Source organism: Agrobacterium sp. Azo12 (assembly GCF_029193765.2).
Classification (GTDB): domain Bacteria; phylum Pseudomonadota; class Alphaproteobacteria; order Rhizobiales; family Rhizobiaceae; genus Agrobacterium.
Genome location: NZ_JARFYO020000001.1, coordinates 2,444,377 through 2,558,866, shown reverse-complemented (window position 1 = coordinate 2,558,866; position 114,490 = coordinate 2,444,377). Strand labels below are relative to the sequence as shown.

Below are 114,490 nucleotides of genomic sequence, written 5' to 3'. Positions count from 1 at the left end.
ACATGGCCGGTGCTCGCGGCCTGTGGCGCGCGACCGGAATGAAGGACGGCGATTTCGGCAAGCCAATCATTGCCGTGGTCAACTCGTTTACGCAGTTCGTGCCGGGTCACGTACACCTGAAGGATCTCGGCCAGCTCGTGGCGCGCGAAATTGAAGCGGCTGGCGGTGTTGCCAAGGAATTCAACACCATTGCCGTGGATGACGGTATCGCCATGGGCCACGATGGTATGCTGTATTCGCTGCCATCGCGCGAAATCATTGCTGATTCCGTTGAATACATGGTCAATGCACACTGTGCCGACGCGATGGTGTGCATTTCCAACTGCGACAAGATCACCCCCGGCATGTTGAATGCCGCCATGCGCCTCAACATTCCTGTTGTGTTTGTGTCCGGCGGTCCGATGGAAGCGGGCAAGGTCGTTCTACACGGCAAGACCGTTGCGCTTGATCTGGTCGATGCCATGGTTGCTGCAGCGGATGACAAGATCTCGGATGAAGAAGTCAGCGCGATCGAACGTGCCGCCTGTCCGACATGCGGTTCGTGCTCCGGCATGTTCACGGCCAACTCCATGAACTGTCTGACCGAGGCACTTGGCCTGTCACTGCCTGGTAACGGCTCGACGCTTGCCACGCACTCCGACCGCAAGCGCCTGTTCGTTGAGGCTGGTCATCTGATCGTTGACATCACCCGCCGTTATTACGAGCAGGACGATACATCCGTTCTGCCGCGCACCATTGCCAGCAAGCAGGCGTTTGAAAACGCCATGTCCCTGGACATTGCCATGGGTGGTTCCACCAATACGGTTCTGCACATTCTGGCAGCTGCCTATGAAGGCGGCGTCGATTTCACCATGGAAGACATTGACCGTCTGTCGCGCAAGGTTCCTTGCCTGTCCAAGGTGGCGCCTGCCAAGCAGGACGTGCACATGGAAGACGTTCACCGCGCTGGCGGCATCATGCGTATTCTCGGTGAGCTGGACCGTGGTGGTCTGATCAACCGTGATTGCCCGACCGTCCATGAGGCAACGCTGGGCGACGCAATCGATCGTTGGGATATTACCCGAACCAACAGCGAAACCGTTCGACAGTTCTTCAAGGCGGCTCCCGGTGGCGTTCCGACACAGGTGGCTTTCAGCCAGTCCTCGCGCTGGGATGAGCTGGATACCGATGGCGAAACCGGCATCATCCGCAATGTCGAACATCCATTCTCCAAGGATGGCGGTCTGGCCGTTCTGTTCGGTAACATTGCGCTGAAAGGCTGCATCGTCAAAACCGCCGGTGTGGATGAATCCATCCTGAAATTCACCGGTCCGGCCGTTGTATTCGAAAGCCAGGATGCTGCGGTAAAGGGCATTCTCAACAATGAAGTCAAGGCTGGCGACGTTGTTGTCATCCGTTACGAAGGTCCAAAGGGCGGTCCTGGCATGCAGGAAATGCTCTATCCAACCAGCTACCTGAAGTCCAAGGGCCTCGGAAAGGCATGCGCGCTGATCACCGATGGTCGCTTCTCCGGTGGCACCTCTGGCCTGTCCATTGGCCATGCTTCGCCAGAAGCCGGCCAGGGTGGTGCAATCGGGTTGGTGCGTCAGGGCGACACCATTGCCATCGATATTCCGGGCCGCACCATCAATCTGGTGATCTCGGAGTCGGAACTGGCAGAACGTCGCGCCGAGCAGGACAAGCTGGGCTGGAAGCCGGCCGCACCGCGCAAGCGCAATGTCACCACGGCGCTGAAGGCCTATGCCGCCTTCGCATCCAGCGCCGACAAGGGTGCCGTGCGCATTCTGCCGGAATAAAATCTGGTTCCTTCGTCAAGTTTTAAACGCCGCTCTGGACACTCCGGAGCGGCGTTTTTCATTCGGTGCAGGGAGGTGGACACCATGAGATATTGCAGTGTGATGTGATAAAATATCCTGTCACGTTTCAGTGACATGCTGTGGTGCCTCTTTTACAGCGATTTTGGCGACATAGATAAAGACCATGAAAAGAAGAACCGCTCTTGCATTGATCGCATCGCTCCCATTGGCACACAGCGTGCGGGCACAGTCCTCTGGCGAGACGTCGTCTCCCTTGGCCACTCCTGCCACAGCGGCCCGTCTGGCCCCTGTCCTTCGCCAGGCACAGGAGCTTGCAACGTTAAAAACCGTTCTGGTCAGCGTTGATGGAAAACGGGTAGCCGAACGTGCCTATAACGGCAACGCCCTCAACGGTTCTGTTAACATCAAGTCGGCATCCAAATCTGTTGTCTCGGCGCTGGTCGGCATTGCGATTGATCGCAAGGTGCTGGAAAGTGCCGATCAGCCGATTGCCAGTGTGTTGCGCAGTGAGTTTCCGCAAAACCCCGATCCAAGGCTGGAGCAAGTGACGATTGGCAATCTGCTGTCCATGCAGTCCGGTCTGGCGCGTATGTCTGGCCCCAATTACGGCCGGTGGGTTGCCAGCCGCAACTGGGTAAGAACTGCGCTTGGGTCCGGGTTCGATGGTGAACCCGGCGGTGGCATGTTGTACTCCACCGGGTCCACGCATCTTCTGTCTGCAATTCTGACCAAGGCCTCGGGTAAGAACACGCTGGCGCTGGCGCGAGAGTGGTTCCGGCCGCTTGATGATTTCAGGATCGGCGCCTGGGACCGCGATCCGCAGGGCATCTATCTCGGTGGAAACCAGATGGCGATGACGGCGCGTTCGCTGCTGGCCTTTGGTGAGCTGTACCGTAATGGCGGTGTGACACCATCCGGTGACAGGCTGATTTCGCAGGGGTGGATCGATCAGTCCTGGACGCAGCGGACCAATTCCGTGTTCAATGGCGATGGCTACGGTTACTGCTGGTTCATGCGCGATATGGCGGGTGAAAAGACAATCTATGCCTGGGGTTTTGGTGGGCAGATGTTATATATCGTACCGTCACGAAAGCTCAGTGTCGTCATGACCTCTCGCGAGGATGCGCCATCTGCCCGAACCGGCTACCGCGACCAGTTGCACGGTCTTATGGAAAGTATCATCCAGGCCGTATAGCGTGTGAAAATCACGCTGTCTGCGCCTGCCTTATTTTCCATGTTTCCGCCTATTTTCGTTTTTAATTTCAGGCATTAAAACCACTTTGAAACAGCATCAAGGGAATCAAATGGACCGTATGTTCAAACGCGCCTGTCTGACGGCAACTGCGCTTATTATGCTGGCTCCCGCCACACTTCATGCGCAAGACACCAAGACGGTGCCCTCCAGTCATACGCAAATGCAGCTTTCCTTTGCGCCGCTGGTCAAGCAGACCGCAGGCGCGGTGGTCAATGTCTATGCCGAGCGCATGGTGCAGCGGCGGGCCTCGCCCTTTGCCGGCGACCCATTCTTTGAACAGTTTTTTGGCCAGCAATTGCCAAACCGCAGTGAAAAGCAGTCTTCGCTCGGTTCTGGCGTCATCCTTGCCGGAAATGGCCTTGTCGTGACCAACAACCACGTCATTGAAGGTGCTGACGAGATCAAGGTTGCGCTGGCCGATGGCCGCGAGTTTGCCTCTAAGATCCTCCTGAAAGACGACCGGCTTGATCTGGCAGTTTTGAAGATTGACTCGAAAGAACAGTTCCCGGCCTTGTCCCTTGGTAATTCGGATGCGGTTGAGGTGGGTGATCTGGTTCTGGCCATTGGTAACCCGTTTGGCGTCGGACAGACGGTGACCAGCGGTATCGTCTCGGCGCTGGCGCGCAATCAGGTCGTACAGGGCGATTTCGGTTTCTTCATCCAGACGGATGCCTCTATCAATCCGGGTAATTCCGGTGGTGCGCTGATGAACATGAATGGCGAACTGATCGGCATCAACACCGCGATCTTCTCGCGTGGTGGCGGCTCCAACGGTATCGGTTTTGCCATTCCGGCCAACCTCGTGCGGGTATTCCTGGCGTCCGCTGAAAAGGGCGACGAGAGCTTCCAGCGTCCTTATGTCGGCGCGACCTTTGATCCGGTAACATCAGATGTGGCTGAGGCGCTTGGTCTCGACCGTGCCCGTGGTGCGCTGGTGGTTGGCGTGGTGAAGGATGGTCCGGCAGAAAAGGCCGGCATTGAGCCGGGGCAGGTGGTGATTGCGGTCGATGGTATTGCTGTCGAACATCCTGACGCACTGGGGTATCGCCTGACGACAGCCGGCATTGGCAAGTCTGCCAAGCTGACCGTTATCGACAAGGGCAAGAGCCGCGACATTGAAATCGCGCTTGATACCGCACCGGAAACAAAGCCGCGCGATGAGCGTATCATTGAAGGCCGCAATCCGTTTGCTGGCGCAAAGATTGCCAATCTTTCGCCCAAGCTGGCGGATGAGCTGCGCATGCCAACCCAGACGACCGGTGTGGTCGTGACGGATGTGGCCCGCGGTTCGCCGGCGTCCCGCGTCGGTTTCCGTCCAAAGGATGTTGTGCTGGTCATCAACGGCAATGACATCACCTCCACCAAGACGCTTGCCGACGCGATGGATCAAAACCCCGGTTTCTGGCGCGTTGAGGTCATGCGTGATGGCCAGCGTATCCGGCAGTTCCTGCGGTAAAGAAATGCCTCTCCGCTTATCAAACGGTGACGAATTTATGGTCGTCACCACCCGGATACATTCGGCCAAGCGGAGAGGGGATTTTGCCCTGGTGGGGCTTAAGATGATAATTTGTTGTTGAGTAACTGGCGGCTTCGGCCGCCGTCCTTATGAATGCAGTCTCGGAGGTGCGGGTGTCGCTTTTTGATCGGGAAATGCCACGACCGCTTGCAGAAGCCTTGCGTCCGAACACGCTTTCAGAAGTTGTCGGGCAGGATCACCTGTTGGCAGATGACGGTCCGATAGGCCGCATGGCCAAGTCAGGTGTGCTGTCATCCTTCATTTTGTGGGGGCCTCCCGGCGTTGGTAAAACCACCATTGCCAGAATTGTTGCCGCCGATGCGCAGGCGCAATTCGTGCAGCTGTCTGCTGTCATGTCCGGCGTTGCGGATTTGCGCAAGGTGTTCGAGGAAGCCAAGAAAGAACGCACGCTCGGTCGGCAAACCATTCTGTTCATCGATGAGCTTCATCGCTTCAATCGCTCAACACAGGATGCGCTGTTGCCGCATGTTGAGAGCGGCCTGATCATTCTGGTGGGCGCCACCACAGAAAACCCAAGTTTTAGCCTGGTGGGCGCGTTGCTGTCGCGTGCCCGTGTCTTCACCCTCAATCCGCTCGGTAAGGAGGCGTTGTCGCGTCTGCTTGAGCGGGCCGAAGCGCATATCGGCAAACCGCTGCCGCTTGATGATGAGGCCAAGGAAAGCCTTTTCGATCTGGCTGATGGTGATGGTCGTTATTTTATCGGCATGGTCGAGGAGGTTCTGCGGGCTGGTGCGGGGCAACCACTGTCGCGCAGCGATCTGGCTTCCCTTCTGCAAAAGAGAATGCCGCTCTACGACAAGGCCAATGACGGTCACTACAATCTGTTGAGCTGCTTCCATAAAAGCCTGCGTGGCAGCGATGTGAATGCGGCGCTCTATTGGGCCGCACGCATGATCGAGGGTGGTGAAGACCCGAATGTATTGTTCCGGCGGCTGGCCTGTGCGGCGTCTGAAGATGTCGGTCTGGCGGATCCGCAAGCGTTGCAGCAGGTGATTACCGCATGGGAAGCCTTTGAGCGTATCGGCTGGCCCGAAGCACGGCTGTTCATGGCACAAGCTATCGTTTATGTCGCGACCGCTCCCAAATCCAATGCCGCGTACCGCGCCTTTGATGCGGCAACGGCGCTTGCCCGGCAGACCGGGTCTGTGCCTCCGCCCAAAAACATCCTCAATGCCCCGACAAAGCTGATGAAGGAGCTGGGGTATCATGAGGGGTATAAATACGACCATGACTACCCGGATGCTTTTAGCGGCCAGTCATTCTTTCCGGCAGAACTGAGCGATAAAAATCTTGAGTTCTATCAGCCCAATGAGCGCGGCTTTGAGCGAGAGCTTTCAAAGCGGGTGCAGTTCTGGAGCAGGCGCAAAAGTCAGAAGCCTGAATAATGCTCAAACCGGGCCTTTACCGATAATGTCACTCACGACGCATGTCGTTTGAATAGTGCTATCGCCCGGGTTTACTTATTTGGCCGGGACTGGGCAACTCATGTCGCCTTCTTCGCATGACAGATAGCCGTTGAGGTCTTTGATCCGATTTTGCGTCAGTCCGTCCAGACATGAATTCTGAACGAATGGATAGACAGTTCCCTGTGCGACCATGGAGCTTGAAAAGCTGCATTCGCCATCTCGAAAAGCAATCCAGGCACGCTGTGCTGTCACGAGCAGCTTTGTCGTGTCCGCATCATCTTTCAGCCTGGTTTGTATCTGCTTGTAGAGTTTGTTGAGCTCTCCATCTGACTTTTCGAAGGCTTTCTGTGCGCACACATTCATCGCCGTCTGATCCGTCAGGTCGCCACAATTTTGATCCGCGTAGGCAGGTGTGACGATCAAACCGATATATGCGGCTGCCAGAATAAATTTCATGCCGACCTCCCGATGTGTTAGCGTTTCACGTTGCAGAATAGAGGCTTTTGTACACGCCGCAATGCCTTGTGATGGTGATGGTTGTCATCTCGTGAAGCTTGCTCCCATCGACATCTGGCGAGTGGTGAGTGAGGTGGGACGTCGGGTAAACCGGCCTCCAAGATGCGCTTTATCCTACGTCCCACCCAGCGCCACCGGAGTGAGCAGCGTGATTAACGAACAATGGTGCGTTCGACGCGACATGTCTGGACAGGCTAAATTTATGAAGAGCGGCTCTTCCGGCAGCTTTTTGTGCTGGGCAGATCACTTAGCCGCAGGCAGATCATCAGGAAGCCTTGCGCTGTACCTGCTGGGGTATGGCAGGCAGCATTTTGACCGAGGATTCTGCCAGAGCGGCATGGCCTTCCATGTCGACGATCAGGTGCCAGTGCGCGCTTTCGGGAATGGCAATGCGAACAGGTGATTTCTTGGCGACACCGCCGAGATACTTGAAATCAAGCAGTTCGGTAAACCGCTGATAGTTCACAGCGGTCATCAGCCGGACATTGTTGACGCCGTTAAGGCTCACTTCAATTGTCGAACCCGCGCGGAGTTCTTTCAGGTCGTAATGGGTAAAGCGGAAGCTTGGCTTTGCCATTTTATTACTCGTGTCTGCTTGCAATCGTTACGTCCTGTCATCGTAAGCGCGGATCGTTAACGAGGTCTTTAGATGCCAGGACAGGTCAGGCTTTTGTGCCGGCCTGGCACAGAAACAAACCACTAATCGTGGGTTACTGGTCGCTTAGAGAACCAATTACCTGGTTTTGACGTCGGTAAAAATCACCTGTCATAATTTGCATTTTTGTGCGTTGCGGTATTAATATTTACAGTTGCTTGCATTCTGCAGTGTTTATTTTTGTGTTTGTTTGGCTGCAGCGCATTACTTATGTCTAATTTAAATTTATTCATAATAAATGTTTCCGGATGATCACTTATCTATCGAAATATATTCAAGTGGTCCGACATATGAAAAACACAACGATATCCATGCGCTTTTATATGCTTGTCGCTTTGTTTCTTACGCTGCTGGCGGCTGCTTTAACATTTAGCCTGTTTGAAAGTTACCGCGGAATGGAGCGGGAGCGGAAGGCAGGACTTGAATCCCTGAACCACACCGCTATCGCTATTCTTGAGCAATACTACAAAATGGAGCAGAGCGGCGCTCTGACCCGTGAAGCCGCTCAGGAACAGGCCAAGGCAACGATTGCCACAATGCGCTACGGCAAGGGCAGTGGTTACTTCTGGATCAATGACATGGTGCCGACCATGGTTATGCACCCTATCAAGCCTGAAATGAATGGCAAGAACCTGACCGGTGACAAGGACCCGAATGGCAAGTTCCTGTTCGTGGAATTCGTTAAAACCGTTCAGGCCAGCGGGCAGGGCTTTGTCGACTATTACTGGCCAAAGCCGGGTTCGCCTGATCCTGTCGAGAAGTTCTCACATGTGGCCGGCTTTACGCCATGGGGCTGGGTTATCGGCACCGGCGTTTACGTTGATGACCTTGCTGCGATCTTCTGGAAGGAAGCCCAGCTTTATATTGCCATCTGCGTCATCGGCTCAGCCGCCATCACTGCTGGCGCCTATTTCATCGTCCGCAGTGTGACTGGACCAATCGCGCGCGTTCGTGACGTGATGACAAGCATTGCCGATGGCAATGGCGCTGTCGACGTACCGTTCCTGGATCGCACCAATGAGATTGGCTCCATGGCCAAAACCTTGCTGGTGCTGCGCGATTCCGTCAATGAACGTAGCGCCTTGCAGCAACGAGAAGTGGCCCAGCAAAAGCAGATAGAAGAAGCACGGCAGGGCAATGAGTTGGCGCTGCGCTCGGTGTCGGAGAAACAGGCCTATGCCATGGACGCCCTCGGTACTGCGCTGGAGCGTCTTTCCAATGGTGATCTGACTGTGCATGTCGGCGATATCGGTGTCGAATATGCGAAGCTACGCGCTGATTTCAACAAGGCGTCCAGTGCACTGCATCAGGTCATTTCTTCGATTTCGCGCACCAGCCACGTGGTCAGTGACAGTGCAAGCGACATCAATGAGGCAACGGGCAACCTGTCGCGTCGTACCGAACAGCAGGCGGCCGCACTGGAAGAAACCGCTGCGGCGCTGGATGAAATCACCGCCACCGTTCGCACTGCATCGGACCGTGCCAATGAAGCGCGCACCATGGTGGGTGAGACCAAGCTGAGTGCTGGTCGCTCAGGTGATATTGTTCGCAATGCCGTTGATGCTATGGGCCGCATCGAGGACTCGTCGCGCCAGATCAACCAGATCATCAGCGTTATCGACGAGATTGCCTTCCAGACCAATCTGCTGGCGCTGAATGCCGGTGTCGAAGCCGCACGTGCCGGTGAGGCCGGTCGTGGTTTTGCGGTGGTGGCCCAGGAAGTGCGTGAACTTGCGCAGCGTTCCGCAAATGCTGCCAAGGAAATCAAGACGCTGATCAACAGCTCTGCCAATGAAGTTGAAAACGGCGTGTCGCTGGTGCGTTCCACCGGTGAGGCGTTGGTAGAGATCGTCAAACTGGTCAACCGGGTGGATGAACATGTCAACACCATTGCCACTGCTGCCCGCGAACAGGCAACCGGCCTGCATGAGATCAACACGTCCGTCAACCACATGGACCAGATGACCCAGCAGAATGCGGCAATGGTGGAGGAGACCACGGCTGCAAGCCAGACGTTGGCCAATGAAAGCCGTGAATTGCGCTCGCTGCTATCAGGTTTCGTGCTTGAGCAGGAGCGTTATGGCGCAACGTCGCGCGCCGCCTGACACTGGTTTCGACACAGCAAAAAGGCGGCTTTTGCCGCCTTTTTTGTTTGTCCTAAATTATGCCGGGTGGATTTACGGTCGGGGTCGAAAGGTTTCGTTTACCTCGTTTCGTTAATATTTTAGCGATTGCCGCATTGTGCGGCCGCAGAAGTGGTTATCGTATGGCGTTTATTTCCCTTCCGCGCCGCCCAGTGGCGTTGCTCATGATATCGACGGTATTGACGGCCTGCTCGGCAGAGGGTCTGGTGCCGCCTGCGTCGATTGACGGCACCACGCGTGTGGGTGCGATTCAGCCATCCCGTGAACCTGCGCGGCAGGCTTATCCCGCCAATGGTGTCGCCTCTGCCGGTTCGGCCATGCACATGAATGACGGCACGTATCGTGAGCCGCAGTTGATGTCGGCGCCAACGCAGCAGCCTTTGCCGCGCATCGATAGCGAAGAGGCCATGGGTGTCTCCTCGGCGTCGAATGGAAATCCCGCCAATGGATCGCTTGGCGTGCTGAGCGCGTCGCAGGATGGCGTTAACATGGATGCGATGCTCGGCGTAGAGCCGGTTACAGGTCTTGCCGAAGAACAGCAAAACCAGATTGGCGATAATCAGCTGGCCGAAGGCATGACCAACCAGCTGGTTGTGGACGGCATTGGCACCGACAATCCGGTGCAGACCAGCGGTTCTGTCCTGCCTGCCGGCTGGGGCATGCCATCGCGGGCAGCGGCGTCTCCACGTCCGCAATCATCTGGTCAGCCGGTGCAGGACGTGGCGATATTGATGCCGCAAAACCCGGCGCAGTCAAACCGTTCTTCCGCACCTCCCGCCATGATGCCGCAGTCGGAAGTGGCCTGCCGGTCGGAGCTTCGTCGTCTGGGTGTGTCCTTCCGCGATGTGGCACGTATTGCCGACGGCCCGACCTGTGGTATCGATTACCCGCTGGAGCTCAATGGTCTCGCCAGCGGTGTGGCGATCAAACCTGCTGTCAAGCTCAACTGCCAGGTGACACTTGCCTTTGCCAAATGGGTGAAGTTCGAACTCGTGCCGTCGTCGCGTTTCCGCTACATGTCCGGTGTCGGGCGCATTACGCCGATGGGCGGTTACTCCTGCCGCAAGATGAATTCGCGTGCCAGCAATCCGTGGTCTGAACATGCCAAGGGCAATGCCATCGATATCGGCACAATCACGCTGAAGAACGGCAAGGAAATCGATGTTCGCAAAAAGGGCTTCTTTGCCTTCCGCGAAAAGGGTCTGTTGAAAGCTGTCCGCAGCGACAGCTGCAAATATTTCTCGACGGTGCTTGGGCCTGGTAGTGACAAGGACCACTGGAACCATTTCCACTTTGATCTGCGCACCCGCAAATCCGGTTATCGCCACTGCGACTAACGTAATGCGGTACAGAAGTTTGCTGCGATCTTGCGATAACGACATGCTTTCGAGGTTATAAAAAAAATGCCGGCGCTGAGGCCGGCATCATGATGAGGCAGTGACGCGGGGTGTCGCTGCCGCTGAAATGATAAAACCAATAATCCGTGACGACATTCAAAACACATTCGCCACCGAATATATTTTCGTACTGAAACCTTGTAGTCGTACCGCAAGCCTGATCAGTGTGCTTGCGACGGGTGTTCTATACGGTAAGAGCATCACATATTGATGACAGTCCTTGCCCCGTTTCCTTGAAAACAAGTTTTTCAAAATTCCAGATATCAGGAGAGTACCGTGCCGCCTGTCACCGAGATTGCCATGTTTGCCGCAGCCCTCGCCACGGCAGGAGTTGTTGCCGGTTTGCTGGCCGGTTTGTTCGGCATTGGCGGCGGTGCGGTTCTGGTGCCGGTGTTTTACCATGTGTTTGGCCTGCTGGATGTGCCGGAGGCGGTGCGCATGCATCTGTCACTGGGAACGTCGCTGGCCATCATCGTTCCGACATCCATTCGCTCATTCATGACGCATAAGCAGAAAGGTGCCGTTGATACCGCGCTGCTGAAAGGCTGGATTATCGCGGTGCCGCTTGGCACGCTGATTGCCTCTGCCATCGCTGCCTATGCGTCCAGTGTCGCGCTTCGACTGATCTTTGCCTGTATCGCATTGGTGCTTGCCTTCCGCATGATTGCCAACCGTTCAAGCTGGCATCTGGGCAATGACCTGCCGCCAAACCCGGCAAAGTTTCTGGTTGGCACATCAATCGGCATTCTCTCAGGCCTGATGGGTGTTGGTGGCGGTGTGCTCAACAACACCTTCATGACGCTCTATGGTCGCTCCATCCATCAGGCCGTTGCCACATCTTCTGGTGTCGGTGTGCTGATTTCGCTGCCGGGTCTTGCCGGTTACATCTGGGCGGGGTGGGGTGCTGCCGGTCTGCCGCCTCTATCGACCGGTTACATCAACTGGATTGCGGTGGCATTGCTGATCCCGATCACGCTGATTGTTGCACCCTATGGTGCGCGGCTGGCACATGCGCTGAGCAAAAAGCAGCTGGAACGCGCGTTCGGCGTGTTTCTGGTCGTTGTCGCGGCACAGTTTTTCTACAGCGTGTATGGTTGAGATGATCGCTATGCGATGATTTCGTGTCAGGGTGGTTTTGCGCGATGCGAAGCCCTATATGGCAATCGACAATCTATTCTGCGAAAGAATCATCATGAATGCCATTGTTTCGATCCGGAACCTGACGAAAACCTATGCCAATGGGTTTCAGGCGCTGAAGGGCGTCAATCTCGACATCATTGAAGGTGAAATCCTGGCGCTGCTTGGGCCGAATGGTGCCGGCAAAACGACGCTGATTTCCATTATTTGCGGCCTTGTGAACCCCGGCGATGGCCAGGTTCTGGTGGCGGGCCATGACGTGGTGCGCGAGTTTCGCAAGACCCGCGAACTGATTGGGCTCGTGCCACAGGAACTGACAACCGACCAGTTTGAAACGGTCTGGAACACGGTTAGCTTCTCACGGGGTTTGCACGGCAAGAAAAGCAATCCGGAGCTGATTGAAAGCATCCTGAAATCGCTGTCGCTCTGGGAAAAACGCAACAACATGCTGCGTGAACTCTCCGGTGGCATGAAGCGTCGCGTGCTGATTGCCAAGGCGCTGGCGCATGAACCCAAGGTGCTGTTCCTGGATGAACCGACGGCAGGTGTCGACGTGGCGCTGCGCCGTGACATGTGGCGGGTGGTGGAAAAGCTGCGTGCCAATGGCGTCACCATCATTTTGACCACCCACTATATTGAAGAGGCCGAAGAAATTGCCGACCGGGTTGGTGTCATCAATGGCGGTGAGTTGTTGCTGGTGGAAGAAAAGACGGCACTTATGCGCAAGCTTGGCCGAAAGCAGCTATCGCTTGAACTGACGACGCCGATAACACTCATTCCCGACAGTCTTGGTTCGTTCAATCTGCTGCTGTCTGCCGATGGCTCCTGCCTGACCTATGAATATGACGGCAATGGCGAGCAGGGGCGTATTGCCGGCCTGCTGTCGATGCTGTCGGCCGAAAACATCCAGTTTCGCGATATCTCAACACGGCAAAGCTCTCTGGAAGATATATTCGTGGCACTTTTGGAGGACGCGAAATGAATTTTGAAGCGGTCAAATCCATCTATCTGTTTGAAATGGCGCGGACGCGCCGCACGCTTCTGCAAAGTGTCGTGTCTCCAGTCATTTCGACATCCCTTTATTTCATCGTTTTCGGAACGGCGATCGGTTCGCGGATTCAAGAGGTTGGTGGCGTTTCCTACGGTGCCTTCATCACGCCAGGCCTGATCATGCTGACGTTGTTGACCCAGTGTATTGGCAACGGTTCCTTTGGTATCTATTTCCCGAAATTCACCGGCACGGTCTATGAGATCCTCTCGGCTCCGGTGTCGATGGTGGAAATTCTGCTCGGTTATGTGGGGGCGGCGGCCACCAAGGGGTTGATGATCGGGACGATCATTCTGATCACCGCATCATTCTTTGTGGACATATCGATTGCCCATCCCGGCATGATGGTGCTGTTCTTTGTGCTGACGGCGGTCAGTTTCAGCCTGTTCGGTTTCATCATTGGCATATGGGCCACCAACTTCGAACAGCTGAACCTTATTCCGATGCTGGTGGTGCCGCCGCTGACATTCCTCGGTGGCAGTTTCTATTCCATCGATATGCTGCCGCCATTCTGGCAGACGGTCAGCCACTTCAATCCTGTGCTTTATCTCATCAGCGGTTTCCGCTGGAGTTTTTATGAGATTGCCGATGTGAACCCTGTCATCAGCCTTGTGATGATCACGCTGTTCCTGTCGGCCTGCCTTGCGGTTGTCGGCTGGATTTTCCACACCGGCTACAAGCTGCGTAACTGACAGCCCGGTTCTGCGGTTTACCAGTCTCTAAGCCGCAGCTCATCGGTCTGCATTTGCAGGGAGCCGAGGGTAGACAGGAAGCTCATGCCCAGCAGGCTTTGGTCAAGTTGACCATCGCCTGCCACAAGGGCCGGAATGTTGGAGCGGGAAATCGGACCGATCGACAGTTCAGAAAGCATGGCATGGGCGGCAGTGGTGCGCCCATTCGCCGTCATGACGGTGACGGTATAATTCAGATTTTCCGGGTGCAGGCCAATCTTGCGGGCATCACTGGCTGACAGCACGACCGAGCTTGCGCCGGTGTCCACCAGCATATGTACCGCGATGCCGTTGACCTGCGTATTGGCTTCAAAATGGCCATTCATCGATTTGTGCAGAATGATTTCCTGTCCGCCTTCGCTGGTGGTTACCACAACGGCGCGGCCCGGCATCAGGCCGGCCAGCAGGCGTTCGCCAAACCGGCGGAAATCATCGCGGTAAAGATAACCGGACACCAGTGCGAGAATGATGGCCAGCCAGATGGCGATCTGGCGCAGTACAAGCGGCAGGTTGCCGCGGCTGGCATTGAGAACGCCGACCGACAGAAGTCCGGCTATCGGCAGCAAATAGAGCAGGCGGCCGAACTGGTCGTTTTCAATTCCTAAGGTTTGGCCGGTGTCATTGTTGAGAATAAGCAGTGCAAGACCGATGCCCAGTACGACGAGAACAACCACCAAACGGCTCATGCAAATCGGCCTTTCACATATTCCATAAATGCTCACTCACAATATTTGTGTTTCAGTGTGTCAGGGCAAGGGTGCATAGCCAGACAATGACCGAGATTTGTTGTGTCGCGCCAATGGTGTCACCGGTATGGCCGTTGATCTTTTTCACCACGAAGCCATTAAAAATTGTGATGGCACCGGCCACGACAGCAAATGCCAGCAGAAGTGCAAATGCGGAGACGAAGGGCAACGAGAGAGCTGATGCAATCGCCACTCCCGATATCACAGCGGTGTTGCGGGCAGTGCTGTCCGGCTGACCGGCCGATGATGCAAGCCCTTGCTGCCGCGCAGAGGGTGTTGCCGTCCAATGCCAGACCATCAGGCCGCGGCTGAGTGCTGCAGCGCCCAGAAAGACCGCAGCGGCACCGACGGGTGTCAGCGTGTCACCAAGTGTCGTCAGTGAGGCCGCCCGCAATCCAAAGGAAAAGAACAGCGCAACGGAACCGTAGGTGCCAAGGCGGCTGTCTTTCATGATCTCGATGATACGGTCGCCGGTGCGGCCGCTGCCGAGACCATCGGCCGTATCGGCAAAACCATCCTCATGCAGAGCGCCTGTTGAAAAAACCATAACTGCCAGTGTTATCAGGCTGGCGAGAAGCGGTTTGGCGTCCAGCGACAGCAAGATCAAAAACACCAGAGCGGCGGGCAGGGCAATCAGCAGACCTGCAAAGGCAAAGGTGCGAGACAGGCGGACCATCTTGCCGTCATAACCGTCAAAGAAGTGCTGCGGCACCGGAAAGCGTCCGAGAAAACCAACGGCTCTTGCCAGATCGGTTATGAACGCGTTGATGTCCATGATGCAGTTCCTGTCTTGACGGAATTCAAAAGGGGCGATTTCCGGTTGTTCCTGAAACATTCCCCGACTATGAGAGGGGCAACAAAGACTGATTTGCCGGAAAATTACAAGTTTCCGGAATGAACGAGGAAGATTGATATCATGAGCATGAGCGGCCTGCCTTTCGACGATTTTCGTACGCTGCTGCGCGATCTGCCCGGTCCCTCGACCCATGCGCTGGTTGACGCCAAGGAGCGTAATGCCAAGCTGACCAAACCGGCGGGTTCTCTCGGTCGGCTGGAAGAAATTGCCATGTGGCTTGCCGCATGGACGGGACGGGCACCGTCCGTCACCCGTCCGCTGGTGGCAATCTTTGCCGGCAACCACGGCGTTACCAAACATGGTGTCACGCCTTATCCTTCTTCCGTGACCCAGCAGATGGTCGAGAATTTTGCAGCCGGTGGTGCGGCAATCAACCAAATCTGTGTCAGCAATGACCTGGGCTTGAAGATCTTTGATCTGGCGCTGGATTATCCTACCGGTGACATTACCTCTGAAGCGGCTCTTTCCGAGCGTGACTGCGCGGCCACCATGGCCTTTGGCATGGAAGCGATTGCCGGTGGCACCGACTTGCTGTGCATTGGTGAAATGGGCATTGGCAACACCACGATTGCGGCAGCTATCAACCTGGCGCTTTACGGCGGCACGGCTGAAGACTGGACCGGTCCCGGCACCGGGTCTGAAGGTGATGTCATGGCGCGCAAGATTGCTGCCGTCAAAGCCGCCGTCGAATTCCACAAGGACCATCTGTCTGACCCGCTTGAAATCATGCGCCGTCTTGGCGGTCGTGAAATTGCGGCGATGGCTGGTGCCATTCTGGCGGCACGCATGGAAAAGATCCCCGTGCTGATCGATGGTTATGTCGCGACAGCGTCTGCGGCCCTTCTCAAGGCCATGAACCCGTCCGCACTCGACCACTGCCTGATTGGCCATGTGTCGGGTGAACCCGGCCATCTGGCTGCCGTTGAAAAGCTGGGCAAGACACCGCTTCTGGCACTTGGCATGCGGCTGGGTGAGGGTACCGGCGCTGCACTTGCTGCCGGTATCGTCAAGGCCGCTGCAGCCTGCCACTCCGGCATGGCAACATTTGATGCCGCTGGCGTTTCCAACCGCAGCTGAAGTGAAGACCGCTGAATGACAAAAACACAATCAACCGACAAGCCGGCAGCTTTCGTGAAGGAAAAGGGTATCAGGCATTTGTTTGCTGCCCTGCGCTACTCCGTTCAGGGGCTTCAACGCCTGTGGCAGGAAGCTGCATTCCGCCACGAGGTTATTCTGCTGTTTGCAGGTCTGGTGCTGTTTGCAGTGATTGGTGCACCCTTCGTGCACTATCTGATTTTTGTCATACTGATGTTGCTGATGGTGGCTTTTGAGGCCATCAATACCGCGATCGAAGAACTGGTTGACCGTATTTCGCCGGAGATTTCATCGGTCGGTCGCCACGCAAAGGACCTCGGTTCACTTGCGGTCTTCTGCCTTATCCTGATCAATGCCGGATTTGTCATTTACGCGCTGGTCGTCAACCTGTTTCCGGGCTGACGATCTTAGGCGAATGAGCGTTTGCGCGGCTGGACTGCCTGCGTGTCTTCGACGGCTGGCAGGCTCTGCAGCACGCGTTTGGCCGGAAGAATGGCGATGACTTCAGTGCCTTCGCGCAGTTTCGATTTCAGAATGAACTGGCCATCATGTTTGGCCAGAATGGCCTGCACGATCGGCAAGCCAAGACCGGTGCCCTGTTCGGCACTTTTAATGGCAATCGATCCCTGACCGAATGCTGACAGCACGACCGGGATTTCTTCCTCGGGAATACCGGGGCCATTGTCCTTGATGGAAATGTATTGGCCGCCACCGGCGGTCCAGCCGACCTTCATCATGATTTCACCGCCCTGCGGGGTAAACTTCACGGCGTTGGACATCAGGTTCAGAACCACCTGACGGATAGCCTTTTCATCGGCCCAGACCAGCGGCAGGCTGCTTTCGAACTGCTGGGCAATGGAAATGTTCTTGGCGCGGGCCCGAAGCTGGATCATGCCGATGCAATCTTCTGCCAGATCCAGCAGCGACATGGTTTCTTCATGCAGGTCGTAACGACCGGCTTCGATGCGCGACAGGTCGAGTATTTCATTGATCAGGTCGAGCAGATGTTTGCCGGACCGATGAATGTCGCCCGAATATTCCTTGTAGAGCGGGTTGTTGAGTGGCCCCAGAACCTCCGTTGCCATCACTTCGGAGAAACCGAGAATGGCGTTGAGCGGTGTGCGCAGCTCATGCGACATGGAGGCCAGGAAGCGCGACTTGGCAAGGTTTGCCTCTTCAGCGCGGCGGCGGGCCTCGTCTGACATGGACTTTGCCACTTCAAGCTCGGCAATCAGATCGTCCTTTTCCGATTGGAACGACAAAAGCTTGATGTTGGACTTGGCAAGCCGGTCAGTGAGGTAATGGAAAAACAGCATGGCAACGATGAACATCGCAGCAACGCTGATGCCTGTGACCGAGCGCGATGTGGCCGCCACGATAATCAGTGCTGTCAAAACCGGCAGGAATGTCATCATTGCCGCACGCGGCAGCATGGCATTCGACATGGAGATGATTGCCAGCGCAATCAGCAGGGTCGCGCCCTTGAAGAACAGGAAATAGGCGGGTTGCACCGCAGGCGGTGCTTCATAGGCGGCGATGTAGGCCCAGACGCAGCCGGTAATAATCTGGATTGCCAAGAAGATATTGTGCCACCGGGTGGTGGAAATGGCCGTCAGTTCCTGCTTGTTGGCCCGTTTGGCCGCAATCAGCGACACGGCGTGAATGCCAAGCGCACAGATGGCCCAGGCCACAAGATTGGCTTCGCGTGTTAAATACACGCCCAAACCTGTGACCAACACAATGAAAAGCGGCATGATCGTTGCGCCGTGCAGTGCTGTGCTTATATGCATTTCCAGCATGTCACGGTCAAAGGTGTGGTTTCCGCCCTGACCATATTGCAAGCGTTCGCGTGTCAACTTCACTGCCTTCGCCACCGCCTTGTTACGGTGCGTTTTGGAGCGGTCGACAATGTTCTTGTCTGTTGATGTGCTGACGCTTTTACTCATTGATACAACAGGAATGACACGAATGGCTGAAACACTAACTGCGAAATCTTAAGAAGATGCTGCTGTGAAACTATTTGTTTGCCATTTGTGAAAAGGATTTGTTGGCATATGAGACAAAACAAGGGCAGGCGGTTGGCTTTTTTGCGCGACGGAATTGTGCTGATTGCCATTTTTCTGCTGGGAATTCTGATTGCTGCCAAGCTGGACAGCGACAACATGCAGCGGCATGCTGGAGCCTATTATGTCATTGACGGTGATACGCTGGCGCTGAACGGAAAACGTTTCCGTCTGCTGGGTATCGATGCGCCCGAGCTTGATCAGCAATGCCAGCGCAATGGTTCTGACTGGCCGTGCGGGCAGGCCGCCAAACAGGCGCTGGCCGGGCTTGTTTCTGTCGGACTGGAATGCCGTGGCAACGACATGGATCGATATCAGCGTTTGCTCGTCCGGTGTTTCCTGGATGGTCAGGATGTGGCGGCTGAAATGGTGCGCCAAGGACTGGCTGTGCGGACAGAATATTTCCTGTTTACGGACGAGGAGCGGGAAGCGAAGGCCAGTGGGCTTGGCCTGTGGGCAGGGGCGTTTGAAGCGCCGGCCAATTGGCGCAAGTTGCGCAAGACGGCGGAAATGGACGTACCATTGTCAGGTTTCCTTGCGGCGGTTCGCCATCTGCTTGGCTGGGAGTGAGTGTGAGTGCCTGACATCAGGGACAAGGATCTGGATATCTTAAGGGCCGAGATTGGCGCCTGTCGTATCTGTCGCGACACGCCGGCGCGCGGTGAGGCCTATCGCTTGCCGCATGAGCCGCGTCCGGTGGCGGTGATTTCCTCCAAGGCGCGTATCCTGATTGCCGGTCAGGCGCCGGGGCTTCGGGTTCATGAAAGCGGACTGCCATTCAATGACGCGTCGGGTGATCGGCTGCGCAACTGGCTGTCTGTCGACCGCGACCAGTTTTACAATCGTGACCTGTTCACCATCGTGCCTATGGGGTTCTGTTTTCCCGGTTACGATGCCAAGGGTAGCGACCTGCCACCGCGCAAGGAATGTGCACCGTTCTGGCGTCAGCGGGTGATGGATGCCATGCCACAGATAGAGCTGGTTCTGGCGATTGGCGGTTATGCGCAGGCCTGGCACATGGGCAAAACGCGCAATGGCAATGTCACGGAAACGGTACGCGACTGGCGCACGACATTTTTCAGGAATGAGGGCATTCGTATGCTGCCAATGCCGCATCCAAGCTGGCGCAATACAGCCTGGATACGGAAAAATCCATGGTTTGAAGAGGACCTGTTGCCAGTTTTGCGACAGTCTGTTGAAATGCTAATTAAGTGAAAAATTTTTCTGTTTTTTTCTTTTGAATCGTGTATCTAAAGGAAAATAATTCAGGAGGAATGGAATTGGATCGATTAGACCGCAAAATCCTGCGCATACTTCAGGAGGATTCAACCCTGGCTGTTGCTGACCTTGCCAAGAAGGTCGGCCTTTCCACGACGCCCTGTTGGCGGCGTATCCAGAAGATGGAAGAAGATGGTGTCATTCGCCGTCGCGTCGCTCTTCTGGACCCGGCCAAAGTCAACACCAAGGTTACGGTTTTTGTCTCCATTCGCACGGCATCCCACTCCATTGAGTGGCTGAAGCGTTTCTCGGAAGTGGTTTCCGAATTCCCTGAGGTTGTCGAATTCTACCGCATGAGCGGTGACGTGGATTACCTGCTGCGCGTGGTGGTGCCTGACATCGGTGCTTACGATGCTTTCTACAAGCGCATGATTGCCAAGATCGAAATCCGCGACGTGTCGTCTGCCTTCGCCATGGAGCAGATCAAGTACACGACTGAACTGCCGCTGGATTACATGCTGCTCGACAACACCAAGTCGTCGGGTGAAGAATAAGACTACTTCAGACGGGCGAGCAGTTTTTCGCCCGTCAATTGTTTGACGGCATCCTTGCCAACCCATCTTTCCGTTTTGTTTTTGCTGTCTGCCAGAACCTGCGCCAATGCCAGTGCGGGGGTGTGGCAATTGGTGCTGCGTTTGCCGATATTGCGCAGCGCCCAGTTCACTGCCTTGCACACAAAATTCCTGTCGTCATTTGCGTATGTCTTGATGAGCGGCAAAAATCCGAGCATGGTTTCGTCCGGTTCTTTTTTTAGGGGAACCGTTGCGCCGGCAATCATCGCAAAGGCGGTGCGCCGGACAAATTCCCTGTCGTCGGCGCTGAATGTGTCGATCAGGTCTTTCCAGAATGACGTCTGCGTGAAGAGATCGGCAGCGGCATCGACAATTTCCCAGGAGTTGAAATCGCCCGCCCAGGCCAGACATTCGTTCTGTGTCAACAAGGTTGGGTCGGCGGTATAGATCGCCATCAACCGCGCTTCACGAATGTCACTATTCCATAATTGCAAGGCGCGCTGGTGGTTGTTGCCGACCTGCCGGGCCAGCTTTTGCAGGTCGGGATTGCTGATGCCGAGCGCGGTATCGGTGATAATGGCAAACCGGCGCATGCCATCAATGGCATCTTGCGATGTCATGGTTTGAAGGTGGTAAATGATGTCTTGTGCGGATGCGTTTTTGTCGAGCATTGCCGTTCATCCTGATGCCGCATATCGGCTGTTACAGCATCATGCCGTTTTTCAGGACATCATGCCATGCGACATGTCGTGACAGGCCCGCAAATCACGAAACATAGGCAAAGAAAAAGGCGCGATTTTCGCCGCGCCTTTTGGAAGTTTAAGCCTTGAGCTTTGCCACCACCAGATGGCCCGGTGTCGGGTTGCCATCCTGCATGCGCACATTGATGTCGGTGACTTCGAGAATTTCGAAACCAGTCGCCTCGAGACGTTCCTTCACGTAGCTTTCTGCATGGGCAAAACGCTGGTGCGGACCAACCATGTAGGTCCGTCCGGCCAGAACATCGTCTGGCAGCGTTTCAGACGAGAACACAAAGATACCGCCAGGAGCCAAGTTTTCGGCCGCACCGAAAAACAGCGGCTCAAGCGCACCAAGGTACGGCAGCACATCGGTGGCGGTTATCAGGTCGAAAGCGTCATCGTCATTGTCCTCAAGGAAATCCTCGACTTCCGCTACGTAAAGCGTTTCGTAGATTTCCTTTTCATGAGCGATTTCAACCATGTTCTCGGAAATGTCGATGCCGGTGCTGTCTTCCACCATGTCCCGCAGGGCGGCACCCGTCAGGCCGGTGCCACAGCCGAGATCAAGCAGGCGCTTGAATGGGCCAAGGTTGAGAGACTGCAGGCGCTGGCGCACAATCATCGGAACCGCATAACCCAACTGCTCGACCAGAATGTCTTCAAAGGCTTCGGCGTGCTGGTCAAACAGTGTTTCGACATAGGCATCGGGAGCCTTTGGCGGTGTCTCACCACGACCAAGTGAAGCAAGGCGAACAGCCGCACCACCATGATCTTCCGGATCAAGGCCCAGAACTTCCTGGTAGGCTGCTACGGCAGCATCGATCTCGCCAGCCTTCTCATGAGCCAATGCGCGGTTATAGGCTTCGGCAAGGGCCTCTTCGTCGATCTTCTGTTGTTTTCCGGTCATTGCAGTACCCTTGGCTGAATTTTTGGTGTTCAGCCTTGCTGTAAGCTGCCCGCCGGGCACGCGCAATGTTTATCTCGAAAAGCCGTTATTCAGTGGAGAATGAACTCGCCCTTCAGTGCGCGCCATTCGCTGGCCGAAATCAGCTGCCGATGCACATATTTTACCGAATGCAGGGGACCATCGAGCTTTTCCCGCCAGAACTTCAGAAAGCCGTTCATTTCCGGAAAGTCCGGTGCCAGATCGTAATGCTGCCAGACATAGGTCTGGAGCAAAGCGGGGTGATCGGGCATGCGGTAGAAGATCTGGGCAGTGGTGAGGCCGTAACCTTTTAGCATCATTTCCATGTCTGTGTTCATGATACCTGTTCCCGTTTTTTTGGCGGTGCTGAACTTGTGTTCAACATCACCATGGGAGCATGACATGGTTAACCGAATGTTGAAATTGTATTTATCTGGCTAAAAAGAAATTATTTTTCAGTGTGTTAGCAGCTGTCATCGTGGAGTGCTGCTAACAGCTTCAGCGCTTCAGGTGGCGCGTCAGGCGGGCTTCAAGCCATGCCCAGACGTGACGCAGTGTCTCGACGATCGTCAGGTAGAAAATCGCGGCCCACAGATAAGTCTGGTAATCGAAGGTGCGGGAAAAGGCGTAACGTGTCTGGCCCATCAGATCGAACACGGTCACGACGGAGACAACAGCCGAACCCTTGATCAGCAGAATGATTTCATTGCCATAGGGGCGCAGGGCAACAATGAGTGCCTGCGGCATGGTAATCTTGCGGAAGATGATGGATTTCGGCAGGCCAAGCGCAAAGGCGCCTTCGCGCTGGCCGATCGGCACGCTGGCAATGGCACCGCGCAGGATTTCAGCCTGATAGGCCGCTGTGTTGAGCGTCATGGAGAGCAGGCCGCAATACCAGGCTTCCCGGAAGAACCACCACAGGCCAATGCTTTCCAGTTCCGTGCGGAATGTGCCAAGGCCGTAATAGATCAGGAACAGCTGCGCCAGCAGCGGTGTGCCCCGAAACACGTAGACATAGGCATAGGCCGGTGCCGCCAAGAACGGGTTTTTTGACATGCGCGCAAAGGCAATCGGCAGCGACAGGATAGCGCCGAGAATGATCGAAACCGTGACGAGAATGATCGTTGTTCTCAGTCCGTCGAGATAACGCGGTCCGTAACGTTCAACCTTGGCCCAGTCCCAACCGTTGATGATGGTGTAGACGAGGCCAAGAGCCACAAGGCACCAGATGCCAATGATGACGTAACCGCTGGCGCGGGCCAGTGTCATCGGCTTTTTTTCGGCAGGCGGCGCAGGGCGGGCTGCAATCAGATGTTCGGCATGGCTCATCGTTTGGCCTCCGATTTGCGTGACCAGCGATCAATGTAACCGAGACCAATCGACGACAGCATGGCGAGAACCAGAAACAGCAGGCAGGCAAGCCCGTAGAAGAAGAAGGCTTCCTTGCTGACGCGGGCCGCAACGCCGGTCTGGCGCAGGATGTCGGTCAGGCCGATGATCGATACGTAGGAGGTGTCCTTCAACAGGATCATCCACAGGTTCGTCATGCCGGGCAGGGCAATTCTGACCAGTTGCGGCAGTACGATCAGCAGCATGGTGCGGCTGCGTCGGAGACCTAGGGAATCGCCCGCTTCATACTGGCCTTTGGGTATGGCCTTGAAAGCCGATAACAGCACTTCGGAGGAATAGGACGAAAACACCACGGCCAGTGCAATCATGCCCGCCACAAAGGCGTTGATTTCAATCGGTCCGCTGAAACCAAGCGAACCGGCCACCGATTGCAGCAGCATCTGTATGCCGTAATACACGATGAACAGCGTCAAAAGCTCAGGCAGGCCGCGGAAGATCGTGGTGTAGATACCGGCAGCGATCCGCAGCGACTTTTCGCTGGACTGGGCTGCAAGTGCGATCATGAAGCCGATGATCAAACCGACCGGCAAAGTTGCCAGTGCCAGTGTGATGGTGACCTTGACGCCAAAGGCAACTTCGTCACCCCAGCCTGTCGGGCCACAGGAAATGATGCTGGACTGATCCAGAAACGAGAAGACACCAACAGGGCCGCAGAATGGATCAAATAGATGCGTAATGTAGGCCCAAAAAGAGCCTACCGCGGAAAACAATCCGCTCATGCCAACTTCCCCTGCGGTCTTTGCCGCTTTTTTTGAATCTATCCATGTTTTTCAAACAAAAATGGCGGAAGGGCAAGCCATCCGCCATCAACTTTCAACAGATCAGCACTGATTATTCGCCGTAAACGTCGAAATCGAAGTACTTGTCGTTGATTTCCTTGTATTTGCCGTTCGCACGGATGGCGGCGATAGCGCCAGACAGCTTGTCAGCAAGCGCAGTGTCGCCCTTGCGCACAGCAATACCGGCACCATTACCATTGATTTCAGGATCGACCTTCAGTGGTGTCAGGATCTTGCAGCAAGCGCCAGCGTCAGACTTGACCCATTCCGACAGAACGACGATGTCGTCGATAACACCATCAATACGGCCGTTGGTGATGTCGAGCTTGTATTCGTCAGCGGTTGGGTAGAGCTTGAGGTCAGAATCAGCCAGATGCTTTTCGGCGTAGTTAGCATGGGTTGTGGAACCCTGCGCGCCGAGGCTCTTGCCCTTGAGGTCTTCAAGCGTCTTGATTGGCGAATCCTTCGGAACCGCAATGGCGGGCGGTGTGTTGTAGTACTTCTTGGAGAAGTCGACCTTTTCCAAACGCTCAGGTGTAATCGACATGGACGCGACGATTGCATCGAACTTCTTGGCCTGCAGGGCCGGAATAATGCCATCCCAGTCGTTCGTTACGAAGGTGCATTCGGTTTTCATCTCTTCGCAGAGCGCCTTGGCGATATCGATATCGAAACCGGTCAGCGTGCCGTCCGCTTCAAGGTTGTTGAAGGGAGGGTAAGCGCCTTCCGTGCCGATAACGAGCTTGTCTTGCGCAAGGGCTGCGCCGGAAAACAAAGATACTGCCGCGATGGAAGCGGCGGCAAGAAGACGTGTAGAAATACGCATTGCGATCCTCTCTTTTGGTTTTCACTGGCGGGCTGTTGTTTTTTTCCGTGCCAGTGTCTGTTGCGTGGGGTCATTGCACCTCGCTGGCCGGATACTCATACCGTTGCAAATAAAATGCAACCTCAATTCCACGATCTGTCAAACAGCTTCGGCATGGTTGTTGTTCGTTCATTCTGCGTACAGGCTTCTCCGTCCATGATTGGAACAATGTCATGGTTGGCGCGTTGCGCTGACCGGGCACAAAAAAGCCCTGAATGACGCAGATGACAACGAAGCATTCAGGCACATGAGGAAACACGATGCTGAATAAAACCATGTTGAGGGCCGGGGTTGTTCTTCCCCTTATGTCCATTGTCATGACGGCTCAACCAGCCGGCGCCATGACCTTGAGGCCCACCGTTTCTTTCCAAGCTGAGAGCCGGGATGTTATTCGCGTACAGGTCAGCGTTGAAAGCGCGCGCCAGCAATTGCAGGCAGCGCAGCAGGCACTGGCTGATGCCCAGGCAAGCGGTGGGGACACTTCTGGTGCACAGGCGGCCGTAGGGGCCGCGCAGGCTGAGCTTGATGCAGCGCTCGCCGCGCAGAATGCAGCGCCACCACCAGCACCGGAACCCGCACCACCTGCGCCGGAGCCAGCACCGCCGCCGCCACCAGCCGCTGAGGCACCACCTCCGCCACCGGCGCCAGAACCTGCGCCGCCTGCGGCTGAGCCAGCACCGGCACCAGAGGCTGCTCCTCCTGCCGCCGAACAGGCACCTGAGCCGAAGCGCCGACCAAAACGTGAGCCAGCCGCCGAAGCACCGGCACCTGAACCGAAGGAAGCTCCAGTACCGCAGGAATCACCAGCGCCTGAGAAAGCTCCGGTGCCGGAGCAGCAGGGAGACCCACAACCGGGCCGCCAGCCGGGTGATGATCAGTCCAAGCAGCGCCCACGCCCGAACCGTGAAAAACCTGCTCCACGTCCCGCCGCTGAAGAGCCAGCACCTGTGCCAACACCGGCACCTGCGCCAGATGCTGCGGCACCTGCACCGGACGCTGCTGCACCTGCACCCACCCCGGCACCCGCACCAGATGCGCCGCCAGCCCCTGACGCACCGCCACCACCACAGGACGGTGCTGCAAGTGGCCAGGCCCCAGCCGGTGAAGCCGTGCCGGATCAGGTCGCTGCTCCGCAGGAAGAAGCTCCTTCCATGACCAAGGAACAACTGGACCAGGCCAAGGCCATTGCTGCGGACCCGTCCAAGACCGATGAAACGGTTATTCTGCCGGTCGACAAGGGTGCTGCCGTTCTCGACAGCGACAAGGAAGCGGAACGTTCTGGCGACAGAAAGTCTCGTGACGAACGTCGCAAGGAGCGTGAGCAGGCCGGTGAAGTGAAGGTTCCGACCTCGGACGCCGAAGCACAGGCTATGCGGCCCGATGGCAAGGCACCACCGCCACCGGTCAAGATGGAAGCTGCAACGGCCCAGCAGGGTGAGCGCATTGCCCGTCCACCACGTTTTGAACGTCCGGAAGGCGTGCGTGAGTGGCAGCCACGCGATGGTGGCCGTCGTAACAACAATGATGATGGCGCCCGTATCATCCTGCAGCTAGGTGACCGCATCATCGTGCGTGGCGACGATACCAGCCGCTTCGTACGTGAAGGTGAAGAGCCGTATTACGAGCGTCTGCCAGGTGGCCGTATCCGCGAAACTGTGGAGCGTAACGACGGCACGCAGGTTGTGACGATCCGTAACCGTTACGGCGACATCATCCAGCGTTCGCGCATCGATAATCGTGGCCGTGAATATGTGCTGTTCTACGCACCGGAACTGATGGAGCGTCCTGACCGCGAATATGCTTATCGCGATCCGGGCCTTGATCTGCCACCGATGCGTCTGCGCATTCCGGTTCAGGACTACATCATCGACACGACAAGCGATCCGGACCGTGACTATTACGCGTTCCTCGAACAGCCGCCGGTCGAACCTGTAGAGCGCGTCTACTCGCTGGACGAGGTGAAGTACTCTGCGCGTATTCGTGACAAGGTACGTCGTATCGACCTCGATACGGTGACCTTTGCAACGGGCAGTGCCGATATTCCGATGAACCAGGCACGCACACTTCGCAAGGTGGCAGACGCGATCAACAAGACGCTGGACCAGAACCCGGCCGAAACCTTCCTCATTGAAGGTCATACGGATGCCGTCGGTTCTGACGAAAGCAACCTGATCCTGTCGGACCGTCGCGCTGAATCGGTCGCCAATATCCTGACCGACGTTTACGGCATTCCGCCGGAAAACCTGGCAACGCAGGGCTATGGCGAACGTTACCTGAAGGTACGCACACTTTCTGCAGAACAGCAGAACCGCCGTGTTACCATCCGCCGCGTCACGCCGCTGGTTCGTCCGGTCGCACAGAACTGATATGTTTCTGATGACAATAAAAAGCCCGGCTCCGAAAGGAACCGGGCTTTTTTCATGCCTGAAATGTCGAACAAATCAGCCGTTGAGGGCAACCGCGATTTCAGCGGCCAGGCGTGCATTGTTGCGCACCAGGGCAATGTTGGTCTTGAGGCTGCGGCCGCTGGTCAGACGGAAGATGTTGTCCAGCAGGTAAGGCGTTACGGCCTTGCCAGTAATTTCCTCACGCTCTGCATTGGCAATGGCGCGGCTGATGTAGATTTCCATCTCTTCGCGCGGAATTTCATCTTCTTCCGGAACCGGGTTGGCGATCAGCATACCGCCGCCGATGCCAAGCTGTTCGCGGGTCGTCTGGAAGTTGGCAATCGCGGCCGGGCTGTTCAGTGTCAGCGGGCTTTGCAGGCCGGACGAACGCGACCAGAAGGCCGGGAATTCTGTGGCTTCATAGGTCACGACGGGAACGCCGCCGGTTTCCAGAACTTCCAGCGTCTTTGGAATGTCGAGAATGGCCTTGGCGCCAGCGCAAATGACGATCACGCCGGTCTTGGCAAGCTCGGTCAGGTCAGCAGAGATGTCGAAGCTTTCTTCGGCGCCGCGGTGTACGCCACCAATGCCACCGGTTGCGAAGACCTTGATGCCAGCGCGTGCGGCGGCAATCATGGTGGCGGCAACGGTGGTCGCACCGGTGCGGCGCTCGGCAATCGCAAAGGCGATATCGGCGCGCGAAACTTTCATGGCACCAGTGGTCTGGGCGAGGGTTTCCAGCTGGTGCTTTTCAAGGCCGATATGCAAAACGCCATCGATAACAGCAATGGTGGCCGGTACGGCACCTTCCTGGCGGATCAGTTCTTCCACGCCCTGCGCCATTTCAATGTTGCCAGGGTAAGGCATGCCATGGGTGATGATGGTCGATTCAAGGGCAACGATTGGTGCGCCGCGCTGTTTGGCAGCAGCAACTTCTTCGGAATAGACAATCGGAAGGAGAGGGGAGATTGGCTTTGTCATCGGGTATTTCCAATTTCTGTTATCAATGTCTCATGACAGGGTTTGTGCTTCGGGCACAAGACGTAACATCAGGTCAATGTTGTCTTGTGACATTTCATGCGATGTGGCGAAGGGTGAAAGGACGGTAATGGCTGCCGCTGCCGTGCCCCAACGCAGGCTTTCGCCTATGTTCTGGCCCTGAAGATGGCCTGCCAGAAAACCGGATGCAAGGGCATCACCAGCCCCTGTGACATCACGTACCTCTTTCAGGACTGGTGGCTGCAGCGATGCAGTGTTTTCGCCGACAAAGGCAATCACTTCATTGGAGCCGCGCGTTACCACGCCACCCCTCACACCGGCTGCGCGCAGCTGGGCTGGCCAGTCGGCAGATTTTTCCGGGCTGTGGGCGGTAATGGTGCGGGCTTCGGCCTCGTTCATGAAGAGAATGTCGATATTCTCAAGCGCGCCTTGCAACTTGACGACCTTGGCTGGCGAAATCGCAATGGCAGCCAGAAGCTTGCCCTGTTCCTTCGCCGCTTTGCCGAGTGCCGCGAGTGTATCCTTCGGCAGATTGGCGTCGCACAGAATGGCGTCGGTTGCCTCAATTGCATCCCTGACAGCCCGCACGCGCAGGCGGCGGGGCGAAAACAGGTCATAGAGGTCCATGTCGGCCAGCGCGATGATCAGATTGCCGTCGCGCTCAAGGATCGCGGTGTAGCTGGGTGTCTTGCGGTCCAGAAAGACAAAAGGCGTGTCTTCGACATCAGCTTCAATGGCCGCTGCCGCGACCGCTTCGCCGGTGGAATCGCCGCCGCGCGGCGAGATGATGCGAACGTCAAAACCGAGGCGGGAAAGGTTGCGGGCAGCATTAAAACCGCCACCGCCTGCCTCTTCCATCCAGCGTCCGGGGTTGCTGGCAGCCGGTGAGGTTTCACCTGTAATCAGACCTCGGCGATCTATGTGGGCACCACCGAGTACGAGTATTTTTTTCATCGTCCGTTCCCGTATTCCACCGGTCTGATGCAGAGGTGCGATTCGACCCTTTTGCGGTTTGACCTGTGGTTTTTCATCTTTTTTGCAGTGGCTTCCACGAAGAAAAACAAAAATAGAACAAACCACTTATCCATTATTGTTTTCAATATGATGATCTGCTCTTGTCGAATGAGAACAAACAAGGTACAAAATCTTCACGGAACGCTTCATTGCCTGTGGGGCTTCAATAACCTAAAGGTGGATCAGATGGCACAAAATTCTTTGCGTCTTGTAGAGGATAAATCGGTGGATAAAAGCAAGGCACTGGAAGCGGCGCTCTCCCAGATCGAACGTTCGTTCGGCAAGGGATCGATCATGAAGCTCGGCTCCAATGAAAACGTCGTTGAAATTGAAACGGTTTCGACGGGATCTCTTAGTTTGGATATTGCCCTTGGGATTGGTGGACTTCCCAAAGGTCGTATCATTGAAATTTACGGCCCTGAAAGCTCGGGTAAGACCACGCTTGCGCTGCAGACAATTGCAGAAGCCCAGAAAAAGGGTGGCATTTGCGCCTTCGTGGATGCGGAACACGCGCTTGATCCGGTCTATGCCCGCAAGCTTGGCGTGGATCTGCAGAACCTGCTGATCTCTCAGCCTGATACAGGTGAGCAGGCACTTGAAATCACCGATACGCTGGTTCGCTCCGGCGCGGTGGATGTTCTGGTTATCGACTCCGTTGCGGCCCTGACGCCGCGTGCGGAAATTGAAGGTGAAATGGGCGACAGCCTGCCGGGTCTTCAGGCTCGTCTGATGAGCCAGGCGCTGCGCAAGCTAACCGCATCGATCTCCCGTTCGAACTGCATGGTTATCTTCATCAACCAGATCCGTATGAAGATCGGTGTGATGTTCGGTTCGCCGGAAACGACAACCGGCGGTAACGCGCTGAAGTTCTATGCCTCTGTTCGTCTCGACATTCGCCGTATCGGCGCCGTCAAGGAGCGTGAAGAAGTTGTTGGCAACCAGACACGCGTCAAGGTCGTCAAGAACAAGATGGCACCTCCGTTCAAGCAGGTCGAATTCGATATCATGTATGGCGAAGGCGTTTCCAAGACCGGTGAGCTGGTCGATCTGGGCGTCAAGGCTGGCATCGTTGAGAAGTCGGGTGCCTGGTTCTCCTATAACAGCCAGCGGCTGGGGCAGGGGCGTGAAAACGCAAAAACCTTCCTGCGTGAAAACCCGGCGCTTGCCAATGAAATTGAGCTGTCACTCCGCCAGAATGCTGGTCTGATTGCAGACCGCTTCCTGCAGAATGGCGGTCCGGAAGGCTCTGAAGACGGCGACGGCCCGGACGCCTGATCGAACGGGTCGCTGTCTCTCATTTGAAACGGCGCTGTATGAATGGAAACAAAAGGCCGCGTGACACCGTTCATGCGGCCTTTTTTGTGCCATGGTTGCGGCCCGAATGGCTGGACAGGGCCAGACGTGAACGATAAAAGCCAGTGGTTTTGATGGTTAGCCGTATTGCAAACGGCAATGAAGGACTCAGTATGAGCGGTGTGTGGGCATGAGCGGCGTAAATGAAATCCGGTCGACCTTTCTCGACTACTTCAAGAAAAATGGTCATGAAATCGTAGCCTCCAGCCCTCTGGTGCCGCGCAATGACCCGACCCTCATGTTTACCAATGCGGGCATGGTTCAGTTCAAGAACGTGTTCACCGGTCTGGAAAGCCGTCCATACTCCACGGCTGCATCGTCGCAGAAATGCGTACGCGCCGGCGGCAAGCACAACGATCTCGACAATGTCGGTTACACCGCCCGTCACCACACATTCTTCGAAATGCTGGGTAACTTCTCTTTTGGTGACTACTTCAAGGAAGAGGCGATCACTCACGCCTGGAACCTGATCACCAAGGAATACGGCATCGACAAGAACCGTCTTCTGGTAACTGTCTACCACACTGACGACGAAGCCTTTAACCTATGGAAGAAGATTGCTGGTTTCTCGGATGATCGCATCATCCGTATTCCAACCAGCGACAACTTCTGGGCCATGGGTGACACCGGTCCTTGCGGTCCATGTTCGGAAATTTTCTATGACCACGGCGATCATATCTGGGGTGGCCCTCCAGGCTCTGCCGATGAAGATGGCGACCGTTTCATCGAGATCTGGAACCTCGTTTTCATGCAGTATGAGCAGGTGACGAAGGAAGAGCGCATCAACCTGCCGCGTCCATCGATCGATACTGGCATGGGTCTTGAGCGTATTTCCGCGCTGCTGCAGGGCAAACATGACAACTACGACACGGACCTGTTCCGTGCACTGATCTCCGCTTCGGTTGAAGCAACCGGTGTTGCTGCTGAAGGCGAAAAGCGCGCCAGCCACCGTGTTATTGCTGACCACCTGCGTTCATCCGCCTTCCTGATTGCTGACGGTGTTCTGCCGTCCAATGAAGGTCGTGGTTACGTGCTGCGCCGTATCATGCGTCGCGCCATGCGCCATGCGGAACTGCTGGGTTCGAAAGAACCATTGATCTGGAAGCTGCTGCCAACGCTCGTTCAGCAGATGGGCCGTGCTTATCCGGAACTGGTACGTGCAGAACCGCTGATCTCTGAGACGCTGAAGCTGGAAGAAACCCGTTTCCGCAAGACGCTGGAGCGTGGCCTTTCGCTGCTGTCCGACGCAACGTCGACACTGCACAAGGGCGACATGCTGGACGGCGAAACAGCATTCAAGCTTTACGACACCTACGGATTCCCGCTCGACCTGACGCAGGACGCTTTGCGTGCGCGTGAAATCGGCGTCGATATTTCCGGCTTTACCGACGCCATGGAGCGCCAGAAGGCCGAGGCACGTTCGCACTGGGCCGGTTCCGGCGACAAGGCAACGGAAACCGTGTGGTTTGAACTGAAGGAAAAGCTCGGCGCGTCCGAATTCCTCGGTTACGACACCGAAACGGCAGAAGGCGTAGTTCAGGCCATCGTCAAGGACGGCAAGGCTGTTGATGCCGCTGCTGCAGGCGAAACCGTGCAGGTTGTCGTCAACCAGACCCCCTTCTACGGCGAGTCCGGTGGTCAGATGGGCGATACCGGTATCATCTCATCTGACAATGGCGCATTTGTTGTGTCCGATACCCAGAAGAAGGGCGAAGGCCTGTTCGTTCACATCGGTATGGTTGAAAAGGGTGGTCTCAAGGTCGGTGACGCTGTTCAGTTGACGGTTGATCATGACCGCCGCTCGCGTCTGCGCGCAAACCACTCGGCAACCCACCTGCTGCATGAGGCGCTGCGCGAAATCCTCGGTACGCATGTTGCCCAGAAGGGATCGCTGGTTGCGCCTGAGCGTCTGCGCTTCGACGTATCTCATCCTAAGCCAATGACGGCAGAGGAATTGAAGATCGTTGAGCAGATGGCCAACGAAATCATTCTGCAGAATGCGCCTGTTACCACGCGTCTGATGAGCGTTGACGATGCGATTGCCGAAGGTGCCATGGCGCTGTTCGGTGAAAAATATGGTGACGAAGTGCGCGTTGTGTCGATGGGCACTGGCATTCACGGCGCCAAGGCCAACCGTCCGTACTCGGTAGAACTTTGCGGCGGTACGCATGTGTCAGCAACCGGTGAAATCGGTCTGGTGCGCGTGTTGGGCGAAAGCGCGGTTGGTGCTGGCGTTCGTCGTGTTGAAGCTGTCACCGGCCAGGGCGCTCTGGCCTACCTCGCCGAGCAGGACGAACGTGTGAAGGCGTTGGCTTCTTCGCTGAAGGTTCAGCCGGGCGAAGTGTTGTCGCGCGTTGAAAGCCTGCTGGATGAGCGCAAGAAGCTTGAAAAGGAACTGACGGATGCCCGTCGCAAGCTGGCCATGGGCGGCGGTTCCGCTGACGGCGCTGCAAGCGATGTGCAGGAGATTGGCGGCGTAAAGCTGCTGGCCAAGTCGCTGTCCGGTATTGAAGCCAAGGACCTCAAGGGCCTTGCTGATGATGCCAAGGCAGGCATTGGTTCCGGCGTTGTGCTGCTGATTGCCGTCTCCGAAGATGGTAAGGCAAGTGCTGTGGTGTCTGTGACGGAAGACCTGACATCGCGCTTCAGCGCCGTTGATCTGGTGCGCGTTGCTTCTGCCGCTCTCGGTGGCAAGGGTGGCGGTGGCCGTCCTGACATGGCGCAGGCCGGTGGCCCTGATGGTGCCAAGGCATCTGAAGCCATTGAGGCTGTTGCGGCGGCACTCGCTGGCTGAGACTCGAACATCCAATAAAAAAGGCGGGTTTGACCCGCCTTTTTTATTTTCTGATCGCTGTCCGCTAAGCCATGTCAGCCGGTGGGCTGCAAATCTTTCGAGGCTTCCTCATCCAGTTGCAAGGCACGCTTGAATGCCGGGCGTTCGCTGATGTGGCTGAGATATTCCACAAAATGTGGACGTTTTTCGACCGTGCCGACCTGCATGCCCCAGCCGATATGGGAGGCGACATAAACGTCGGCGGCTGTAAACTGATCGCCAGCCACAAAGCGGTTTTCGCTGACAGCCAGTTCCAGTGTGTTCATGACATCTGCATAAGCGCCGCAGCCAACCATGCGGTATTTGTCTGGCGGCACTTCAACACCGAGCGCCTTGAAGCAACCTGCCATTTCCAGTGGACCTGCCGTGAAGAACAGCCAGCGGTAATAGAGGCCGCGCTGTTTGGTGGGTGGTGCAAGATTTGCGCCGGGAAAAGCATCGGCAAGATAGGCGCAGATCGCCGCGCATTCAGTGACGATGGTGTCACCGTGCTTGATGGCTGGCACCTTGCCCATCGGGTTTATCGCCTTGTAGGCGTGTGATTTCATGTCGGTACTGAAGGCCAGAATTTCGGTGCGGTAGGGCACGCCAACCTCTTCCAGCATCCAGCGGGCAATGCGACCGCGAGACATGGGGTTGGTATAAAATGTCAGGTCACTCATAACGTCTCCTCCATTTTGGCAAATTCTGCGCCTGACCTGTGATGTAATCAAGACATTGCGCGTGCTGCCAAAAGAAAACCCGGCGCGAAGGCCGGGTTTCCGAAGTTCTCTTCAGGTTTGGCTGTCTCAGGCAGCCATAGCCTTCTGAAGGTTTTCGTCGATCTTGTCGAGGAAGGCAGTGGTGGACAGCCATGGCTGATCAGGACCGATCAGCAGTGCCAGGTCCTTGGTCATGAAGCCGGCTTCAACGGTGTCAACGCAAACGGTTTCCAGCGTGGCAGCGAACTTTGCCAGATCGGCATTGTCGTCCAGCTTGGCACGGTGTGCGAGACCACGTGTCCATGCGAAGATCGAAGCGATCGAGTTCGTGGAGGTTTCCTGGCCCTTCTGGTGCTGGCGGTAGTGGCGGGTAACCGTACCGTGTGCAGCTTCAGCTTCAACCGTGCGGCCATCTGGCGACAGCAGAACGGAGGTCATCAGACCAAGCGAACCGAAGCCCTGTGCAACGGTGTCGGACTGTACGTCGCCGTCGTAGTTCTTGCATGCCCAGACGTAGCCGCCGGACCACTTGAGAGCGGAAGCAACCATGTCGTCGATCAGGCGGTGTTCGTAGATGATGCCGACTTCGTCGAACTTCGCCTTGAACTCGGCCTGGTAAACTTCTTCAAAGATGTCCTTGAAGCGACCGTCATAAGCCTTGAGAATGGTGTTCTTGGTGGACAGGTAAACTGGCCACTTGCGCATCAGGCCGTAGTTCATTGATGCGCGTGCGAACTCGCGGATCGACTCATCCAGGTTGTACATGGCCAGAGCAACGCCGGCGCCTGGTGCGTCGAACACGTCTTTTTCGATAACCTGGCCGTCTTCACCAACGAACTTGATCGTCAGCTTGCCCTTGCCAGGAAATTTGAAGTCAGTTGCCTTGTACTGGTCGCCGAATGCGTGACGGCCAACAACGATTGGCTTCGTCCAGCCTGGAACCAGACGTGGAACGTTTTTGCAGATGATTGGCTCGCGGAAGATAACGCCGCCGAGAATGTTACGGATCGTGCCGTTCGGGCTCTTCCACATCTGCTTGAGGCTAAATTCCTCAACGCGGGCTTCATCTGGAGTAATGGTTGCGCACTTGATGCCAACGCCGTGCTTCTTGATGGCGTGAGCCGCATCAACAGTCACCTGGTCATTGGTCGCGTCACGGTTTTCGACCGAAAGGTCATAATATTCGATGTCGAGATCGAGGTAAGGCAGGATCAACTTGTCCTTGATAAGCTGCCAGATGATACGGGTCATTTCGTCGCCGTCGAGATCGACAACCGGATTTGCAACCTTGATCTTTGCCATGAATTCCTCGCCATGAATGAGGCGGAACAAGTCCGCGGTATCGGAAAAATATCCGGTGCGGCTATAGCATCGCATGCGCCGTCCGCAAAGGCTTGGAGCATGTTTTTCTGCATGGCTGCCCAAATGAAGTTGGGTGGGTGACAAATGACAGGATGGGAATACAGTCTGGCGAATCATTCCTTCATCGTCGATTTGCGACCGGACACTTTTATGCGCACTTTTTTCATTGCCACCCTCGTTTTTCTAGCCTCAAGCTGCGCATTCGCCGCAGATGCGACGGCGCCCGTGCGTCAGGTGATGGATATCACCGTCAAGAACTGGTCCGGTGAGCAGGAGGAATGGAAATACATTTTTGACGAGGACATGCTGAACAGCCTGTTCAGCAAGAGATTCGTCGAAACCTACCATCAGGCGGCAAAGAAGCCGGCCTATGACACCGAAAACAACGAGCCGGGCGATCCCTTTGGCTACGACGTGGTGACCAGTTCACAGGATGGCTGTCCAATACAGGAACTGGCGATCGCACCCGCTCAGCCAAAGGATGGCGGCGTCAATGACGTCAAGGTCAGTTTCAAGCTGTGGTCCTGCATGGACGAAAACGACATGAAGAACATGGTCAACGAAGTGCATTTTGATGTCATCGAAGAAAACGGCAAACCTGTCATTGATGACATTCACCGGGTTGGCGACGACGGCACGGATTCCCTGGTTGTCGAGATGGATGGCATCATCAAGGGTGAATAGTGCCGGTCTTCAATTGGCCTTTTTCCGCTGCACACTTTGATTTGCGCTGCATTTTGTGCCAGTGAAGCGCCCGTGTAATCTGGAAGAAGAATATGGCTGGTACCAATAGCGAGCTGGAACTTGTGGCAGAAGGCCCGGCAATCATCCTCGTTGAACCGCAACTGGGCGAAAACATCGGCATGGTTGCCCGTGCCATGGCCAATTTCGGCTTGGCGGAACTGCGTCTGGTCAACCCGCGGGATGGCTGGCCAAGCGAGAAGGCCCGTGCTGCGGCCTCCAAGGCAGACCATGTGATTGACGGCACGCGGGTGTTTGCGACGCTGGAAGAAGCGATTGCCGACCTGAATTTCGTTTATGCCACCACTGCCCGTGAACGTTACGGCTTCAAGCCGGTGCGCGCACCTGTTGATGCCGTTGCGACGCTGCGCGGTAAATTCGTCGGCGGCGAAAAGACCGGCATTTTGTTTGGTCGTGAGCGCTGGGGCCTGACCAATGAAGAAGTGGCGCTTGCCGACGAGATCGTGACCTTCCCGGTCAATCCAGCCTTTGCATCGCTGAACATCGCGCAAGCGGTGCTGCTGATGTCCTATGAGTGGATGAAATCGGGCATGGAAGACGTGTCTTCGACGCTTTTCCAGCCGATCGAGCAGCGACCTGCGACAAAAGAAGAGCTGCATGGCCTTTATGAACAGGTGGAAGAAGCGCTGGATGCTCGCGGTTATTTCCGCCCCGAAGGCAAAAGGCAGCGCATGACTGAAAATCTTCGTGCCGTTTTGTCCAGACGGGCGCTGACCTCGCAGGAGATCAGTGTTCTGCGTGGCGTGTTCGGTACCTTTGACCGTTACACGCGCAACTCGCCGCGTGGAGCTTTTTATCAGCCTCCCAACAACAATGCCGGCGGCAAGGGCGTTTCGGAAGATGACAGCACAGACGCATGAGCTGAAACCAATTCTGGTTTTTGATTCCGGAATTGGTGGCCTGACGGTTTTGCGCGAAGTTCGCGTTCTGATACCGGAACGCGAATTCATCTATATTGCCGATGATGCCGGTTTTCCCTATGGCGGCTGGGAAGAAGAGGCTCTGAAAGAGCGCATTCTGGCGCTGTTTGCCCGGCTGCTGGTCGAACACGATCCCGAGGTCTGCGTCATTGCCTGCAACACCGCGTTTACGCTGGCCGGTGCGGCATTGCGTGAAGCATTTCCTGCCATGACCTTTGTCGGTACCGTACCGGCGATCAAGCCTGCAGCAGAGCGCACACGCTCCGGCCTCGTATCGGTTCTTGCCACGCCCGGCACGGTCAAACGTGCTTACACGCGTGACCTCATCCAGTCCTTCGCCACCCAGTGCCATGTGCGGCTGGTCGGTTCTGAAAATCTGGCCCGCATGGCGGAAAGCTGGATCCGGGGTGAACCGGTATCGGATGAGGCGGTGATGGCTGAGATCGCACCGTGTTTTGTCGAGCAGGAGGAGCGCAAGACCGATATCGTCGTGCTGGCCTGCACCCATTACCCGTTCATGTCCAATCTGTTTCGTCGCTTAGCACCTTGGCCAGTGGACTGGCTGGACCCGGCAGAAGCCATTGCACGACGGGCACGCCATCTGGTGCCGCTGGTTCAGGGTGCCGAACATCCCGATGGTTTTGATGTGGCGATTTTCACCTCGGGCAATCCGGATTTTGCCACCCGTCGCCTGATGCAGGGCTTTGGTCTGCGCGCCCAATAAACGGCGCTTGAACTTCGGTTAAAATGGTGGCTTGGTGGCGTTTCTCTGGAGCGAGGATTTGCCATGCCGTTTGAAAACTGGATTGCGTTTGCTGCTGCGTCAATTGTCATGCTGGCCATTCCCGGGCCAACCATTCTTCTCGTCATTTCCTATGCGCTTGGCCATGGCCGCAAGGCCGGTACGGCAACGGTTGCCGGTGTGGCGCTGGGTGATTTTACGGCGATGACCGCCTCCATGCTGGGGCTTGGTGCCTTGCTGGCGACGTCTGCTGCACTGTTTACGGTGCTGAAATGGATCGGGGCCGCGTATCTGATCTATCTCGGCATCAAGCTGTGGCGTGCGCCTGTTATTGGTGGCGATGCCTCACAGGGCGATGTGACGGGTCGGGAAAGGCCTAGGCGCATCTTCCTGCACACCTATATCGTCACGGCGCTCAACCCGAAAAGCATCGTGTTTTTTGTGGCGTTTCTGCCGCAGTTTCTGGTGCCGACGCTGCCATGGCTGCCGCAAATGGTGATCTTTGAAACGACGTTCCTGGTGCTCGCCATCATCAATGCGGCACTCTACGGGCTGTTGGCCTCTGCTGCGCGCAACACCATTCGCAAACCATCAGTGCAAAGGGTGGTCAATAGAACAGGCGGAAGCCTGCTGATTGGCGCCGGCTTGCTGACGCTGGGTTGGAAGCGGGCGGCAAATATCTGAAATTCAATTTAAATAAAAAAGAACAGGCGGTGTTATTGCCGCCTGTTCTTTTTGTTTCCTGTCGCGATCGATCAGAATACGGCGAGATATTTCAGAAGCGAAATAATACCGATAATGATGACGATAACCTGGACGATCTGCTTCGCGCTGCCAGCAATTGGCAAGCGAGCGACCAGCCATAGAATCAGCACGATAACAAGAAACGTGATCAAAATGCTGATGAGGGTGGATGTAACCATTGGTCCCAGCTCCTTTAATTTTCCAACGGTTCTTGACCGTTGCGTATCAAATGCGTTCATCACCACATTGGTTCCATTGCGGACAATACAATTGAAAAAAATCCTATCGGCCGGCGGAGACAACACATGACCCAGGTAAAAGTGAAAACAAGGCCCACGGGCGCAACGGCCGTTCTGGCAAGAATGGGCCAGCCGGACCTGACAACGCCAACCGGCGGCACGCTTGGCGTCACCACCAGCGCTTCCGATCCGGGCTTCAATCCGATTGATCTGCTTTATTCATCGCTGGCGGCCTGCATGGTGCTGAGCGCGCGCATCGCAGCCAGCAAGCTCGGCATCCTCGACAGGTTTGAGAACGTGACGGCTGAAGTAACCGGCGAGAAGGCAAAAACGGAACCGTCCCGCATCGAGACCTTCCATATCGCGCTTGATATCAAGGGTAATTTTAACGACGACGAGCGTCAGGCCATCGGCCATATGGCGGAAGATATCTGCACCGTCAGCAACACGCTGCGTGGTGCTGTGTCCTTTGACCTAACGGTTAAAGCGTAATCGTCTCTGCTTATGATTTTGGTGCGTGAGCGGCCTTTTGCCATTTGCGCACCAGACGGTCTCTCTTGAGGCGCGACAGTTTCTGCAGCCAGAAAATACCATCAAGCTGATCGATTTCATGCTGGATGCAGATGGCATGAAATCCCTCTGCCTCTTCTTCGTGAAATGCCCCGGTGATATCCTGATAACGTACGCGAACGGCCGCTGGGCGTTCCACTTCCTCCGTATAGCCGGGCATCGAAACGCTGCCCTCAGTGTGACGCATGGTGTGTGCGGACTGCGAGAGGATTTCCGGGTTGATGTAGTTTCGGACGCCGTCCTGTGGGGACAGTTCCAGCACAAACACCCGCTGAAATACACCAATATGGGCAGCCGTGATGCCGACGCCGGGTGCGGCGCGCATGGTATCCAGCAAGTCGGTGCACAGCGTTTTTACCGCATCGTCAAACACCGTCACCGGCTGGCAAGGTGTAGAAAGCCCGCTATGCGGGTAGGGCAGAATGGGCCTGATTGCCACTGTACGCTCCGGTTTTGCGCCTGATAAAACCCAGAAGGCGTCAGGCTTGCGGTGTCATGTTTTCGATGTCATGCGAGGTTCCAGAGGCGCATAGGCGACCTCGGTCAGTTCCTTACCAACAGCTGATAATTCCACAAAGGTTCTTTGTGTCCGGTCATCACGTTTTGTCACGGCAAGGAAGCGGCCAGACATGGCGGTGATTTCCCGTAACACCAGCGCATGGGCAATGCCGAGCTTTTTCGACAGGCTGCGGCTGTCGGAACCGATGCCGAGGTGAATAGCGCACAGAAGTGCGGCCCCGGTGGTGTCCAAACCATCCGGGGCCGTTTCCATGACCTTTTCCACCATCGCCATGAAGCGTTCGGCGGAAGTATCTTCAGACATTATGCAGCCTCGGTATCAGCCTCGATGCGCAGACGAACCGACACCAGAACCGACTTGGAGGTTGGGGTGAAGCTGCCTTCGCCGTAGCTGTGCAGTGGCACAAGCACGTTCAGTTCCGGGTAATAACCGGCAATGCTGCCTTCCGGAATATTGTAAGGTACAAGGCGGAAGTTTTCGGCAATTCGCTCAATGCCATCGCCATATTCTCCGACAACATCAACGCGCTGCTTGGCCTTCGCGCCCAGCTTTTCCATGTCCTTTGGGTTCATGAACACGACCTGGCGTTCACCGTAAACGCCACGGTAACGGTCATCCATGCCGTAGATCGTGGTGTTGTACTGGTCATGGCTGCGGAATGTCTGCAGCACGAAGATGCCTTCTTCGCCAAGCGCCTGCTGGTGCTCGGTTTTTGCCGGCAATTCGCCGGTAAAGAAGGTTGCCTTCTTGGCTGGTGTGTTCCACTCGCGCTCTGCGGCGGCGTTGCGCAGGTGGAACCCACGCGGCACGCGCACGCGCTCATTGTAGTTCTCAAAGCCCGGCAGGACACGCTCTATCATGTCACGGATCAGGTCGTAATCCTCGGCCATGGCGCGCCAGTTGACATGGGCGTTGCCAAGCGTTGCTTCGGCAATCCCGGCAACGATTGCAATTTCCGACTTCAGCTCGGGAGAGGCTGGTGTGTTGATGCCGCCGGAGCCGTGAACCATGCTCATGGAATCTTCTACGGTGATGATCTGCGAGACGCCCTTGGAGTTGCGGTCGATTTCTGTGCGGCCAAGGCATGGCAGAACGTAGGAGACCTGACCCGGTACAAGATGCGAATGGTTGAGTTTGGTGGCGATGTTGACCGTCAGCCGTTGCTTTTCAAACGCCTTGATGATCAGCGGGCTGTCCGGTGTGGCGCGCAGGAAGTTGCCGCCCAGCGCGATGAAGGTTTCAGCAGTCCCGTCCAGCATGGCGCTAATGGCTTCAACCGTGTTGTGACCGCGATTGCGCGGCATTGGCACGCCCAGTTCCTTTTCAAGCGCGTCGAGCAGGGCCGGTGGTGCCTTTTCGTCGATACCAACGGTGCGGTCGCCCTGCACGTTGGAGTGGCCACGTACCGGGCAAAGGCCCGCACCTGGACGACCGATATTGCCGCGCAGCAGCATAAAATTGGTGATTTCGCGGATGGTGATGACAGAATGTTTGTGCTGGGTAATGCCCATCGCCCAGGTGGCGATAACGGCATTCGACGTCATATAGATGTCTGCGGCTTCTTCGATCTGCTCGCGTGTCAGGCCAGACTGGTCGAGAATGGCATCCCAGCTGGTGGCATCCACGGCGGCACGGTAGGCGTCAAACTCGACGGCGTGTTCGTTGATGAAGTCGTAATCGATAATGGCAGGCTGGCCAGCGGCGCGTGCTGCGTCATCGGCGGCAAAAATCACCTTGCTCATGCCGCGAACGGCAGCCATGTCGCCTCCCTGGCGTGGCTGGTAATAGTTGGTCGCGATCTTGGCGCTGCCACCGGTGATCATCTCAACCTTGTCCTGCGGGTCGGTAAAGCGCTCAAGGCCCTTTTCGCGGATCGGGTTGAAGACAACGATGCGGGCACCGCGCAGGGCTGCGCGGCGCAGGTCACCCAGCATACGCGGGTGGTTGGTGCCGGGGTTCTGGCCAATGCAGAAAATCGCATCGGCATGTTCGAAGTCTTCCAGCAGAACTGTGCCCTTGCCAACGCCGACGGAAGCCTTCAGGCCAACGCCGCTGGCCTCATGGCACATGTTGGAACAGTCAGGGAAATTGTTGGTGCCGTAGAGACGGACCATCAGCTGATACAGGAACGCTGCTTCGTTGGAGGCGCGGCCGGATGTGTAGAATTCGGCGCGGTTGGCGTCCGGAAGGCTTTTCAGCACCGAGCCGATTTCGGCAAAGGCGTCGTCCCAGGATACGGCAACATATTTGTCGGTGGCGCGGTCATAACGCATCGGGTTGGTGAGGCGGCCTTGCAGCTCAAGATCGTAATCGCTCCAGCCACGCAGTTCAGTGACGGTGTGTTTGGCGAAGAAGTCTGGCGGTACGCGCTTTTCAGTTGCTTCCCACGCTACGGCCTTCACGCCGTTTTCGCAGAATTCGAAGGAGGAACCGTGCTCCGGGTCACCCCAGGCGCAGCCTGGACAGTCAAAGCCATCGGGCTGATTGGCTTTGAGAAGGGTACGGGCGCCGGATATTGGTGCGCCGGATTCCAGCAGTCTCTTGCCAACACTTTTCAACGCGCCCCAGCCGCCAGCTGCGGAGGATGCCTTGCCGATGAAATCCATCTTGCCCATGAACGTGGTCTTTCCCAAAAAATATTCTTTAGCTCTTTGTTTTTTTCGCATGTCGTTATCGCAAAACCGCTGAACACTTTTGCGCGACATGCTTCAGCGCAATTCCTGCGCCTTCTGGTCGCATTGCCTCATTAGCAATGTCTTGTTGTATTCGCCAGATTCCCCCATGTGTACCATATGTCAACTTGTATCTTAGTCTGAGTTTTTCAACTCTTGGTCATTGGCGTCGCGATTTCGTCGCAGGAATCTGTTTAAAGCGGTTGTTTATGACCGCATGATATTGTCTCTCCGATCAAAATTTTCCTTGGCATCCATCTTGCCTGATCGTTGACAATGCGGTTTTAAGAGCCATTCTCCAGCCAGCCCGTAATTCGGGACATTCACGTAAAACAGGGGGCGCCAATGACTGATGTTGACGACGATCGTCACGAGCCTCTGGATGTGACACCTTCCAATAAAGCCTCTGACATTTATTCGGATGACGGCTCTATCCGCTCCGACTTTTTGACCATGGTTGGTGCAGCAATCGCCGATCGGGACCTGCTGTTCCTGCGTAAAAATGTCGCAAGGCTGCACGAGTCCGAATTGGGCGATCTGCTCGAATCAATCCTGCCGGAACAGCGCCATGCGCTGGTGCGGTTGCTGGGTGATGACTTCGACATGACCGCCTTGACGGAGGTCGACGAGGCCATTCGTCTGGATATCGTCGAGCAGATGCCGAATGAGCAGATTGCTGCCGGTATCGGTGAACTGGATTCTGATGACGCGGTCTACATTCTGGAAGACCTTGACCACGCAGACCGGGAAGAAATTCTCGCCAAGCTGCCGTTCACCGAGCGTGTCAGGCTTCGCCGTGCGCTGGATTATCCGGAAAGCTCTGCCGGTCGTCGTATGCAGACCGAGTTCGTGGCCGTGCCGCCATTCTGGACGGTTGGCCAGACCATCGACTACATGCGCGAGGAAGAAGAACTTCCCGAAAGCTTCACCCAGATTTTCGTGATCGACCCGACTTTCAAGCTGGTTGGCGCGCTTGATCTCGACAAACTGCTGCGGTCCAAGCGGCAGGTGAAGGTCGAAACGATCATGCATGAAACCAACCACCCGATTGCGGCGGAGATGGACCAGGAAGAGGCCGCGCAGCTGTTTGAACAGTATGACCTTCTGTCCGCTGCCGTGGTGGATGAGAACGGCCGTCTGGTCGGTGTGCTGACCATCGATGACGTGGTTGACGTTATCCAGGAAGAGGCGGAAGAAGACTTGCTGCGCCTTGGTGGTGTCGGTGACGAAGAACTGTCGGACTCCGTTGCCAGCACGTCCCGCTCACGTATGCCGTGGCTTGCCGTCAACCTGTTTACCGCATCGATGGCGGCATCGGTCATCGGCCTGTTTGACGCGACCATTGAAGAGATCGTGGCGCTTGCCATTCTAATGCCGATCGTGGCGGGCATGGGCGGCAATGCCGGTTCGCAGACCATGACGGTCTCGGTGCGGGCGCTTGCCACCAAGAACCTCGATATTCACAATGCCAGACGTATTATCCGTCGTGAGGCGGGCGTTGGTATTCTCAATGGCCTGCTGTTTGGCTGTACCATCGGTACATTGGCAGCCCTTTGGTTCCACGATATCCAAATCGGTGGCATTCTGGCAGCGGCCATGATGATCAACATGTTTGCGGCGGCACTGGCCGGAATTCTCATTCCGATCGTGCTGGACCGATTTGGCGCCGACCCGGCGGTGTCTTCTGCGGTGTTTGTGACGGCAGTGACCGATACGGTGGGCTTCTTCTCGTTTCTCGGTCTTGCGACCTGGTGGTTCGGCATACATTAGCGACGATCACGTGCAGGAATTGTTTGCACAATTACGGGTTTCAAGTCATTGTTTTTGCACGGGCTGGTATTCTTGTGCTGAAGGCGAGACGTGGCGATTATGTTAGGTGAGGATCAATTGTAAAATTGACTTTTACGTGAAGGTCAATATACTCAATTGCCTGACATGAAGCGGATCGGCACGTGAATAAATATTATAGCATCACAGAGCTTACACGGGAATTTGGTGTTTCGACAAGAACGCTGCGTTTTTACGAAGACGAGGGGCTCATTCATCCTGAACGTCGTGGTCGCACCAGATTGTTCAGAATGGCCGACCGCAGGCTTATTCAGGAAATTCTCAGAGGCCGTCGTATCGGCTTCACCATCGCAGAAATTCGCGAGATCATTCAGGTCTACAAAGAGCCGCCGGGCGAGTCCGGCCAACTCGAGATGCTGATGAAAAAGGTCGATGAGAAGCGCAATGAACTGCGCCAGAAGCGCAAGGACATTGAAGAGACGCTGGCGGAACTCGACAATGTCGAAGAAGCCTGTCTGACCCGACTTGCGGAAATTGGTGTCGGCACCTGACCGTTTCGAAATTCGGATAGTGTGAAGCCGCTGTTTGTCACAGCGGCTTTTTTATTGCTGTACTTCCTGGGCGCACATAAATGAGATGTCGCCCATCTTTACCTGTTCCTGCTCGTTGACCTTGTTGGCCATCATATTGTCGAAGATACCTTCGGCCTGTAGCTTTTCCAGCTTGCAGCCACAGAAGCTTTCACAAATCTCAGTGCCGTTTTCGCTGTTGACGCATGAGCGCATGCAGAGGTTCTTGTATTGCTCTACCATGTCGACCGGTGGGGGCGGTGCAATCAGCGATGCGAGATAAACAATACCAACCAGAATGGGCTGGTGGATCAGGTAAAAGGCAAGGCTGTGTTTGCCGGCAAGGGCCAGCGGATTGCGCGGATGACTTGGGGTGCGAAAACGATCAAGCCAGCCACCGGGCAGGGCGATTTTTGCAGCGCTGAGGCCGAGCAGAAACGGCGCAAGCCACGGCAGCAGCGGCACATAGTCATTGGAGCGTGGCATGACCGGCGAAAGACCGACCCATAGCAGCCATGGCGTGCTGAAAATATCCGCCGTCAGATAAAACGGTGCGGCAAGTGCCGCCGCGGCAACGATCAGCGTGACGACGACAGGCAGTCGCAGGAACAACAGGCCAACAAGGCTTGCGGCGGCGATATTATGCAATATGCCGAAAAAGATCATGCCATCAGGCGTCGCAATGGCCGTTGCAACGGTGATTACCACGGCAGCAGCAGCGATCATGGCAAAGCGTTTGCGGAAAGACGGCCAGTTTATGCCCTTGGAATGGGCGAGATACAGGCTGAAACCGGCCAGAAACAGGAAGCTGCTGGCAATACCGCGCGCATAGATCTTCCAGAGGCCCTGGGTTGCGGTGCCCGGCTCGAGATAACCGAACAGCTCCAGATCCCAGGTGAAGTGGTAGGATGCCATGGCAATCAGGGCAATGCCGCGCAATGTATCGAGTGCGCCGATCCGGCCTTTCGGGGCGGGTGGCGTTGTCCCGGTGATCGCTTCGGTCATTCTCTCATCCCTGATTTTGTCGTTCTGCAAAGATTATCGCAACGCCTTCAAAGTGAGGCAATTTCAAGGCTGTTCATCTTCCATGATCGCCAGACGTGCTTCGGAGAAAAATTGACGGCGCGTCAGCACCACGATGATGAAGAGCGTGCCACCAATGAACACGTAAGGACCGATGAACCAGCCGAGGTAACCGATCGACAGGAAAATGGTGCGCAGGCCGTCATTGAAGTTCTTGGCGGCGATGATGTTCATGCGGATGACGTTTTCGGCTGCCTGTTCTGCTGCGCGCCGGTCACCCAGACTGTCCTCGACCATCGGAATGGCGCCAAACAGAATAGTGCAGTAGTTGAACAGGCGGTAGGACCAGCCAAATTTGAAAAAGGCATAACCGAAGATGGTCGTCAGTCCGATGACCTTCAGTTCAAAGGCCGTGCGTCCGGCATAATGCACAAAGGGCATGTCCTTGAACACGGATTCAACCTGATCTGTCGCGCCCAGAAGCGCAAAACAGCCACCAATCGCAAAGATCGAGGTCGAAGCAAAAAAGGCGGTGCCATTCTGCAGGCCTGCCATGATCTGCGTGTCGATCATTTTCAGGTCACGGCGCAGCGAATTGTAGATCCATTTGCGGCGGCGCTCGGCCATGGCCTGGTTGAGGCTGAGGCGCGCAAAACGCGGCTTGCCTGATGTCAGCCAGGCGTAACTGCTCCAGGAGAGGATAAAGATTACAAAAGCCGTATAGTCGATAATTGTCATGATGTTGTGAGACCGCCAATCGAATCCGTGCCGCTTCAGACCGGGCGATAATGGCCGCATGCGGTCCGTCAGGCAATGTGTTGACATCATCTATCTCAACGGTCTGAAAAAACGGTGTCTATTTTGTCGGTGAGATGGTTCGCGATAAAAATGCAAAAAACGACAAAGTTTTTTCGAATGTGAGTCGCTTGCTAACTCTCCGGTAAGAATGTCTGGTTAATTGTAGTCGTGCAGACGGCGAGACCGTCAGTCCGGCTCCGGAAAAGGTATTGCGTACCGGTCGCCGTTGCCTCTGTTCGAGGTGTTTTCAGGAGGCGTGCAAGCTTGATGGCTCGCGCGCTTTTTGATTTTTATCTACTCCCAGATGTCATTGACACGCGCCCGGCCTGATCCTAGATTCTGGTTGTCCGGACCTTTTGCTGCTGGCGTTGAGTTTCCTTGCGGTTTGTAATGGTGCAAACCGGGGAAATGACAGCAGGCAGACAAACCGGCGTGTTGAGCATGATTGACCGGGGGACGCCTCCTATCTACGAATCGTCCCTTTTCATGGCTTGATACAATGGCCCTGCGCCTACGCGCATTGGGGTCCGGACATAATTTCATACATGACAGAGCGGATTTTCATGTCGCACCAAAATCGAACGGTTCTTGTGCTGGGTGGTGCGCGTTCCGGCAAATCTTCCTTCTCCGAAAAACTGGTTCTAGCAAGCGGCCTCGACGCCCATTATGTGGCGACCGGGCGTGCCTGGGACGATGAAATGCGAGAGCGCATTCGTGAACACCAATCCCGGCGTGGCGCTGTCTGGACCAGCCATGAGGAGCCTGTTGATCTGGTGGGTCTGCTGCAAAAGATCGATGATCCCAAACGGATCATTCTCATTGATTGCCTGACATTGTGGGTCACAAACCTGATGATGGACAATAGGGATATGCCCGCCGAATTCGAGGCTCTTTGCCGTCATCTTTCCGTCGCCAAGGCGCAGCTGGTGTTTGTGTCCAATGAAGTCGGACTTGGCATCGTGCCTGACAATCGCATGGCGCGAGAGTTTCGTGACCATGCTGGCCGCCTGCATCAAAATGTGGCCGAAGTTGCCAACGAAGTTTATTTCATCGCGGCTGGATTACCCCTTAAAATGAAGGGGTAAGGTCGGGTTCCTCATATTTTGAATCGGGTACTTAAGTTTTTGATTCAATGCGTCTGTTCGTTTTCCAGTTCTTCGAGAAGACAGTCGCTTTCAAAGGCTATATGTCGACGCGTTGCTTCAAAAAAACCACGCAGCATGTAGCCGACCGCCTCCATGTTGACCGGATTGCCCGAGCCGACCTTCAGCAGGGCATCAGTCAGTTCTTCGGCAAAACATTCATCCTCGAAATGCTCAAAGCGCAGACGTTCCAGCGTTTCAGAACGAGCGCGCTGGCCGGTGCGGTGTTCGATCCAGGGAAACAGCACGGTTTCCTCATAATGGTGAGCGCCGCGGATGACGGGTCCAAGCGCCTTGGCGGCATAGATGCATTTTTGCCGGTTGACGTTGGAGGGCAGGGAATCTGCGATCTCTTCCAGTTCCCGGCACAGTGCCAGCTGTTCCGTATGCGCCCGGCGCAGCCAGTCCAGTTTGGGGAAATCCTTTTCCGACCGCGAAAGCGGGGTGATGGTTTCCTGTTCAGGTCGCCCTGAAAGATTACCTTTCTGTGCCATGGTCATGACCTCGTTCTTGCCCTTCAAGCGCAAGACTGGCTGCGCTGCCACGCCTGTCGTGCGGCATGATGTCCCGAAGGACGCATCCAGTTGCGAAAATGCCGCTATTTCCAGTTCGTTTCTATTTCTCCCACAGTCTGCCGCGTCTGCCTTGATTTGGATCAAGGTAAGTTTGGCCCGCGAATGGCACTTCTCCACACGACGCGACATGCCGCACGACTCTGCACAGGGCAGATGTCTGGCCGCGTCGGATCAGCCAGGACGTTGGGGGAAACCAACAATGAACTACACTTTGGAATTCGTGATAGTGGCTCTGGGAGCCTTTATTGCGTTGCTAGGGGCGGCATTCGCCCATGATAATCAGTTTGCATCCCACATGTGGGTGCTGTTTTTCGTGCTGCTCATCGGCGCGATCGTGTTGTTGCGACGCACATCCTTTGCGCCGATCGATGCTGCCGCCAAGCAGCGTCAGCAGTCGGAGTATTTCGATGAAGTCATCAAATACGGTGTCATTGCCACCGTGTTCTGGGGCGTTGTCGGTTTCCTCGTCGGTCTGATCGTTGCGCTTCAGCTGGCATTTCCCGACCTGAACATTGAGCCATGGTTCAATTTCGGTCGTGTACGCCCGCTGCACACCTCGGCGGTCATCTTTGCCTTTGGTGGTAACGCGCTTATCGCGACGTCTTTCCATGTGGTTCAGCGCACATCGCGTGCACGCCTGTTCGGCGGTAACCTCGGCTGGTTCGTTTTCTGGGGCTACAACCTGTTCATCGTCATGGCCGCGACCGGCTACCTTCTCGGCATTACGCAGGGCAAGGAATATGCCGAGCCGGAATGGTACGTCGATATCTGGCTGACAATTGTCTGGGTCTGTTATCTCATTGCGTTTCTGGGCACGATCCTGAAGCGCAAGGAACCCCACATTTACGTGGCCAACTGGTTCTACCTCGGCTTCATTGTCACCATTGCCATGTTGCATATCGTCAACAATCTGGCGGTGCCGGTGTCGTTCCTCGGCGTGAAGAGCTACTCGGCCTTCTCGGGCGTGCAGGATGCTTTGACACAGTGGTGGTACGGCCATAACGCCGTGGGCTTCTTCCTGACCGCCGGCTTCCTGGGCATGATGTATTATTACATTCCCAAACAGGTTAACCGTCCGGTCTATTCCTACCGCCTGTCGATCATCCACTTCTGGGCCCTGATCTTCATGTATATCTGGGCTGGCCCGCACCACCTGCACTATACGGCGCTGCCGGACTGGGCGCAGACACTGGGCATGGTGTTCTCGGTCATGCTGTGGATGCCTTCGTGGGGTGGCATGATCAACGGTCTGATGACGCTTTCGGGCGCATGGGACAAGATCCGTACCGACCCGGTCGTTCGCATGATGGTTATGGCGGTTGCCTTCTACGGCATGGCAACATTTGAAGGTCCGGTTATGTCGATCAAGGCCGTCAACTCGCTCAGCCACTATACCGACTGGACCATTGGTCACGTTCACTCCGGCGCGCTTGGCTGGAACGGCATGATCACCTTCGGCGCTCTCTACTACATGGTGCCAAAGCTGTGGAACCGCGATCGTCTGTATAGCCTGCAACTGGTCAACTGGCACTTCTGGCTGGCCACACTGGGTATCGTTGTCTACGCGGCTGCCATGTGGGTTGCCGGTATCCAGCAGGCTCTGATGTGGCGCGAATATGATGCGCAGGGCTTCCTGGTTTACTCGTTCGCAGAATCTGTGGCGGCCATGTTCCCATACTACGTGCTGCGTGCCGGTGGCGGTCTGCTGTTCCTCAGCGGTGCAATCATCATGGCCTACAACATTACCAGAACCATTCTCGGCCATCAGCGCCAAGAGGGTGTTCGCCAGGATGCCGCGCCTGCGCTGCAACCGGCTGAGTAAGGAGTTTGACGATGTCTATTCTTGATAAACACGGCGTCATCGAGCGTAATGCAACATTGCTTCTGGTGGGATCGCTCGTTGTGGTCTCCATCGGCGGTATCGTTGAAATCGCACCGCTTTTCTACCTCGAAAACACCATTGAAAAGGTGGAGGGCATGCGGCCTTACTCGCCGCTCGAGCTGGCCGGACGCAACATCTACATTCGTGAAGGGTGCTACACCTGCCACAGCCAGATGATCCGTCCGTTCCGTGACGAGGTCGAGCGTTACGGTCACTACAGCCTTGCCGCTGAATCGATGTACGACCATCCGTTCCAGTGGGGTTCCAAGCGCACAGGGCCAGATCTCGCCCGCGTCGGTGACCGTTATTCAAACGAATGGCATGTGCAGCATCTGGTCGAGCCACGCTCTGTGGTGCCGGAATCGGTGATGCCCAGCTATTCCTTCCTGAAGGAAACACCGCTCAAGATCACCGACGTTTCAATGGAGCTCAAGGCCAACCGTGCCGTGGGCGTTCCATACAGTGACGAGATGATCGAAAACGCCGCTGCCGATCTTGCCGCACAGGCAGATCCGAATGCGGATACTTCAGGTATCGAAGCGCGCTATCCCAAGGCAAAGCTCGGTGACTTCGACGGCGACCCGGCCAAGCTGACGGAAATGGATGCTCTGGTTGCCTATCTGCAAATGCTCGGCACGCTGGTCGATTTCTCGACCTACGACGATGCCGCTGGCTACCGCTAAGGAGAGATGACATGGAAACCTACACAGCCATGCGTCACTTCGCGGACAGTTGGGGCTTGCTGGCCATGACACTGTTCTTTCTTGCGGTCGTCCTCTTCACATTGCGTCCCGGCGGCGGAAAGCAGGCCAAAGACGCAGCCAATATTCCTCTCAAGGAGGACTAGGATATGTCGGAAAAACACATTGACGAAATAAGTGGCGTGGAAACCACCGGCCACGAATGGGATGGTATTCGTGAGTTGAACAACCCCATGCCACGCTGGTGGGTATGGTGCTTTTACCTGACGATCATCTGGGCAATCGGTTACACGATTGCCTATCCGGCATGGCCTTTGTTGACCGAAAACACCAAGGGCCTGCTTGGCTGGAGCAGCCGCGCTGACTTTGCCGGTGAAATGGTGGAAGCCAAGACGGCACAGAGCATCTATCTCGACAAGATTGCCGCATCGTCGCTGGCCGACATTCAGGCCGACAATGAGTTGCTGCAGTTTGCCGTTGCCGGTGGTTCTGCCGCGTTCAAGGTTAACTGCATCCAGTGCCATGGTTCGGGTGCTTCGGGTGGCGCAGGCTTCCCCAACCTCAACGATGACGACTGGCTTTGGGGCGGTAGCGCTGACGACATCTACACAACGATTACCCATGGTATTCGTTTTGCCGATGATGACGATACACGCCTGTCGGAAATGCCGGCCTATGCCGACATGCTGCAATCACAGGAAATCAAGCAGGTTGCAGCTTATGTCGTCAGCCTGACCGGCACACCGCGTGATGCCAGCATGGTTGAACCGGGCAAGCAGATCTTTGCCGATAACTGTGCTTCGTGTCACGGCGAAGATGCCAAGGGCAACCGCGAGTTTGGCGCGCCAAACCTTGCCGATGCCATCTGGCTGAAGGTTGAGGGTGAAGACGGCATCGCCGCACAGGTCCGCGCACCAAAGCATGGCGTTATGCCTGCCTGGGGCGAGCGCCTTGGCGATGCCACCGTCAAGCAGCTGGCACTTTTCGTGCACTCGTTGGGTGGTGGTGAATAACCACCCGACCTGACAATGACAAAAGGGCCGCTTTCGCGGCCCTTTTTTAGTTCGCGGTCCAGACGGCCAGTTCGTAACCGTCCAAATCCCTAAAATGGAAACGGCGACCGCCGGGAAATTCAAAAATATACTCGACAATGGTGCCGCCAGCTTTTTTGACAGCTTCCAGCGTTGGTTCCAGATTATCGGCGTAGAGAATGACCAGTGCGCCACCGTCCGCCTTGACCGGTGCCGTTGTGGTAAAACCGCCCGTCATGTTGCCATCGGAAAACTCGCAATATTGCGGGCCGTAATCCTTGAACTGCCAGCCGAATACCGTGCCATAAAAGGCCTTGGACGCTTCGATGTCACTGACGTTGAATTCGACGTAATTGATGGTGTTGTTTTTACCGGCCACGGCAGGTCTCCAATCAGGTTGTTTCCAGCATTTTTTTAAGCGTTATCAGGTCGTTGTAGACGAGTTTCGCATCGTTTTTAAAGTCGTCATCACTCATGCCCGGCAGCTGCAGGACGGTAAAGGCTATTTCGCAGCCGTCGCCGTTTGGCGTGACCCTGAGGGCATTATAGACTTCCAGGCCATCCGGCATGGTGACGACATGGTCGATAACGCCGAGGTCATTTGGTTTTGCGAATCGCACCGTGACATTGCCGAGCGGCCCCGAAGCGATCCAATCGTCACCCTGCGGCGTAAGGCCGCTGGCCAGGCCCGCGGCCCATAATGGCATTTTTGAATGATCGGACGCGAACGCATAAACGGCCGTCCATGGGCGATTAATCGTCAAATGCACGATCTTTGCGGTCATACTATCGGTCATTGCGGTCTCCGTACTGCGGGGCGACGTTCAAACCTGCCACATGCGCCACTTTGTCCATGCTTGACTTAAGTCAAGGATGAAACGGCTGCGAAATGAGAAAAGGCAAATACAGAAATCTGGATATTGCCCCATGAACCTCTACAACGCCGAGCAGGATAGCAGTCGGCCCTCGAATGTCGAACAGCTTGACGCTTTACCTGTCAATTCCGCCAAAATTCGTCAGCCACTGTATGAAGCCCGCAAGAAGATCTTTCCGAAGCGGGTTGAGGGGCAATTTCGCCGTTTCAAATGGATCGTGATGCTGATCACGCTCGGCATCTATTATCTGACGCCATGGATCCGCTGGGACCGTGGTGCCTATGCACCGGATCAGGCTGTTCTGATCGATATTGCCAACCGCCGGTTCTATTTCTTCTTTATCGAAATATGGCCGCAAGAATTCTTTTATGTTGCCGGCCTGCTGGTCATGGCCGGTTTCGGGCTGTTCCTCATCACGTCGGCCGTTGGCCGTGCATGGTGCGGTTATACCTGTCCCCAGACCGTCTGGGTCGACCTCTTTCTGGTGGTCGAGCGGGCGGTCGAAGGTGACAGAAATGCCCGCATGAAGCTGGATGCCGCGCCGTGGAGCTTCGACAAGATCCGCAAGCGCCTGCTCAAACATTCGATCTGGCTTGTCATCGGTGTTGCGACCGGTGGTGCCTGGATTTTCTATTTTGCCGATGCACCAACGCTTGCCATGGAGTTCATGACGGGCCAAGCCGCCATGGTAGCTTATTCGACCGTCGCTACGCTGACTGCCACCACCTATATTTTCGGTGGCCTGATGCGCGAGCAGGTCTGCACCTACATGTGCCCGTGGCCACGTATTCAGGCTGCAATGCTCGACGAACATTCGCTTGTGGTGACCTATAATGACTGGCGCGGCGAACCACGTTCACGCCATTCAAAAAAGCTGATTGCCGCCGGGGAACCGGTGGGAGATTGCGTGGACTGCAATGCCTGCGTTGCCGTCTGTCCCATGGGCATCGATATCAGGGACGGGCAGCAGCTGGAATGCATCACCTGCGCATTGTGCATAGATGCCTGTGACGGCGTCATGGACAAGATTGGCAAGCCTCGCGGGCTGATCGCCTATGCCACACTCAGCGAATATGAAGCCAATATGGAGCTGGCAACCGGCAACAGCACGCATCCGATCAAGCCATCGAATATTCGGGATCAGGATGGCAAGTTCGTGGATGCCATCAGGCACTTCAACTGGCGTATCATCTTCCGGCTGCGGACCCTTCTTTACATGGGCATCTGGTCGGCTGTCGGCCTGGCCATGCTGTTTGCGCTGGCGACCCGTGATCGCCTGTCGGTCAACGTGCTGCATGACAGAAACCCGCAATATGTGCTGGAATCGGATGGCTCGATCCGTAACGGCTACACGGTCCGTTTGTTGAACATGGTGCCGCAGCCACGCCAGATCACGCTATCGATCGAAGGCGTGCCGGAAGCGGTCATGAAGATCAACGGTGTGCAGGATGCGCCATCGCGCTCGTTTACAGTGATGGTCGAGCCGGACGAAGTCACGACGCTGAAAGTGTTTGTGACGCTGCCGGGCAAGGCAATCACCTCGACCTCAGAAGATTTCGATTTCATTGCGGTCGACAATGAAATTCACGAAACTGCCCATTACAAGGCCGTCTTTATTGCTCCGGGAGCTAAGAAATGAGTGCTGAACAACAAAAACAACAGGGTTTCGTTTTTACCGGCTGGCATATGCTTGCAATCATGGTTCTGTTTTTCGGAACCATCATCTCGGTCAACATCACCATGGCCTGGAATGCGGTGACCAGCTGGAGCGGCCTGGTGGTGCCCAATACCTATGTGGCGAGCCAGCAGTTCAACGGCAAGGCGGCGGCTGCCAAGGCGCGTGCTGCCTCCGGTATCATCGGCAAGCTTGAGGTCAAGAACGATATTGCCCGCTACGAGATTTCGCATCCCGAACGCGGCGCTATCGATACCGATAGCGTGACCTTGCATTTCCGCCGTCCGGTTGGTGAAAAACAGAATTTCGACATGGAACTGCAAAAGGCCGAAACCGGTGTATTCTCGGGCCAGCATGACATTCCCGGTGGTCACTGGATCGTTGAGGCGATTGCCATGAAAGACGGCAAGGTCATCGTACATGAGGGTACACGCATTGCTGTAACGGGAGACGTGCAATGAGCTGCTGTGCACCGGGTACAGAAAGCGCGCTGGAGCAGGCCGGTTTCAACCGCACCCTGCCTTCATCGGAAGAGTTGTTCCTGGCAAGCCGGGACCTGGGGCAGGGGCTGCGCCAGACCGATCTCGGCGTTCCCGGTGTTTATTGCGGTGCCTGTATCACGACCGTCGAAGGCGCTTTGAGAAAGCTGCCGCAGGTTGAGAAGGCACGCGTCAACCTGTCTTCAAAGCGTGTTTCCATCGTCTGGAAGGAAGAAATTGACGGCGTGAAGACCGATCCGGTCATTCTTGCGCAGGCGGTGGCCTCGACCGGATATGAAACGCATCTGTTCACATCGTTGCAGGACAGCTCTGATGAGTTGCGCAACCAGTTGATCCGTGCGGTTGGCCTTTGCGGTTTCGCCGCCGTCAACATCATGCTGTTGTCTATTTCTGTCTGGTCGGGCGCCGATGCCTCGACCCGTGACATGTTCCACTGGATTTCGGGTCTGATTGCGGCCCCGGCGCTGATCTATGGTGGCCGTTTTTTCTACCAGTCGGCCTTTAATGCCTTGAAACATGGCCGCACCAATATGGACGTGCCGATTGCTCTGGCCATCACGCTTTCCTATTCGGTGTCGGTCTGGGAAACCATTCACAGCGGCCCACACGCCTGGTTTGATGCCACCGTGTCGCTGCTGTTCTTCCTGCTGATTGGCCGCACGCTGGATCACGTCATGCGAGACCGTGCGCGTTCGGCCGTTGCCGGGCTTGCACGGCTATCACCGCGTGGTGCCACGGTGCTGATGGAAGACGGTTCGCGGGAATATCTTCCAGTGACCGATATCGTGCCCGGCCATCACATTGCCATTGCTGCTGGCGACCGGGTGCCGGTTGACGGCCGTATCCTCAGCGGTACCAGCGATCTCGATGTGTCTATCGTCAATGGCGAAAGCGCCCCTTTGACAGTCCGTCAGGGTGACGCGGTTCAGGCCGGTACACTTAATCTGACCGGTGCACTGGTAATCGAGGCAACCGCGCTGGCAAGGGATTCGTTCCTGTCGGAAATCATCGGCCTGATGGAAGCTGCCGAAGGTGGTCGGGCGCGTTATCGCCGTCTGGCTGACCGGGCTGCCCAATATTATTCGCCGGTGGTGCATTTGCTGGCGCTGACGGCCTTTATCGGCTGGGGTGTGTTCGGCGGGGACTGGAAACAGGCCATGCTGATTGCCATTGCCGTTCTGATCATCACATGCCCTTGTGCGCTTGGTCTTGCCGTACCTGTCGTGCAAGTGGTTGCGGCTGGTCGGCTGTTCAAGCACGGCATCATGGTCAAGGATGGTTCGGCGATGGAGCGCCTTGCCGAAGCGGATACGGTTTTGTTCGACAAGACCGGTACGCTGACACTTGGTCGGCCACAGCTGGTCAATGCCAGTGAGATTGCACCTTCGCTGATGAAGACCGCCGCCGGCATTGCCGTCAATTCGCGGCACCCGCTGTCGCAGGCTTTAGCCCGTTCGGTGGATGGCCCATTGCCGGTGTTTGCCGGCGGTCGTGAAATTCCCGGTGCCGGTGTTGAGGTGGAAACCCCTGATGGTCTTTATCGTCTCGGCAGCAGGCGTTTTGCGCTGCCTGACACGGCAGGTGATTCGAACAGTGACTTTGCCTCGTCTGAAGTGGTGCTGTCGCTTAATGGCCGTGAACTGGCGCAGTTCCGCTTTGAAGATACGGTTCGTCCTGGCGCGGCGGAAGCCGTTTCGAGACTGCTTGGCGACCACATGAAAAGCGAAATCGTCTCAGGCGATCGTCCGGCAGCGGTTGAGACACTGGCGCGGCGGATCGGCATCACGCAGTGGAATGCCGGACTTGCTCCAGCCGAGAAAGCCGCCCGCTGCACCGAGCTTGCCGAACAGGGCCGGAAGGTGCTGATGGTGGGCGATGGCATCAACGATGCCCCGGCACTTGCCGCAGCCCATGTGTCGATTGCGCCGGCAACGGCGGCGGATATTGGCCGTCAGGCCGCAGATTTCGTGTTCATGCAGGACAATCTGAGTGCGGTGCCGTTTGCGGTCGAGGCATCACGCAAGGCCGGACGGCTGATCCGCGAGAACTTTGCACTGGCCATCGGCTACAACATCATTGCCGTGCCAATTGCGCTTGCCGGTTACGCCACGCCGATGATTGCCGCCATTGCCATGTCGACGTCGTCGATTATCGTGGTAGCCAACGCATTACGTCTTAACAGCCTTGCAAATACTGCACAGGCCGATATTGCCAGCAGCAATCGCAATATCAAAACGGACGATGCTAACGGCGTGGAAAAAGGAGCGCGTTTCGCATGAACATGCTTTCGTTTCTTATTCCAGTTGCCTTGTTTCTCGGCGGTTTGGGACTTTTTGCTTTTCTCTGGTCGCTGAAAAGCGGCCAGTATGAAGACATGGATGGGGCCGGCTGGCGGGCGCTGGATGACGGAGACGACCACCCTGCGAAGTAAAATTTGCCTGCCTTATTTGAAGGCAAAGATGATTTTCGTCATCAAAATATAATCGTTTCGTTCATGTCCAGCCTTGCCGTTTTCCATTTACAGTGCCACAACATGCGCCATTGAACGAAAGATGGAGGCACATCCGTGGAACAGGCAGAAATCGGTTTGATCGGTCTCGGTGTCATGGGCTCTAACCTTGCCCTGAACATTGCAGAAAAGGGCAACAAGATTGCCGTATTCAACCGCACCCCGGAGGCAACACGAAAATTTTACGCTGAAGCCGGTGAATTGCAGGGCCAGATCATTCCTTGCGAAACAATCGAGGAATTCGTCGCTGCTATTCGTCCGCCGCGTCCGATCATCATCATGATCAAGGCCGGTGACCCGGTTGACCAGCAGATGGAAATCCTGAAGCCGCATCTGGCTAATGGCGACATCATGATCGATGCCGGTAACGCCAATTTCCGCGATACGATTCGCCGCTTCGACACCCTGAAAGACACTGACCTGACCTTTATCGGCATGGGCGTGTCCGGTGGTGAAGAAGGCGCACGTCATGGTCCTTCGATCATGGTTGGTGGCACGGAAGACAGCTGGAAGCGCGTTGAGAAGGTTCTGACCTCGATCTCCGCCAAGTACAATGATGATCCGTGCGTTGCATGGCTCGGCAATGATGGCGCAGGCCACTTCGTCAAGACCATACACAATGGCATTGAATATGCCGACATGCAGATGATTGCCGAAATCTACGGCATCCTGCGCGACGGCCTCAAGATGAGTGCAGCTGAAATCGCTGACGTGTTCGCGACCTGGAACAAGGGCCGCCTGAACTCCTACCTCATCGAAATCACTGAAAAAGTGCTGCGCGCAGCAGACCCGATCACCGGCACGCCGATGGTAGACCTTATCCTCGATAAGGCTGGCCAGAAGGGTACTGGCAAGTGGTCGGTTATCGAAGCGCAGAACATGGGTGTTGCTGCAACGGCTATCGAAGCTGCTGTTGCTGCGCGTATCCTGTCTTCGCAGAAGGACGAGCGCGTTGCAGCAGAGAAGATTTTCGGCCTGCCGGACGTTCTGCCAGCACCTGCTGACAAAAAGGCGTTTATTGCTGATCTGGAAAGCGCGCTTCTGGCCGCCAAGATCGGTGCTTACGCGCAGGGCTTTGCCATCATGTCTGCGGCGTCCAAGGAGTTCAACTGGAACCTGCCAATGCCAACCATCGCCCGTATCTGGCGCGCAGGTTGCATCATTCGTTCGCAGTTCCTTGATGAAATCACATCGGCTTTCACCAAGGATCCGGATGTTGCAAACCTCATCGTGACACCTGCCTTCGCGCAGATGGTCAAGGACACCGATAAGTCGCTGCGTTCGGTTGTTTCCTACGCCACCCTGTCGGGTCTGCCGGTTCCGGCACTGGCATCGGCGCTTGGTTACTTCGACGCTTATCGCCGCGGCCGTGGCAGCGCAAACCTCATCCAGGCACAGCGCGACTTCTTCGGCGCACATGGCTTTGAGCGTACCGACGGCGTGGATAAGCCACACGGCCCATGGGGCAGCGGTGCTGACATATTCTAATATGATTTCTCCTGGGGGCGATTATCGCTTCCGGGAGAATGACCTGTTGGAAAGTCGACTTTAGATACAAAAATGGCCCGCTTGTCGGGCCATTTTTATTGCGATTTTGGAGATGTTGAACTGTCGCGGTTTCAGTCTGGGAAAGCGCGCGACCAAACCGGTTTGCTGAGACTTTGCAGCTGGGCCGGTGGATTGCCGCCAATGCTGGCCAGAACCGCTTTGGCAAGCTCGCGGCCCGCCTCACGCACATCTTCATTGATGGTGTAGATTTCCGGGCGGATCCAGTTCAGGAACTCCGCGGATTGTTTTGAAATCATGTCGAAGTCGACACCGAGCTTTTTGCCGGCTGCTTCAAAGCCGGCAATCAGCGCAATGGTGGAGCTGCCGCTGATCGAGATGAAACCATCCGGCGGGGTGGCTGAGCGCATCAGCTGTTCGCCGTGATTGCGGGTTTCCTCAAGATTGGTTTCGATGGTCACATGATCCAGCGGTACTTCGCTGATGCCGAAGTCCTTGATTGCCCGGTCAAATCCAGCCCGCGCATGATCGTGGAAGGACAGTTTTTTCGGCGGCAACAGGATGGAGATGCGTTTGCGACCCTTTTCGACCAGCTTCTTGACGGCTTCGTAAGCGAACGCCTCGTTGTCGAAGTCGTGGTAGGGGTGGACGATATTCATGTCCGTTCTGCCGTGGGTGGAAAAGGGCATCTTGCGGTCGGTCAGCAAGCGCACGCGCTCATCCTTCGGCTCGATACGCGAAATGATCACGCCATCGGCAGAGCCGGTGTCGAGAATGTAGCGGATCGGTCCCATCGGGTCCTTGCTGTGGGAATGCGGCATGACCACAAGATGATATTGTGTTCCGGCCAGTACTTCGGAAATGCCGAACACCATCTGGCTGGTGAAGCCCATCAGCTCTTCTTCGATGCTCAGCACCAGAGCGATAACGTTGGTTTTGCCGGTTCTGAGGCGAACGCCGGCGCGGTTTGGCTGGTAGCCGATCTGATCGGCAATAAGACGGACACGTTCCTTGGTATCGGCGCCAATATCCGGCGCATCTTTCAGCGCTCGCGACACCGTGGTTATACCCAGCCCGGTCATCTGGGCGATGGTTTTGAGAGTGGGTCTCTCATTTGGCGCCAGTGTGATAGCTGCCGGTGGTGTCACGCTTTCGTTCATTTGGAATCAGTGGCCGTATAGGTATTGAATGAGAGTGAAAGCCATGAAGCCGGTTCCAGTAGAGAACGCGGAGCAAGGCGCGACGTATTTCCATGCCTGTCATCACGCACTGCCGAACCTCATTTCAGACGTATGGCATTCGGGCAAACCGAAAATCATCCGATTTTCCGGTCCGCGACGCTAAGTAAAACAGGTTAGTTTGTTCCCGAAAAATTCGGCTTTGCCGAAGCCGCCCATATTTCGCAGGGCCAGTTGCAAATACTGTATAATATTTTTTTCAATTTGAAAATATAAACAGCCGCCTAACCGATATGATCGTCCGCCGTTGCTGTTGATTTGCAACACATATTCGCTCGTGGACGCGGCGGCTGGCGGAACCCGTCCTTGCTGTTTGCATTTTTATCTGTAACGTTTCCGCCCGGTTGGCCAACGATGAGGAGGACGTCGTAGGATGGCTTTGATGTCCATAACTGTTGTTAGTCACCTGGCACCGGGCCATCCGTTGATGATTCTAGTACAGGACTTCCCATGACTTCGCACGAATCCGCAAACATGATCGATCTTTCCGGCGAGTGGTCTCTGACCTCCGCTGATGGCGCCCACAAGACGATCATGAGCTTGCCGGGAGACGTCCATTCTGCACTGCTTGCGGCCGATCTCATTCCTGACCCGTATCGTGGCCGCAATGAAAATGACGTGCAATGGGTGGCGCAGCAGGACTGGATTGTGGAGCGTCGTTTTACCATCAATGAGGTGGATGCATCCTGGTATCTGGATATCGATAATCTCGATACGGTGGCCGTGGTGTTTTTGAATGATGCGCCGGTGCTGAGTGCCGACAATTGTTTCCGCCGGTATCGACCGGATGTCTCAAAGGCACTGCAGCAGGGTGAAAATGTCATTCGTATTCATTTCCATTCCAGCATCCGGGCAGGTGAGGAACGGCAGGCCAAACAGCCGTTTTACGTGCCGTATCACACTGGCAATTCGCCGATTGCCAATGGCAACATGCTGCGCAAACCGCAATCGCATTTCGGCTGGGACTGGAACCTCGCCATTGCACCTTTGGGTTGCTACGGCACGATTGCGCTGAAAAAGCTGGACAGCGCGCGCGTCGAACATGTCGTGACGCACCAGTTGCATGTCGACAGCGGCGTTGAGGTGCATGTGGCGGTAACATTGTTTGCGGCAGAACCGGTCATCGTGCCGCTGCATCTGTCACTGGGTGATGACAGATTGCGTCTGGATATTGGCGTTTCAGCTGGCGAGACCGTGGTGCGGCATGTGTTCCATGTCGAAAACCCCAAGCTGTGGTGGCCAGCGGGCAGTGGAGAACAGGCGCTTTACGAGTTGAAGGTTGAACTGCCCGACGAGACTATTGTCAGGCAAATTGGTTTGCGCACAGTGGAATTGCTGACCGACAAGGATGACGCGGGCAGCCGGTTTGCCTTCCGCATCAATGGCCGTGAGATTTTCTGCCGAGGCGCCAACTGGATACCGGCCGACGCGTTGTTTTCGCTGACGTCGCAGGACAAGACAGAAGATTTGTTGTGCTCGGCCGTTGAGGCCAACATGAACATGATCCGTGTCTGGGGCGGCGGATTTTACGAGGCGGACTGGTTCTATGATCTGTGCGACCGGCTTGGACTTATGGTGTGGCAGGACTTCATGTTCTCCTGCAACCTTTACCCATGCACCGACGATTTCCTCGAAAATGTCGACAAGGAAGTCGATTATCAGGTGCGCCGCCTGTCATCACATCCCTCCATTGTTTTGTGGTGTGGCGACAATGAGCTGGTCGGCGCGCTGACATGGTTCAAGGAGCCGCTGGAAAACCGCGACCGGTATCTGGTGGCCTATGACCGTCTGAACCGCACTATCGAGACCGCCTTGAAGAAAGCTGCGCCAGAGGCAATCTGGTGGCCATCCAGCCCGGCATCGGGATATCTCGATTATGGCGATGCATGGCATGCCGATGGTTCGGGCGACATGCATTACTGGTCAGTATGGCACGAGAACAAATCCTTCGACAATTATCGGTCGATCCGTCCGCGCTTCTGCTCGGAATTCGGTTTCCAGTCCTATACGTCGATGAATGTCATCCGCAGTTACGCCGATGACAAGGACATGAATATCTCGTCGCCTGTCATTGAGCATCACCAGAAGAATGTCGGTGGCAATGAGCGGATTGCCGGCACCATGTTCCGTTATTTCCGCTTCCCAGGGAGTTTCGACAACTTCGTTTATCTCAGCCAGGTGCAGCAGGCGCTTGCCATCAAGACCGCCGTTGAATTCTGGCGTTCGCTGAAACCTCACTGCATGGGGACATTGTACTGGCAGCTGAATGACACATGGCCGGTCGCCTCATGGTCGAGCCTTGATTATGGTGGTAGCTGGAAGGCGCTGCACTATCTGGCCCGACGGTTTTTCCAGCCTGTATCGGTGGCTGCCATTCCTGGAGATGATGGCCAGACACTTGCGTTCTCGATGGTCAATGACACCACGGAGAATGTTGCTATCGACATGAATGTCTATGTTGTGGGACTGGATGGCGAACGCATTCCACTGCGCTCTGCCAATGGTGAATGCGGCACTAATGCTGCCGCGACACTGCTTGAGGTGAAACTGTCCGATATTCCGGCCGATGCCATTCTGGTCTGGGATTTCATTGCCTCCAACGGCATGACGGGCGAGGGACATCATGTGCCTGATACTTACAAGATGCTGGATTTCAGATCGGCCGGGCTGGAAATTGAAACGGCGACATTGGCCAGTGGTCAGGTGGAAATCAGCGTGAGGGCCAGTGGTCTTGCGTTGTTCGTGATGCTGGAAAGCGATGTACCGGGCCGTTATTCGGACAATGTGTTTGATCTCTCCGCCGGCGAAGTGCGAAAGATCATCTTCACACCAACCCGGAAAAGCGACGATAATTCTACCCCGCAATTCCGTATTTATGATCTCTATTCCAGCTACGGATGAAAGCATTTTTTCGCCACAGGTTGAAATGAAAACGGCCTGTCACTAGTCTGCACTTGGTGAACCGGTGCCCGTTTGTATCGGTTCATTTTCATGACGCCACCGACCATTTTCCGGACGGGGGCGATTACCGAACATTTGAGGAGGAGAGGCGCATGGCCTGGCAACCGGCTGAAAACCGTTATGCAACCATGAAATACAATCATTGCGGCAAGACCGGATTGAAATTACCGGCCATTTCGCTCGGCCTGTGGCATAATTTCGGTAACGATACCCCACATTCGACCAAGCAGGATATCTGCCGCACGGCGTTTGATCTGGGCATTACCCATTTCGACCTGGCCAACAATTACGGCCCGCCTCCCGGCAGCGCCGAAACGGCATTTGGTGAAATCCTAAAAACTGATTTTGCCGGTTACCGTGATGAACTGATCATCTCGTCCAAGGCCGGTTACAACATGTGGCCAGGCCCTTACGGCGAGTGGGGCAGCCGCAAATATCTGATTTCGTCCTGCGACCAGAGCCTGAAGCGCATGGGTCTCGACTATGTGGATATTTTCTATTCCCACCGTTTTGACCCGGATACACCGCTTGAGGAAACCTGTGGTGCGCTTGATCATATCGTGCGCTCCGGCCGCGCGCTTTATGTCGGCATCTCGTCCTACAATTCCAAGCGTACCCGCGAAGCGGCTGCGATCCTGAAGGATCTCGGCACGCCATGCATCATTCACCAGCCGAGCTATTCTATGCTCAACCGCTGGATTGAAGAGGATGGTCTGGTCGATACGCTGGAAGAGCTGGGCATTGGCTCCATCGTGTTCTCGCCGCTGGCGCAGGGCATGCTGACCACCAAATATCTCGGTGGCATTCCAGACAGCAGCCGTGCGGCGCAGGGCAAGTCGTTGAACCCAAAGTTCCTCAACGACAAGAATGTCGAGAATATCCGTGCGCTCAATTCGCTGGCTGAAAAGCGTGGCCAGACACTGGCGCAAATGGCCATTGCCTGGGTTCTGCGCAACGGCCGCATCACCTCGGCACTGATTGGCGCCAGCAAGCCGGAACAGGTTATCGATTGCGTCAAGGCGCTCGACAAACCGGATTTCACGGCGGAAGAACTGGCGTTCATCGATGCCCACGCCAAGGAAGCAGATATCAACCTTTGGGCCAAATCTGCTGAGTTGAAGAAATAAGTCATAGGCACGCCCGGGCCTTGAAATCCGGGCGTTTTCACATCAATCAGTGCTTGAGGAATGGTTCTCAAGTGTTAATAACCATTACTAAAATGTAATTTAAAATTCAGTTTTCATTCATCCTTGGGGTCTTAGGTTCGAACCATCGAAACGCTGAGGAAACCCCAATGAAAAAACTTTTTGCAACGCTTCTTGCTGCTACCGTTCTGGCCGCTCCTTTGGCCGCAGAGGCACAGAGCCGTTACGACAATGGCCCCCGTCATGACCGTGGCCGCAATGAGCGCGTTGTCATTGAACGGCACGTCGAAAAGAAGGTCATCGTCAAGAAGCGCAACTGGAAGCGTGGCGAGCGGCTCTCGTCTGCACAGCGCAACCATTACATCGACCAGCGCGAATACCGCCGTTACAAGTTGCGCGAGCCAAAGAGAAACGAGCGTTGGGTACGGGTTGATAACCAGTTCCTTCTGGTCAATGCATTGACCGGCCTGATCGTTGGTCTGTCGGCTGCGCGCTGATATTCGACAGAAATCTGACAGTTTTGGATCCCCGATGCGCCTGCGTCGGGGATTTTGTTATTCCTGCATTGCACAAATAATCGAAACGCGATGATATGCGCGCAGCACGTGTTCATACAAATGTCGCCAATGGGTATTCTATCTTGGCAGTTAATTGATCTCTCCCTTTTTAAATTTAGGAGATGCCGTGTTTTCTGCTGATTCTGCGATTACGCAGTCTGTCGACCATCTGGTGTTACCGGTTTCCGGCCTGGAGTCGACGCGCGACCGTTTGGTGTCGCTTGGTTTTACCGTTGCTGCGGATGCCCGACATCCGTTCGGCACCGAAAATGCCTGTGTGTTTTTCTCTGATGGTACCTATCTTGAGCCGCTGGCGATCGGCGACAAGGCGGTCTACAAATCCTCTATTGATGCGACCAACAGTTTTACCCGGCGCGACCAGCTGTTTCGCGCCGCCCGTGGTGCAGAAGGTTTCAGCGCCATTGTTGCCAAGACCTCCGATGCGGTGAGTGACCACGCCCGGTTTGAGGCGCGCCACATGTCGGCTGGCAGCATGCTGCAATTTTCACGACCGATGAAAAAGCCTGACGGCACGACGGGTGAGGGACGTTTCCTGCTGTCTTTTGCCGCCGAGGCGCGCATGCGGGCATTTTTCCTGTTTTCCTGCCAGCGGTTGGTGGCCTTGCCGGTCGATCGTTCCGCCCTTGAAAAACATGCCAATGGTGTGGCCGGCATTGGTACGATCATTTTGTCGGCCAAACGGCCAGCAGATTACGCTGACCTGATCACCGCGGTTTTTGGCAAACCTCCACAGCTGCTTGCTGACGGCGTGACGTTTGAAACGCGCAATGCTCGTATCACCATTCTTACCACCGAAGTGGCACAGGCGCTGCCGGGACTGCAAGATGTTGTCATTCCCCATGAATTATACGGTGCCGGTATCGTCTACACAGTTGCCGATCTTGCCGTGACAGAGGCGCTTCTTGCTGCTAATGGCGTGGCATCTACACGTACGGGCGGCCGCATAACGGTAGCGCCTGCTTCTGGACAAGGCGCATTTTTTGCGTTCGAGGAGTAATGTCTGTCATGAAAAATAATCTGGACGTGGTTGCTGGTGAAGGCGCGGGACAGGTGGCGTTTTGCAACACCAAACAGTTCTCGCTGATTGCCGGTCCGTGCCAAATGGAAAGCCGCGATCATGCCTTCATGATCGCTGGCACGCTGAAAGAACTGTGCGCCAAGCTCGGTCTCGGTCTTGTCTACAAGTCGTCCTTCGACAAGGCCAACCGGACATCGCTGTCTGGCAAGCGCGGCATTGGCCTTGATAAGGCACTCGACGTGTTTGCCGACCTGAAAAAGGAATTCGGGTTTCCTGTTTTGACCGATATCCACACCGAAGAACAATGCGCCATCGTGGCACCTGTTGTCGATGTGCTGCAGATACCTGCTTTCCTCAGCCGCCAGACGGACCTGCTGGTGGCGGCCGCCAAGACCGGCCGTGTCGTCAACGTCAAGAAGGGCCAGTTCCTGGCGCCTTGGGACATGAAGAATGTTCTGTCCAAGCTGAATGAAAGCGGCAACCCCAATGTGATGTTGTGTGAACGCGGTGCGTCGTTCGGTTACAACACGCTGGTGTCAGACATGCGCTCGCTGCCAATCATGGCATCGCTTGGCGCACCTGTTATCTTTGATGCGACTCACTCCGTGCAGCAGCCGGGCGGGCAGGGTGGCTCCACCGGTGGCCAGCGTGAATTCGTGGAAACACTGGCGCGTGCGGCGATTGCCGTTGGCGTTGCCGGCGTGTTCATCGAAACCCATGAAGACCCAGATAACGCGCCATCCGACGGCCCGAACATGGTGCATCTGAAGGATATGCCACGTCTGCTGGAAAAGCTTCTGGCCTTCGATGCTATCGCAAAGGCCTGATATGCCCAGCTTTTGCTGCACTTTAACTTAAAATTGAGCTTAATTGCGTGGCGGCGTCCCTCAACGGGATTGCCGTCATTGTAATTTCTTGCCCATCCGCTAAGACAGGCTCAGAACGACTGTTCCATTCCCAAGGGAGAGACCATGACCGCTATTACCGATATCATTGCACGTGAAATTCTCGACAGCCGTGGTAACCCGACCGTTGAGGTCGATGTTTACCTCGAAGACGGCTCCATGGGCCGCGCTGCTGTTCCGTCGGGCGCCTCGACAGGTGCACACGAAGCTGTAGAACTGCGTGATGGCGGCAAGCGTTACCTGGGCAAGGGTGTTGAAAAGGCTGTTGATGCAGTCAATGGCGAAATCTTTGATGCTATTGGTGGTTTCGACGCCGAAAACCAGATCCAGATCGACCAGATGATGATCGCTCTCGATGGCACGCCGAACAAGTCGCGCCTCGGCGCCAACGCCATTCTCGGCGTTTCGCTGGCGATTGCCAAGGCTGCTGCCGAATCGTCCGGCCTGCCGCTGTACCGTTATGTTGGTGGCCCGAACGCTCATGTTCTGCCGGTGCCAATGATGAACATCATCAATGGCGGCGCACATGCCGACAACCCGATCGACTTCCAGGAATTCATGATTCTGCCAGTTGGCGCCGACAACATTCGTGATTCTGTCCGTATGGGCGCAGAAATCTTCCACGTTCTGAAAAAGGAACTGGCAGCACAGGGCCACAACACCAACGTTGGTGACGAAGGCGGTTTCGCACCGGGCCTCAAGAGCGCGCCTGAAGCTCTCGATTTCATCATGAAGTCGGTTGAAAAGGCTGGCTATACGCCGGGCGACGACGTTTTCCTTGGTCTTGACTGCGCATCGACCGAATTCTTCAAGAACGGCAAATACGAGATGGAAGGCGAAGGCCGCACGCTCGAGCCGGAAGCCATGGCTGATTATCTCGCTGAACTGGCTGCCAAATATCCGATCATCTCGATCGAAGATGGCATGGCCGAAGACGACTGGGATGGCTGGAAATACCTCACCGACAAGATCGGCTCCAAGGTTCAGCTGGTTGGCGACGATCTGTTCGTGACCAACTCTGCGCGTCTGCGTGACGGTATCAAGATGGGCGTTGCCAACTCGATCCTCGTCAAGGTCAACCAGATCGGTTCGCTGTCCGAGACGCTCGACGCTGTCGAGACTGCACACAAGGCCGGTTACACGGCTGTGATGTCTCACCGCTCCGGTGAAACCGAAGATTCGACCATTGCCGATCTCGCAGTTGCCACCAACTGCGGTCAGATCAAGACCGGTTCGCTGTCGCGCTCCGACCGTCTTGCCAAGTACAACCAGTTGATCCGCATTGAAGAAATGCTCGGCCCACAGGCGTCCTACGCAGGTCGTTCGATCCTGCGCGGTTAATATCTGCGTCTGGTGACATGATTTTTAAAAAGCCTGTGCCTTCTGGTGCGGGCTTTTTTGTTCCCGTCTGGCTTGAAAATATCAGGCCAAACTCGGCTCTATGGTCAACGGATGGTTAAGCAATCCGCGTTACTGTTGCGAAAAGGTAATGCGTTTCAAGGCTTTTTCCGGAATGTGGACACGACATCACAAGAAAAGAAAATTCGGGCGTTTCGTCGTGCCCGCTATCACAGTCGCTTTTCTCTCTTATTTTGGCTACCACTGCATCCACGGTGAATATGGACTGATTGCGACCGAGCGTTTTGAACGCCAGCGCCTGGCCAGAAGCGGTGAGCTTTCACGCCTGACCGAAACCCGTGTTGCCCTTGAACGTCAGGTTGAAGCATTGAGCGATGGTTCGCTCGAGCGGGACATGATTGACGAAATTGCGCGCTACCAACTGAATGTGTCCCGCAGCGACGAAATTGTCATCCTGAATGGATATTTTTGATTAACTCAATTCAAGTTAATCAACTTTTTCTGTTGAAAATCAGCTATTTAATTTGAATACGAGCCATGCATTTATGGCATTGCTGTGGCGCGCTTTCTTGCATATTGTACGCGCCACATGAACAAGCAACCGGCAACTCAGGGAGGGATCAATGGCGCCACGTAAAACCGCGTCCGTATCCGGCCGTAAGACGACGGCGAAAGCCGCCGCAAAGGACTTCACCGGAAAAAATGCAGCCGAATTCGGCAAAGACGAAGAGCTTCATGCCTACAAGGAAATGTTGCTGATTCGCCGTTTCGAAGAAAAGGCTGGCCAGCTTTACGGTATGGGCTTCATCGGCGGCTTCTGTCACCTTTACATCGGTCAGGAAGCTGTCGTTGTCGGCATGCAGATGTCCCAGCAGGAAGGCGACCAGGTTATCACCGCTTACCGTGACCACGGCCACATGCTGGCAGCTGGCATGAGTGCCCGTGGTGTTATGGCCGAACTCACCGGCCGTCGTGGTGGTCTGTCCAAGGGTAAGGGCGGCTCCATGCACATGTTCTCCAAGGAAAAGCATTTCTACGGTGGTCATGGTATCGTTGGTGCGCAGGTTTCGCTCGGCACTGGCCTTGCATTTGCAAACCACTACCGCGGCAATGGCAATGTTTCCGTGACCTATTTCGGTGACGGCGCTGCCAACCAGGGTCAGGTTTACGAGAGCTTCAACATGGCAGCTCTGTGGAAACTCCCGATCGTCTACATCGTGGAAAACAACCGTTACGCCATGGGTACATCGACTGCCCGTGCAACGGCACAGTCCAACTACTCGCTGCGCGGTGAATCCTTCGGTATTCCTGGTATCCAGGTTGACGGCATGGATGTTCGCGCCGTGAAGGCTGCCGCTGACGAAGCGCTTGAACATTGCCGTTCCGGCAAGGGTCCGATCATTCTTGAAATGCTGACCTACCGTTATCGTGGTCACTCGATGTCTGACCCTGCAAAGTATCGCTCCAAGGAAGAAGTGCAGAAGATGCGCTCCGAGCAGGATCCGATCGAACAGGTCAAGGCACGCCTCCTTGAAAAGGGTTGGGCAAGCGAAGACGAACTCAAGGCTATCGACAAGGATGTCCGTGACGTCGTTGCCGACAGTGCCGACTTCGCCCAGAACGATCCGGAGCCGGATGTATCCGAGCTCTACACCGATATTCTGCTCTGATCCGGGGAGAAAGAATCCATGCCTATTGAAATTCTTATGCCTGCACTTTCCCCGACCATGGAGGAAGGCACGCTTTCCAAGTGGCTCAAGAAAGAAGGCGACAAGGTTACCTCCGGTGACGTGATCGCTGAAATCGAGACCGACAAGGCAACCATGGAAGTGGAAGCTGTTGACGAAGGTGTTATCGGCAAGATCCTGATCGATGCCGGCACTGAAAACGTCAAGGTCAACACGGCCATTGCAGTTCTGCTGCAGGATGGCGAAAGCGCTGACGCCATTTCTTCTTCAGCACCGAAGAAGGAAGAGCCGAAGGCTGAGGCTGCTGCCTCTGACGCTGCTGGCGGCAAGGCACGCGAAGCAAGCGAAGAGCCATCCGCTTCCAAGGAAGCTGCCAAGGTTCCTGCTGCTCCAAAGATCGAAGTTGCTGCTGATCCGGATATTCCGGCTGGTACAGAATTTGTGTCCACCACTGTTCGCGAAGCTCTTCGTGACGCGATGGCTGAAGAAATGCGCTCTGACGAAAAAGTCTTCGTCATGGGTGAAGAAGTTGCCGAATACCAGGGTGCCTACAAGATCACCCAGGGTCTTCTGCAGGAGTTTGGTGCAAAGCGCGTTATCGATACGCCAATCACCGAACACGGCTTTGCCGGTATCGGCGTCGGCGCTGCGATGACTGGCCTGAAGCCAATCGTCGAGTTCATGACCTTCAACTTCGCGATGCAGGCCATTGACCAGATCGTCAACTCTGCTGCCAAGACGCTCTATATGTCTGGTGGTCAGATGGGCGCGCCAATGGTGTTCCGTGGTCCGTCGGGCGCTGCTGCGCGCGTTGGTGCACAGCACTCGCAGTGCTATGCCGCCTGGTACAGCCACATTCCGGGCCTCAAGGTCGTCATGCCGTACACGGCTGCTGACGCCAAGGGTCTGCTCAAGGCTGCTATCCGCGATCCGAACCCGGTCATCTTCCTTGAAAACGAAATCCTGTACGGTCAGAGCTTTGATGTTCCGAAGCTGGATGATTTCGTGCTGCCAATCGGCAAGGCACGCATTCACCGCCAGGGCAAGGATGCGACCATCGTTTCCTTCGGTATCGGCATGACCTATGCGGTCAAGGCTGTTGCCGAACTCGAAAAGCTCGGCATCGACGTTGAACTGATCGACCTGCGCACCATCCGTCCGATGGACCTTCCTGCCGTTATCGAGTCCGTCAAGAAGACCGGTCGTCTGGTTACCGTTGAAGAAGGCTTCCCGCAGTCATCGGTTGGTGACTTCATTGCAAACCAGGTTCAGCGCGCTGCATTTGACTATCTGGATGCGCCGATCCTGTCGATTACCGGCAAGGATGTTCCAATGCCTTACGCGGCCAATCTCGAGAAGCTGGCTCTGCCGAACGTGGATGAAGTCGTACAGGCCGTCAAAACCGTCTGCTACAAATAAGGGGAGGGCGTTTCGATGCCTATCAACATTACAATGCCTGCCCTGTCTCCCACGATGGAAGAGGGTAATCTCGCCAAGTGGCTGGTCAAGGAAGGCGACAAGGTTGCTCCCGGCGACGTGATTGCCGAAATCGAAACCGACAAGGCAACCATGGAAGTGGAATCTGTCGATGAAGGCGTTGTTGCCAAGATCGTGGTTCCAGCTGGAACCGATGCGGTCAAGGTCAACGCACTGATCGCCATTCTTGCCGAAGAAGGTGAAGATGTAGCGGCTGCGGCCAAGGGTGGCGATGCTGCCCCGGCCAAGGCTGAGGCAAAGGCAGAAGCACCGAAGGAAGAAAAATCCGAGGCTGCACCTGCTACTGCCGCTAACGCTGCACCTGCTGCGGCACCGGCACCTGCTGCCAAGGCTGGACAGTCTGGCGAACGCGTTTTTGCGTCGCCACTGGCACGCCGTCTGGCCAAGGAAGCTGGTCTTGATCTGTCTGCGGTTTCCGGTTCCGGTCCACGTGGCCGTATCGTGAAGTCTGACATTGAAAAGACTGTTGCGTCCGGTGGTGCAAAGGCTGCTCCGGCAACCACTGCTGCTGCCGCTGCTGCTGCCGCTGCTTCGGCACCTACCGCTGCAAAGGGCATGAGCGAAGAGGCCGTTCTCAAGCTGTTCGAGCAGGGTTCTTACGAACTTGTGCCACATGACGGCATGCGCAAGACCATTGCTAAGCGCCTGCAGGAATCCAAGCAGACCATTCCGCATTTCTACGTTTCCGTGGATTGCGAACTGGATGCCCTGATGGCACTGCGCGCACAGCTCAACGCTGCTTCCCCTGAAAAGGATGGCAAGCCAGCCTACAAGCTGTCGGTCAATGACATGGTCATCAAGGCGCTTGCCCTTGCCCTGCGTGACGTTCCGGATGCCAACGTATCCTGGACCGAAACCAACATAGTCAAGCACAAGCATGCTGATGTTGGCGTTGCCGTGTCGATCCCCGGTGGTCTGATCACCCCGATCGTTCGTCAGGCTGAGCTTAAGTCGCTGTCTGCCATCTCCAACGAGATGAAGGATCTCGGCAAGCGCGCCAAGGAGCGCAAGCTGAAGCCTGAAGAATATCAGGGCGGTACGACTGCCGTGTCCAACATGGGCATGATGGGCGTGAAGAGCTTCTCGGCTGTTGTGAACCCACCACATGCCACCATTCTGGCTGTTGGTGCCGGTGAACAGCGTGCGGTTGTCAAGAATGGTGAGATCAAGATCGCCAATGTCATGACGGTCACATTGTCCACTGACCACCGTTGCGTTGATGGCGCGCTGGGTGCTGAACTTCTCGGCGCTTTCAAACGCTACATCGAAAACCCGATGGGCATGCTGGTTTAAGAAAAGAGCAGAGCCGAAAACCGCATATGGTTTTCGGCTCGCTGTATTCAGGAGCTGCACGTGACGAAGACTGTTCTTTGCTATGGCGATAGTCTGACATGGGGTTATGACGCGGCCAATATGGGGCGTCATGCGATTGATGATCGTTGGCCGACTGTCTTGCAAAAGGCATTGGGTAATGACGTTGTTGTCATCGCGGAAGGCCTGAACGGCCGTACCACTGTTTATGACGATAACCTGTCTGACTTTGATCGCAATGGTGCACGCACCTTGCCAACGCTGTTGCACAGCCATGGTCCGCTTGACCTCGTTATCATCATGCTTGGCACCAACGATTTGAAACGTGGCCTTGCCGGCGGCGGTTTTGCCGTTGCTGCGACAAGCGGCGTTAAAAGGCTTGTCAGCCTGGTGCGCCGTCACGAATGGCATTTCGGCTCGGATGAGCAACCGGAAATTCTAATCGTTGCACCGCCACTGATCTGCGAAACCGCAAATTCCTATTTTGCGGCAATGTATGCGGGTGCAGTTGAGGAATCCAAGATGCTGGCCTCGCTTTACCGCGATTTGGCGGACGAGAAGGAATGCGGCTTCTTTGACGCCGGTTCGGTCTCTGTTGCCACACCAATTGATGGCGTGCATCTGGACGCAGAAAATACCCGTGCGCTTGGTCGCGGCCTGGAGCCGGTCGTGCGCATGATGCTTGGATTGTAATGCAATTTGACAGGTTTTGATCAGGATCAAGGAGCGAATGCAGCGGGCGTCTAGCCTGACCGTATCAACCGCAAGACGGAGGTTACGGCATGTCGAACACACCGCACCAACTGCCCGAGGAATTTGCTGAATATGTCAGCCTCATTCGCCATCTGCGCGAGCGTGACGGACACTTTCACAGGATCAGCGCCGCTTACGAGGCGCTGAACCAGAAAATTCACCGGGCGGAGACAGATATCGAGCCATGCGATGATTTTCATATGGCCGATATGCGCAAGCGCAGAATGGTCCTGAAAGACGAAATATACGGGATGCTGACAGCGGCCGAGCCAATACCGGAAGATTTCGGACAATAGGCTTCAAGCCCAGGCTTTGCTCCCGACAAAAGGGTGGAATGCGAATGCCTCGCGCCACCTCAAAAATGAAACAAGGAGTGATAGCCTAAATGTCGAACGCCTATGACGTCATCATTATCGGTTCCGGTCCCGGCGGTTATGTCACTGCCATTCGTGCTGCCCAGCTTGGTTTGAAGACGGCCATTGTCGAGCGCGAGCATCTGGGGGGCATCTGCCTTAACTGGGGCTGCATTCCAACCAAGGCACTGCTGCGCTCTGCCGAAGTGCTTGATAATGCCAACCACGCCAAGAATTACGGTCTGAAGCTGGACGGCACCATCACCGCCGACGTGAAGGAAGTTGTTGCACGTTCGCGTGGCGTTTCCGCTCGTCTCAACGGCGGCGTTGCCTACCTGATGAAGAAGAACAAGATCGACGTGATCTGGGGCGAGGCAAAGCTGACCAAACCAAACGAGATCGTTGTCGGCAAGACGGCCAAGCCTGCCGTTCAGCCACAAAACCCTGTTCCAAAGGGCGTTCTGGGTGAGGGCACCTACACAGCCAAGCACATCATCGTTGCCACAGGTGCACGTCCGCGTGCGCTGCCAGGCATCGAGCCGGATGGCAAGCTGATCTGGACCTATTTCGAAGCGATGAAGCCTGACTTCATGCCGAAGTCGATTGTCGTGATGGGCTCCGGCGCCATCGGCATCGAATTTGCGTCCTTCTACCGCTCCATGGGCGTTGACGTGACCGTTGTCGAACTGATGGCCAATGTCATGCCTGTCGAAGATGCGGAAATCTCCGCCTTTGCCCGCAAGCAGCTTGAAAAGCGCGGCCTGAAGATCATCACCGAAGCCAAGGTTTCCAAGGTCGAAAAGGGTGCAAACTCGATTACGGCGCATGTTGAAACCAAGGATGGCAAGGTTCAGCAGATCACGGCTGATCGCCTGATCTCGGCTGTTGGCGTGCAGGGCAACATCGAAAATCTCGGTCTGGAAGCGCTTGGTGTCAAAACGGATCGCGGTTGCGTGGTCATTGACGGTTACGGCAAGACCAACGTGCCGGGTCTCTACGCGATTGGCGACGTTGCCGGTCCTCCAATGCTCGCCCACAAGGCCGAGCATGAAGGCGTGATCTGCATTGAAAAGATTGCCGGTCTGCCGAATGTTCACCCGATGGACAAGAGCAAGATTCCAGGCTGCACATACTGCAACCCGCAGGTCGCTTCGGTCGGTCTGACGGAAGCAAAGGCGAAAGAACAGGGCCGCGAAATCCGCGTGGGCCGTTACTCCTTCGCTGCCAACGGCAAGGCAATCGCGCTGGGTGAAGACCAGGGCATGATCAAGACCATCTTCGACAAGAAGACCGGTGAGCTGATCGGCGCGCACATGGTTGGTGCAGAAGTGACCGAACTGATCCAGGGCTTCGTGGTGGCGATGAACCTTGAAACCACAGAAGAAGAACTGATGCACACGATCTTCCCACATCCGACCCTGTCGGAAATGATGAAGGAAAGCGTTCTGGACGCCTATGGTCGCGTTCTGAATGCTTGATTGAAATCTGCCGCTCCCTATCTGGAGTAAACCCTTTTGGGGAGCGGAACTTTAACGGAGTAGATCATGGAAAGTGTTGGCTGGATTGGTGCAATTATCATTGGCGGTCTGGGCGGATGGCTCGCAGGCAAGCTGATGGATATTCGCTTCGGCGTTTTCATGAATATTATTCTGGGTATCGTCGGTTCTGTTGTGGCTGTTGCCGTGCTGCGCCAGTTCGATGTTTTCGTGCAGGATAGCCGTCTGGGCTATTTCATCACCGCGTTTCTTGGTGCCAGCCTGTTGCTGTTTGTTGCCAAAATCGTCCGGCGGTAAATCAAGACAGGACAGGTTGTTTCACGGCAACGTGTCCTGAGACCCATTATTTTAGGCCCTTCCAGAAAATCCCCTTACAGTTTTTCTGGAATTGTTCTAATGAGCCGTAAAACTCGGTGAAAGCAGGTTTTCATGGTCACCATTCTCGACAGGACTTCGCAGGAAGAAAAGCGTGTTCGCCACCCGGAAAAGGCTCACAAGCCCGATACCGAGGTTGCGCGCAAACCTGAGTGGATTCGCGTCAAGGCGCCGACCTCGAAAGGGTATCAGGAAACCCGCGAACTGGTTCGTTCCCACAAGCTGGTGACCGTGTGCGAAGAAGCAGGCTGTCCCAACATTGGCGAGTGCTGGAGCAAGAAACACGCGACATTCATGATCATGGGTGAAATCTGCACCCGTGCCTGTGCTTTCTGTAACGTGTCGACCGGCAAGCCGAATGCACTTGATCAGAACGAGCCTGAGAACATCGGCAAGGCCGTCAAGCAGATGGGTCTGTCTCACGTCGTTATCACCTCTGTGGACCGTGACGATCTGGCTGATGGTGGCGCTGAACACTTTGAAAAGGTGATCTGGGCCATTCGTGCGGCATCGCCTGGCACAACCATCGAAATCCTGACACCAGACTTCCTGAAGAAGCCAGGCGCGCTGGAGCGTGTTGTTGCGGCCAAGCCTGACGTGTTCAACCACAATATGGAAACCGTACCGGGCAATTACCTGACGGTTCGTCCGGGTGCGCGTTACTTCCATTCGGTACGTTTGTTGCAGCGGGTGAAGGAACTGGATCCGACCATGTTCACCAAGTCCGGCATCATGGTTGGCCTTGGCGAAGAGCGTAACGAAGTGCTGCAGCTTATGGACGACCTGCGCTCTGCTGATGTGGATTTCATTACCATTGGCCAGTATCTGCAGCCGACCCGCAAGCACCACAAGGTCGAAAAGTTCGTCACGCCGGAAGAGTTCAAGTCCTATGAGACTGTGGCGTACACCAAGGGGTTCCTGATGGTGTCGTCCAGCCCTCTGACCCGTTCTTCGCACCATGCCGGTGATGACTTTGCGCGTCTGCGCGCCGCACGTGAGAAGAAGCTTCTCGTTGCTGCCGAATGATCCGGACAACGGCCTGATCATGACAATAAAAAAGCGCCTCAAGGGCGCTTTTTTTATGGGGTGCATTTCCGCTTGTCAGTTGGCTGCCACATCACAGGCGGCAGCCTTTTGCGTCATGCTGTGGTTTCTTCTTTCGCGGTGGACTCGCCACGCTTGCGCTTGCGAAGTGTCGGCTTGTTCTCGCGCGCTTCACATTTGGCAACATCGATAAGATAGGCCAAAACAGGCATGCCATTCATCGATGCCAGTTGCTTTGCGGATTCAAGAAGGTTGATGATATTTGAAAAATCGTCCATCGGCTCACTCGGCAGGTCAAACCTGAATTGTTGTTACGGCAAGTATTCTTCGGATGTCCGATACAGAAACAAGTTGGGAAGGCTTGCCTCGTTTGCACCCAAAAGATGTACTCATTGTGGCAAATCAATAGCAATCCTGTAGGCAGGGTTGCAATAGTCAATTTCGGGAAGCTGCATTGAGGTCAGGGGTATGATGCAGAAAATTGATGAAGCGCAAAAGGCGGCAGGTCTCATTCGGCAGGCAGACCGCATCATGGTGGTTGGCTGCTCAGGTGGCGGAAAAACAACGCTTTCTCTCAAGCTGGCTGCGAAATTCTGTCTGGAATATCAGTCAATCGATCGTGACATCAGGTGGTTACCCGGTTGGCAGCAGCGGGACAGGGTTGAGCAGCACGCATTGCTCGAAGAGCTGATTGCGCGGGATCGCTGGGTGATGGATGGCAGCAATCCCTCGACCTTTGACATTCGTTTGCCACGCACCGACATCGTCATCTGGGTGCGCATGTCGCGCTTTGTATGCCTGACCGGCGTTGCCCGCCGCGTGGCACGTTATTATGGCACAGTCAGGCCTGCTATGGCGGAGGGCTGCCCGGAACCTTTGCCGGACCGGGAGTTCCTGGAATATATCTGGAACTTCGAGAAGAAATACGCGCCGGCTTTCTTGCGCAATTTTGAACGGTACGGCCCCGATGTGCCGATCTTTCAGGTGAAATCACGCCGCGACATGCAAAGGCTTCTTGATATTCTGATGCTCGCAGATTAACTGCGGACTATGCCGCAGTTTGAAACCAGTCGCCCCGTCAAGCATTCGCCAGAACGCATGTATGCTTTGGTTGCCGACGTTGAGCGATACCCCGAATTCCTGCCTTTGTGTGAAGGACTGACCGTGCGTTCCCGCAAGGAACGGGACGGCAAGGCGTTGCTGATTGCGGATATGACGGTTGGTTACAAGGCGATCCGCGAAACCTTCACCACACAGGTTCTGCTGAATGGCAATGATCTGGCCATCGATGTGAAGTATCTCGACGGACCGTTTAGATATCTCGACAATCGCTGGCGCTTCGAGCCAATGGACGATGGCGGTTGCTCGGTTCACTTCTTCATCGATTACGAATTCAAAAGCCGCATCTTGAGTGCCGTCATGGGCACGATGTTCGATCGGGCCTTCCGGATGTTTGCAGAAGCCTTCGAGGCGCGGGCCGACAAGATTTACGGCACCTGATTATTTTGCTCCGGACACGTCCAGCAGCATTTCCAGTGCCGTTTTGACGGTGGCGAGACGCACCTGATCACGACCAATGTCGCCGTAGCGCATTTCGCGGTGCAGGATCGCGCCGTTGCGGCTCATCGCCGCCAGATGCACAAGACCAACTGGCTTGGTGTCAGAACCACCGCCCGGACCGGCAATGCCGGTGACCGCCACGGCGTGGCTGCCCCTTGAGCGCAGCAGCGCACCCTGGACCATCTGCAATGCGGTCTCTTTCGAAACCGCACCGAATGTTTCAAGCGTTTTGACCTGTACGCCTAGCATGTCGGCCTTGGCCTCGTTGGTGTAGGTGACAAAACCCCGGTCGACCACAGCGGATGAACCGGCGATTTCGGTCAGTGCACCGGCAATCAGGCCGCCGGTGCAGCTTTCCGCGGTCGAGACCATCTCACCACGGGCCGTGCCTTGCGAGATCATCTTTTGCGCCAGTGCTGCGATATCGTCCGGGAAGATGCTCATGCCTGGCGGCCTTGGTAGACTACGGTCGCAGTGGCGATGGCGGCAATGCCTTCCTTGCGGCCGACAAAGCCGATCTTTTCATTGGTGGTGGCTTTGACCGAGCAACGGTCGAGTGTGATGCCGAGAATTTCCGACAACATTTCGCGCATGGCCTGACGGTGCGGGCCGATCTTTGGTTCTTCGGCAATCAGCGACACATCGGCATTCATGATGGTGCCGCCATTGCCGCGCACGACGTTTGCGGCATGTTCCAGAAAAATGCGCGATGCGGCACCCTTCCACTGCGGATCGGATGGCGGGAAGTGGTCGCCAATGTCACCGGCGCCGCAGGTTGCCAGCAGGGCATCGGTCAGCGCGTGCAGGGCAACGTCAGCATCCGAGTGTCCCATGAGCTTCTGGTCATGGGGAATGAACACGCCGCACAGGGTCACGCCATCACCTGGCTCAAGCTGATGAACATCATAGCCGTTACCTGTGCGTACATCCGGCAGTGCCTGGGTGAGTTTTTCATCGGCCATGGTGATATCCCGTTTCAAAGTCAGTTTTACATTGTCGACCAGCCCTTCGACGAGCTTAACCGGCAGCCCCGCCCATTCGGCAATCGAGGCATCGTCGGTAAAGTCATCCCGTCCGGAAGAGGCGGCCTGTTCGTGGGCGTGCGTAATTGCCTGATAGGCAAAAGCCTGCGGTGTCTGGGCGGCGTAAAGGCCAGCGCGCGGTACGGTCTCTTCGCTGTAACCGGCGGCCGAGCCACGCTTCAGCGTATCGGTGACAGCAAGCACGGGCAGGGCGCTTTGGGCACCTTGCGACAGCGTGTTGGCCACGCGGTCCAGAAGATCGTGATCGATGAAGGGCCGCACGGCGTCATGGATCATGACGTGGCTAAGGTCATCCGGCGCCATGGCTTTCAGGCCAGCGAGGACGGATTGCTGGCGGGTTGCGCCACCAAGCACGGTGCGAATGCGGTCGCCTGCATCGAGGCGTTGCAGCACGGGGGCAATCAGGTCCTTGTCGTCTGGATGAATGACCACGGTGATGGCAGGGGATTTTGCCCAGGCCAAGAAAACCTCAAGCGTGTGCTCAATGACGGGCTTTCCTCCAATCAACCGGTATTGTTTCGGTCCATCCTGCGGGGAGCCTGCCCGTTCGCCACGGCCAGCGGCAACAATAATGACGCCGGTTTTCATGCTGTCTGTCTCACTTCTCTCATCAATTGATCCAAGATGCTGTCTGCTCGTAAAGGAGTTGACTTGAGCGGTCCAGAGTCCCAAACAACAAAAGGCTTTTGCAGCCTTGGCGTTGCTTGGTCAAAGGCTTGAGAGTAAATCGATCATTTGCCCGGTTTTCAAGATCACGCGCGTCGTTATCACGCCTCTGCAATCCCTGATCTTTATAAAAGCAGCACATTGCCGTGTGAAAGTGCTTGGCAACTGCGCAATATATGTCTAAAAATAATGCAAAGCATAATTCTGCACGAAAGATCATCAATTGCCCATCCCGGAGTTGTCAGCGCCTTTTAATATCGGCTCCGTAACCGTTCGTAACCGGGCTGTCCTTGCGCCTATGTCGGGGGTAACTGATCTGCCGTTCCGGCAGATCGCCTGGCGTTTCGGTGCCGGGCTGGTGGTAACGGAAATGGTTGCAAGCCGCGAGCTGGTGGCCAACCGTGGTGAATCCTGGGCGCGGCTGAGAAACGCAGGCATGACGCCGCACATGGTGCAGCTGGCCGGACGTGAGGCGCACTGGATGGCCGAGGCTGCCAAGATCGTTGAAGCCAATGGCGCAGATATCGTCGATATCAATATGGGCTGTCCAGCCAAGAAGGTGACGGGCGGTTATTCCGGCTCTGCGCTGATGCGTGACCCTGACCATGCGCTGACGCTGATCGAGGCGACAGTCAATGCCGTCAAGGTTCCAGTAACATTGAAGATGCGTCTTGGCTGGGATGAGAACTCCCTCAATGCGCCAGAGATCGCACGGCGTGCACAGGATGCGGGCGTGCAGCTGATTACCATTCATGGCCGCACCCGCATGCAGTTTTACGAGGGACGGGCCGACTGGGATGCCATTCGCGCCGTTCGTGATGCCATTTCCGTACCGTTGATTGCCAATGGCGATGTTGAGACGGTTGAAGATGCCAAGGAAATTTTGCGCCGCTCGGGTGCCGATGCGGTGATGGCGGGACGTGGCGCACAGGGCCAGCCGTGGTTGCCAGCCGTGCTTGCCGGACATGACGGCCCTGCGCGACAGGATATCGCAGCCCTCGCCGTTGAACATTATGAAATGATGCTTGAGTTTTATGGGCTTGAGGCAGGCTTGCGCCACGCGCGCAAACACCTTGGCTGGTATCTGGAAAGGTTCGCGCCGCACATGGCGGGACAGGACAAGGCAACGATCATGACATCGAAAAATGCAGCGCAGGTCACGCAGATGGTGCGTGCTGCTCTGGAAGAAGGCGCAGCATTGTTTGCTGCAAGGAAGGCCGCATGACTGTTCCGACACATGATCCGGCAGCCAGCAATGCGCTTGCCATGGCTGTTCTCAACGCGGTGCAAAACCCGGTGGTTCTGGTTGATGCCGAAGGTTTCATCGCCTTTGCCAACTGGGAAGCGGAAGCGTTTTTTGGCGCCAGTGCCGCACATCTGGCACGTTACCGTATCTCGACCTTCATTCCGTTCGGCAGTCCGCTGCTGGCGCTGATCGAGCAGGTGCGCGAACGTCGCGCGCCGGTCAATGAATACCGTGTGGACCTGAGCTCGCCGCGGCTTGGTCAGGAAAAGCTGGTTGACCTTTACGTCGCACCGGTTGTCAGCGAACCCGGCTCGGTGGTTGTGGTGTTTCAGGAACGTTCGATGGCCGACAAGATCGACCGTCAGCTGACCCATCGCGCCGCTGCCCGTTCGGTGTCCGGCCTTGCCTCGATGCTGGCCCACGAAATCAAGAACCCGCTTTCGGGCATTCGTGGTGCAGCACAGCTTCTCGAGACGTCAGTGGCAGATGATGACCGTGCGCTGACACGACTGATCTGCGACGAGACCGATCGTATCGTGTCGCTGGTTGACCGTATGGAAGTGTTTTCCGACGAGCGTCCCGTAGACCGCGTTCCCGTCAACATCCACTCGGTGTTGGATCATGTGAAGGCGGTTGCCAAGGCCGGCTTTGCCCGCAACATCAAGATCAGCGAAAATTACGATCCGTCCTTGCCGCCGGTTTATGCCAACCGCGACCAGCTCGTGCAGATATTCCTCAATCTGGTCAAGAACGCCTCCGAGGCGATTGGCAACCAGCAGGATGGCGAAATTGTTCTGACCACCGCTTATCGCCCGGGCATCCGGCTTTCGGTTGCCGGAACGCGTGAGCGTATTTCGCTGCCGCTTGAGTTTTGTGTGGTGGATAATGGTCCCGGCGTTCCGTCGGACCTTCTGCCCTATCTTTTTGACCCGTTCATTACCACCAAGACCAATGGCTCCGGCCTTGGTCTGGCGCTGGTGGCCAAGCTGATTGGTGCCCATGGCGGCATTATCGAATGCGACAGCCAGAACCATCGCACGACATTCCGTGTTCTCATGCCCGTTTCACCGGAAATAGCGCAGGAAGAGCGTACAATTCCGAACCCGACAGGAAATACCCCATGACAGCGACGATCCTTGTGGCCGACGATGACGCGGCCATCCGCACTGTGCTTAATCAGGCTCTCAGCCGAGCCGGTTATGACGTGCGTATTACTTCCAATGCCGCCACATTGTGGCGCTGGATTTCTGCAGGTGAGGGGGACCTGGTTATCACCGACGTGATAATGCCTGACGAAAACGCATTTGACCTGCTGCCACGCATCAAGAAGGCTCGTCCCGAACTGCCCGTGCTCGTCATGAGTGCGCAGAACACCTTCATGACGGCCATCAAGGCGTCGGAAAAGGGTGCCTATGATTATCTGCCAAAGCCATTCGACCTGACTGAGCTGATTGCCATCATTGGTCGCGCCTTGGCTGAGCCGAAGCGCAAGCCTGCCAAGCTGGATGATGACATGCAGGACGGCATGCCGCTGGTCGGCCGCTCAGCTGCCATGCAGGAAATTTACCGCGTGCTGGCACGTCTGATGCAGACCGACCTGACGCTGATGATCACCGGCGAATCCGGTACCGGCAAGGAACTGGTGGCACGGGCGCTGCATGATTATGGCAAGCGTCGCAACGGTCCCTTCGTGGCAATCAACATGGCGGCCATTCCGCGTGACCTGATTGAATCCGAACTGTTCGGTCATGAAAAGGGTGCCTTTACCGGCGCACAGAACCGCTCCACCGGCCGTTTTGAACAGGCCGAAGGCGGTACACTGTTCCTCGATGAAATTGGCGATATGCCGATGGATGCACAGACCCGACTGTTGCGCGTGCTGCAGCAGGGCGAATACACCACCGTTGGCGGTCGTACACCGATCCGCACCGATGTCCGCATTGTTGCTGCCACCAACAAGGATCTGAAACAGTCCATCAATCAGGGCCTGTTCCGTGAAGACCTTTATTACCGCCTCAACGTGGTGCCTCTGCGCCTGCCGCCGCTGCGTGACCGTGCAGAAGACATTGCCGATCTGGTTCGCCACTTCATCCAGCAGGGTGAAAAGGAAGGACTTGAAGGCAAGCGATTCGAAACCGAAGCGCTGGAACTGATGAAGGCCTATGCCTGGCCTGGCAACGTGCGCGAGCTGGAAAACCTTATTCGTCGTTTGATGGCTCTTTATCCGCAGGAAGTCATCACCAAGGAGATCATCGATTCGGAATTGAATTCCGATGTGCCTGAACGTCCGATGGACAAGATGAATGTCCGCACCGGTACGCTGACAATCTCGCAGGCCGTGGAAGAAAATATGCGCGAGTATTTCTCCGGTTTTGGCGACGATTTGCCGCCTGCCGGCCTCTATGACCGTGTCCTGCGCGAGATGGAATATCCGCTTATTCTCGCGGCTTTAACGGCCACGCGGGGCAACCAGATCAAGGCAGCCGATCTTCTCGGTCTCAACCGCAACACGTTGCGCAAGAAAATCCGTGAGCTGGGTGTCTCGGTGTATCGTAGCTCGCGTACGACCTGAGATATTGACAGACGCGAAATTCTCGTTGCATTTTCGCCACATTGTGTTGCTTGAAAAACACGCGGGACAATTTCATGAGAGTGATTCCGCTGTCAGGCTGCCATTGGACAAGTGGCTGCAATCAGGAGAATTGAATGCGAACACCTGCCGCCGACTACGCTGCGGACAGTGACGTGAGTGATGCAAGTGTGAAAGACCGGCGCATATCTTTTGCGTTGCCCGGTCTTTTGCTGGCTGGCGCTGCGCTTTCGTGCGCCATCTTCTCCCTGTTTATTCTCGTTGGCCTGACCCCCATTTCGCCAACATCCAACGTTGTGATTGGCCTTGGTGTCATCAACGGGTTGTTCGTGCTTGGCCTGATGTATCTGATCGGCCGTGAAGTCAGCCGTCTGCTGAAAGCCCGCCGGGTGGGACGCGCTGCTGCGCGTCTTCATATCCGCATCGTTGTGCTGTTTTCGATTGTGGCGATTACACCGGCGGTTCTGGTGGCGATTTTCGCCAGTATCACGCTCAATGCCGGCCTTGATCGCTGGTTCTCTATCAGAACCCAGTCGATCGTGGAATCCTCCAGCAATGTGGCGCAGGCCTATATGATGGAAAATGCCTCCTATGTTCAGGGGCAGACGCTTTCCATGGCCAATGACCTCGAGCGCAACCGCGCTCTTTTCTATCTCGACCGTACCGGTTTTGTGGATCTGCTGACACGGCAGGCCAAGGGCCGTGGCCTGCTTGGTGCGTTTTTGGTGCGTGAAGATGGCGATGCCATCGTGCAGGCCAATATCGAAACGGAAAAACCACTGCCGGCCATTCCGCAGGACGCGCTGGAAAAGGCCGCTGCCGGTCAACCGACCCTTATTCCGCCTGGCATTACCAACCTGGTTGGCGCCATCATCAAGCTCGACAGCATCGGTGGCACGTTCCTTTATACCGTGCGTGCGGTTGACCCCAAGGTCATGGTCGCCATGCGGTTGATGGATGAAAACCGCGATGAATACAAAGCCATGGAGGCGGGCCGTGCCTCGTTGCAGGTGGCCTTTGCCATTCTCTATCTCGGTTTTGCGCTGATCGTCCTTCTGGCCGCCATCTGGACCGCTATTGCGGTGGCCGACCGTATCGTGCGGCCGATCCGCCTGTTGATTGGTGCGGCCGACAGTGTGGCAACCGGCAACATGAATGTGCTGGTGCCGGTGCGCGCCGTTGACGGTGACGTTGGCAGGTTGTCGCGCACCTTCAACAAGATGATTTCGGAAATCCGCACCCAGCAGCGCGAAATTCTCGAAGCCAAGGACGATATCGATGCGCGCCGGCGCTTTATCGAAGCCGTGCTGTCAGGTGTGACAGCCGCCGTTATCGGTGTGGATGAGGACCGGCAGATCACCATTGCCAATCCATCGGCCGAGGATTTCCTGGCCATGCCATCCGACAAGCTGATGGGTGTGAAGTTGGGTGATGCAGCGCCTGAGATCGATCAGGTGGTGACTGAGGCTGCCGTGTGGTCGCGTGGTGAGTTCCACAAGCAGATCAACATCATGCGGCGTGGCAAGGAACGGGCACTCAACGTAAAGGTAACGCGCGAAGCGGCCCGTGACGCCTATGTCATTACGCTTGATGACATTACCGATCTGGTGATTGCGCAGCGCTCTACCGCTTGGTCGGATGTGGCGCGCCGTATTGCCCATGAAATCAAAAACCCGCTGACGCCGATCCAGCTGTCTGCCGAGCGCATCAAGCGCCGCTTCGGCAAGCAGATTGCCGATGAGGATCGGCAGGTGTTTGACCAGTGTACCGACACGATCGTGCGCCAGGTGGGCGATATCGGCCGCATGGTCGACGAGTTCTCGGCGTTCGCACGCATGCCAAAGCCAACCAAGGAAAAGTCCGATCTACGCGATATTCTGAAGGATGCGGCATTCCTGCGGGAAATTGGCGCAAGCCACGTGAAGATCAGCACCGAACTGGGTGAAGATGCCCAGAACGGGTTGTTTGATGCACGTATGCTGGGGCAGGCTTTTGGCAATCTGATCAAGAATGCCGTTGAGGCAATCGACGCTATTGACGTTGATGGCGGCGAGCGTCGTGAAGGCCGAGTTCTGGTGCGCAGCCAGTTCGATACGGATCACTTCGTGGTTGACGTCATCGACAATGGCCGTGGCCTGCCGGCTGAAAATCGGCACCGCATTCTGGAGCCCTATATGACGATGCGGGACAAGGGCACCGGCCTTGGTCTGGCAATCGTCAAAAAGATTATTGAAGAGCATGGCGGGCAGATCGAACTGCATGATGCACCCGCCGATTTCGACCATGGCCATGGTGCCATGATTAGAGTGATTCTGCCGCATCTTGATGCGACCGAAGCAGCAAGTGACAAGGAAGTGGCCTATGGCGTCTGATATTCTGGTCGTGGATGACGAAGCTGACATTCGCGAGATTGTTGCGGGTATTCTGTCCGATGAAGGGCATGAAACACGTATGGCGCATGACGCCGACAGCGCGCTTGCAGCGATTTCGGAACGCGTGCCGCGGCTGGTGTTTCTGGATATTTGGATGCAGGGCAGCCGTCTTGACGGTCTGGCATTGCTGGATGAAATCAAAAGCCGCCACCCGGACCTGCCGGTGGTGATGATTTCCGGTCACGGTAATATCGAAACGGCCGTCAACGCAATCAAGCGCGGTGCGTTTGACTTCATTGAAAAGCCGTTCAAGACCGACCGCCTTATTCTGATTGCTGAACGTGCGCTGGAAAACTCCAAGCTGAAGCGTGAAGTGCAAGAACTGAAAAAGCGCACCGGTGATTCGGCGGAACTGATCGGTGCGTCGCTTGCCGTATCGCAACTGCGCCAGACCATTGATCGTACAGCACCGACCAATAGCCGTATCATGATCCTTGGGCCTTCCGGTTCCGGCAAGGAGCTTGTGGCGCGCATGATCCACAAGAAGTCCAGCCGTGCTTCCGGCCCGTTCGTGGCGCTGAATGCCGCGACGATTACGCCGGACCGCATGGAGATTGCGCTGTTTGGCACCGAAGGTCAGCCGGGACAGCCGCGCAAGATCGGTGCGATGGAAGAGGCGCATCGCGGTATTCTCTACCTTGATGAGGTCGGGGAAATGCCACGCGAAACACAGAACAAGATCCTGCGCGTGCTGATCGATCAGCAGTTTGAACGTGTGGGTGGCGGCAAGCGGGTGAAGGTGGATATCCGCATCATCTCGTCGACAGCCTATAATCTTGAAAGCCTGATTGCCGAAGGGCGTTTCCGCGAAGATCTCTATCACCGTCTGGCGGTGGTGCCGGTCAAGGTCCCTGCCTTGTCGGAACGCCGAGAGGATATTCCTTATCTGGTCGACATGTTCATTCGCCAGATTTCCGAGCAGGCCGGTATTCGCTCACGCAAGATTGGCGATGATGCGATGGCCGTGCTGCAGAGCCATGACTGGCCCGGCAATATTCGCCAGCTGCGTAACAATATCGAGCGGTTGATGATCCTGGCGCGTCCTGAAGGTGGTGATCCGACGATTACTGCCGACATGCTGCCGTCCGATATTGGCGACATGCTACCGAAGATTTCCGCGCAGGGTGATCAGCACATCATGACGCTGCCACTGCGTGAAGCGCGTGAAATGTTCGAGCGGGATTATCTGGTGGCGCAGATCAACCGGTTCGGTGGCAATATTTCCCGCACGGCAGAATTTGTCGGAATGGAGCGTTCCGCACTGCATCGCAAATTGAAATCACTCGGCGTATAAGCATCGGGAAGGCACGCGATCTGCGTGTCGATTCGGCGGGTGAAGAGGTATCATGAAGGTCATCATTTGTGGTGCGGGGCAGGTTGGCTACGGCATTGCCGAGCAGCTGTCGCGGGAAGACAATGAAGTCTCCGTCATTGATACATCCGCCGCGCTGATTACTGCCATTACCGAGACGCTCGACGTGCGTGGTTATGTCGGGCACGGCGCGCATCCTGACATGCTGGCCAAGGCCGGTGCCGATCAGGCCGACATGATCATTGCCGTGACGTTGCACGACGAAATCAACATCGTTGCCTGTGAGGTCGCACATGCACTGTTCAGCGTGCCGACCAAGATTGCCCGTATCCGTGACCAGAGCTATCTGCAGCCGGAATATGCCGACCTGTTCAGCCGCGAAAACATGTCGATCGACGTGACGATTTCGCCGGAGGTTGAGGTCGGTAAAATGGTGCTGCGGCGCATCGCCTTTCCCGGCGCCAATGACGTTGTGCGTTTTGCCGACGACAATATTTCCATGCTGGCAATCGAGTGCATGGAAGACTGCCCTGTCATCAACACGCCTCTGCACCAGCTGAGCAGCCTGTTTCCGGATCTGATTGCCACTGTGACCGGCATCTACCGTAAAGGCCTGCTGATCGTGCCACGCTCCTCCGATCAGTTGCGCACCGGTGACTTGGCCTATGTGATCTGTCAGCGCCAGCATGCGCGCCGCACGCTTGGTCTGTTTGGCCATGATGAGCAGGAGGCGCGGCGCATCATCATCGCCGGTGCCGGTAATATCGGCCATTACGTGGCCAGCAAGATCGAGGAATTGCAGCCCAATACCAGGGTCAAGATCATCGAATTTGATCGTGAGAAGGCAGTCACTGCGTCCGACCTGTTGTCCAAAACCATTGTTCTCAATGGTTCTGTGGTCGATCAGAAGATATTGCTGCAGGCCGATATTCAGGATGCAGACCTGATCGTAACGCTGACCAACAATGACCAAACGAATATTCTTGGTGCGGTCATGGCAAAGCAGCTTGGCTGCAAGTCAAACCTCGTTTTGTTGAACAGCACGTCTTTCCATGATGTGACGAAATCACTTGGCATTGATGCCTTCATCAATCCGCGTGCCGTGACCATTTCGCGTGTGTTGCAGCATGTGCGCAAGGGGCGCATTCGCTCGGTCTATTCGGTGCAGAAGGGCTCTGGCGAGGTCATTGAGGCCGAAGCACTGGAAACGTCACCATTGGTTGGGCAGATGTTGCGTGACCTCGATTTGCCTGACGGTATCCGTATTGGTGCCATCTATCGTGAAGGCAAGGTGCTGCGACCAGACGGCTCGATGAAAATCAAGGCCAGGGACCGGGTTGTGCTATTTGCCGCCGCAGATGCGGTGCGTGATGTGGAACAATTGTTCCGGGTGTCAATACAGTATTTTTAGGCTGGTTTTTCTTTGCGGAATTGGTGCATCATATGTTGCTGGCGAACCATTCCGTACGCTTTCGACATTGCGCAAAATTGCGCGATTTGGTACCAGAGTCGCGGACGAGGGTTATGAGGGGGTGAACCCACTCAACCAGCGGTTATTGATTGATTATTTTCCGGTGTTTTTGCCGGCAAGAAAGAAAGAAGCGGCGCCATGGCGGAACGTTCTCAGAATTTGCAAGATCTCTTCCTTAATACCGTTCGCAAACAAAAGATTTCGCTGACGATTTTCCTTATCAATGGTGTGAAGCTGACGGGTGTTGTCACGTCGTTTGACAATTTCTGCGTTCTTCTTCGTCGTGATGGCCATTCGCAGCTTGTTTACAAGCACGCGATTTCGACCATCATGCCCGGTCAGCCGATGCAGATGTTTGAAACCGAAGAGGGTGCTGCCTAAATATAGGCTGACCTCGCGGTTAGAGCGTTAAAAACATAGCGATCCAAAAGGGCAAGGGAACGTTTAGGCGTATTTCCCGTTTGCCCTTTAGGCGTTTTCTAGACAGGATATAAGACCATTTCGACACGCGACACATCAAGTGAATCCATTATTCCCGAACTGGAAAAGCATCGGGACGATATGCGCGCGGTGGTGCTGGTGCCGGTTCTCAAACCGGGACGTGAGTCAAAAGACCCTTCGATAATCGTGGCTCCAGTACGCTCCAGCGATGCGAAGCTGGAAGAGGCAAAGGGTCTGGCGCTCGCCATTGATCTTGAAGTTGTTGCCGGTCTGGTCGTCTCCGTGAACCAGCCGCGCCCGGCTACACTGTTTGGCACTGGCAAGATCGAAGAAATCAACCACCTGCTGAATGAGCATGATGCCGGCCTGGTCATCGTCGACCATCCTCTGACACCCGTGCAGCAGCGCAATCTTGAAAAACACTGGAATGCCAAGGTCATTGACCGCACCGGTCTCATTCTGGAAATCTTCGGACGTCGTGCATCCACCAAGGAAGGTACGCTACAGGTTGATCTTGCCCATCTGAACTACCAGAAGGGCCGTCTGGTCCGCAGCTGGACCCACTTGGAGCGTCAGCGCGGTGGTGCCGGTTTCATGGGTGGTCCAGGTGAAACCCAGATCGAAGCCGACCGTCGTCTGTTGCAGGATCGTATCGTCAAGCTGGAACGTGAGTTGGAGCAGGTTGTTCGCACACGCCAGCTGCACCGTTCAAAGCGCCGCAAGGTGCCGCATCCGATCGTCGCGCTGGTGGGTTACACCAATGCCGGCAAGTCGACGCTGTTTAACCGCATTACCGGTGCCGGCGTGCTGGCCGAGGACATGCTGTTTGCCACGCTTGACCCGACGCTGCGTCGAATGAAGCTGCCGCATGGCCGCACCGTCATTCTGTCCGATACGGTTGGGTTCATTTCCGACCTGCCAACCCACCTTGTCGCGGCGTTCCGCGCGACGCTGGAAGAGGTGCTGGAAGCCGATCTCATCCTGCATGTGCGGGACATGTCGGACCCCGACAATGCCGCGCAGTCGGCTGACGTGCTGCGTATTCTCGCCGATCTCGGGATCGATGAGAAGGAAATGTCCGAACGCGTTGTCGAGGTGTGGAACAAGGTCGACAGGCTAGAAACCGAGGCCCATGACGCCATCATGCAGCGCGTGCAAGGGCGTGACAACATCAAGGCCGTATCGGCTGTGACGGGTGAGGGCGTTAATGCCCTGATGGACGAGATTTCGGTGCGTCTGTCCGGCGTGTTGACCGAAACGACGGTCATCCTGCCGGTCGACAAGCTACATCTGCTGTCGTGGGTTTATGACAATGCAATTGTCGATGAGCGTGAGGACCGTGAAGATGGTTCCGTCGCGCTTGATGTGCGCATGTCGGAAGCGCAGACCGCGCAGCTGGAACGCAAGCTTGGCAAGATAGCGATAAGCGAGCCTGAGGACTGGGAGCGGTAATCACCGCTTCCAACACACATTCACATGATAAACTTGCAAACAGGCTTAATGAAGTGTCTGCGACCGGTGGCGTGCTCGCTATGGAAGTAGTTTTATCTTAAAACAAACAGTTAGCGCTCAATGTTGATATATCAGAACCGCTGTTGGGGTATATTTTCGCCTCCAGGGTGTGTGGCTGATATTGTCAAATCCCGGTTGTTTTTTCTATTTTTTTACTTTTTTGCGCAACGAGGTTTTATCGGTTGTGGTTTGGGAGGGCCTTTCTGATAATAGGCATACTGTACCGATGAGTTTTTGAATGACTGAACCTCTTGATACGCAAACCGTCCTGCTGCTGCACCAGATGTCGTTTTTTGTCGGTGCGCTGTGTTTCCTTTACGTGCGCTCACGCTCGTCTGGCAATATTGGTCTCGGTCTTCTGTCGATCGGTTTTTTCCTCAGCGCCCTTGCTTCAACCTTTGTGATCTTTGGCCGCAAGACGCCCGAGCAGATCTACTTGTGGTCGGTGGTGGCGTTTATGGCGGGTGCGATTGGTTATGCAGTCTTCGTCGTGGGCGTGTGCCGGGTCAGCAGCCAACGCAAAAGCAACCGGCAGTGGCTGGTCATGCTGGTTCCCATCATAGGTACAGGTTTTCTGGTTGGTGCCGCTTGGTATATGGTCGCCGAATTGCGGGCGAGCCTTTTTAATGCACTGGCCGCGGTGTTGTTGTTGATTGCCGCATTTTGCGTGTACCGCGACCGCATGCTGGAGAAATTGCCAGTGCGGGTGGTGCTGAGCCTTGCGCTTGCCACCTCCGCCATGCTGCGGATCATGGCCATTGTCGGGTATCAGTTTCCAACGGTTGCGATCATTGCGCCGACCAACGCGTTTTTCCTGTCGATTGTCTGCCACTTCGCCATTGCGGTTTTTGTGATGGCGTTGGTCAAGGAACGGGCCGAGGCAGACTTGTTGCGCCTTGCCAACATTGATGCGCTGACCGGCATTTCCAACCGTCGTTCGTTTTTTGAAAGCCTGCCGGAAACGCTGCGGGTGGGTGATGCCATCGTCATGGCCGATATTGATCACTTCAAGAAGATCAACGACACGCATGGCCACTTGGCTGGCGACGAGGTATTGGCGCGGGTGGCGCAGGAACTGTCGGCCATGCTGCGCCCCAATGATGTGATTGCCCGGTTCGGCGGTGAGGAATTTGTCATTTTCCTGCGTGCTTCCGGCAAGGACAATCCGGCCATTCTGGCCGAGAAGATACGCACCTGCGTCAGCGCCATCATTCACACAGCTGAAGACAAGGAAATATCGGCCACTCTCAGCATGGGCGTTGCCGTGTGCGAGGAAAAGGTAAACTTTGCCAAGCTGCTGTTGAAAAAGGCCGATATCGCCCTTTATGCCGCCAAGGGTGCCGGGCGTAATCGCCTGACGGTGTTCCGTTCGCAAGACCTTGAGCCGGTTGAGGCTGGATCGGCTGACGCCGTACGCACAGCAATCTCCTGATATGGCACCTATGGTCCGTGACCGGGCCATAGCAATAGAAACACTCAATCAGTCCAGTTGCCGCTCAATAGCCTTGGCCGCCTGCCACAGCGCTTCCATGCGCTCAAGGCCCGCGTCTTCAAGGCGCTCATTATTTGATTCAAGGCTTTGCTCTATGTGATTGAAACGGCGACGGAACTTTGTGTTCGTTCCTCTCAGTGCCGTCTCAGGATCCGCGCTGACATGGCGTCCGATATTGACCAGTGCAAAAATCAGGTCGCCGAGTTCGTCAGCCACTTTTTCCGGTTTGCCAGATGCCAGCGCCTCGCGCAATTCTTCCACTTCCTCCTCGATCTTGTCGAGGATCGGTTCCGGCTTGGACCAGTCAAAACCGACCCGTGCGGCCTGTTCCTGCAGTTTCAGTGCTTCGGTCAATGCCGGCTGGCTGCGGTGGACATTGCCAAGGAAACCGGCCTTGAAATCCTCGGTGATGCCACGTTTGGCGCGGCGTTCCGCACGCTCGCGTTTTTCGGCAGCCTTGATGGTATCCCATTGCAGTTTTACCGTTTCAGGCGTGTCCGCATCGGACACGGCAAAGACATGCGGGTGCCGGCGGATCATTTTCGAGGTAACGGCATGAACCACGTCACCAAAGGAAAACTCACCCATTTCCTCGGCAATGCGGGAATGGAATACCACCTGTAGTAGAAGGTCACCGAGTTCTTCGCAAAGATCATCCGTGTCCTTGCGTTCTATTGCGTCTGCGACCTCATAGGCTTCTTCGATCGTGTAGGGTTTGATCGTTTCAAAGGTCTGCACGATATCCCACGGGCAACCGGTCTCCGGTTGGCGTAACGCCTCCATGATCTCGATGAGGCGGGAGATGTCCTTCGAGGCTTCCATGCTGCTGCTTTCGGCTATGTCCGTTACGGGGTCAGTTAAGGGGAATGTCGTTGTCTGACTTGGAGGATTGGTAGGTGTCGGAAAGGCTGTTGTAAATCGCCTTGATGCGATCTGTCTGCGCTTTCAGCGTCGTGCGGGCAGGTTCTTCCTCGCTGTCCACAAGGTCGGCAATGAAATAGGAATTCCAGAACGCATTGTTGCGGCGATATCCGCCCGGTTCGAGGCCAAAAACCTCCTTCAGGATTTTCAGGTCATGTGGAATGGCGAAGGCATCGCGTGAATCCTCATGGCTGAAGAAAGAGTAGAAATTATCAAATCCCGCCCAGGTGATGGCCGACATACACATGGTGCAGGGCTCATGGGTAGAGAGGAAAATCAGATCCTTGGTGTTGAGCTTTTCACCCATCTCGTAGAAGCGTTTCAAAGTATGAACCTCACCGTGCCACAGCGGGTTTTCAAGCTCGTTATTGGTCTCGGCAATCACCAGCGACAGGTCGGATTTTCGCAGGATGGCGGCGCCAAAAACCTTGTTTCCGGTCGCGACACCTTTTGTCGTCAGCGGTAATATGTCATGCTCGATAACATCGAGAAGGCGGGATGCAATCGTTGTGGTTTTCACGGTTTCATTCCTCGAAATTTGTATCCGACCATATTCGCGTTTTGCCAAAAATGTGAAGCAAAAACATCGGTTTTTCGATGGATTTAGGGCTTTTTAGGCGGATGTTTTGGTGAGGGTTGGTTAGTTATCCTCAAAAGCCACCAATCGCAGAAAAGAAAAATCCAGCTAATGGGTTAGGCGGAATTTCTGTTTCTTCAAGTATTTGGCCGGATCAGCGATACTTTGAAACATGTATCAGGACAGTGCCTCCCCATATGCCAGCGACCGGCTTTCAACCTTTCCCGCCTTCTTCAAGGTGGAGGGCAAGTGCGTTGCCGTGTTTGGCAATGGCGATGAGGCTTTTGCCAAGGTCCGCCTGCTGTTGAACACCAATGCCGGTATCATCGCCTATGCCGATCAGCCGGAAGCAGACTATGCCGGTTTTCTGCGGGAACATGAAGGCCGTGGTGTGCAGCATGTGGCGCAGGCATTTGTCCCTGATGTGCTTGCTGGCGCATCGCTGGTTTTTGCTGCCACCGGTGACGGTGCGCAGGACCGCGCCATCGTTGATGCTGCTCGCGCCGCCCGCATTCCGGCCAATGCTGTCGACCAGCCTGACTATTGCGATTTCTTCACGCCGGCACTGGTGTCGCGTGCACCGGTTGCCATTGCCATCGGTACGGAGGGTGCAGGCCCGGTTCTGGCGCAGATGATCCGTGCGCGCATTGACCAGATGCTGTCGCCATCGCTTGGTGCCTTGGCGCGTCTGGCCGTCGAATATCGTGATGCGGCTGAAAAGCTGGTGCCGAAGGGTGCCTTGCGTCGCAGCTTCTGGCGCCAGTTCTTTTCCGGTGCTGTTGCCGACGCGGTTGCTGTCAATGATGGCGCTTCGGCACGCTCCGAGGCCAACAGGCTGCTGAACACGGCTGGCAACACCAAGGGGTATGTCTGGCTGGTGGGTGCCGGTCCAGGTGCGGAAGACCTGTTGACGCTGCGGGCGCAGCGCGTGTTGATGGAAGCCGATGTGATCGTTTATGACGCGCTTGTTCCGCAGGCTGTTGTCGATATGGGCCGGCGTGATGCCGAGCGTTTGTCGGTTGGCAAGCGCAAGGGCTGCCACAGCAAGTCGCAGGACGAGATCAACAAGCTGCTGGTGCAGTTGGGACTGGAAGGCAAACGTGTCGTGCGCCTGAAATCCGGCGATCCCCTGGTTTACGGTCGTGCGGCCGAGGAAATGGCGGCCCTGCGTGAGGCCGGTATTTCCTACCAGATCGTTCCGGGTATCACCTCTGCCTTTGCTGCCGCGGCCGATTTCGAACTACCGTTGACCCTGCGTGGCGTTGCCTCCTCGCTAATCTTCACCACCGGCCATGATCTGACCGGCGATGTTCTGCCCGACTGGGCAAGCCTTGCTGTGTCAGGTGCGACGGTTGCCGTTTACATGGGGCGTACAGTTGCCGCCTCTGTGGCAACCCGTCTGATGAATGCGGGGCTGGCTGCGGAAACCACTGTGGCGGTTATTGAAAATGCAAGCCGAAGCGATAAACGCCTGTTGCACGGCACGTTGAACGATTTGCCCGACCTCGAATTCCGGGATGAACTGACAGGTCCTGTCATGGTTATCATCGGGGAAGCGGTTGCTGGCGCGAATTTTGAGAGATCCGAGGCTCTGGCCCTGTCTGGCCGGGTCGCGGATCGCAAGAAGGAGTATGAAAATGGCTGACAAGGTTCTGACTGCGAACCGGCTGGGCGATGGCATTGCCGTGTGGCTTGATGCCAATGGCACATGGACGGAAGACCTGCAGGCGGCCTTTGTTGCCCGCCACGCCGAAGCGGTTGCTTCGCTGGAAGAGGTTGGCAAACGCGACTTTTCCGCAAACCGTGTGGTCGATGTCAATCTGGTTGATGTCGCCGAACAGGATGGCCGTCTTTGGCCGACGCGTTTGAGAGAGCGCATTCGTGCCGCTGGCCCGACCATTCATTACGCAGCGGGCTTCAAGCCTGCCGATTCCGCCTTTATTGCAGTCTGAGGAATAACATGTACCGCTACGACGAATTCGATCACGCTTTCGTAAAGAGCCGTGTGGACCAGTTTCGTGATCAGGTAGAGCGCCGCCTTTCTGGCGAACTGGCTGAAGATGCGTTCAAGCCCCTCCGACTGATGAATGGTGTTTACCTTCAGCTGCATGCCTACATGCTGCGTGTTGCCATTCCCTATGGCACATTGAACGCGCGGCAGATGCGCATGCTGGCGCATATCGCCCGCAAATATGACCGTGGTTACGGCCATTTCACCACCCGCCAGAACATCCAGTATAACTGGCCAAAACTGTCGGATACGCCTGATATTCTGCACGAGCTTGCCAGCGTGGAAATGCACGCGCTGCAAACATCGGGCAACTGCATTCGCAACGTAACTGCCGACCATTTTGCCGGCGCTGCTGCCGATGAAGTGGCAGACCCACGCCCATACGCGGAAATCCTGCGCCAGTGGTCGTCCGTGCACCCGGAGTTTTCCTACCTGCCGCGCAAGTTCAAGATTGCCGTGACCGGTGCCGAGCGCGACCGCGCCGCCATTCAGGTTCATGACATTGGTCTGCACCTGAAGAAAAACGAAAAAGGCGAGATCGGTTTTGCCGTATACGTCGGTGGCGGGCAGGGCAGAACGCCGATGATTGCCAAGAAACTGCGCGACTTCCTGCCGGAAGAGGACCTGTTGTCCTACATCACGGCCATCATGCGCGTGTATAACCTGCACGGCCGCCGCGACAACAAATACAAGGCACGTATCAAAATCCTGGTCCATGAAACCGGCACGGAAGAGCTGGCCCGTCAGGTGGACGAAGAATTTGCGCACCTGCGCAATGGCGAGCTGAAGCTGCCGGAAGCCGATGTTCAGGCTATTACCGCCTATTTTGCTGCCCCTGACCTGCAGGCGCGTGCAGAGGGATGGGAAAGCCTTGCCCGTTGGAAAAAGGCTGATCCGGCCTTTGCCCGCTGGGTGGACCAGAACGTGCAGCCGCACCAGCACCCTGACTACGGCATGGTGACGATTTCCTTGAAGCCGATTGGCGGCATTCCGGGTGACGCGACCGATGCACAAATGGATATCGTGGCAGACATTGCCGAGGAATATGCGCTGGATGAGATCCGCATCAGCCATGAGCAGAATATCATTTTGCCGCATGTGGCGCTGGCCGATCTGGAGCCGGTTTACCGGGCTCTCGCCGAAGCGGGCCTGGCAACCGCCAATGCCGGTTTGATCACCGATATCATTGCCTGTCCCGGGCTGGATTATTGCGCGCTTGCCAATGCGCGTTCCATTCCCGTGTCGCAGGAAATCTCCACCCGTTTTGGTTCGCCAGAGCGTCAGGCGGAAATTGGTGAGCTGAAGATCAAGATTTCCGGCTGCATCAATGCCTGCGGCCACCACCATGTTGGCCATATCGGCCTGCTGGGCGTGGAAAAGAAGGGTGCGGAGCTTTACCAGATCACGCTGGGTGGTTCTGGTGATGAAAACACCTCGATCGGTGAAATCATCGGCCGTGGTTTCGAGCCTGAAAAGGTAACCGACGCCATCGAGACGATTGTTGATACCTATATTGGCCTGCGCCTGTCGAAAGAGGAGACTTTCCTTGAAGCCTACCGTCGTGTCGGGCAGCAACCTTTCAAGGATGCGCTTTATGGCACTGCGGCAGAAGCGGCATAAGGAAGGCTGGACATGACAAAAATCTGGAACGAAAGCGGCTTTGTTGAGAACGACCCCTGGGTTATCGAAACCGAGGACGTAAAGGCCACTGACAATCAACAGTCGATCCTTGATCTTGATAGCTTCCTTGTGAAGGTAGAGGAAAGCAATGACGTGAACCTTGGCGTGCTGATCAAGCCTGCCGATGATGTGTTGCGTTTGGCACCTTATCTAGACCGTATCGCGCTGGTCGCCATTTCATTTCCGGCCTATAATGACGGTCGCGGCTTTAGCCATGCCTCATTGCTGCGCTCGCGCCTGGGCTTTGCTGGCGAGGTGAGGGCGGTGGGCGATGTGCTGCTTGACCAGATTCCGCATATGTTGCGCACCGGTTTTTCCAGCCTTTCGGTGACCAATGAAACGGCGATCCGCAGACTGTCTGAACATCGTATTCCAGGCATTGATGTTCACTATCAGCCAGCGGTCAGGCAAGCCGTGACCACTGATTCATACAGCTGGCGTCGGCGTGCGGCAGTATGACATCTCGTATTTTGCAAGCCGAAGCTTAATTTTGGTGGGTGGTTTGCAACTGATCTCATGAAAACATGAGGTTTTGGTGCATATTTTTCAAACGTAGACCAGCTATGACATTCCATGCCTTTAAAAGCGGCATGGAATGGTATAATTGCCCTGCAATATCCATCGTAGACCTGAAATGGACGGACCAACGCATGAATGCTCCAGCCAAGAATGAAGAATTCGCAGCCAAGATTCCGGACGGCGTTTACGCCGAGACGGTGATTTCGGTTGAGCATTATACCGACCGTCTGTTCCGTTTCCGCATGACACGCCCGGCCGGTTTCCGTTTCCGCTCTGGCGAGTTCGCCATGATCGGCCTGATGGTCGGTGAAAAGCCTGTTTACCGTGCCTATTCGATTGCTAGCCCGGCCTGGGATGAAGAACTTGAGTTCTTCTCGATCAAGGTGCCAGATGGTCCTTTGACCTCGCACCTGCAGGCCATCAAGCCAGGCGACACGGTGCTGATGCGCAAGAAGCCGACAGGCACGCTGGTGCTGGACGCGCTGACACCCGGCAAACGTCTTTACATGTTCTCGACCGGTACCGGCATTGCGCCTTTCGCAAGCCTTATCCGTGACCCTGAAACCTACGAAAAGTTCGAGGAAGTCATTCTCACGCATACATGCCGTGACGTGGCTGAGCTGAAATATGGTTTTGATCTGGTCGAGGAAATCAAGAACCACGAGTTCCTGAGCGAACTGGTTGGCGACAAGTTGAAACATTACGCAACGGTGACCCGTGAAGATTATCCCTTCACCGGCCGCATCACCGACCTGATCGAAAACGGCAAGATGTTTGCCGATCTCGGCGTTCCGGCGTTCGATCCTGAAATCGATCGCGGCATGATCTGCGGTTCGTCCGCAATGCTGAAAGACACCAAGGAACTGCTGGAAAAGGCTGGCCTCAATGAAGGCGCCAACAACAAGCCAGCAGAATTCGTGATCGAACGCGCTTTCGTCGGTTGATCGACAGGACCTTGTGAATTGAAAAAGGAGACCTCGCGGTCTCCTTTTTGCATTCAGGCCGTTTCCGTATTCTTTGGCGGCACGATGTCGTGTCGGAACAGCAAGAATAAGGCGATGGCAATCGCCGCGATGCCACCGCCAACAAGATGCGAAAGCGCATAACCACCCTTGGTGGTCAACCAGCCTGCAACGCCGTTGCTCAAGGAGGCGCCGATGCCTTGCAACGTCATGACGCTGGCAAGGCCGACATTAAAGCGGCCTGTGCCTTTCAAAATACGTTCCACCGCAACCGGCGTGGCAATGCCCAGCAGGCCAGCACCAATGCCATCAAGCAATTGCACGGGGTAAATCACCCAGAACTGTTCGAAGGACGCGGCAAGCAGGCCGCGAATGGGCAAAGCGATCAGCGCAATCAGAAACACGGTCGACAGACCAAACCGGCGAATGAGCCACGGTGCTGCGGCTGCCACGAAGATCATGGCAAATTGCGCGACACCGGTAATGATGGCGGTGGTACGAAACGGCGAGTTGAGCTCAATGGCAAAATCCTGCGCGATCAAGCGGCCCATCGGTGCGTTGCCGAAGTGAAAGATCAGCAGGATGATTGCCAGAAAAATCAGGCCTTTTTCATTCAGCAGTATCTTTATTCCGGATGGTCCGGGCTCACCCTTGTCCTCAGCCAGGCCGCGGGCAACCTTGTGATCAATGCGTTTCGGGTCAATGGCGGCAATGGCAGCAAGAGCGCCGACAGCGGTGACGATCATCAACCCGATGACACCCGAAATGCCGAAGGCAGACACGGCCATATAGGTCGCAAATAACGAAACGAAATTGCCGCCATGGTTCCAGAACTCGTTGCGGGAAATCTGGCGTGGAAACAGTTTCTCGCCAACAAGACCAAGCGTCAGGCCAGCAAGGGCAGGTCCTATGACTGCGCCAACAACCGCCGTCATGATTTGACCGGTCCAGACAACTGCCTCGTTGGTAAAGATCAGCGTTATCAATGCACCAACGGTGACGATGATGACCGGCACGGCAATCAGCAGTCGTTTCCAGGTTGAACTATCGACCAGTGCCCCACACAGGGGCGTTGCTGCAAGACCGATCAGCCCGCCGACCGTTGCAATCAGGCCAAGCTGCATGGCCGACCAGCCATTGGTGGCGAGAAACGCATCCAGAAATGGCCCCAGCCCATCCCGCGCATCGGCCAGGAAAAAATTCAGCACAGCCAGTGCCAGTAGTGAACGGTCAGAGATGCCGGAATGCGGGGTTTTGCCTAGTGATTGGGCGTCTGAGTGGATGGGTGTTGTTAGCGTTGTCATCGACGGCTCTTTCTGATGCGAGGCGAAGCTGGCGTGAAACGCACGATTTTGAAATTGGTTGCTGTTACGGTTAACGCTTCTGTGTGAAGGAACTATCGGCACTGCTGGACGTTGGCTGTTCATGTGAAAAGGAACAGCGTCATGAGCTATAAGTTAGCATCGATCATTATGCTTGCCGCAGTTGTTGCTGCACCGCCCGCAATGGCGAATGAAAGCCAGTTTCTCGCCAGTCTTGGCGGCAGCTGGAAGGGCACCGGCACCGTGCGCATGCGAACCAATGCATCGCCGGTGAAGGTTACTTGCACATTCCAGTCAAATCCGGCGGGCCAATCGCTGCGCATGGAAGGCACGTGCCGTGGACTGGTGGTGGTCAAACGCGAGATATCTGCCGACTTGGCGGCCAGTGGCAACAGCTATAAAGGCAATTATGTTGGCCCGTCCGGCCGCCCGTCAGCGCTCAGCGGAAAACGTCAGGGTGATGCTATCAATCTGACCGTGCGCTGGAACCGTGAAATCAATGGCGACCGGGTGGCCAATATGACCATCAGCAAGGTGGGCAACAATGGCCTGCGCCTTCGTACCACTGACAAAGACGGTGCAAACGGAAAGAACGTTGTGACGAGCGATATTCAGCTGACGCGCTGATAAACTTAGGCATCGCCTCTGTAATTAGCAAAACAGTTTAAGCGGTCAGGCGGGAGGCACAGTCAACGGTTGCTGCCGTTTCAAGGGCAGCGTCCGTACATCGACACCGTTCCTTCGAGTGATGCTTCAATCACCGTGCTGGCGCTGGTCATCAAGACAATCCGCTCTAGGTTTAAGAACCGTAGGGAGCGTTGGGTTGCATTCTTATCGAAATCCGGAAAATCCTTCCTGAGTTTCTCGATGTCTTTCATTGCTTGCTGATAGTCGCGACGAACACTGTACGTCGTTCCCGCTTTGAGGATGTAGATGTCCGCGGTTTCGGCAGTGTGGTATTTTTTCGAGAATGAATATTCGTCTATCCGGGCGAACTCAAAATAATTCGCTTCGCATTTCTTATCTATATTGTCCTTGTTAACTTCGATGTCGGATATCTGAATCCATTTCCCAGGCAGTCTGGTGGACAGGTTTTTCTGCATTACTTCGTAATATACATCTGGATTTACAGGGCCCAGATCGTATCCATATACCCTGGATTTCGCGTCTTTCAGATCGTCTATAAGGGCATCGGCAGAGGCTTGATTATGGGCAGCTAAGAGTGTGGATGTAATGATAACGGCTTTCGCCAGAATGCTTTTCATAAGTAATTTCTTCTTACTCATATCTCTAATTGCAAAGTTCAGTAGCGCTTGATGGTCAGCAGCATGTCCCACATGTCGGCACCGGTTTCAAAGACGAGCGCATTGGCCTTGAAGCCGATTTCGGCATTGATGCTATCCAGCATTTCGCTGGCGAGGTCGACGCCGACGTTATCGCTGGATGGGCTGATAAAAGCGGAAACGCCACCAGAGGCGTTGCTTGAAAAGCTGGTTTCAAGGCGGGCGTAACCTGGCGTGCTGACATTGGCGATATTGTTGGCGGTTGCCGCAAGGCTTCGGCTATGGGCATGCATGCCTGATAAAGCGTTGCTGGTGATTGCTGAAATGCTCATGCGTTGCCCTGCCTGTTCTGGCCCCATTTACCTGTCGTGCACATTAAGCGGCACGGCTTATGGAAAGGTGAAGCGACGCGGTAAGCGAAATCTTCTCAGAGTTATCGTCACTGTCGCAAAACAGGACATGTCCTTGCTGTGCACTTAAAAGAAAAGCGCCGCTGGTAAGTGCGGCGCTTTCTGTTTGGGCAGGAAGTTCTGTCTTACGCTGCGTAACGGCTTTGCGCGTAACCTTGCGTCTGCTGCTGGCCGAGCTTGAACTGGCTCATCAGCTGTTTCATGCGCGACGCTTCAGAGGCAAGTGTAGCACTGGCTGCATTGGTCTCTTCGACCATCGCTGCGTTCTGCTGGGTAACCTGATCCATCTGGTTGACGGCAACATTAACCTCGGACATGCCGGTGGATTGTTCACGCGAAGATGTTGCGATGGATTCAACGTGGTGGTTGATCTCGTCAATCATCTCTTCGATGGATTTCAGTGCCGTGCCTGTTTCGGAAACGAGCTTCACGCCGTTTTCAACTTCGTTGCCGGAATTTCGGATCAGTTCCTTGATTTCCTTGGCGGCCTGCGCGGAACGTTGTGCCAGTTCGCGCACTTCCTGCGCGACAACTGCAAAGCCCTTGCCAGCCTCGCCAGCGCGGGCAGCTTCCACACCTGCATTCAGAGCCAGAAGGTTGGTCTGGAAGGCGATTTCATCGATCACGCCAATGATGCTGGAAATCTGCGTCGAGGACTGGACGATTTTTTGCATGGCGGCCACAGCATTGGCGACGACTTCGCCAGATTTCTTGGCGTTTTCATTGGCCTGTCCGGTCAACTTGCGGGCGTCATTGGTGCGCTGCGCGGAATTCGACACATTGGCGGTGATCTGGTCGAGCGCTGCTGCGGTTTCTTCCAGAGATGCCGCCTGTTGTTCGGTACGGCGTGACAGGTCGGTTGAGCTCTGGCTGATTTCGAATGTGCCACTCTCGATGCTGAATGCGGCCTGGGTGATTTCGATCATCGTGGTGTTCAACTGACCGACCGCGCTGTTGAGGTTGTGGCGCAGGGCTTCGAAATCTGCCGAGAAGGGCTCGTTGATCTGGAAGGCGAGATCACCGGCGGCCAGACGCTGCAGCCCTGTGGCGAGACCCGATGTTGCGGCCTCAAGGCGCGCCTGTGCGGCGGCTTCTGCCTCTGCGGTCAGGCTAGCACGTTCCTGTTCAGCGCGTGCACGGGCACCTGCGGCATCTGCTTCCAGTTGACGATTGGTGATGGCAGATTGTTGGAACACGGCAACGGCAGCGATCATCTTGCCGATTTCATCTTTACGGTCTTCGCCAAACAGCTTTACCTCAAGGTCGCCGGAGGCGATGCGGCGCATCAGGTTTTCAAGCCTCGAAAGCGGTTTGGAGACACCACTGATAACGACAACGACGGAAAAGCCGACGATGACAAGTGCGATGAGGCTGAGAGCGCTCATCCAGAAGAATATTGAATTCTTTTCCTTGAGCGTTGCCTGATAATCGGATTTTGCAGTTTCAATTTGCAAATTGATCAGATCGTTGATCGGGCCAGAAAGTGGGTCAATCGTGGGATAGAGCTTGGTGCGGCTGAACATGACCAAAGACTGCATGTCGCGCTTTGCAATGATTTGCGCCAGTTCGGTCAAGACAGGACCGGATTCGGCAAGATGCGCCTTGAATGTCGTCGCAAGATTTTTTTCCTCCGGCGTCATGTAGCTGCTCTCGTAAGCACTCCAAGCTTTGTCAATGTTTGACTGAGCGCTTGCCAGACTGCTGCTGCCGTCCCCCCAGCTCATTTCACCACCAGCGATTTTGTGCGTGGTGTCGACAATATTGACGGCATACATGTCCGCAACCATCTTGAGCTGGGCCATTGGCTGAATTCTGTCTTCCAGCAATGAATAAGTGCGCTCGGAAATGGTTGAAATACTGAAAAACGAAACGGCAACGATGGTGACAATAGCTGCCGACAGCATCGATATGCTCGAGACAAGCTTGAGGCGGATTGACATGTGCTTGGTATCCACAGGGAGGAGAGTAGGAAGGGGTATGCTGTGGATATAATTAGCTATATTTGTTTTATCGTTTGTTAATAAAACTAATTTTTGGGCGAGTTCTACTTCCCGAGCTACTTCTGCAGCCAAAGAAAAGGCCCGCCAGAGGCGGGCCATTCCATTTATTCTGCGGCTTCCTGATACTCGCTCATCGGCGGGCAGGTGCAGATGAGGTTACGGTCCCCATAAACGTTGTCGATGCGGTTGACCGGCGACCAGTATTTGTCGATGCGGAAGGCACCGGGTGGGAAGCAACCCTTTTCGCGGGAATAAGGACGATCCCATTCGCCAACCAGATCTTCCACCGTGTGCGGCGCATTCTTCAACGGGTTGTTGAGCTTGTCGCTGCGTCCTTCCTCGATGTCGCGGGCTTCCTCACGGATGGCCAACATGGCATCGCAGAAGCGGTCGAGTTCTGCCTTGGTTTCCGATTCTGTCGGCTCGATCATCAGCGTGCCGGCAACCGGCCAGCTCATGGTCGGCGCGTGGAAACCGCAGTCGATCAGACGTTTTGCCACGTCATCCACGGTCACGCCGCAGCTGTCGACCAGCGGGCGGGTGTCGATGATGCACTCATGCGCTACACGGCCGGTTTCGGACTTGTAGAGCACGTCGTAGGCGCCCTTGAGGCGGGCCGCGATGTAGTTGGCGTTGAGGATGGCAACCTTGGTTGCCTGCGTCAGGCCTTCACCGCCCATCATCAGGCAGTAGCTCCACGAGATCGGCAGGATCGATGGCGAACCGAACGGAGCAGCAGAGACCGCGCCTTCACGGCCATCGCTTGCCACGTGACCGGGCAGGAACGGTGCAAGATGTGCCTTGACGCCGATCGGACCCATGCCAGGACCACCACCACCATGCGGAATGCAGAAGGTCTTGTGCAGGTTAAGGTGCGATACGTCGGAGCCGATGTCACCCGGGCGGGCAAGGCCGACCATGGCGTTCATGTTGGCACCGTCCAGATAGACCTGACCGCCATGCTTGTGGGTGATATCGCAAATTTCGCGAACCGTTTCCTCAAACACGCCGTGGGTGGACGGGTAGGTGATCATGCAGCAGGAGAGGTTTGCCGCATATTGTTCTGCCTTTTCACGGAAATCATCGATATCGATGTCGCCGTTTTCGCGAACCTTGATCGGTACAACCTTCATGCCAACCATCTGGGCCGACGCCGGGTTGGTGCCGTGCGCGGAGGTTGGGATAAGGCATACGTCGCGGTGCGTATCACCATTGGCAAGGTGATAGTTGCGAATGGTCAGAAGGCCAGCATATTCGCCCTGCGCGCCGGAATTCGGCTGCATGGAGAAAGCGTCATAACCGGTGACCGAGCACAGCTTTTCGGAGAGATCATCAATCATTTCCTTGTAGCCCAGGGCCTGGTTGGCAGGGACAAAAGGATGAATGTCGGAGAATTCCGGCCAGGTGATCGGCAGCATTTCGGCTGTGGCGTTCAGCTTCATGGTGCAGGAGCCAAGCGGGATCATCGAGCGGTCCAGCGCCAGATCGCGGTCCGAAAGACGGCGGATGTAACGGGTCATCTCGCTTTCGGCGCGGTTCATGTGGAAGATCGGATGCGTCATGTACTGGCTGGAGCGCAGCAGATCCTTTGGCAGGCGGTAATCAGCCTCGAAATCGGCAATAACGAAGTTGCCACCAAATGCGCGCCAGACGGCTTCCAGCGTTGCCGGGCGGGTGCGCTCGTCAAGGCTCATGCCGATCTTGGTGGCACCGACCTTGCGCAGGTTCACACCCTCGGCAACGGCTGAGCGCATGATGACGCCCTGCATGTGGCCAACATCAACGGTGATGGTGTCGAAGAAGGTTTCCGGCTCGATGGTATAACCAAGCTTTTCCAGACCCTTGGCCATCAGCACGGCCTTCTTGTGGGTCTGCTGGGCAATGGCCTTGATGCCCTGTGGGCCGTGGAACACGCCATACATCGATGCCATGACGGCCAGAAGCACCTGCGCGGTGCAGATGTTGGACGTCGCCTTTTCACGGCGGATGTGCTGTTCGCGGGTCTGCAGCGACAGGCGGTAGGCGCGGTTGCCGCGTGCATCGACCGATACACCGACCAGACGGCCCGGCATGGAGCGCTTGATAGCGTCCTTGACCGACATGAAGGCGGCGTGCGGGCCGCCGTAACCGACAGGTACGCCGAAACGCTGCGAGGAACCGATGGCGATATCGGCGCCCATTTCACCCGGAGATTTCAGCAGCGTCAACGCCAGCAAGTCGGTGGCAACTGCCGCAATCGCGCCGGTCTGGTGCAGACGGGCAATCAGGCCGGAGAAGTCAGTGACGTGACCATGGGTGCCGGGATACTGGAAGATTGCGCCAAACACGTCGACCGGGTCCAGATCGGAGAACGGGTTGCCGACAATGACTTTCCAGCCGAGTGGAGCCGCACGGGTTTCGATCAGCGCAATGGTCTGCGGATGGCAGTTTGCGTCAACGAAGAATGATGTCGCCTTGGACTTTGCAACGCGCTGGCACATGGCCATGGCTTCTGCCGCTGCCGTTGCTTCATCGAGAAGCGAAGCGTTGGCAACATCAAGTCCGGTCAGGTCGCAGATCATCGTTTGGAAGTTCAGGAGCGCTTCAAGGCGACCCTGCGAGATTTCCGGCTGGTAGGGCGTATAGGCCGTGTACCAGGCCGGGTTTTCCAGAATGTTGCGCTGGATGACGGGCGGCGTGATGGTGCCGTAATAGCCCTGACCGATCAACGAGGTCAGAACCTGGTTCTTGTTGGCGGTTTCGCGCAGGCGGTCCAGCGCTTCACGCTCGGACAGTGCCGCACCCCAGGTAAGCGGGGTTTTCTGGCGAATGGAGGAGGGCACGGTGGCATCGATCAGCGCATCAAGGCTGCGATAACCGATAACTTTGAGCATTTCCTCCATTTCAGCTGGCGACGGGCCGATATGACGACGGTTTGCGAAGTCATAGGGCTGGTAGTCGGTGAACTGGAAATCAGCGGGCGTTGTCATTACGCAATCAGCTCCTTGTAGGCTGCTTCGTCGAGCAGCGCATCAGCATCTGACGGGTTGGCGAGTTTCAGCTTGAAGAACCAGCCGGCACCCTGCGGGTCGGAGTTAACGAGTGAAGGATCGTCAACGATTGCCTGGTTGATCTCGGTGATTTCGCCATCAAGTGGACAATAAACGTCGGATGCAGCCTTCACGGATTCAACGGTTGACGCTTCGCCATTCTTTGCGAATGTCGCGCCAACTTCCGGCAGTTCGACAAACACGAGGTCACCCAGCTGCTCGGCAGCGTGGCTGGTGATGCCAACAGTGGCAACGCCGTCTTCAAGTTTCAGCCATTCGTGTTCAGCGGTAAATTTCAACATGGTTCTCTCCGGGAGGTCTTGAAAGAGTTTATCGTTTGTAAGTCGGTGTGATGAAGGGCAGGGCCGCGACCGATACGGGCAGATACTTGCCACGAACTTCGGCGAAAATTGCGGTGCCAGCAGCAGCGTATTCTTTCGGCACGTAGCCCATGGCAACGGGACCTTCCACGGAAGGACCAAAGCCACCTGAGGTCACTTCACCGATTTCGGTGTTGCCTTCAGCGTCTGCAAACAGCTTGGCATGGCCACGCACCGGGGCCTTGCCTTCGGGTTTGAGGCCAACGCGACGGCGCGAAGTGCCATTTGCCTGTTCGGAAAGGATGCGCGATGCGCCGGGGTAACCGCCTTCGCGTTCGCCGCCCGCACGTCTGGCCTTTTGAATGGCCCATTCCAGTGCAGCCTCGATTGGCGAAGTCGTGGTGTCGATGTCGTTGCCGTAAAGGCAAAGACCGGCTTCCAGACGCAGGCTGTCGCGTGCACCAAGGCCAATCGGCTCACAGTCGGGATGCTCAAGCAGTGCCTTGGCAATAAATTCCGCCTTGTCGGCCGGTACGGAGATTTCGAAACCGTCTTCACCGGAATAACCGGAACGGGAAACGATGCAGGATACGTCAAGCAATGGCACTTCACGCACATCCATGAACTTCATGCCGGAAACACCGGCCCACAGTTCTGCCAGAACTGCTTCCGCTCGCGGGCCTTGCAGGGCAATCAGCGCGCGGTCATCAAGAAGAGTAATGTCGCAGCTGTCGGACAGATGCGCTTTCATATGCGCCAGATCGGCGTCCTTGCAAGAAGCGTTGACGACGACAAACAAATGGTCACCACGGTTGGTGATCATCAGGTCATCAAGAATACAGCCATTGTCATCGGTGAAGAAACCGTAACGCTGGCGGCCTTCTTTCAGTGCCAGGATATCAACAGGAACCAGCGTTTCCAGCGCAAGCGCTGCATCTTCAACCTTGCCGGATTTTGCCTTGATGATGACTTGACCCATGTGGGACACGTCAAACAGACCAGCCGAGGTGCGCGTCTGGATATGCTCCTTCATGACACCGGCTGGATATTGCACAGGCATGTCATAACCGGCAAATGGCACCATGCGGGCGCCAAGCGACAGATGCAGGGAATGAAGCGGGGTGATTTTAAGCTCGGCGGTATCGTCCAAAAGACGCCTCCAGGGTTGCGCGAAAACGCGCGGGCTCGTGTTTTGGCGCAAATGCGCCGGTTCAAGAGCCCCCTCTGTCCTTGTCGCCTGAGATTGTTATCCCTTCGGCGAGCCTATTCCTTCATGCAAAGGCGGCTTCTCTCCAGAGTCATGCATTCCCCGCTGGTCCTTTTGCCTGAGAGTTTCCGGGGCGGTTGCTCCTTCGGCACCGCACCTAAGCGGCTTCTCCCAGCGGTGAAGTTTGCTCATTATCTGCGAACCCCGTGGCTTGGCAAGGACCAAATGCCGCAGGCGAACAGATAATTGTCGTCGTGACGTTACCCAAGCATTTTTACGGGCATGTCACAAGGTGGGCTTTCCGTTCAGTCTTTTTTATCAACATGCTCCGGCAGCCCCTTGTGGTCGGTGGAGGCGAACTCCTCAAGTTGCTTTTTTGTCATGGACTTGGCCATTTCTTTTGAAGCGCCTTGTAAAGACGACTTCTTGATCTCACCGCGCTTGGCGGCGAGGGCAGCACCTGCTGCTTTTTGTTGTGCCTTTGATTTTGCGGGCATGATTTCATCTCCTGAAACTGCACATTGATGAAATGAAAAGCCGTGGGAAAACCAATTGTTCCTTTTGCAGGACACGTTATAAATCGTGCGTGTTTGATTTGCGGCAAAAAGCAGAGAGCGCTTTGCTGTAAACAGGTGGGCCATGAACAACAGATCAAAATCGATAGAGAGGTTTGTGCGCATTTTCTGCGCCATGCTGATGCTGTCGCTTGGATTTGCCCACAAGCCGGTTGAGGCGGCAACTGCCGCGCCCGTGCTGGATGAGAGCTATCGTCTGCCAGACGGTACTTTTGCCGAAATATGCTTTGGTCATGATGGCGAGGATGCCCCAGGCGCAACCGTTGGTCACGCCGGTGATCCCGCAGGCCATCTCGATATCAGCGGCAAGCTGTTCTGCGAGGCTTGCCTGCTTGCCTCATCCACTCTGCTGCCGCTGCCGGACAGTGAAGCATGGCTTGTCACCAGCTTTACCTGGCTGGACAACACGCCAGCCCCGCAGCGTTTCCTTGCCGATACCACTGTTCTGGAAAGATCCCGAGCCCGCGCACCTCCCTTTTTCATCTGATCCGTTGTTACGCATTGAATGAAAACGCCTGTTTTGGGCATAAGGCGGCAGATGGTCCGGGGGACCGGCCGCAGGGATAACAAGATGAAAAAGATTAGCGTTCTGGCCTATGCCACATTGCTCACATCGGTTGCTGCAACACAGGGCTTTGCCCATTCCACCTTCGTCAATGAAAATGCGACGGCGGAGAGCACATTTGTCGCTGCCCTTCAGGTACCGCATGGCTGCGATGGTGGTCTCGCCACCACAGAGGTTCAGGTACAGCTGCCGGAGGGTTTCATTTCCGCCAAGCCACAGCCAAAGGCTGGTTGGGAGTTGGAAATCATCAAGGGCGATTACCAGAAGGCCTACAGCAACCACGGCAAGGAAATCAAAAGCGGCCCGGTTGAGTTTCGCTGGAAGAACGGCAATCTGCCGGACGAGTTTTACGATACCTTCGTTTTTCAGGGCAAGATATCCGGCGTAGAGGCGGGCACCGACCTGCCGTTCAAGGTCAAGCAGCTGTGCGGCGACAAGGGCACCGTTGTCTGGGATCAGGTGGCTGAAAAGGGTGCGGACCCGCATTCGCTGGCCAATCCCGCTCCGGTTTTGAAGGTGGCCGCCAAGGCCGAGCATGGCGGTGGTCACGATCACGGTGCTGCGGCACCTGCCGGACATGGTGCTGATCACGCTGCGGCTGCCGTCAAGGTTGGTGATCTCGAAGTTGCCGGCGGGTTCTCCAAGGCCATGTTGCCAGGCCAGCCAGTTGGCGGTGGTTTTGTGACCATTACCAATTCCGGCAAAGCCGATGACAAGCTGGTATCGGCGGTATCAGATGTCGCTGGCCGTGTTGAGTTGCATGAGATGGCCATGCAGGGCGAAGTGATGAAAATGCGCAAGCTGGATGACGGCATTACTGTTCCAGCCGGCGAGACGGTTGAGTTAAAGCCCGGCGGCCTGCACTTCATGTTCTTTGAAGTCAAAAAGCCGTTTGCCGAAGGTGACACTGTGCCTGTTACCCTGACCTTCGAAAAGGCAGGCAAGGTTGACATTACCCTGTCGGTGCAGAGCGCCAAGCCAGGTGAGGCCAGCGAACACAAGCACAACTGAGGCATTACTCTGAGAAGTCAGAGTGTTGTTAAAAACAAAAAGCGCCGTAGGAATCTCTCCGGCGCTTTTCTCTTGGGGGGATTTAAAACGGGCAGTCCTTCACGTGGCCTATGCGGCCTCGTGTTTGCTTTCATTATCCTCATAGGCTTCTTGAACCTGTTCATAGGTCGCCTGGGGATTCTGATGATGGCTGCTGGTCAGGAAATAAAGCGCCAATGATGGTGGTTTGACTACGTTGATGAGCGCGCGCAGTTGTTGGTCGCTGCCTTGCTCGACCCGGCGGGCAAGCGCATGGATCGCCTCTTCCACGACCGTCTTTTTCGGTTCGCGTTGAGCCGGCTTTAACGCCTCCATAGCGTATGCGGCAGTATTTGCCGAAATGCTTAAGACCTGCGTCATGATCTCTTTCCACTATCTGACAATCTTGACCATAGTTCATCCTATGTCCTGCAAGTTGCATTCCTGCTAAATCTCGTGGTTGTATTTTAGTAAAATTGGATTTTGTTTGGCGTGGTGTATCGGGACGAAACGCATTGAATTATGCTGGAAGCATGATTCATGTTTTGCTTGTTGCCATTGGCGGCGCAGTCGGTTCGGTTGCCCGTTATTTCGTGAACCTCTGGGCGTTTCGTTTGTGGGGTGCACATTTTCCGTGGGGAACGCTGGCCGTGAATGTTGTTGGCGGCCTGGCAATCGGCTTTCTGTCGGAAGTGATTGCGCGCAAGTTCAATGCGTCTACGGAAATGCGGCTGCTGGTAGTGACCGGCGTGCTGGGAGGCTTCACGACCTTTTCTTCATTCTCTCTTGATGCTGTCGGCCTGTTTGAGCGCGGGGAAATGGCACTTTCGGCGGTTTATATTGTTGCCAGTGTCGTTATTTCAATTCTTGCGGTTTGCGTCGGGCTGGCCTTGGGCCGCGCTTTGTTTTAAAGGCTCGTTCTAAATAATAGAGCCTGCCGGATAATTGGTGCAGGCAGAACAAACGAGACTGGAATTTCCCATGGCAGGTATCGAGCATATCAAGGTTGAAGCCGATGAGGCTGGTATGCGGTTGGACCGCTGGTTCAAGGTGCATTATCCCGGCCTGGGTTTCGGTCAATTGCAGAAGCTGATGCGCTCCGGCCAGGTGCGCGTTGATGGCGGACGTGTAAAGACTGATGCCCGCGTGCAGCCAGGCCAGATGGTACGCGTGCCGCCAATCGATTCTGATGCCAAGGTCAAAGGCGGGCCGATTGGCTCCAAGGACCTCAAGCACGCCGAAGACGGTGAGTTGCTGCGCCGCATGCTGCTGCATGAAGACGACAAGGTGTTCGTGTTCAACAAGCCGGCCGGCATTGCCGTGCAGGGTGGTTCGGGTGTTACCCGCCATATCGATGGTCTGCTGGAAGCCTGGGTCAGCCCGAAGGGTGAAAAACCGCGCCTCGTGCACCGTCTCGACCGTGATACGTCAGGCGTTCTCGTTGTTGCCCGTACACGCGGTGCCGCGCAGAAGCTGACGGCGGCGTTTCGTGAGCGTGACACCAAGAAGACCTACTGGGCCCTGGTGCGGGGCGTGCCGCGCAAACATCAGGACAAGATTTCAAGCTGGCTGGTGAAAGAGCAAACGCCGGATGGCGACCGCATGCGCGTTGCCACGCATGGTGAAGAGGGCGCCGACCACGCCATTTCCTATTACCGTGTGATCGATACGGCCGCGCAGACCATGGCTTGGCTGGAGATGGAGCCTTATACGGGCCGTACGCACCAGCTTCGCGTTCACGCCTTGCAGATGGGCCATCCGATCATTGGCGACCCGAAATATTACATCGATGATCCCAACTGGGATTTCCCCGGTGGTGTTCAGAAGCGCCTGCATCTTCACGCCCGCCATATCGACATTCCGCATCCATCCGGTGGTCGTCTGCGCGTCTCTGCGCCTTTGTCACCACACATGGTGCAAACCTGGAACCTTCTCGGGTTCGACCAGGCTGATGGCGACAAGGACGACGAATGAAACTGGTACTTTTCGACTGTGACGGCACACTGGTTGACAGTGTGAAGCTCATTCACGAGGTCATGGCGCGCACGTTCGTACATTTTGGTTATGATCGCCCGACCATCGAGCAGACCAAGTCGATTATTGGCTTGACGCTGGATATTGCGATTGCCCGTATGCAGGGCAAACCGCATGTCGATGATGAAGCAACGGCAATGACGGCACATTACAAGGCGATCTTTTCGGAAACGCGCGCCGAAGAGGGGCTGCAAGAGCCTTTGTTCGACGGCATTTCCGAGATGATTGCCGCGCTTGCGACACGTGAAGAAATCCTGATGGGTGCGGTGACCGGCAAATCCCGCCGTGGCCTGAACCTGATCATGGACACGCATGGTTTTCGCAAACATTTCATCGTGTCGCGTACTGCTGACGACTGCCCGTCGAAACCGCATCCGGGCATGGTCACTGAATGCTGTGACGAAACCGGCATGGTGCCAGCCGATACGATCGTGATTGGCGATGCCATCTATGATATGCAGATGGCAAAGGCTGCAGGTGCCACGGCAATTGGCGTGGCGTGGGGATATGCCAGTGAGCCTGAGCTTTGGGCGGCCGGTGCCGATGCCGTTGTTGCTCACCCCAGAGAAATACCCGGCTATATCAAGGCGAATTGACGAGGCTTAATCATGCGTGATCTGTTGAACGATCTGACCGAAGGCTTGAGCCATCCGGACCCTATTTTGCGTGCGCAAATCCAGATGCAGAAACCGCTGCCGAAGCGCTTCTACAAGGAGGTCACGGTTGGCGAGGCCGAAGACGGCCAGTTCTCGGTGTTGCTGGATGGCAAACCAGTTCGCACGCCTGCCAAGAAGCCGCTGGTGGTGCCGACACAGGCACTTGCTGATCTGCTGCGTCTGGAATGGGATGCGCAGAAAGAGGTCGTCAATCCGGCGGTGATGCCAATCACCCGTACGGTCAACACCGCTATTGATGGTGTGGCCACTGATACGCAGGCGGTGTTTGAAGATATCTTACGTTTCTCATCGAGCGATCTCTTGTGCTACCGGGCCGGTGAACCGCAGGCGCTTGTGGAGCGTCAGGGCGATCTGTGGGATCCTGTCATCGACTGGGCCGCGAACAATCTCGGCGCACGCTTCATTCTGGTGGAAGGCATTATTCATCAGGAACAGCCGCGCGAGGCCGTTGCCGCCTTTGCGGTGACGCTGCGCAAATACGATACGGCCCTTGAGTTGGCAGCACTGCACACCATGACCACCATCACCGGTTCGGCCATTCTGGCGGTGGCCTTTGCCGAGGGCGCCTGGAGCCTGGAA

111 protein-coding genes and 1 riboswitch (2 of these 112 running past the window's edge) are annotated in these 114,490 nt (G+C 55.8%); of the genes, 72 read left to right on the top strand and 39 right to left on the bottom strand.

Translation table 11 applies throughout. The features are described from left to right. The 4 genes from ilvD to PYL13_RS12190 form a co-directional block, all read left to right on the top strand. Positions 1-1,796, top strand: the 3' portion of a protein-coding gene (ilvD, locus tag PYL13_RS12205; protein ID WP_192488657.1) for a dihydroxy-acid dehydratase. Its footprint begins 40 nt before the window's first position; only the last 1,796 of its 1,836 coding nucleotides appear in the window; its start codon lies beyond the left edge, outside the window; its stop codon occupies positions 1,794-1,796. Positions 1,797-1,980: 184 nt separating this feature from the next. Next, positions 1,981-3,012, top strand: coding sequence for a serine hydrolase domain-containing protein (locus tag PYL13_RS12200; RefSeq protein WP_275641545.1), 1,032 nt, complete (start codon positions 1,981-1,983; stop codon positions 3,010-3,012). A gap of 109 nt (positions 3,013-3,121) precedes the next feature. Then, entirely contained in the window at positions 3,122-4,528 is a 1,407-nt protein-coding gene (locus tag PYL13_RS12195; protein WP_275641544.1) for a DegQ family serine endoprotease, read from the top strand. Positions 4,529-4,722: 194 nt separating this feature from the next. Further along, positions 4,723-5,994 carry a replication-associated recombination protein A gene (locus tag PYL13_RS12190; RefSeq protein ID WP_409515562.1) on the top strand — a complete coding sequence of 424 codons (1,272 nt, stop codon included), beginning with the start codon at positions 4,723-4,725 and terminating at the stop codon, positions 5,992-5,994. 75 nt (positions 5,995-6,069) lie between these two features. Here the strand turns inward: PYL13_RS12190 and PYL13_RS12185 are convergent, their stop codons facing one another. Together PYL13_RS12185 and PYL13_RS12180 are read right to left on the bottom strand one after the other, a co-directional pair. Then, positions 6,070-6,471, bottom strand: coding sequence for a lysozyme inhibitor LprI family protein (locus PYL13_RS12185; RefSeq protein WP_250981766.1), 402 nt, complete (start codon positions 6,469-6,471; stop codon positions 6,070-6,072). Between the two features lie 325 nt (positions 6,472-6,796). Further along, positions 6,797-7,108 carry a DUF1883 domain-containing protein gene (locus PYL13_RS12180; RefSeq protein WP_192488662.1) on the bottom strand — a complete coding sequence of 104 codons (312 nt, stop codon included), beginning with the start codon at positions 7,106-7,108 and terminating at the stop codon, positions 6,797-6,799. 368 nt (positions 7,109-7,476) lie between these two features. On the opposite strand from PYL13_RS12180, the gene PYL13_RS12175 reads away from it, so the two are divergent. The 5 genes from PYL13_RS12175 (at position 7,477) to PYL13_RS12155 (ending at position 13,604) form a co-directional block, all read left to right on the top strand. Continuing rightward, a complete protein-coding gene (locus tag PYL13_RS12175) occupies positions 7,477-9,291 on the top strand; it encodes a methyl-accepting chemotaxis protein (RefSeq protein ID WP_275641542.1) in 1,815 nt (604 codons plus the stop codon). A 161-nt stretch (positions 9,292-9,452) separates the two neighbouring features. Continuing rightward, positions 9,453-10,667, top strand: coding sequence for an extensin-like domain-containing protein (locus tag PYL13_RS12170; RefSeq protein WP_275641541.1), 1,215 nt, complete (start codon positions 9,453-9,455; stop codon positions 10,665-10,667). Between the two features lie 336 nt (positions 10,668-11,003). Then, positions 11,004-11,825 carry a sulfite exporter TauE/SafE family protein gene (locus PYL13_RS12165; RefSeq protein ID WP_192488665.1) on the top strand — a complete coding sequence of 274 codons (822 nt, stop codon included), beginning with the start codon at positions 11,004-11,006 and terminating at the stop codon, positions 11,823-11,825. 94 nt (positions 11,826-11,919) lie between these two features. Then, a complete protein-coding gene (locus PYL13_RS12160; protein WP_275641540.1) occupies positions 11,920-12,846 on the top strand; it encodes an ABC transporter ATP-binding protein in 927 nt (308 codons plus the stop codon). After that, on the top strand, positions 12,843-13,604 hold the full coding sequence (locus tag PYL13_RS12155; protein WP_250981763.1) for an ABC transporter permease: 762 nt from the start codon (positions 12,843-12,845) through the stop codon (positions 13,602-13,604). Before PYL13_RS12160 ends, PYL13_RS12155 begins: the two co-directional genes overlap by 4 nt. Positions 13,605-13,621: 17 nt before the next feature. Here the strand turns inward: PYL13_RS12155 and PYL13_RS12150 are convergent, their stop codons facing one another. Further along, complete coding sequence (locus PYL13_RS12150; RefSeq protein ID WP_275641539.1) at positions 13,622-14,329, bottom strand: TIGR02281 family clan AA aspartic protease; 708 nt, start codon at positions 14,327-14,329, stop codon at positions 13,622-13,624. A 52-nt stretch (positions 14,330-14,381) separates the two neighbouring features. Then, positions 14,382-15,164: an adenosylcobinamide-GDP ribazoletransferase gene (locus PYL13_RS12145; protein WP_275641538.1), complete on the bottom strand. Its 783-nt coding sequence runs from the start codon at positions 15,162-15,164 to the stop codon at positions 14,382-14,384. Between the two features lie 141 nt (positions 15,165-15,305). Between PYL13_RS12145 and cobT the strand changes: the two genes are divergently transcribed. Beyond that, a complete protein-coding gene (cobT, locus tag PYL13_RS12140) occupies positions 15,306-16,322 on the top strand; it encodes a nicotinate-nucleotide--dimethylbenzimidazole phosphoribosyltransferase (protein ID WP_275641537.1) in 1,017 nt (338 codons plus the stop codon). Between the two features lie 15 nt (positions 16,323-16,337). Then, positions 16,338-16,742, top strand: coding sequence for a diacylglycerol kinase (locus PYL13_RS12135; protein WP_275641536.1), 405 nt, complete (start codon positions 16,338-16,340; stop codon positions 16,740-16,742). A 5-nt stretch (positions 16,743-16,747) separates the two neighbouring features. Here PYL13_RS12135 and PYL13_RS12130 read toward each other — a convergent pair whose 3' ends face one another. Continuing rightward, on the bottom strand, positions 16,748-18,286 hold the full coding sequence (locus PYL13_RS12130; RefSeq protein WP_250981758.1) for a sensor histidine kinase: 1,539 nt from the start codon (positions 18,284-18,286) through the stop codon (positions 16,748-16,750). Positions 18,287-18,394: 108 nt separating this feature from the next. Here PYL13_RS12130 and PYL13_RS12125 point away from each other — a divergent pair, with 108 nt between their 5' ends. From PYL13_RS12125 to PYL13_RS12115, 3 genes are all read left to right on the top strand, one after another. Continuing rightward, the gene (locus PYL13_RS12125) at positions 18,395-18,973 is read left to right on the top strand and encodes a thermonuclease family protein (protein ID WP_275641535.1); all 579 of its coding nucleotides are present in this window, start codon (positions 18,395-18,397) and stop codon (positions 18,971-18,973) included. A 6-nt stretch (positions 18,974-18,979) separates the two neighbouring features. After that, positions 18,980-19,618, top strand: coding sequence for a uracil-DNA glycosylase family protein (locus PYL13_RS12120; protein ID WP_405049396.1), 639 nt, complete (start codon positions 18,980-18,982; stop codon positions 19,616-19,618). Between the two features lie 65 nt (positions 19,619-19,683). After that, entirely contained in the window at positions 19,684-20,175 is a 492-nt protein-coding gene (locus PYL13_RS12115; RefSeq protein ID WP_192488673.1) for an Lrp/AsnC family transcriptional regulator, read from the top strand. A gap of 2 nt (positions 20,176-20,177) precedes the next feature. Here the strand turns inward: PYL13_RS12115 and PYL13_RS12110 are convergent, their stop codons facing one another. From PYL13_RS12110 to PYL13_RS12085, 6 genes are all read right to left on the bottom strand, one after another. After that, complete coding sequence (locus tag PYL13_RS12110; protein WP_275641534.1) at positions 20,178-20,864, bottom strand: DNA alkylation repair protein; 687 nt, start codon at positions 20,862-20,864, stop codon at positions 20,178-20,180. 148 nt (positions 20,865-21,012) lie between these two features. Beyond that, positions 21,013-21,840, bottom strand: a complete 828-nt coding sequence (locus PYL13_RS12105; RefSeq protein ID WP_250981755.1) for a class I SAM-dependent DNA methyltransferase — start codon at positions 21,838-21,840, stop codon at positions 21,013-21,015. An 89-nt stretch (positions 21,841-21,929) separates the two neighbouring features. Further along, positions 21,930-22,196 carry an usg protein gene (locus PYL13_RS12100; RefSeq protein WP_259145957.1) on the bottom strand — a complete coding sequence of 89 codons (267 nt, stop codon included), beginning with the start codon at positions 22,194-22,196 and terminating at the stop codon, positions 21,930-21,932. Between the two features lie 160 nt (positions 22,197-22,356). Continuing rightward, positions 22,357-23,187, bottom strand: a complete 831-nt coding sequence (locus tag PYL13_RS12095) for an ABC transporter permease (RefSeq protein ID WP_250981753.1) — start codon at positions 23,185-23,187, stop codon at positions 22,357-22,359. Beyond that, positions 23,184-23,987: an ABC transporter permease gene (locus PYL13_RS12090; protein ID WP_192488678.1), complete on the bottom strand. Its 804-nt coding sequence runs from the start codon at positions 23,985-23,987 to the stop codon at positions 23,184-23,186. Before PYL13_RS12090 ends, PYL13_RS12095 begins: the two co-directional genes overlap by 4 nt. Positions 23,988-24,099: 112 nt before the next feature. Beyond that, positions 24,100-24,873 (bottom strand): ABC transporter substrate-binding protein, encoded by a 774-nt coding sequence (locus tag PYL13_RS12085; protein ID WP_250981752.1) that lies wholly within the window; start codon positions 24,871-24,873, stop codon positions 24,100-24,102. Positions 24,874-25,172: 299 nt separating this feature from the next. Here PYL13_RS12085 and PYL13_RS12080 point away from each other — a divergent pair, with 299 nt between their 5' ends. Then, a complete protein-coding gene (locus tag PYL13_RS12080; protein WP_275641533.1) occupies positions 25,173-27,278 on the top strand; it encodes an OmpA family protein in 2,106 nt (701 codons plus the stop codon). A gap of 75 nt (positions 27,279-27,353) precedes the next feature. On the opposite strand, the gene PYL13_RS12075 is transcribed toward PYL13_RS12080, so the two are convergent. Both PYL13_RS12075 and PYL13_RS12070 read right to left on the bottom strand, forming a co-directional pair. After that, positions 27,354-28,280, bottom strand: a complete 927-nt coding sequence (locus PYL13_RS12075) for a pseudouridine-5'-phosphate glycosidase (RefSeq protein ID WP_275641532.1) — start codon at positions 28,278-28,280, stop codon at positions 27,354-27,356. A 30-nt stretch (positions 28,281-28,310) separates the two neighbouring features. Further along, entirely contained in the window at positions 28,311-29,252 is a 942-nt protein-coding gene (locus PYL13_RS12070; protein ID WP_275641531.1) for a carbohydrate kinase family protein, read from the bottom strand. Positions 29,253-29,498: 246 nt separating this feature from the next. Here PYL13_RS12070 and recA point away from each other — a divergent pair, with 246 nt between their 5' ends. Further along, complete coding sequence (recA, locus tag PYL13_RS12065) at positions 29,499-30,587, top strand: recombinase RecA (protein WP_192488683.1); 1,089 nt, start codon at positions 29,499-29,501, stop codon at positions 30,585-30,587. A gap of 208 nt (positions 30,588-30,795) precedes the next feature. Continuing rightward, entirely contained in the window at positions 30,796-33,459 is a 2,664-nt protein-coding gene (gene alaS, locus PYL13_RS12060; RefSeq protein ID WP_275641530.1) for an alanine--tRNA ligase, read from the top strand. A 74-nt stretch (positions 33,460-33,533) separates the two neighbouring features. On the opposite strand, the gene PYL13_RS12055 is transcribed toward alaS, so the two are convergent. Together PYL13_RS12055 and PYL13_RS12050 are read right to left on the bottom strand one after the other, a co-directional pair. Next, entirely contained in the window at positions 33,534-34,160 is a 627-nt protein-coding gene (locus tag PYL13_RS12055) for a glutathione S-transferase family protein (protein ID WP_275641529.1), read from the bottom strand. A 126-nt stretch (positions 34,161-34,286) separates the two neighbouring features. Next, complete coding sequence (locus tag PYL13_RS12050; protein WP_192488686.1) at positions 34,287-35,501, bottom strand: NADP-dependent isocitrate dehydrogenase; 1,215 nt, start codon at positions 35,499-35,501, stop codon at positions 34,287-34,289. 210 nt (positions 35,502-35,711) lie between these two features. Between PYL13_RS12050 and PYL13_RS12045 the strand changes: the two genes are divergently transcribed. From PYL13_RS12045 to PYL13_RS12030, 4 genes are all read left to right on the top strand, one after another. Next, complete coding sequence (locus PYL13_RS12045) at positions 35,712-36,245, top strand: hypothetical protein (RefSeq protein WP_275641528.1); 534 nt, start codon at positions 35,712-35,714, stop codon at positions 36,243-36,245. Between the two features lie 92 nt (positions 36,246-36,337). Further along, positions 36,338-37,183 carry an RNA methyltransferase gene (locus tag PYL13_RS12040; RefSeq protein ID WP_275641527.1) on the top strand — a complete coding sequence of 282 codons (846 nt, stop codon included), beginning with the start codon at positions 36,338-36,340 and terminating at the stop codon, positions 37,181-37,183. Continuing rightward, positions 37,164-37,967 (top strand): glutamate racemase, encoded by an 804-nt coding sequence (gene murI, locus PYL13_RS12035; protein ID WP_275641526.1) that lies wholly within the window; start codon positions 37,164-37,166, stop codon positions 37,965-37,967. The genes PYL13_RS12040 and murI overlap by 20 nt, the downstream gene beginning before the upstream one ends. A gap of 63 nt (positions 37,968-38,030) precedes the next feature. Next, positions 38,031-38,669 (top strand): LysE family translocator, encoded by a 639-nt coding sequence (locus PYL13_RS12030; protein ID WP_275641525.1) that lies wholly within the window; start codon positions 38,031-38,033, stop codon positions 38,667-38,669. Between the two features lie 71 nt (positions 38,670-38,740). On the opposite strand, the gene PYL13_RS12025 is transcribed toward PYL13_RS12030, so the two are convergent. Further along, on the bottom strand, positions 38,741-38,908 hold the full coding sequence (locus tag PYL13_RS12025) for a Thivi_2564 family membrane protein (protein ID WP_192488691.1): 168 nt from the start codon (positions 38,906-38,908) through the stop codon (positions 38,741-38,743). A gap of 126 nt (positions 38,909-39,034) precedes the next feature. Between PYL13_RS12025 and PYL13_RS12020 the strand changes: the two genes are divergently transcribed. Then, positions 39,035-39,460: an OsmC family protein gene (locus tag PYL13_RS12020; RefSeq protein ID WP_250981742.1), complete on the top strand. Its 426-nt coding sequence runs from the start codon at positions 39,035-39,037 to the stop codon at positions 39,458-39,460. Between the two features lie 10 nt (positions 39,461-39,470). Here PYL13_RS12020 and PYL13_RS12015 read toward each other — a convergent pair whose 3' ends face one another. Genes PYL13_RS12015 through PYL13_RS12005 form a run of 3 tightly spaced genes read right to left on the bottom strand, consistent with a single transcriptional unit; the run spans position 39,471 to position 42,673 of the window. Next, the gene (locus tag PYL13_RS12015) at positions 39,471-39,977 is read right to left on the bottom strand and encodes a peptide deformylase (protein ID WP_250981741.1); all 507 of its coding nucleotides are present in this window, start codon (positions 39,975-39,977) and stop codon (positions 39,471-39,473) included. 54 nt (positions 39,978-40,031) lie between these two features. After that, on the bottom strand, positions 40,032-40,361 hold the full coding sequence (locus tag PYL13_RS12010) for a hypothetical protein (protein ID WP_275641524.1): 330 nt from the start codon (positions 40,359-40,361) through the stop codon (positions 40,032-40,034). Then, a complete protein-coding gene (locus tag PYL13_RS12005; protein ID WP_275641523.1) occupies positions 40,361-42,673 on the bottom strand; it encodes an FdhF/YdeP family oxidoreductase in 2,313 nt (770 codons plus the stop codon). Before PYL13_RS12005 ends, PYL13_RS12010 begins: the two co-directional genes overlap by 1 nt. A gap of 402 nt (positions 42,674-43,075) precedes the next feature. Here PYL13_RS12005 and mgtE point away from each other — a divergent pair, with 402 nt between their 5' ends. Then, positions 43,076-44,500: a magnesium transporter gene (mgtE, locus tag PYL13_RS12000; protein WP_250981738.1), complete on the top strand. Its 1,425-nt coding sequence runs from the start codon at positions 43,076-43,078 to the stop codon at positions 44,498-44,500. Positions 44,501-44,682: 182 nt separating this feature from the next. Then, positions 44,683-45,069 (top strand): MerR family transcriptional regulator, encoded by a 387-nt coding sequence (locus tag PYL13_RS11995; protein WP_192488697.1) that lies wholly within the window; start codon positions 44,683-44,685, stop codon positions 45,067-45,069. Between the two features lie 51 nt (positions 45,070-45,120). Here PYL13_RS11995 and PYL13_RS11990 read toward each other — a convergent pair whose 3' ends face one another. Both PYL13_RS11990 and PYL13_RS11985 read right to left on the bottom strand, forming a co-directional pair. Further along, positions 45,121-46,092, bottom strand: coding sequence for a DUF1624 domain-containing protein (locus PYL13_RS11990; RefSeq protein WP_275641522.1), 972 nt, complete (start codon positions 46,090-46,092; stop codon positions 45,121-45,123). 63 nt (positions 46,093-46,155) lie between these two features. Beyond that, entirely contained in the window at positions 46,156-46,848 is a 693-nt protein-coding gene (locus PYL13_RS11985) for a DUF599 domain-containing protein (RefSeq protein WP_192488699.1), read from the bottom strand. A gap of 623 nt (positions 46,849-47,471) precedes the next feature. Here PYL13_RS11985 and cobU point away from each other — a divergent pair. Beyond that, the gene (gene cobU, locus PYL13_RS11980; protein WP_275641521.1) at positions 47,472-47,993 is read left to right on the top strand and encodes a bifunctional adenosylcobinamide kinase/adenosylcobinamide-phosphate guanylyltransferase; all 522 of its coding nucleotides are present in this window, start codon (positions 47,472-47,474) and stop codon (positions 47,991-47,993) included. A 44-nt stretch (positions 47,994-48,037) separates the two neighbouring features. Here the strand turns inward: cobU and PYL13_RS11975 are convergent, their stop codons facing one another. Next, positions 48,038-48,754 (bottom strand): hemerythrin domain-containing protein, encoded by a 717-nt coding sequence (locus tag PYL13_RS11975; protein WP_275641520.1) that lies wholly within the window; start codon positions 48,752-48,754, stop codon positions 48,038-48,040. A gap of 70 nt (positions 48,755-48,824) precedes the next feature. Here PYL13_RS11975 and ccoN point away from each other — a divergent pair, with 70 nt between their 5' ends. From ccoN to ccoP, 4 genes are read left to right on the top strand one after another with little or no spacing between them, the layout of a single operon-like run. Further along, positions 48,825-50,447, top strand: coding sequence for a cytochrome-c oxidase, cbb3-type subunit I (gene ccoN, locus PYL13_RS11970; protein WP_259145984.1), 1,623 nt, complete (start codon positions 48,825-48,827; stop codon positions 50,445-50,447). Between the two features lie 11 nt (positions 50,448-50,458). Beyond that, entirely contained in the window at positions 50,459-51,190 is a 732-nt protein-coding gene (gene ccoO, locus PYL13_RS11965; protein ID WP_192488702.1) for a cytochrome-c oxidase, cbb3-type subunit II, read from the top strand. An 11-nt stretch (positions 51,191-51,201) separates the two neighbouring features. Beyond that, positions 51,202-51,354, top strand: coding sequence for a cbb3-type cytochrome c oxidase subunit 3 (locus tag PYL13_RS11960; protein WP_250981733.1), 153 nt, complete (start codon positions 51,202-51,204; stop codon positions 51,352-51,354). Positions 51,355-51,357: 3 nt separating this feature from the next. Then, positions 51,358-52,221, top strand: coding sequence for a cytochrome-c oxidase, cbb3-type subunit III (ccoP, locus tag PYL13_RS11955; RefSeq protein WP_275641519.1), 864 nt, complete (start codon positions 51,358-51,360; stop codon positions 52,219-52,221). A 46-nt stretch (positions 52,222-52,267) separates the two neighbouring features. Here the strand turns inward: ccoP and PYL13_RS11950 are convergent, their stop codons facing one another. Continuing rightward, positions 52,268-52,618, bottom strand: coding sequence for a VOC family protein (locus tag PYL13_RS11950; protein WP_275641518.1), 351 nt, complete (start codon positions 52,616-52,618; stop codon positions 52,268-52,270). Positions 52,619-52,631: 13 nt separating this feature from the next. After that, positions 52,632-53,036 carry an SRPBCC family protein gene (locus tag PYL13_RS11945; RefSeq protein WP_275641517.1) on the bottom strand — a complete coding sequence of 135 codons (405 nt, stop codon included), beginning with the start codon at positions 53,034-53,036 and terminating at the stop codon, positions 52,632-52,634. A 130-nt stretch (positions 53,037-53,166) separates the two neighbouring features. On the opposite strand from PYL13_RS11945, the gene ccoG reads away from it, so the two are divergent. From ccoG to gndA, 5 genes are all read left to right on the top strand, one after another. Beyond that, the gene (gene ccoG / locus PYL13_RS11940) at positions 53,167-54,753 is read left to right on the top strand and encodes a cytochrome c oxidase accessory protein CcoG (protein ID WP_275641516.1); all 1,587 of its coding nucleotides are present in this window, start codon (positions 53,167-53,169) and stop codon (positions 54,751-54,753) included. Beyond that, positions 54,750-55,250, top strand: coding sequence for a FixH family protein (locus tag PYL13_RS11935; protein ID WP_275641515.1), 501 nt, complete (start codon positions 54,750-54,752; stop codon positions 55,248-55,250). The genes ccoG and PYL13_RS11935 overlap by 4 nt, the downstream gene beginning before the upstream one ends. After that, positions 55,247-57,568, top strand: a complete 2,322-nt coding sequence (locus PYL13_RS11930; RefSeq protein ID WP_259145992.1) for a cation-translocating P-type ATPase — start codon at positions 55,247-55,249, stop codon at positions 57,566-57,568. Before PYL13_RS11935 ends, PYL13_RS11930 begins: the two co-directional genes overlap by 4 nt. After that, positions 57,565-57,720: a cbb3-type cytochrome oxidase assembly protein CcoS gene (ccoS, locus tag PYL13_RS11925; protein WP_192488710.1), complete on the top strand. Its 156-nt coding sequence runs from the start codon at positions 57,565-57,567 to the stop codon at positions 57,718-57,720. The genes PYL13_RS11930 and ccoS overlap by 4 nt, the downstream gene beginning before the upstream one ends. Positions 57,721-57,855: 135 nt before the next feature. Next, positions 57,856-59,286: an NADP-dependent phosphogluconate dehydrogenase gene (gene gndA, locus PYL13_RS11920; RefSeq protein WP_192488711.1), complete on the top strand. Its 1,431-nt coding sequence runs from the start codon at positions 57,856-57,858 to the stop codon at positions 59,284-59,286. 131 nt (positions 59,287-59,417) lie between these two features. On the opposite strand, the gene PYL13_RS11915 is transcribed toward gndA, so the two are convergent. Beyond that, positions 59,418-60,464: a LacI family transcriptional regulator gene (locus PYL13_RS11915; protein ID WP_259145993.1), complete on the bottom strand. Its 1,047-nt coding sequence runs from the start codon at positions 60,462-60,464 to the stop codon at positions 59,418-59,420. A 528-nt stretch (positions 60,465-60,992) separates the two neighbouring features. Here PYL13_RS11915 and PYL13_RS11910 point away from each other — a divergent pair. The 15 genes from PYL13_RS11910 to lipA all read left to right on the top strand — a co-directional run bounded on the left by PYL13_RS11910 (position 60,993) and on the right by lipA (position 77,007). Next, the gene (locus tag PYL13_RS11910) at positions 60,993-63,443 is read left to right on the top strand and encodes a beta-mannosidase (RefSeq protein ID WP_275641514.1); all 2,451 of its coding nucleotides are present in this window, start codon (positions 60,993-60,995) and stop codon (positions 63,441-63,443) included. Positions 63,444-63,595: 152 nt separating this feature from the next. Beyond that, positions 63,596-64,630: an L-glyceraldehyde 3-phosphate reductase gene (gene mgrA, locus PYL13_RS11905; protein WP_259145997.1), complete on the top strand. Its 1,035-nt coding sequence runs from the start codon at positions 63,596-63,598 to the stop codon at positions 64,628-64,630. A 167-nt stretch (positions 64,631-64,797) separates the two neighbouring features. Next, entirely contained in the window at positions 64,798-65,145 is a 348-nt protein-coding gene (locus PYL13_RS11900) for an RcnB family protein (RefSeq protein ID WP_192488715.1), read from the top strand. Between the two features lie 187 nt (positions 65,146-65,332). Beyond that, positions 65,333-66,223 (top strand): VOC family protein, encoded by an 891-nt coding sequence (locus PYL13_RS11895; RefSeq protein WP_275641513.1) that lies wholly within the window; start codon positions 65,333-65,335, stop codon positions 66,221-66,223. Beyond that, positions 66,223-67,071 carry a 3-deoxy-8-phosphooctulonate synthase gene (kdsA, locus tag PYL13_RS11890; protein WP_275641512.1) on the top strand — a complete coding sequence of 283 codons (849 nt, stop codon included), beginning with the start codon at positions 66,223-66,225 and terminating at the stop codon, positions 67,069-67,071. Before PYL13_RS11895 ends, kdsA begins: the two co-directional genes overlap by 1 nt. A gap of 144 nt (positions 67,072-67,215) precedes the next feature. After that, on the top strand, positions 67,216-68,490 hold the full coding sequence (eno, locus tag PYL13_RS11885; protein ID WP_192488717.1) for a phosphopyruvate hydratase: 1,275 nt from the start codon (positions 67,216-67,218) through the stop codon (positions 68,488-68,490). A gap of 172 nt (positions 68,491-68,662) precedes the next feature. Beyond that, positions 68,663-68,980, top strand: coding sequence for an FtsB family cell division protein (locus tag PYL13_RS11880; RefSeq protein ID WP_259146621.1), 318 nt, complete (start codon positions 68,663-68,665; stop codon positions 68,978-68,980). Between the two features lie 151 nt (positions 68,981-69,131). Beyond that, entirely contained in the window at positions 69,132-70,178 is a 1,047-nt protein-coding gene (pdhA, locus tag PYL13_RS11875; protein WP_192488718.1) for a pyruvate dehydrogenase (acetyl-transferring) E1 component subunit alpha, read from the top strand. Between the two features lie 18 nt (positions 70,179-70,196). Then, a complete protein-coding gene (locus PYL13_RS11870; RefSeq protein WP_250981718.1) occupies positions 70,197-71,615 on the top strand; it encodes a pyruvate dehydrogenase complex E1 component subunit beta in 1,419 nt (472 codons plus the stop codon). A 15-nt stretch (positions 71,616-71,630) separates the two neighbouring features. Then, complete coding sequence (locus PYL13_RS11865) at positions 71,631-72,986, top strand: pyruvate dehydrogenase complex dihydrolipoamide acetyltransferase (protein WP_275641511.1); 1,356 nt, start codon at positions 71,631-71,633, stop codon at positions 72,984-72,986. 60 nt (positions 72,987-73,046) lie between these two features. Continuing rightward, positions 73,047-73,697, top strand: coding sequence for an SGNH/GDSL hydrolase family protein (locus tag PYL13_RS11860; protein WP_192488721.1), 651 nt, complete (start codon positions 73,047-73,049; stop codon positions 73,695-73,697). Between the two features lie 89 nt (positions 73,698-73,786). Continuing rightward, the gene (locus PYL13_RS11855; RefSeq protein WP_275641510.1) at positions 73,787-74,053 is read left to right on the top strand and encodes a YdcH family protein; all 267 of its coding nucleotides are present in this window, start codon (positions 73,787-73,789) and stop codon (positions 74,051-74,053) included. Positions 74,054-74,142: 89 nt separating this feature from the next. Continuing rightward, complete coding sequence (gene lpdA, locus PYL13_RS11850) at positions 74,143-75,588, top strand: dihydrolipoyl dehydrogenase (RefSeq protein WP_250981714.1); 1,446 nt, start codon at positions 74,143-74,145, stop codon at positions 75,586-75,588. A gap of 66 nt (positions 75,589-75,654) precedes the next feature. Then, positions 75,655-75,903, top strand: a complete 249-nt coding sequence (locus tag PYL13_RS11845) for a GlsB/YeaQ/YmgE family stress response membrane protein (protein ID WP_192488724.1) — start codon at positions 75,655-75,657, stop codon at positions 75,901-75,903. Positions 75,904-76,035: 132 nt separating this feature from the next. After that, a complete protein-coding gene (lipA, locus tag PYL13_RS11840) occupies positions 76,036-77,007 on the top strand; it encodes a lipoyl synthase (protein ID WP_250981713.1) in 972 nt (323 codons plus the stop codon). Between the two features lie 113 nt (positions 77,008-77,120). Here the strand turns inward: lipA and PYL13_RS11835 are convergent, their stop codons facing one another. Further along, entirely contained in the window at positions 77,121-77,303 is a 183-nt protein-coding gene (locus PYL13_RS11835; protein ID WP_192488726.1) for a hypothetical protein, read from the bottom strand. Between the two features lie 193 nt (positions 77,304-77,496). Between PYL13_RS11835 and PYL13_RS11830 the strand changes: the two genes are divergently transcribed. Further along, the gene (locus PYL13_RS11830) at positions 77,497-78,066 is read left to right on the top strand and encodes an AAA family ATPase (RefSeq protein WP_441296665.1); all 570 of its coding nucleotides are present in this window, start codon (positions 77,497-77,499) and stop codon (positions 78,064-78,066) included. A 9-nt stretch (positions 78,067-78,075) separates the two neighbouring features. Beyond that, positions 78,076-78,525 (top strand): type II toxin-antitoxin system RatA family toxin, encoded by a 450-nt coding sequence (locus PYL13_RS11825; protein WP_275641508.1) that lies wholly within the window; start codon positions 78,076-78,078, stop codon positions 78,523-78,525. Here PYL13_RS11825 and PYL13_RS11820 read toward each other — a convergent pair whose 3' ends face one another. Both PYL13_RS11820 and PYL13_RS11815 read right to left on the bottom strand, forming a co-directional pair. Then, positions 78,526-79,029: a CinA family protein gene (locus PYL13_RS11820; RefSeq protein ID WP_275641507.1), complete on the bottom strand. Its 504-nt coding sequence runs from the start codon at positions 79,027-79,029 to the stop codon at positions 78,526-78,528. Then, positions 79,026-80,216 (bottom strand): bifunctional 2-C-methyl-D-erythritol 4-phosphate cytidylyltransferase/2-C-methyl-D-erythritol 2,4-cyclodiphosphate synthase, encoded by a 1,191-nt coding sequence (locus tag PYL13_RS11815; RefSeq protein WP_250981709.1) that lies wholly within the window; start codon positions 80,214-80,216, stop codon positions 79,026-79,028. The genes PYL13_RS11820 and PYL13_RS11815 overlap by 4 nt, the downstream gene beginning before the upstream one ends. 316 nt (positions 80,217-80,532) lie before the next feature. Here PYL13_RS11815 and dusB point away from each other — a divergent pair, with 316 nt between their 5' ends. The 9 genes from dusB (at position 80,533) to PYL13_RS11770 (ending at position 92,730) form a co-directional block, all read left to right on the top strand. Beyond that, on the top strand, positions 80,533-81,519 hold the full coding sequence (dusB, locus tag PYL13_RS11810) for a tRNA dihydrouridine synthase DusB (protein ID WP_312945989.1): 987 nt from the start codon (positions 80,533-80,535) through the stop codon (positions 81,517-81,519). Then, complete coding sequence (locus tag PYL13_RS11805; protein ID WP_192488732.1) at positions 81,516-82,664, top strand: two-component system sensor histidine kinase NtrB; 1,149 nt, start codon at positions 81,516-81,518, stop codon at positions 82,662-82,664. The genes dusB and PYL13_RS11805 overlap by 4 nt, the downstream gene beginning before the upstream one ends. After that, positions 82,661-84,112, top strand: a complete 1,452-nt coding sequence (gene ntrC / locus PYL13_RS11800; RefSeq protein WP_250981708.1) for a nitrogen regulation protein NR(I) — start codon at positions 82,661-82,663, stop codon at positions 84,110-84,112. Before PYL13_RS11805 ends, ntrC begins: the two co-directional genes overlap by 4 nt. A gap of 134 nt (positions 84,113-84,246) precedes the next feature. After that, positions 84,247-86,502 (top strand): sensor histidine kinase NtrY-like, encoded by a 2,256-nt coding sequence (locus PYL13_RS11795; RefSeq protein ID WP_250981707.1) that lies wholly within the window; start codon positions 84,247-84,249, stop codon positions 86,500-86,502. Then, positions 86,492-87,856 carry a nitrogen assimilation response regulator NtrX gene (gene ntrX / locus PYL13_RS11790; protein ID WP_259146014.1) on the top strand — a complete coding sequence of 455 codons (1,365 nt, stop codon included), beginning with the start codon at positions 86,492-86,494 and terminating at the stop codon, positions 87,854-87,856. Before PYL13_RS11795 ends, ntrX begins: the two co-directional genes overlap by 11 nt. A gap of 52 nt (positions 87,857-87,908) precedes the next feature. After that, positions 87,909-89,285, top strand: coding sequence for a Trk system potassium transporter TrkA (trkA, locus tag PYL13_RS11785; RefSeq protein WP_275641506.1), 1,377 nt, complete (start codon positions 87,909-87,911; stop codon positions 89,283-89,285). 198 nt (positions 89,286-89,483) lie between these two features. Next, entirely contained in the window at positions 89,484-89,726 is a 243-nt protein-coding gene (gene hfq / locus PYL13_RS11780) for an RNA chaperone Hfq (protein ID WP_027673217.1), read from the top strand. A gap of 180 nt (positions 89,727-89,906) precedes the next feature. After that, entirely contained in the window at positions 89,907-91,238 is a 1,332-nt protein-coding gene (gene hflX / locus PYL13_RS11775; RefSeq protein WP_275641505.1) for a GTPase HflX, read from the top strand. Positions 91,239-91,536: 298 nt separating this feature from the next. Next, positions 91,537-92,730 carry a GGDEF domain-containing protein gene (locus PYL13_RS11770; RefSeq protein ID WP_275641504.1) on the top strand — a complete coding sequence of 398 codons (1,194 nt, stop codon included), beginning with the start codon at positions 91,537-91,539 and terminating at the stop codon, positions 92,728-92,730. A gap of 48 nt (positions 92,731-92,778) precedes the next feature. On the opposite strand, the gene mazG is transcribed toward PYL13_RS11770, so the two are convergent. Then, positions 92,779-93,612 carry a nucleoside triphosphate pyrophosphohydrolase gene (gene mazG / locus PYL13_RS11765; protein ID WP_275641503.1) on the bottom strand — a complete coding sequence of 278 codons (834 nt, stop codon included), beginning with the start codon at positions 93,610-93,612 and terminating at the stop codon, positions 92,779-92,781. 31 nt (positions 93,613-93,643) lie between these two features. Next, on the bottom strand, positions 93,644-94,231 hold the full coding sequence (locus tag PYL13_RS11760) for a deaminase (protein WP_275641502.1): 588 nt from the start codon (positions 94,229-94,231) through the stop codon (positions 93,644-93,646). 229 nt (positions 94,232-94,460) lie between these two features. On the opposite strand from PYL13_RS11760, the gene cysG reads away from it, so the two are divergent. From cysG to PYL13_RS11735, 5 genes are all read left to right on the top strand, one after another. Continuing rightward, positions 94,461-95,933: a siroheme synthase CysG gene (cysG, locus tag PYL13_RS11755; RefSeq protein WP_275641501.1), complete on the top strand. Its 1,473-nt coding sequence runs from the start codon at positions 94,461-94,463 to the stop codon at positions 95,931-95,933. Further along, complete coding sequence (locus PYL13_RS11750; RefSeq protein WP_250981700.1) at positions 95,926-96,240, top strand: DUF2849 domain-containing protein; 315 nt, start codon at positions 95,926-95,928, stop codon at positions 96,238-96,240. The genes cysG and PYL13_RS11750 overlap by 8 nt, the downstream gene beginning before the upstream one ends. 8 nt (positions 96,241-96,248) lie before the next feature. After that, complete coding sequence (locus PYL13_RS11745; RefSeq protein ID WP_275641500.1) at positions 96,249-97,919, top strand: nitrite/sulfite reductase; 1,671 nt, start codon at positions 96,249-96,251, stop codon at positions 97,917-97,919. A 12-nt stretch (positions 97,920-97,931) separates the two neighbouring features. Further along, positions 97,932-98,438 carry a DUF934 domain-containing protein gene (locus PYL13_RS11740; RefSeq protein ID WP_275641499.1) on the top strand — a complete coding sequence of 169 codons (507 nt, stop codon included), beginning with the start codon at positions 97,932-97,934 and terminating at the stop codon, positions 98,436-98,438. Positions 98,439-98,629: 191 nt separating this feature from the next. Then, positions 98,630-99,442: a ferredoxin--NADP reductase gene (locus PYL13_RS11735; protein ID WP_192488744.1), complete on the top strand. Its 813-nt coding sequence runs from the start codon at positions 98,630-98,632 to the stop codon at positions 99,440-99,442. A gap of 53 nt (positions 99,443-99,495) precedes the next feature. Here the strand turns inward: PYL13_RS11735 and PYL13_RS11730 are convergent, their stop codons facing one another. Continuing rightward, on the bottom strand, positions 99,496-100,764 hold the full coding sequence (locus PYL13_RS11730; protein WP_275641498.1) for an MFS transporter: 1,269 nt from the start codon (positions 100,762-100,764) through the stop codon (positions 99,496-99,498). Between the two features lie 141 nt (positions 100,765-100,905). Here PYL13_RS11730 and PYL13_RS11725 point away from each other — a divergent pair, with 141 nt between their 5' ends. After that, positions 100,906-101,409 carry a hypothetical protein gene (locus PYL13_RS11725; protein WP_259146033.1) on the top strand — a complete coding sequence of 168 codons (504 nt, stop codon included), beginning with the start codon at positions 100,906-100,908 and terminating at the stop codon, positions 101,407-101,409. Between the two features lie 80 nt (positions 101,410-101,489). On the opposite strand, the gene PYL13_RS11720 is transcribed toward PYL13_RS11725, so the two are convergent. The 7 genes from PYL13_RS11720 to PYL13_RS11690 all read right to left on the bottom strand — a co-directional run bounded on the left by PYL13_RS11720 (position 101,490) and on the right by PYL13_RS11690 (position 109,528). Further along, positions 101,490-102,047 (bottom strand): hypothetical protein, encoded by a 558-nt coding sequence (locus PYL13_RS11720; RefSeq protein ID WP_275641497.1) that lies wholly within the window; start codon positions 102,045-102,047, stop codon positions 101,490-101,492. A 38-nt stretch (positions 102,048-102,085) separates the two neighbouring features. Continuing rightward, entirely contained in the window at positions 102,086-102,397 is a 312-nt protein-coding gene (locus tag PYL13_RS11715; protein WP_275641496.1) for a flagellar basal body protein, read from the bottom strand. A 203-nt stretch (positions 102,398-102,600) separates the two neighbouring features. Beyond that, positions 102,601-104,415, bottom strand: coding sequence for a HAMP domain-containing methyl-accepting chemotaxis protein (locus tag PYL13_RS11710; protein WP_275641495.1), 1,815 nt, complete (start codon positions 104,413-104,415; stop codon positions 102,601-102,603). A gap of 164 nt (positions 104,416-104,579) precedes the next feature. Further along, the gene (gene gcvP, locus PYL13_RS11705) at positions 104,580-107,444 is read right to left on the bottom strand and encodes an aminomethyl-transferring glycine dehydrogenase (RefSeq protein WP_275641494.1); all 2,865 of its coding nucleotides are present in this window, start codon (positions 107,442-107,444) and stop codon (positions 104,580-104,582) included. After that, a complete protein-coding gene (gene gcvH / locus PYL13_RS11700; protein WP_250981692.1) occupies positions 107,444-107,806 on the bottom strand; it encodes a glycine cleavage system protein GcvH in 363 nt (120 codons plus the stop codon). The genes gcvP and gcvH overlap by 1 nt, the downstream gene beginning before the upstream one ends. 28 nt (positions 107,807-107,834) lie before the next feature. Then, positions 107,835-108,974 (bottom strand): glycine cleavage system aminomethyltransferase GcvT, encoded by a 1,140-nt coding sequence (gene gcvT, locus PYL13_RS11695; protein WP_275641493.1) that lies wholly within the window; start codon positions 108,972-108,974, stop codon positions 107,835-107,837. Between the two features lie 153 nt (positions 108,975-109,127). Continuing rightward, positions 109,128-109,215, bottom strand: a riboswitch (glycine riboswitch). Positions 109,216-109,336: 121 nt separating this feature from the next. Next, complete coding sequence (locus PYL13_RS11690) at positions 109,337-109,528, bottom strand: DUF3008 family protein (RefSeq protein WP_259146041.1); 192 nt, start codon at positions 109,526-109,528, stop codon at positions 109,337-109,339. Positions 109,529-109,703: 175 nt separating this feature from the next. Here PYL13_RS11690 and PYL13_RS11685 point away from each other — a divergent pair, with 175 nt between their 5' ends. Beyond that, positions 109,704-110,093, top strand: coding sequence for a hypothetical protein (locus PYL13_RS11685; RefSeq protein ID WP_441296638.1), 390 nt, complete (start codon positions 109,704-109,706; stop codon positions 110,091-110,093). An 84-nt stretch (positions 110,094-110,177) separates the two neighbouring features. Beyond that, a complete protein-coding gene (locus PYL13_RS11680) occupies positions 110,178-111,182 on the top strand; it encodes a copper chaperone PCu(A)C (protein ID WP_275641491.1) in 1,005 nt (334 codons plus the stop codon). Between the two features lie 108 nt (positions 111,183-111,290). On the opposite strand, the gene PYL13_RS11675 is transcribed toward PYL13_RS11680, so the two are convergent. Next, positions 111,291-111,581 carry a hypothetical protein gene (locus PYL13_RS11675; protein WP_192488753.1) on the bottom strand — a complete coding sequence of 97 codons (291 nt, stop codon included), beginning with the start codon at positions 111,579-111,581 and terminating at the stop codon, positions 111,291-111,293. Between the two features lie 152 nt (positions 111,582-111,733). Here PYL13_RS11675 and crcB point away from each other — a divergent pair, with 152 nt between their 5' ends. The 4 genes from crcB to PYL13_RS11655 all read left to right on the top strand — a co-directional run. Then, positions 111,734-112,111 (top strand): fluoride efflux transporter CrcB, encoded by a 378-nt coding sequence (crcB, locus tag PYL13_RS11670; RefSeq protein ID WP_250981688.1) that lies wholly within the window; start codon positions 111,734-111,736, stop codon positions 112,109-112,111. A gap of 70 nt (positions 112,112-112,181) precedes the next feature. Beyond that, entirely contained in the window at positions 112,182-113,174 is a 993-nt protein-coding gene (locus PYL13_RS11665) for an RluA family pseudouridine synthase (RefSeq protein ID WP_192488755.1), read from the top strand. After that, complete coding sequence (locus PYL13_RS11660; protein WP_275641490.1) at positions 113,171-113,830, top strand: HAD-IA family hydrolase; 660 nt, start codon at positions 113,171-113,173, stop codon at positions 113,828-113,830. Before PYL13_RS11665 ends, PYL13_RS11660 begins: the two co-directional genes overlap by 4 nt. Positions 113,831-113,842: 12 nt before the next feature. Beyond that, positions 113,843-114,490, top strand: partial view of an ATP12 family chaperone protein gene (locus PYL13_RS11655; protein WP_275641489.1) — the 5' portion only. The gene runs 147 nt beyond the window's last position; only the first 648 of its 795 coding nucleotides appear in the window; the start codon lies at positions 113,843-113,845; its stop codon lies beyond the right edge, outside the window.

Bases quoted from the DNA above. Each gene is read 5' to 3' on its own strand.
- cobT (WP_275641537.1), top strand. From the start codon at position 15,306: ATGAGCATGAGCGGCCTGCCTTTCGACGATTTTCGTACGCTGCTGCGC.
- PYL13_RS12200 (WP_275641545.1), top strand. From the start codon at position 1,981: ATGAAAAGAAGAACCGCTCTTGCATTGATCGCATCGCTCCCATTGGCA.
- PYL13_RS12100 (WP_259145957.1), bottom strand. From the start codon at position 22,196: ATGAACACAGACATGGAAATGATGCTAAAAGGTTACGGCCTCACCACT.
- PYL13_RS12150 (WP_275641539.1), bottom strand. From the start codon at position 14,329: ATGAGCCGTTTGGTGGTTGTTCTCGTCGTACTGGGCATCGGTCTTGCA.
- PYL13_RS12040 (WP_275641527.1), top strand. From the start codon at position 36,338: ATGGCTGGTACCAATAGCGAGCTGGAACTTGTGGCAGAAGGCCCGGCA.
- PYL13_RS11715 (WP_275641496.1), bottom strand. From the start codon at position 102,397: ATGAGCATTTCAGCAATCACCAGCAACGCTTTATCAGGCATGCATGCC.
- PYL13_RS11880 (WP_259146621.1), top strand. From the start codon at position 68,663: ATGTGGACACGACATCACAAGAAAAGAAAATTCGGGCGTTTCGTCGTG.
- mgtE (WP_250981738.1), top strand. From the start codon at position 43,076: ATGACTGATGTTGACGACGATCGTCACGAGCCTCTGGATGTGACACCT.
- PYL13_RS12050 (WP_192488686.1), bottom strand. From the start codon at position 35,501: ATGGCAAAGATCAAGGTTGCAAATCCGGTTGTCGATCTCGACGGCGAC.
- PYL13_RS12085 (WP_250981752.1), bottom strand. From the start codon at position 24,873: ATGCGTATTTCTACACGTCTTCTTGCCGCCGCTTCCATCGCGGCAGTA.
- PYL13_RS12005 (WP_275641523.1), bottom strand. From the start codon at position 42,673: ATGGGCAAGATGGATTTCATCGGCAAGGCATCCTCCGCAGCTGGCGGC.
- PYL13_RS11720 (WP_275641497.1), bottom strand. From the start codon at position 102,047: ATGAAAAGCATTCTGGCGAAAGCCGTTATCATTACATCCACACTCTTA.
- PYL13_RS12135 (WP_275641536.1), top strand. From the start codon at position 16,338: ATGACAAAAACACAATCAACCGACAAGCCGGCAGCTTTCGTGAAGGAA.
- ccoG (WP_275641516.1), top strand. From the start codon at position 53,167: ATGAACCTCTACAACGCCGAGCAGGATAGCAGTCGGCCCTCGAATGTC.
- ccoN (WP_259145984.1), top strand. From the start codon at position 48,825: ATGAACTACACTTTGGAATTCGTGATAGTGGCTCTGGGAGCCTTTATT.
- PYL13_RS11835 (WP_192488726.1), bottom strand. From the start codon at position 77,303: ATGGACGATTTTTCAAATATCATCAACCTTCTTGAATCCGCAAAGCAA.
- PYL13_RS11870 (WP_250981718.1), top strand. From the start codon at position 70,197: ATGCCTATTGAAATTCTTATGCCTGCACTTTCCCCGACCATGGAGGAA.
- PYL13_RS12195 (WP_275641544.1), top strand. From the start codon at position 3,122: ATGGACCGTATGTTCAAACGCGCCTGTCTGACGGCAACTGCGCTTATT.
- PYL13_RS11855 (WP_275641510.1), top strand. From the start codon at position 73,787: ATGTCGAACACACCGCACCAACTGCCCGAGGAATTTGCTGAATATGTC.
- PYL13_RS12190 (WP_409515562.1), top strand. From the start codon at position 4,723: ATGCCACGACCGCTTGCAGAAGCCTTGCGTCCGAACACGCTTTCAGAA.
- PYL13_RS12075 (WP_275641532.1), bottom strand. From the start codon at position 28,280: ATGACAAAGCCAATCTCCCCTCTCCTTCCGATTGTCTATTCCGAAGAA.
- ccoS (WP_192488710.1), top strand. From the start codon at position 57,565: ATGAACATGCTTTCGTTTCTTATTCCAGTTGCCTTGTTTCTCGGCGGT.
- PYL13_RS11830 (WP_441296665.1), top strand. From the start codon at position 77,497: ATGCAGAAAATTGATGAAGCGCAAAAGGCGGCAGGTCTCATTCGGCAG.
- gcvH (WP_250981692.1), bottom strand. From the start codon at position 107,806: ATGTTGAAATTTACCGCTGAACACGAATGGCTGAAACTTGAAGACGGC.
- PYL13_RS11680 (WP_275641491.1), top strand. From the start codon at position 110,178: ATGAAAAAGATTAGCGTTCTGGCCTATGCCACATTGCTCACATCGGTT.
- PYL13_RS11665 (WP_192488755.1), top strand. From the start codon at position 112,182: ATGGCAGGTATCGAGCATATCAAGGTTGAAGCCGATGAGGCTGGTATG.
- PYL13_RS12045 (WP_275641528.1), top strand. From the start codon at position 35,712: ATGCGCACTTTTTTCATTGCCACCCTCGTTTTTCTAGCCTCAAGCTGC.
- PYL13_RS12175 (WP_275641542.1), top strand. From the start codon at position 7,477: ATGAAAAACACAACGATATCCATGCGCTTTTATATGCTTGTCGCTTTG.
- PYL13_RS11935 (WP_275641515.1), top strand. From the start codon at position 54,750: ATGAGTGCTGAACAACAAAAACAACAGGGTTTCGTTTTTACCGGCTGG.
- PYL13_RS11735 (WP_192488744.1), top strand. From the start codon at position 98,630: ATGAATGCTCCAGCCAAGAATGAAGAATTCGCAGCCAAGATTCCGGAC.
- PYL13_RS11660 (WP_275641490.1), top strand. From the start codon at position 113,171: ATGAAACTGGTACTTTTCGACTGTGACGGCACACTGGTTGACAGTGTG.
- PYL13_RS12155 (WP_250981763.1), top strand. From the start codon at position 12,843: ATGAATTTTGAAGCGGTCAAATCCATCTATCTGTTTGAAATGGCGCGG.
- recA (WP_192488683.1), top strand. From the start codon at position 29,499: ATGGCACAAAATTCTTTGCGTCTTGTAGAGGATAAATCGGTGGATAAA.
- hfq (WP_027673217.1), top strand. From the start codon at position 89,484: ATGGCGGAACGTTCTCAGAATTTGCAAGATCTCTTCCTTAATACCGTT.
- gcvP (WP_275641494.1), bottom strand. From the start codon at position 107,444: ATGACAACGCCCGCTGATTTCCAGTTCACCGACTACCAGCCCTATGAC.
- PYL13_RS11690 (WP_259146041.1), bottom strand. From the start codon at position 109,528: ATGCCCGCAAAATCAAAGGCACAACAAAAAGCAGCAGGTGCTGCCCTC.
- PYL13_RS11710 (WP_275641495.1), bottom strand. From the start codon at position 104,415: ATGTCAATCCGCCTCAAGCTTGTCTCGAGCATATCGATGCTGTCGGCA.
- PYL13_RS12055 (WP_275641529.1), bottom strand. From the start codon at position 34,160: ATGAGTGACCTGACATTTTATACCAACCCCATGTCTCGCGGTCGCATT.
- kdsA (WP_275641512.1), top strand. From the start codon at position 66,223: ATGTCTGTCATGAAAAATAATCTGGACGTGGTTGCTGGTGAAGGCGCG.
- PYL13_RS11985 (WP_192488699.1), bottom strand. From the start codon at position 46,848: ATGACAATTATCGACTATACGGCTTTTGTAATCTTTATCCTCTCCTGG.
- ccoO (WP_192488702.1), top strand. From the start codon at position 50,459: ATGTCTATTCTTGATAAACACGGCGTCATCGAGCGTAATGCAACATTG.
- PYL13_RS12160 (WP_275641540.1), top strand. From the start codon at position 11,920: ATGAATGCCATTGTTTCGATCCGGAACCTGACGAAAACCTATGCCAAT.
- PYL13_RS11945 (WP_275641517.1), bottom strand. From the start codon at position 53,036: ATGACCGATAGTATGACCGCAAAGATCGTGCATTTGACGATTAATCGC.
- mazG (WP_275641503.1), bottom strand. From the start codon at position 93,612: ATGGAAGCCTCGAAGGACATCTCCCGCCTCATCGAGATCATGGAGGCG.
- PYL13_RS11900 (WP_192488715.1), top strand. From the start codon at position 64,798: ATGAAAAAACTTTTTGCAACGCTTCTTGCTGCTACCGTTCTGGCCGCT.
- PYL13_RS11930 (WP_259145992.1), top strand. From the start codon at position 55,247: ATGAGCTGCTGTGCACCGGGTACAGAAAGCGCGCTGGAGCAGGCCGGT.
- PYL13_RS12080 (WP_275641533.1), top strand. From the start codon at position 25,173: ATGCTGAATAAAACCATGTTGAGGGCCGGGGTTGTTCTTCCCCTTATG.
- PYL13_RS11910 (WP_275641514.1), top strand. From the start codon at position 60,993: ATGACTTCGCACGAATCCGCAAACATGATCGATCTTTCCGGCGAGTGG.
- PYL13_RS11820 (WP_275641507.1), bottom strand. From the start codon at position 79,029: ATGAGCATCTTCCCGGACGATATCGCAGCACTGGCGCAAAAGATGATC.
- PYL13_RS11770 (WP_275641504.1), top strand. From the start codon at position 91,537: ATGACTGAACCTCTTGATACGCAAACCGTCCTGCTGCTGCACCAGATG.
- PYL13_RS12130 (WP_250981758.1), bottom strand. From the start codon at position 18,286: ATGAGTAAAAGCGTCAGCACATCAACAGACAAGAACATTGTCGACCGC.
- ccoP (WP_275641519.1), top strand. From the start codon at position 51,358: ATGTCGGAAAAACACATTGACGAAATAAGTGGCGTGGAAACCACCGGC.
- PYL13_RS12070 (WP_275641531.1), bottom strand. From the start codon at position 29,252: ATGAAAAAAATACTCGTACTCGGTGGTGCCCACATAGATCGCCGAGGT.
- PYL13_RS12105 (WP_250981755.1), bottom strand. From the start codon at position 21,840: ATGACCGGAAAACAACAGAAGATCGACGAAGAGGCCCTTGCCGAAGCC.
- PYL13_RS11815 (WP_250981709.1), bottom strand. From the start codon at position 80,216: ATGAAAACCGGCGTCATTATTGTTGCCGCTGGCCGTGGCGAACGGGCA.
- PYL13_RS12025 (WP_192488691.1), bottom strand. From the start codon at position 38,908: ATGGTTACATCCACCCTCATCAGCATTTTGATCACGTTTCTTGTTATC.
- PYL13_RS11915 (WP_259145993.1), bottom strand. From the start codon at position 60,464: ATGAACGAAAGCGTGACACCACCGGCAGCTATCACACTGGCGCCAAAT.
- crcB (WP_250981688.1), top strand. From the start codon at position 111,734: ATGATTCATGTTTTGCTTGTTGCCATTGGCGGCGCAGTCGGTTCGGTT.
- PYL13_RS12020 (WP_250981742.1), top strand. From the start codon at position 39,035: ATGACCCAGGTAAAAGTGAAAACAAGGCCCACGGGCGCAACGGCCGTT.
- lipA (WP_250981713.1), top strand. From the start codon at position 76,036: ATGGTCACCATTCTCGACAGGACTTCGCAGGAAGAAAAGCGTGTTCGC.
- PYL13_RS12090 (WP_192488678.1), bottom strand. From the start codon at position 23,987: ATGAGCGGATTGTTTTCCGCGGTAGGCTCTTTTTGGGCCTACATTACG.
- hflX (WP_275641505.1), top strand. From the start codon at position 89,907: ATGCGCGCGGTGGTGCTGGTGCCGGTTCTCAAACCGGGACGTGAGTCA.
- PYL13_RS12185 (WP_250981766.1), bottom strand. From the start codon at position 6,471: ATGAAATTTATTCTGGCAGCCGCATATATCGGTTTGATCGTCACACCT.
- eno (WP_192488717.1), top strand. From the start codon at position 67,216: ATGACCGCTATTACCGATATCATTGCACGTGAAATTCTCGACAGCCGT.
- PYL13_RS11805 (WP_192488732.1), top strand. From the start codon at position 81,516: ATGACTGTTCCGACACATGATCCGGCAGCCAGCAATGCGCTTGCCATG.
- PYL13_RS11675 (WP_192488753.1), bottom strand. From the start codon at position 111,581: ATGACGCAGGTCTTAAGCATTTCGGCAAATACTGCCGCATACGCTATG.
- PYL13_RS11975 (WP_275641520.1), bottom strand. From the start codon at position 48,754: ATGTCGCGTCGTGTGGAGAAGTGCCATTCGCGGGCCAAACTTACCTTG.
- cobU (WP_275641521.1), top strand. From the start codon at position 47,472: ATGTCGCACCAAAATCGAACGGTTCTTGTGCTGGGTGGTGCGCGTTCC.
- PYL13_RS12095 (WP_250981753.1), bottom strand. From the start codon at position 23,187: ATGAGCCATGCCGAACATCTGATTGCAGCCCGCCCTGCGCCGCCTGCC.
- PYL13_RS12110 (WP_275641534.1), bottom strand. From the start codon at position 20,864: ATGCTCGACAAAAACGCATCCGCACAAGACATCATTTACCACCTTCAA.
- PYL13_RS11745 (WP_275641500.1), top strand. From the start codon at position 96,249: ATGTACCGCTACGACGAATTCGATCACGCTTTCGTAAAGAGCCGTGTG.
- PYL13_RS12030 (WP_275641525.1), top strand. From the start codon at position 38,031: ATGCCGTTTGAAAACTGGATTGCGTTTGCTGCTGCGTCAATTGTCATG.
- mgrA (WP_259145997.1), top strand. From the start codon at position 63,596: ATGGCCTGGCAACCGGCTGAAAACCGTTATGCAACCATGAAATACAAT.
- PYL13_RS11730 (WP_275641498.1), bottom strand. From the start codon at position 100,764: ATGACAACGCTAACAACACCCATCCACTCAGACGCCCAATCACTAGGC.
- PYL13_RS12180 (WP_192488662.1), bottom strand. From the start codon at position 7,108: ATGGCAAAGCCAAGCTTCCGCTTTACCCATTACGACCTGAAAGAACTC.
- PYL13_RS11990 (WP_275641522.1), bottom strand. From the start codon at position 46,092: ATGACCGAAGCGATCACCGGGACAACGCCACCCGCCCCGAAAGGCCGG.
- cysG (WP_275641501.1), top strand. From the start codon at position 94,461: ATGTATCAGGACAGTGCCTCCCCATATGCCAGCGACCGGCTTTCAACC.
- PYL13_RS11865 (WP_275641511.1), top strand. From the start codon at position 71,631: ATGCCTATCAACATTACAATGCCTGCCCTGTCTCCCACGATGGAAGAG.
- ntrX (WP_259146014.1), top strand. From the start codon at position 86,492: ATGGCGTCTGATATTCTGGTCGTGGATGACGAAGCTGACATTCGCGAG.
- lpdA (WP_250981714.1), top strand. From the start codon at position 74,143: ATGTCGAACGCCTATGACGTCATCATTATCGGTTCCGGTCCCGGCGGT.
- PYL13_RS11795 (WP_250981707.1), top strand. From the start codon at position 84,247: ATGCGAACACCTGCCGCCGACTACGCTGCGGACAGTGACGTGAGTGAT.
- trkA (WP_275641506.1), top strand. From the start codon at position 87,909: ATGAAGGTCATCATTTGTGGTGCGGGGCAGGTTGGCTACGGCATTGCC.
- PYL13_RS12170 (WP_275641541.1), top strand. From the start codon at position 9,453: ATGGCGTTTATTTCCCTTCCGCGCCGCCCAGTGGCGTTGCTCATGATA.
- PYL13_RS11725 (WP_259146033.1), top strand. From the start codon at position 100,906: ATGAGCTATAAGTTAGCATCGATCATTATGCTTGCCGCAGTTGTTGCT.
- PYL13_RS11740 (WP_275641499.1), top strand. From the start codon at position 97,932: ATGACAAAAATCTGGAACGAAAGCGGCTTTGTTGAGAACGACCCCTGG.
- pdhA (WP_192488718.1), top strand. From the start codon at position 69,132: ATGGCGCCACGTAAAACCGCGTCCGTATCCGGCCGTAAGACGACGGCG.
- PYL13_RS11825 (WP_275641508.1), top strand. From the start codon at position 78,076: ATGCCGCAGTTTGAAACCAGTCGCCCCGTCAAGCATTCGCCAGAACGC.
- alaS (WP_275641530.1), top strand. From the start codon at position 30,796: ATGAGCGGCGTAAATGAAATCCGGTCGACCTTTCTCGACTACTTCAAG.
- PYL13_RS11845 (WP_192488724.1), top strand. From the start codon at position 75,655: ATGGAAAGTGTTGGCTGGATTGGTGCAATTATCATTGGCGGTCTGGGC.
- PYL13_RS12145 (WP_275641538.1), bottom strand. From the start codon at position 15,164: ATGGACATCAACGCGTTCATAACCGATCTGGCAAGAGCCGTTGGTTTT.
- ntrC (WP_250981708.1), top strand. From the start codon at position 82,661: ATGACAGCGACGATCCTTGTGGCCGACGATGACGCGGCCATCCGCACT.
- PYL13_RS11750 (WP_250981700.1), top strand. From the start codon at position 95,926: ATGGCTGACAAGGTTCTGACTGCGAACCGGCTGGGCGATGGCATTGCC.
- PYL13_RS12010 (WP_275641524.1), bottom strand. From the start codon at position 40,361: ATGTCTGAAGATACTTCCGCCGAACGCTTCATGGCGATGGTGGAAAAG.
- murI (WP_275641526.1), top strand. From the start codon at position 37,164: ATGACAGCACAGACGCATGAGCTGAAACCAATTCTGGTTTTTGATTCC.
- PYL13_RS11960 (WP_250981733.1), top strand. From the start codon at position 51,202: ATGGAAACCTACACAGCCATGCGTCACTTCGCGGACAGTTGGGGCTTG.
- PYL13_RS12125 (WP_275641535.1), top strand. From the start codon at position 18,395: ATGAGACAAAACAAGGGCAGGCGGTTGGCTTTTTTGCGCGACGGAATT.